Raw genomic sequence first — 115075 nt, forward strand, 5'->3', positions numbered from 1 at the left:
GATCAGCACCGCGCCTTTGGCGTTGCGGCCAAAACGGACGAAGTCAGCGGTTAACGTCCCTGCGCTGACAAACGAGCCGACTACCAGCGCCAGTGCGGTGGAGAAATCCAGCGGCGTTTGCGGCACTATCGCTTTTAAATGCTCCAAACCGCCGACATCGCTCACTGCCAGCCAGACGGAGTAGCTGCCAAGTACGACGATGGCAGGCACGGCGATGATAGATAAAACGGTCAGCGCTGAGATGCCAAAAAAGATGGTCAGGGTCATCAACAGACCGGAAACCGCAATCAGGATATTGACGTCAATTCCCGTCGCTTTGCCAACCGGGATAGCAAACATGGCCACACCAACGCCAAACCAGCCTACCTGTGTGCCGCCTAGCAGCAGAGAGGGAAGCCATGAACCTTTCACACCAAATGAGTAACGCGCCAGAAGGTGGGTTGAGAGCCCTGTTTTTGCGCCGATAAAACCGAGAAATGCAGTGTAAATACCGAGGAGAAGATTACCGAAGAGAACTGCCAGGAAGAAATCATTATAAGAAAGACCGGTACCGAGTGTGCCACCGGTCCACATACTGGCGGAAAAGAATGTGAGTCCCAACATGACAAATGTTAGTGGAACTACGCCTTTTCGCGCCGCCAGAGGGACGGGGCCCTGGCTATAATTGTTGTCTTGCGACACAACGCCTCCATGAATTTTGCCCAAAAAATCCGCCGCATAATATACAGTTCTCAACGTAAAGCAAACGTTTTCGTCTGATTTTTACATGGTTATTATTCATGATGTTGATCTGTTTGGGGTGTTAAGGTTATTTGCCCTGTTTACTAAACGTGTTGTCAGACTGGCTTAATCGGCAGGTTTGGCGGTATTGCGGCAGGAATTTGGCATCTCACCCACCCGGGCAGATGAGATGCCTTAAGAGGCTGTATTACACTTCCAGGTAGTTCAGGATACCGTCTGCCGCTTTACGACCTTCGGCAATCGCGGTGACTACCAGATCCGAACCGCGCACGATGTCGCCACCGGCGAAGATTTTCGGGTTGCTGGTCTGGAAGGCGTTGTCGCTGCGCTCTGGAGCAATAATGCGGCCCTGAGAATCCAGTTCGACGCTGTGTTTTGCCAGCCACTCCATACTGTGCGGACGGAAGCCAAACGCCAGTACCACCGCATCTGCCGGAACAACGTGTTCGGAACCGGCGACGATCTCCGCACGGCGACGGCCCTTCGCATCCGGTTCACCCATTTCGGTACGCGCCATTTTCACACCGCATACCTTACCGTTGGCGTTCACTTCCACGCCTAAAGGCTGGACGTTGAACTGGAATTCGACGCCTTCTTCACGCGCATTTTTCACTTCGCGTTTGGAACCCGGCATGTTCTCTTCGTCACGACGATAAGCGCAGATGACATGTGCTGCGTTCTGGCGAACCGAGGTCCGCACGCAGTCCATCGCGGTATCGCCACCGCCGAGAACGACGACGCGTTTGCCTTCCATGCTGATGTACGGCTCGTCGCTGCTTTCGCCAAAGCCCATCAACTGTTTGGTATTGGCGATCAGGAACGGCAGGGCATCAAACACACCGGAAGCGTCTTCGTTTTCCAGCCCACCGCGCATCGACTGATAGGTACCTACGCCAAGGAACACGGCGTCATAATCTTTCAGCAGATCGTCAAGCTGTACATCGCGGCCCACTTCCACGTTCAATTTGAACTCAATGCCCATACCGGTGAAGATTTCACGACGGCGGGTCATCACCTCTTTCTCCAGTTTGAAGGCCGGGATACCGAAGGTCAGCAGACCGCCGATTTCCGGGTGGCGGTCAAATACCACCGCCTTCACGCCGTTACGGGTCAGCACATCAGCACAGGCCAGGCCTGCCGGACCGGCACCGATGATCGCCACGCGCTTGTCGGTCTGACGCACGCCGGTCATATCCGGGCGCCAGCCCATTTCGAATGCTTTATCGTTGATATAGCGCTCGATGTTACCGATAGTCACCGCGCCGAACTCATCGTTCAGCGTACAGGATCCTTCACACAGACGATCCTGCGGGCACACGCGGCCACAGACTTCCGGCAGAGTGTTGGTCTGGTGCGACAGTTCTGCTGCTTCAAAAATACGCCCCTCGTTCGCCAGTTTCAGCCAGTTCGGGATGTAGTTATGCACCGGACACTTCCACTCGCAGTACGGGTTACCGCAGGACAGGCAGCGGTCTGCCTGTGCTTTGGCCTGGCCTTCGGAAAACGGCTCGTAGATCTCGATAAACTCGATCTTACGGATCTTCAGCGGCTTCTTAGGCGGATCAACGCGCTGCAGGTCGATAAATTGGTATACGTTCTGACTCATTGCTGCTACCCCTTACTGCGCCTGCACACGCAGCTCTGCTGCGCTACGACTACGGTGACCCAACAGTGCTTTCACATCACTGGATTTTGGTTTTACCAGCGCGAATTTCGCCGAGAATGCTGGCCAGTTAGCCAGGATCTCTTCGCCGTGTGAAGAGCCGGTATGCTGTACGTGCTCGGTAATCAAACCGCGCAGGTGTTCCTCGTGGATAGCCAGCGAGTCCACGTTCAGCACTTCTACCAGTTCCGGGTTCACGCGTTTGCGGAACTCACCGTCTTCGTCGAGCACGTAGGCGAATCCACCCGTCATACCCGCTCCGAAGTTGACGCCCGTTTTTCCGAGAATACAGACGATACCGCCGGTCATATATTCGCAGCCGTTGTCGCCAATACCTTCAACCACGGTGATTGCGCCGGAGTTACGTACTGCAAAGCGCTCACCCGCACGACCCGCGGCAAACAGGCGGCCACCGGTGGCGCCATACAGACAGGTGTTACCAATGATGCTCGCCTCATGGCTACGGAAAGCAGAGCCAACCGGAGGACGCACTGCCAGCAGACCGCCCGCCATACCTTTACCGACATAGTCGTTGGCATCACCGGTCAGATACAACTCCACGCCGCCCGCGTTCCACACGCCGAAGCTCTGGCCTGCGGTACCGCTGAAGTGCGCTTTGATTGGGTCAGACGCCAGCCCCTGATCGCCATGCGTTTGCGCGATATAGCCCGACAGCGACGCGCCAACAGAACGGTCGGTGTTGCGGATATCGAACCAGAAGGTTTTGCTCTGGCGCTCGTCGACAAACGGTTTCGCTTGCTGTAACAACTGAGCGTTCAGCACGCCGTTATCAAACGGCGGGTTGTTCTCGGTGCAATGCAGCGCTTTACCCGGATGCGGTTCGGCGGTTTCCAGCAGACGAGACAGTTCCAGTTTCTGTTGCTTGGCGGTAAACCCTTCCAGCTCTTTGAGCAGGTCGGTACGACCAATCAGATCCACCAGACGCTTCACACCCAGTTGCGCCATCAGCTCACGGACTTCGCGGGCGATAAATTCAAAGTAGTTAGTCACTTTGAACGGCAGGCCGTGATAGTGATTCTTACGCAGTTTGTCATCCTGAGTCGCCACGCCGGTTGCGCAGTTGTTCAGGTGGCAAATACGCAGGTATTTACAGCCCAGCGCCACCATTGGACCGGTACCGAAGCCGAAGCTTTCCGCACCCAGAATCGCCGCTTTAATGATATCGACACCGGTTTTCAGACCGCCATCAACCTGCAGGCGAATCTTGTGACGCAGACCGTTAGCGACCAGCGCCTGCTGGGTTTCCACCAGACCGAGTTCCCACGGGCAGCCCGCATATTTCACCGAGGAGAGCGGGCTTGCGCCGGTACCGCCATCGTAGCCAGCAATGGTGATCAGATCCGCATAGGCTTTCGCCACGCCTGTGGCGATGGTGCCAACGCCTGGTTCGGAAACCAGCTTCACGGAGATCATCGCTTTCGGGTTGACCTGTTTGAGGTCGAAAATCAGCTGCGCTAAGTCTTCGATAGAGTAAATATCGTGGTGCGGCGGCGGGGAGATCAGCGTCACGCCCGGTACCGAATAGCGCAGTTTGGCGATGTACGGGGTGACTTTATCACCCGGTAACTGACCGCCTTCGCCAGGTTTCGCGCCCTGAGCGACTTTAATCTGGATGACATCGGCGTTGACCAGATACGCCGGGGTTACGCCAAAGCGACCGGAAGCAACCTGCTTAATGCGCGACACTTTATTGGTGCCATAGCGCGCCGGGTCTTCACCGCCTTCACCGGAGTTCGAGTTGCCGCCGATGCTGTTCATGGCTTCGGCCAGCGCTTCGTGTGCTTCGGGGCTTAATGCGCCGATGGACATAGCTGCGGTATCAAAGCGTTTAAACAGTTCGGTCGCGGGTTCTACTTCGCTAATGCTTACGGCTTCATCGCCAGGCGTAATCGCCAGCAGATCGCGCAGCGTGGCCGCCGGACGCTCATTGACCAGCTTGGCATATTCCTGATAGTCGCTGTACTCGCCGCTTTGTACCGCCTGTTGCAGCGTGCGCACCACGTCCGGGTTGTAGGCATGGTATTCGCCGCCGTGGACGTATTTGAGCAAACCGCCCTGGCTGATAGGTTTACGTGCCAGCCATGCATGTTTGGAGAGGTTCAGCAGATCCTGCTGGAAGTCGCTAAACCCTGCGCCGCTGATGCGGCTGACCACGCCCTGGAAGCACAGCGCCACGACATCATCGTGCAGACCAACGGCTTCAAACAGCTTCGAGCAGCGGTAAGAGGCAATGGTCGAGATGCCCATTTTGGACATGATTTTGTACAGACCTTTGTTGATGCCGTTACGGTAGTTCAGCATCACGGTCCGGTAATCTTTGGCAATCGCCTGAGTGTCGATCAGTCGTCCCAGCGTTTCATACGCGAGATACGGATAAATGGCCGTCGCGCCAAAGCCGAGCAGGACAGCAAAATGGTGCGGGTCGCGGGCACTGGCGGTTTCAACGATGATGTTGGCGTCGCAACGCAGACTTTGTTCTACCAGACGCGTTTGCACTGCGCCTACGGCCATCGGTGCAGGAACCGGCAGGCGGTTTTTCGCGATGTTACGGTCAGAGAGCACCAGCAGCACCGTACCGTTACGCACCATCTGTTCCGCCTTATCGCACAATGCTTTGACGGTCTCTTCGAGCGTGGTTTCGGTCACGTCGAAGGTGATATCCAGGCGGTCGGCGCGGTAATGCTCCTCTTTCATGGTGGTGAGCTGGGTGAAATCGGAGTACAGCAGGATCGGCGATTTAAAGCTCAGGCGGTGTGCCTGACCTTCGGCTTCGCAGAAGACGTTCATCTCACGACCGATGCTGGTGGCCAGCGACATAACATGCGCTTCACGCAGCGGGTCGATCGGCGGGTTAGTCACCTGCGCGAACTGCTGGCGGAAGTAGTCATAAATGATGCGTGGCTGGCTTGAGAGCACCGCAAACGGGGTATCATCACCCATTGAGCCGACCGCTTCCTGACCGTTTTCACCGAGCACGCGGATCACGGAATCCAGCTCTTCGGCGCTGTAGTTAAACTGTTTCTGATAGCTGGCGAGCGTGTCATCGTCCAGTTCGCGGCTGCCGACCTGATCGTCAGCGAGGTCTTCGAACGGCACCAGACGGCGGACGTTCTTCTCCATCCAATCTTTGTACGGATGGCGGCTTTTCAGATCGTCATCGGTTTCGGCGGAGTGCAGAATGCGCCCGCTGCGGGTATCGATAACCATCAGCTCGCCAGGGCCGACGCGACCTTTCTCGACGACTTCATCCGGCTGATAATCCCAGATCCCAACTTCAGAAGCGCAGGTAATCAGCTTGTCTTTGGTGATGACGTAGCGCGCCGGACGCAGGCCGTTACGGTCAAGGTTACAGGCGGCAAAACGGCCGTCGGACATAACAATGCCCGCCGGGCCATCCCACGGCTCCATGTGCATGGAGTTAAAGTCAAAGAACGCGCGCAGCTCCGGGTCCATATCCGGGTTGTTCTGCCAGGCCGGCGGCACCAGTAAACGCATGGCGCGAATAATGTCCATCCCGCCAGCCAGCAGCAGTTCCAGCATGTTATCCATTGAGCTGGAGTCGGAACCGGTTTCGTTAACGAACGGTGCGGCGTCGTGCAGGTCAGGGATCAGCGGTGTCTGGAATTTATAGGTACGTGCGCGTGCCCACTGGCGGTTGCCGGTGATGGTGTTGATTTCACCGTTATGCGCCAGGTAGCGGAACGGTTGCGCCAGCGGCCAGCGCGGTACGGTATTGGTGGAGAAGCGCTGGTGGAACAGGCAGATGGCTGATTCCAGACGCAGATCCGCCAGGTCCAGGTAAAAGCGCGGCAGGTCCGCCGGCATACACAGACCTTTATAGATATTGACCAGGTTCGACAAGCTACAGACGTAGAAGTCTTTATCGTCCTGGAGGCGTTTTTCGATACGACGGCGCGCGATGAACAGGCGGCGCTCCATATCACGTGGACGCCAGCCCGCAGGGGCGTTGACAAAAATTTGCTCGATACGAGGCAGGGAGGAGAGGGCGATTTCACCGAGAACACCTTCGTTGGTCGGCACGTCGCGCCAGCCGACAATCGACAGGGTCTCCTGCTGTAATTCTTCTTCGACAATGCGACGAGAAGCCGCAGCCAGTTCAGCGTCTTTATTTAAAAAGATCATGCCGACGGCATAGTTTTTAGCTAAACGCCAGCCGCGCTCTTGCGCCACGATGCGGAAAAAGCGGTCAGGTTTTTGTAACAGCAAACCGCAACCATCGCCGGTTTTACCATCGGCTAGAATTGCGCCACGGTGCTGCATGCGGGCCAGTGCGTGTATGGCGGTACGCACTACCTTGTGGCTAGGTTCGCCTTCTATGTGGGCGATCAGGCCGAAACCACAGTTATCCCTCTCAAGGGATTTATCGTACAACATATCAGTGAACCTCCCCAGGCTCTGCGGGATTCCCATCTGGACCGTTGCGCACGGGCACACCAAGAGCATGGCGACGGGGTTTGCGTGTCATACGCTTACCTCGCATTCGCCCTCTTTATCCTTTTCGCATAGGTCAAACAAGTTTGAGGACTTGCTTCAGAGGGAATCTCAATTACTGCATAAATATGATGAGCAGACTGCTCATCCAGAAAGCTTCCAGCGGATTTCCACGTTATCGGGAATCCACACACAGGTCAAATGGCAATCTTATTTATGCAAAAATGTGCTATAGGGCGATTAACTTTATGAATACGTTGAAATTTAAGGCTTTTTTACATTGATTTAACGCAAGGAGAATGGAGAGTGAAGTGTGATCTGTCTCACTGTCAGAAAGGCTGTATATCCCCCGTCCTCCCTTTGTTTATCGCTATGCTTGGCATTTTATGCTGGTTTTTAGAGTTTTGGCGTCTTAAAGATACTGTTTTTATGCTGAGAGTATAAGAAGATAAAAAAAACAGTCGGATATAAGGAAAAGTAATTTCATTTTGAATGAATGAAATTTCGATTATTTTGATTTGTTATGCAATGAATAAAGGCACGCCAGGGCGATTGATCCAGGTCATCGCCGACTGGGGCAAAAAATGGCAGGCTTTGGCCTCTTTTCAAGGCGCGGTCTACCAGATTATGCAGTTACAGAAATTAGTCAATATGTTTGGTGGGGATCTTTCTCGCCGTTACGGGCAAAAGGTTCATAAACTCACGCTTCACGGCGGCTTTAGCTGTCCAAATCGTGATGGCACCATCGGACGTGGCGGGTGTACTTTCTGCAATGTTGCCTCGTTTGCCGATGAAGCACAGCAGCACCATTCTATTGCCGAGCAGCTTGAGCATCAGGCGCATCTGGTCAATCGCGCGAAACGCTATCTGGCCTATTTCCAGGCCTATACCAGCACCTTTGCTGAAGTGCAGGTGCTGCGTTCGATGTATCAGCAGGCGGTTAGCCAGGCCAGTATCGTCGGGTTATGCGTTGGGACGCGCCCCGACTGCGTGCCGGATGCGGTACTCGATCTGCTTTGCGAGTATAAAGACCTCGGCTATGAGGTATGGCTGGAGCTCGGTTTGCAAACCGCGCATGACAAAACCCTGCATCGTATTAACCGCGGCCATGATTTTGCCTGCTACCAACGCACTACGCGACTGGCACGCGAGCGTGGGCTGAAAGTGTGCTCGCACCTGATTGTCGGTCTGCCGGGAGAAGGGCAGGCAGAATGCCTGCAAACCATGGAACGTGTAGTGGAGACGGGTGTTGACGGTATTAAGCTGCACCCGCTGCATATTGTGAAAGGCAGTACGATGGCGAAAGCCTGGGAAGCCGGGCGGCTGAACGGAATTGAACTGGACGACTATACGGTTACCGCCGGGGAGATGATCCGTCATACGCCGCCAGAGGTGATTTATCATCGAATTTCCGCCAGCGCGCGCCGCCCAACGCTGTTGGCACCGCTATGGTGTGAAAACCGCTGGACCGGCATGGTCGAACTGGATAAGTACCTTAACAAGTACGGTGTGCAAGGCTCGGCGCTCGGTACGCCATGGGTACAGCCTGAGAACTAACTCTCCGTAGGCCGGATAAGGCAAAGCCGACATCCGGCAATCTGCGCCTGCTTGCCTGATGGCCTCTCCGCGGTCATTTCACCGATAACCTCCGCATTTCTTGCACAATCTTCAACGTCACGCTGAGAATTGAGTATTATTGTGCCAAGTTGTCGTGAAGGAACCCTCTATGAAGCAAATCCGTATGCTGGCGCAATATTACGTCGACCTGATGATGAAGTTAGGTCTGGTGCGCTTTTCGCTGCTGTTGGCGCTGGCTCTGGTCGTGTTGGCAATTGTGGTGCAGATGGCTGTCACCATGGTGCTGCATGGCCAGGTAGAAAGCATTGATGTCATCCGTTCTATCTTTTTTGGTCTGTTAATTACCCCCTGGGCCGTCTATTTCTTGTCTGTGGTGGTGGAGCAACTTGAGGAGTCCCGGCAACGCCTGTCACGACTGGTACAAAAGCTGGAAGAGATGCGCGAGCGAGATCTCAAGCTCAATGTGCAGCTGAAAGATAATATTGCCCAGCTCAATCAGGAAATTGTTGAGCGTGAAAAAGCCGAAGCAGAGCGCCAGGAAACATTCGAGCAACTGAAGGTTGAAATCAAAGAGCGCGAAGAGGCGCAGATCCAGCTTGAGCAACAGTCTTCCTTTTTACGCTCTTTCCTTGATGCCTCGCCGGATCTGGTTTTTTATCGCAATGAAGATAAAGAGTTTTCCGGCTGTAACCGTGCTATGGAGCTGCTGACTGGCAAAAGCGAAAAGCAGCTGGTGAACTTAAAACCGGCTGACGTTTACTCTCCTGAAGCGGCTGAAAAGGTGATTGAGACCGACGAGAAGGTGTTCCGTCATAATGTTTCGCTCACCTACGAACAGTGGCTGGACTACCCGGACGGGCGCAAAGCCTGCTTTGAAATTCGCAAAGTGCCTTACTATGACCGCGTAGGTAAACGACATGGTCTGATGGGCTTTGGGCGCGATATTACCGAGCGTAAGCGTTATCAGGATGCGCTTGAGCGCGCCAGCCGCGATAAGACCACCTTTATTTCTACCATCAGCCACGAGTTGCGCACCCCGCTTAACGGCATTGTCGGCTTAAGCCGGATCCTGCTGGATACGGATCTGACCGCGGAGCAGGAAAAATACCTGAAAACAATCCACGTCTCTGCTGTGACGCTGGGGAATATTTTCAACGATATTATCGATATGGATAAGATGGAGCGACGTAAAGTCCAGCTCGATAACCAGCCAATCGATTTCACCAGCTTTATGGCAGATCTGGAAAACCTCTCTGGCCTACAGGCGCAGCAAAAAGGGCTGCGCTTTGTGCTTGAGCCGACGTTACCGCTGCCGCATAAGGTCATTACCGACGGAACGCGTCTGCGTCAGATCCTGTGGAATCTGATCAGCAACGCCGTGAAGTTTACCCAGCAGGGGCAGGTGACCGTGCGGGCGCGCTATGACCAGGGGAATATGCTGCATTTCGAAGTTGAAGATTCCGGCATCGGCATTCCGCAGGATGAGCAGGATAAAATCTTCGCTATGTATTATCAGGTGAAGGACAGCAACGGCGGTAAACCGGCAACGGGGACAGGGATTGGTTTGGCCGTGTCGAAGCGTCTGGCGAAAAACATGGGCGGTGATATTACGGTTTCCAGCCAGGCAGGAAAAGGGTCCATCTTTACGCTGACCGTGCATGCGCCTGCGGTAGCGGAAGAGATTGAAGATGCTTTTGAAGACGATGAAATGCCGCTGCCAGCCCTGAATGTGCTGCTGGTAGAAGACATTGAGCTGAACGTTATTGTTGCGCGCTCCGTGCTGGAAAAATTAGGCAACAGCGTGGATGTCGCGATGACCGGGAAAGCCGCGCTGGAAATGTTTACGCCGGGTGAATATGACCTGGTGCTGCTGGATATTCAGCTACCGGATATGACCGGTCTGGATATCTCGCGGGAGCTCACGCAAAAATATGCCCGTGAAGAGCTGCCACCGCTGGTTGCACTCACCGCCAACGTACTGAAAGATAAAAAAGAGTATCTGGACGCAGGCATGGACGACGTGCTGAGTAAGCCGCTGTCGGTTCCGGCGCTAACCGCCATGATCAAAAAATACTGGGATACCCGAAACGAAGAGGAGAGCACTGTGACATCTGAAGAAAGCAGTAAATCGCAAGCGCTGTTAGATATTCCTATGTTGGAACAATACCTCGAGCTGGTGGGACCGAAGTTAATTACCGACGGGCTGGCGGTGTTTGAGAAGATGATGCCGGGATATTTGAGCGTGCTGGAGTCCAACCTGACGGCACGGGATAAAAAAGGTGTTGTTGAGGAAGGCCATAAAATTAAAGGCGCAGCAGGTTCAGTGGGGCTGCGTCACCTGCAACAGCTAGGTCAGCAAATCCAGTCGCCGGATCTTCCTGCCTGGGAAGATAACGTTGCTGAATGGATTGAAGAGATGAAGCAGGAGTGGCAGCACGACGTGGCAGTATTAAAAGCCTGGGTGGCGAGTGTGGAAAAAAAATGACCCCGGCTTGACCGGGGTGCGCGAATACTGCGCCAACACCAGGGAAATCGTGGCTGCGCCGTAAATTATTATCATTGTTTACAAGGGCGCAGCCCTAATTTTCAGGCCGCACGCAGTTAAGATAGCAAATCTTAAATAATTTGTTACATGAATCAGTTAAATGTGTGAAGCGTAGCATTTAAATCATAATAACTAATATGTTTCAGCCAGTTGAGAAAGGAGTATTACGATGAAAAAAGTGGGTGTAGTGCTCAGCGGATGCGGCGTGTATGACGGTGCAGAGATCCATGAAACTGTTCTCACGCTTCTGGCGATTGCCCGCAACGGCGCTCAGGCTGTCTGTTTCGCACCAGATAAACAACAAGCGGATGTGATTAATCATCTGACCGGCGAGCCGATGCTGGAAACTCGCAATGTGCTAATTGAAGCCGCGCGTATCACACGTGGCGATATTCGCCCACTTGCGCAGGCAGTCTCATCGGAACTGGATGCGTTGATCGTGCCGGGTGGGTTTGGTGCGGCCAAAAATCTGAGCAATTTTGCCAGTCAGGGCAGCGAATGCCGGGTTGACAGCGATTTAGCCGCGCTGGCGATGGCCATGCATCAGGCGGGTAAGCCGTTGGGGTTTATGTGCATTGCGCCTGCCATGTTACCTAAAATTTTTGACTTCCCGCTGCGTCTGACCATCGGCACTGATATCGACACGGCAGAGGTGCTGGAAGAGATGGGCGCTGAGCATGTGCCTTGTCCGGTTGATGATATTGTCGTCGATGAAGACAACAAAATCGTCACCACGCCTGCCTATATGCTGGCGCAGGACATCGCTCAGGCTGCGAGTGGCATCGATAAACTGGTATCGCGTGTGCTGGTGCTGACTGAATGAGAAAAGGAGTAACCGCCTTTCTGCGACGTATTTTTCTGCGGGCGGTGGTTGTCCTCGCCGTATTCTGGGGCGGGGGCATTGCACTTTTCAGCGTGATGCCTGTGCCTTTCTCGGCGGTAATGGTCGAGCGACAGCTGGGCGCATGGCTGTCCGGTGATTTCGGCTATGTGGCGCACTCGGACTGGGTGAGTATGGATGAGATCTCACCGTGGATGGGGCTGGCGGTGATTGCTGCGGAGGACCAGAAGTTTCCAGACCACTGGGGGTTTGACGTCACCGCCATAGAGAAAGCGCTGGCGCACAATGAACGCAATGAAAACCGCATTCGCGGGGCGTCAACGTTATCTCAACAGACGGCGAAAAACCTCTTTTTGTGGGATGGACGTAGCTGGGTGCGTAAAGGTCTCGAAGCCGGGCTAACGCTGGGTATGGAAACCGTCTGGAGTAAGAAACGTATTTTGACCGTCTATTTGAATATCGCCGAGTTTGGCGATGGGATATTTGGCGTGGAGGCGGCGGCGCAACGGTATTTTCATAAACCGGCCAGTCGGTTGAGCCTGTCTGAAGCGGCCTTGCTGGCGGCAGTATTGCCCAATCCTTTGCGTTTTAAGGCGAATGCGCCTTCTGGTTATGTGCGTAACCGCCAGGCCTGGATTATGCGCCAAATGCGCCAGTTAGGTGGTGAGTCGTTTATGCGGGAAAATAAGCTGTATTAGCGTAGTTATTGCCGGATGCGGCGTAAACGCCTTATCCGGCCTACTGGCTACGTTCTGTGTACTCGATTAATCTTCATCAAACCCTGAATTAAACAGGGCAATCACTGCGGCCAGGGCTTCTACTTCCTGTGGTCCCGTGGCTTCGACTTCTATCTGACGCCCTTTGGCTGAATCCAGCATCAGCAGAGCGATAACGCTGTTGGCCTCGGCTTCCGTTCCTTCATCATTACGCAGCAAAACTTCTGCTTCGAAACCCTGCATCAATTCAAACAGTTTCATCGCTGGGCGGGCATGCATGCCCAGCTTATTGGTGATTTCAACGGTTTGCTTCACGGTCATGATTTACGTTTTTCCAGCGTACGATGGCGTGACTGCACGTTTTTACCGCGTGAGCGGAAGTAGTCTGCCAGCTGCTCTGCAATATACACCGAACGGTGTTTCCCGCCGGTACAGCCGATGGCTACGGTAAGGTAGCTACGGTTGTTGGTCTCCAGCATGGGTAACCATAGCTCAAGATAGCTGCGAGTCTGGTAGATAAAATTGTGTACTTCTGTGTGCCTATCGAGGAATGCGGCGACGGGGCGGTCAAGACCGGTCATTGGGCGCAGCTTCGGATCCCAGTGTGGGTTAGGCAGAAAGCGCACGTCAAAGACGTAATCCGCATCAATCGGGATACCGTGTTTGAAACCAAAGGATTCGAATACCATTGTCAATTCACGTTCACGTTTACCCAGCAGTCGGGTACGTAACATTTCCGCCAGTTCGTGTACGGACATTTCGGAGGTATCAACGATCAGGTCAGCGCGAGAGCGCAGTGGCTCCAGCAAATCGCTTTCCTTATCGATAGCGCTTTCCAGAGACAAGTTCTTGCTGGAAAGCGGGTGTAAACGGCGCGTGTCGCTGTAGCGACGAATCAGCGTGTTACGGTCTGCATCAAGGAACAGCAGCTGTGGTGAGAAACCCTCGGGCAGATTATTCATTGCCTGCTCAAAAATTTCCGGGGACTCAGGCATGTTGCGCACATCAATGCTGACGGCAGCAGAAATCTGGCGATCGGCCAGTGTACGAGCCAGATCGGGCAACAGCACTACGGGAAGGTTATCCACGCAGTAAAAACCCATATCTTCCAGCGCACGCAGGGCGACAGATTTACCTGACCCTGAACGGCCGCTGACGATCATCAGTACCATGTACTGTTTCTCCTCACAACGACAAAAAAGGATGCCATTGGGTTGTTATGCTTCATCCTGTCCACCTTCGGTGTCCGTGATGATTTGATACAACTCCTGGTCACTCTGCGCGGCGCGCAGACGACGACAGATGGTTTTATCTGCCAGACGTTTTGCGACCAGTGACAACGTATGCAAATGCGTCTTGGTTTGGTCTGCCGGGACCAGCAGGGCGAAAAGCAGATCGACAGGTTGATTATCAATGGCGTCGAAGGCGATGGGTGTTTCGAGTTGAACAAACACACCAACCGCGCGCATCGTGTCTTCTTCCAGCTTTCCGTGCGGGATAGCAATACCATTACCGATGCCGGTACTGCCCATTTTTTCACGCGTCAGAATGGCTTCAAATACCACCTGAGAAGGCAAGCTAAGCTGTTTTGCCGCAAGTTCGCTGATGATTTCCAGTGCGCGTTTCTTGCTTTGGCAGTGAACGCCTGCGCGTGTACATTCCTGGTTAAGAACAGTGCTCAGTTGTAGAGTCGTATCGTTATTTGTCATAATTTCACCTAAGCGCTAACTGTACAAATGGCCCGTTGTGCTACACAACAGGCCGTCCTGCACCCGCTAACTGCCCGGACAAGTTAGTGCTGTTTCAGTTTATCTTTATGTTTTGTTAACTGCCGAGCCAGTTTATCAATTAAACCGTCAATGGCGGCGTACATATCCTGACCTTCCGCGCTGGCATGAATTTCGCCACCGTTCACATGCAGTGTTGCATCCGAGATATGTGTAACCTTCTCCACTTTCAACACAATATAGACCTGATTAATCCGGTCGAAATATTGTTCGAGCTTGGCAAATTTTGTATTCACAAAATCGCGCAGGGCTTCGGTGATTTCGACGTTGTTTCCAGTGATGTTGAGCTGCATAGTGTCTTCCTTATCGGTTGGGTCACACCAGCTGTTTGCGCTGGTTAGACGGCGGAATGGATAAAGACTCTCGGTACTTCGCAACGGTGCGGCGTGCCACCATGATACCCTGTTCTGACAGCATAGAGGTTAACTTGCTGTCACTCAGCGGTTTCGCGGGGTTTTCCGCAGCAATTAATTTCTTCACCAGCGCACGGATAGCTGTGGATGAGGCTTCACCTCCGCCTTCAGTGTTAACGTGACTGGAAAAGAAATACTTCAATTCAAAAATGCCGCGCGGACTGTGCAGATACTTTTGCGTGGTCACACGGGAAATGGTCGATTCGTGCATCTCGACGGCCTGGGCGATATCCGCCAGCACCATCGGTTTCATAAACTCTTCGCCTTGCTCAAAGAAAGCTTGCTGCTGCTCAACGATGCAGCGGCTGACGCGCAGCAACGTATCATTGCGGCTTTCCAGGCTTTTAATCAGCCACTTCGCATCCTGCAGATTGCTACGAATAAACTGGCTGTCGGCATCGTTGCGCGCGCTATTGCACATCGCGGCGTAGTGCTGGTTAATCTGTAAGCGCGGAATGCTGTCGCCGTTGAGTTCGACCACCCAGCGATCGTTATGCTTACGCACCAGCACATCCGGAATAACGTACTCCGGCTCGCCGGTCTGGATCGATTGCCCAGGTCTTGGATCCAGCGACTGAATAAGATTGACGGCTTCTTTCAGCACGTCTTCTTTCAGTCGGGTCACGCGCATCAGGGTGCGGAAGTCATGGTTGGCTAACAGATCGAGGTGATCGCTGATGATCAGACGCGCTTCTTCCAGCCACGGTGTGGCTTTATCAAACTGCGAAAGTTGGATCAGTAAGCAGTCACGGAGATCTTTGGCGGCCACGCCAACGGGATCAAAGCGCTGAACGCGTTTAAGCACAGCTTCGATTTCGTCCATACCGACGTCGTCATCGCCCATGCTTTCGAGAATATCGTCCAGGGTCACGGTGAGATAACCGGTTTCGTCTACCGCATCTACAATGGATGTCGCAATGGCGCGATCGGTATCCGAGAACGGGGTCAGTTCCACTTGCCACATCAGGTAATCCTGTAGTGATTGCGTGGTCTCACCCTGATACACAGGCAGTTCGTCGTCGATGTAATCTCCGCTGGTGCCCGAAGGCGTCCCGGCGGTGTAAATTTCATCCCAACTGGCGTCAAGCGGCAACTCCTCAGGCATCTCTTTTTGTTCGAGAGCATCTGCGGTGTCGAGGGTTTCGCTGTCCTGTTTTTCCTGGGTATCAATTTCGTCGTGAAGATCGGTTTGCTCGAGCAGTGGGTTACTTTCCAGCGCTTGCTGAAGTTCTTGCTGAAGTTCCAGCGTGGACAGCTGCAACAGACGGATAGCCTGTTGTAGCTGAGGCGTCATCGCCAGTTGTTGGCTAAGCCTGAGTTGCAAACCTTGCTTCATGTTCAGAGTTGTTTTCTCCTGCAGTGACGTGAAGTCTTCTACCCTATCAGAGTCTGAAGTCTTCCCCAAGGTATACGCGCTTAACGTGCTCATCCTGCAGTATTTCTGTTGGCGTGCCGTGCGCGATCAGGTGCCCCTGACTTACGATATAGGCGCGCTCACACACTGCCAGCGTTTCGCGGACGTTATGGTCGGTAATCAGCACGCCAAGGCCGCTGTCGCGCAGGTGTTCGATGATCCGTTTAATATCAATAACAGAAATCGGGTCAACACCGGCAAACGGTTCATCCAACAGGATAAATTTCGGATTAGCGGCCAGTGCGCGGGCGATCTCCACGCGGCGTCGTTCACCACCGGAGAGCGACTGACCTAAGCTGTCGCGCAGGTGCTCGATGTGGAATTCTTCCATCAGCTCGTTAGCGCGATCTTCCCGCTGCTCGCTGGTCAGATCGTCACGAATTTGCAGTACCGCCATCAGGTTATCAAACACGCTCAGGCGACGGAAAATAGACGCTTCCTGCGGTAAGTAGCCGATGCCGCGACGCGCGCGCGCATGCAGAGGCAGCAGACTGATGTCTTCGTCATCAATGATAATGTTGCCCGCATCGCGCGGGACAATGCCGACTACCATGTAAAAGGTTGTTGTCTTGCCTGCACCGTTAGGACCGAGCAGACCGACAATCTCCCCGGAGTTGACGGTCAGACTGACATCTTCAACCACACGACGGCCTTTATAGGCTTTTGCAAGGTTCTTTGCAGTTAATGTTGCCATAACGAATCAGTTACCTTTTTTCTCTGCCGGAGCCTTGTTTTTGTCCTGCAACTGCGACGGAACCAGAACGGTGGTGACGCGTTTGCCTTTATCGCTGAAGGCCTGCATTTTCTGCTCTTTTACCAGATAAGTGATCTTATCGCCCGTGATGTTGCTATCGAGCTGTTCCAGGTAAGCCTTACCGGTGAGAACGACAAAGTCTTTCGCCAGTTCATAGTGCATGTGTGAGGCGCGGCCTTTCACCGGCTTACCGTTGTCCTGCATCTGGTAAAAGGTGGCGGGATCACCGTAACCATCAATCACTTCTTTACCGTCTTCACCGCCAGGGCGGGTCACGACGACTTTATCGGCGTTAATTTTGATGGTGCCCTGAGTCACAATCACGTTACCAGTAAACGTCACCACGTTGCCCTGCATATCCAGGGACTGCTGGTCCGACTCAATGTGAATCGGCTGCTCGGTATCGCCGGTGACGGCAAATGCCGGAATGCTGGCGGCCAGAAGTGAGCTGGCAAGTAAAAGATTAAGGCTGAGTTTGTTTGTTTTGGATTTCATATGAGGTTCTAACCTTTTCAATCAGCTCGGCGTTCTTGCTGCGTAAGTTGCCGCGCATCTTCAGTCCGCTGGAGTTAAATGTTGTGCCATACAACGTCACCAGATCATCGGAAGTGACGTCTTGTGTCACCAGGTTAATCTGCGCGTTATCGGTCGTAATTCTGCGTAGTTGAGAGTCAGGCACCAGGGCGTTAACCTCAACATGGCCGTACAGATACAGCATCCGATCGTTGGTCAATTTGGCTTTATCGGCCTTGATCGTCCAGGTCGGTACTTTATCCTTATCAAACGTGGTTAATACCGGTTGAGTAAACCACGAAACCGCTTGTTCCGAATAATATTCAACGTGTTGTGCGATCAAGTGATAGCTCAGCGCGCCTTCCGGACTATACACGACGGTATCAGTATGTTCGCTCTTATAGGTTGGCTCGTTGTTATTGACGACGACCTGAGTGGTGTCATCTTTGTCTGCCAGATTAATACCAATCATCACAAGGACAGCCAGCGACAGTAGAATGATAACCCAACGTCTGGTTTTGCTCATATCGATTGCCCTTTGGCCTCGTCCAGTTTGCCCTGCGCCAGGAGTAATAAATCGCAGACTTCACGCACAGCGCCACGTCCCCCATCAATGTGGGTGACATAATCGGCTCGCGGGATCAGCAGAGGGTGGGCATCTGCCACCGCGACGCTTAATCCTACTTTAGCCATCACCGGCCAGTCGATCAGGTCATCGCCAACGTAGGCGACATTCTCCGGCGCGATCGCCAGTTTGCTAAGGAGATCGCCAAAGGCAACCAGTTTGTCTGACTGCCCCTGATACAGGTGGGTGATCCCCAAAGTGGCACAGCGATCTTCTACAAGTTTAGCCTTTCGTCCGGTAATAATGGCAACCTCAATACCGGAAGTGAGCGCACAGCGAATTCCGTAACCATCACGGACGTTAAAAGCCTTCAGCTCTTCACCGTTGTTGCCCATATAAATCAGACCATCAGACAGTACGCCATCCACATCCAGGATCAGCAAACGGATGTTTTCTGCCCGGGTGATAACGTCTGCGCTGACGGGTCCATAACAGGTCGCAAGCGACGCACCTGCTTTACTCATTTTCGTTATCCTTGAGTTTCTTACACTACACCTGCACGCAGCAGATCATGCATATGTAACACACCGAGTAATTGGTCGCCATCAGCAACCATTACCGAGGTGATATGGCGGGACTGCATTAAGTTCAGGGCATCGACGGCAAGAATACCCGGACGCACGCGAATGCCTCCAGGGGTCATCACATCGGCAATGCCTAACTGGCGTACATCAACGCCCATATCGAAGACACGACGTAAATCGCCATCGGTGAAAATACCGTCAATCTTCATGGCATCATCGCAAATGACGGTCATGCCGAGATTTTTACGCGTGATCTCAATTAAGGCATCACGCAGGCTGGCGTTTTTGGTCACATGCGGGATCTCGTCGCCCGTATGCATAATATCGTTAACGCGCAGTAAAAGCTTACGGCCCAGTGCGCCACCGGGATGAGACAACGCAAAATCTTCCGCGGTAAAGCCGCGCGCTTTTAATAATGCCACCGCTAGGGCATCGCCCATCACCAGTGTTGCTGTCGTACTGCTGGTCGGTGCCAGACCTAACGGACAAGCTTCCTTGGGCACTTTAACACACAGATGCACATCTGCCGCACGCGCCATACTGCTTTCAGGACGACCGGTCATGCAGATAAGCGGTACATGAAGACGTTTTAATACCGGGATCAGCGCCGCTATCTCATTGGATTCACCGGAGTTAGAGATGGCGATGACCACATCCTGCGGCGAGACCATACCCAGATCGCCATGTGCGGCTTCGCCTGGGTGTACAAAAAATGAGGGGGTGCCGGTGCTGGCAAATGTGGCTGCCATTTTCCGCCCAATATGGCCGGATTTCCCCATTCCCATCACCACCACTTTGCCCGGGCAGCTGAATATTTTCTCGCATGCGAGGGTAAAATTTTGGTTGATGTACTGATCAAGCTCCGCCAGGCCTTCACGTTCAATTGCCAGGACTTCCTTGCCTGCTTGCTGAAAGTCAAAACCCGGTTGCAACTCTAAGTGCGACATAATGCGTTTCCAGTTATCCAACGAGAAGTGGCGATAACCAATACAGCATCGCCAGCCATATGATAAAACCGCCGGTCAGCAGCGCACCTGCGCCGCGACCAATCTGGCGCGGACGTCGCCAGCAGAGTAGTGCAAAAATCACGCTCACCAGCAGCATGACGCTATAGTCACGGGTGAAGGCCATCGGATTGACTTCACCCGGCGTAATCAGCGCCGGTAGCCCGAGGACGATAACGATATTAAAAATGTTTGCGCCGATAATGTTACCGACGGCAATATCATTTTCACCTTTACGCAGACCCGCAATCGCTGTTGCCAGCTCCGGCAGGCTGGTACCAATGGCGACCACTGTCAGCCCGATAGTAAGTTCGCTCATGGCGAAATAGTTCGCCAGTACGGTAGCGTTATCCACCACCATACGTGTTGCCATTGGCATAATAATCAGCGCAATGCCCAACCACAAAAATGCGACCGGTAATCCGCCTTCGCGCGGCAGCTCAGCTATCTGCTCACGCGTCAGGCTGTCATTGCCTTGTCGCTCGGCCAGACGGGCGATTTTAACAATGAATAGCAGCCATAGCACGGCCAGAAGCAGAAGAAAGAAACCGTCGCTGCGGCTTAGCTGCCCGTCATACAGGACGGATGCAGCTAAAATACTTACCAGCAACATTAGCGGTAATTCACGACGCAGAACATCAGAATGCACGGTAAAAGGATGAATCAGCGCCGACAGGCCTAAAATAAGCAGAATGTTGGTGATGTTAGAACCGATGGCGGTCCCGACAGCCAGATCGAGTTGCCCATTCATCGATGCGGCAACGGAGACAATTATCTCGGGTAACGACGTACCCATGCTGACCACGGTCATTCCGATGATAATGGGAGGAATACCGAAGTTTCGACATAAAATGGATGCGGCAAATACCAGACGGTCGGCACCGTAGACCACCAGAAGTAAACCAATTATTAACAGCGCCGTCGCTAAAAGCATCTAAAGTCCTTTCTTCAGGTATACTCGCCGGTCCACTTGAAGGATCTTCTGGAAGCCGTAACGAAGTCTTAATTTTGACTTTATGCGGCTAAAAAGTAAAACAAATGCCAGCTTTCGCTAACCAGGACAGGCAATAATCTGTAAATATGTTGAGTTCATGGCTAAATTGAGCGCCAAACTCTTCGATCAACGAGGCAATAGTAAAGGATGAATCAATGGGGCAGTCTGTGGCGAATCTAGTCGATATGCGCGATGTCAGCTTTTCCCGGGGTGACCGCTGCATCTTTGATAATATTTCCCTGACGGTACCGCGCGGTAAGGTGACGGCGATCATGGGGCCATCAGGCATCGGCAAAACGACGCTGTTGCGTCTGATTGGCGGACAGATCCCCCCGGATAAGGGCGAGATCCTGTTTGACGGTGAGAACGTCCCGGCCATGTCCCGTTCGCGTTTATTTACCGTGCGTAAGCGCATGAGTATGCTGTTTCAGTCTGGTGCGCTATTTACCGACATGAATGTGTTTGACAACGTCGCGTACCCTCTGCGCGAGCATACGACGTTGCCAGCGCCGTTGCTGAAGAGCACGGTGATGATGAAGCTCGAGGCCGTCGGCCTGCGGGGTGCGGCCAAATTAATGCCTTCTGAATTATCCGGTGGGATGGCGCGTCGCGCCGCGTTAGCACGTGCTATCGCGCTGGAGCCAGACCTCATCATGTTTGATGAGCCGTTCGTCGGTCAGGATCCCATCACCATGGGCGTTCTGGTGAAGCTGATTTCAGAACTGAACAGCGCGCTGGGCGTCACCTGTGTGGTGGTATCCCATGATGTGCCTGAGGTACTGAGTATTGCGGATTACGCCTATATAATGGCGGACAAAAAAATAGTGGCCTACGGTAGTGCTCAGGCACTACAAGAAAATGCCGATCCGCGCGTACGCCAGTTCCTGGACGGCATTGCCGATGGACCGGTTCCGTTCCGTTACCCGGCGGGCGACTACCACATCGATTTACTCAAAACAGGGAGTTAAGCCACCCATGTTGTTAAATGCGCTGGCATCACTCGGACATCGGGGAATAAAAACCCTCAGGACGTTCGGGCGAGCCGGATTAATGTTGTTCAATGCGGTTGTCGGCAAGCCGGAGTTTCGCAAACATGCGCCGCTGCTGATACGCCAGCTCTATAATGTCGGTGTCTTATCGATGCTGATCATTATTGTTTCTGGCGTGTTCATCGGTATGGTGCTGGGGTTGCAGGGATACCTGGTGCTGACCACCTACAGCGCGGAAACCAGCCTCGGTATGCTGGTGGCACTGTCATTGTTACGTGAGTTGGGACCGGTTGTTGCGGCGCTGCTGTTTGCCGGGCGGGCCGGGTCGGCCTTAACCGCAGAAATTGGCCTGATGCGGGCGACCGAACAGCTTTCCAGTCTGGAGATGATGGCCGTCGATCCACTGCGCCGGGTGATTTCCCCACGTTTTTGGGCTGGCGTCATTTCATTGCCGCTGCTGACGATTATTTTTGTCGCAGTGGGTATCTGGGGTGGTTCACTGGTTGGCGTAAGCTGGAAGGGTATTGATGCAGGCTTCTTCTGGTCGGCTATGCAAAATGCCGTCGACTGGCGTCTGGACCTGGTTAACTGTCTGATTAAGAGCGTGGTGTTCGCCATTACGGTCACCTGGATTGCATTGTTCAATGGTTATGATGCGATCCCGACCTCTGCCGGGATTAGCCGGGCAACGACACGCACCGTTGTGCACGCCTCTCTTGCCGTTCTGGGGCTGGATTTTGTGCTGACCGCACTGATGTTTGGGAATTGAGTTCATGCAAACGAAAAAAAATGAAATTTGGGTCGGGTTATTCCTGTTGGTTGCGCTGCTGGCAGCGCTGTTTGTTTGCCTGAAGGCGGCGAACGTTACCTCAATGCGTACTGAGCCGACTTACACGATTTATGCGACCTTTGATAATATCGGCGGCCTGAGAGAGCGTTCTCCGGTGCGGATTGGCGGAGTGGTAGTTGGACGCGTATCGGACATCTCGTTAGATCCGAAAACGTACCTGCCGCGCGTGACGCTGGAAATCGAATCGCGTTTTAACCATATTCCTGACACCAGTTCTCTGAGCATCCGTACTTCCGGTCTGCTGGGCGAACAGTATCTGGCATTGAATGTGGGTTTTGAAGATCCTGAGCTGGGAACGTCTATCCTCAAAGATGGCGGTACGATTCAGGACACGAAATCCGCGATGGTGCTGGAAGATATGATTGGTCAGTTCCTTTACAACAGCAACAGTAAAGGTGATGACAATAAGAATTCTGGCGATGCGCCAGCCGCAACTGACGGCAATAATGAAGCCACTACGCCTGCGGGCGCAACGAAATAATCTCAGGAGAATCGACGTATGTTTAAACGATTGATGATGGTGGCTATGCTGGTGATTGCCCCGCTTAGCGCAGCAACTGCAGCCGACCAAACGAACCCGTACAAACAGATGAATGAGGCGGCGCAGAAGACATTTGACCGTCTGAAGAATGAACAACCTAAAATCCGCGCAAACCCGGATTACCTGCGCCAGGTTGTCGATCAGGAACTGTTGCCATACGTGCAGGTTAAATATGCGGGTGCGCTGGTACTGGGTCGCTACTACAAAGATGCGACCCCTGCTCAGCGTGAAGCCTATTTTGCCGCATTTCGTGAATATCTGAAGCAGGCCTACGGCCAGGCTCTGGCGATGTACCATGGCCAGACTTATGAAATTGCACCAGAGCAACCGCTGGGTGATGCGACCATCGTGCCTATCCGCGTAACCATCATCGATCCAAACGGTCGTCCTCCGGTACGTTTGGATTTCCAGTGGCGTAAAAACTCCCAGACCGGTAACTGGCAGGCTTATGACATGATTGCTGAAGGCGTAAGTATGATCACCACCAAACAAAATGAGTGGAGCGACCTGCTGCGTACCAAAGGTATTGATGGCCTGACGGCGCAGCTGAAATCTATTGCTCAGCAGAAAATCACGCTGGAAGAGAAAAAATAATGACGCAGTCACTCACCTGGACGCGTGAAGGCGACAAGCTGGTGCTGGTGGGGGAGCTGGATCAGGACGTGTTAAACCCATTATGGGATGCGCGAATTGAGGCGATGAAAGGGGTATCCTGCATCGACCTGAACCAGGTATCCCGGGTAGATACCGGCGGTCTGGCGTTACTGTTGCATCTGATTAATCAGGGCAAGCAGCAGGGAAACAGCGTTTCACTCACTGGTGTTAACGATAAAGTGTACACGCTGGCGCAGCTTTACAATCTGCCTGACGACGTCCTTCCGCGTTAATTTTTCCAGGCCGGATAAGGTCTTGTGCCGCTATCCGGCAAAACCCCTGAGGGGGATCTGCCACTAAAGCCTTGTCTGATTTATCAGCGAGGCTTTTTGCTTATTTATGACAGCGCCACTTTGCTCTAAGATGTTGGGCTGTTTTCACTATCTGACGAATGAAGAGCCCATGGAAAATAATGAAATTCAGAGCGTGCTGATGAATGCACTCTCCCTCCAGGAAGTCCACGTTTCTGGCGACGGCAGTCACTTTCAGGTTATTGCCGTGGGTGAGATGTTTGAAGGCATGAGCCGGGTCAAGAAGCAGCAATCGGTCTATGGCCCGTTGATGGAGTACATTGCGGACAACCGCATTCATGCCGTGTCGATTAAGGCGTTTACCCCAGCGGAATGGGCGCGCGATCGCAAACTTAACGGTTTTTGAGCTACGGGTGATGTGCCGGTAGCGAAGATAAATTCTTAACAGAGAACAGAATAATGGATAAATTTCGTGTTCAGGGGCCAACTAAGCTCCAGGGCGAAGTCACAATTTCAGGCGCTAAAAACGCCGCACTGCCGATCCTGTTTGCGGCGCTGCTGGCTGAAGAACCTGTAGAGATCCAAAACGTCCCGAAACTGAAGGACGTTGACACATCAATGAAGCTGCTGAGCCAGCTGGGTGCGAAAGTTGAGCGTAATGGTTCTGTGCACATCGATGCGCGTGATGTGAACGTCTTCTGTGCGCCGTACGATTTGGTGAAAACCATGCGTGCATCCATTTGGGCGCTCGGGCCGCTGGTTGCCCGCTTTGGTCAGGGCCAGGTTTCACTGCCGGGTGGCTGTACCATTGGCGCACGTCCGGTTGACCTGCACATTACCGGCCTGGAGCAGTTAGGCGCGACTATTAAGCTGGAAGAAGGCTATGTGAAGGCGTCCGTTGATGGCCGTCTGAAAGGCGCGCATATCGTCATGGACAAAGTGAGCGTCGGCGCGACGGTCACCATCATGTGCGCAGCAACGCTTGCCGAAGGCACTACCATCATCGAAAACGCTGCGCGCGAGCCGGAGATTGTGGATACCGCGAACTTCCTGATTGCGCTGGGCGCGAAGATCACGGGTCAGGGCACCGATCGTATTACCATCGAAGGCGTTGAGCGTCTTGGCGGTGGTGTTTATCGCGTTCTGCCAGATCGTATCGAAACCGGTACCTTCCTGGTGGCGGCGGCAATTTCTCGCGGCAAGATTATCTGCCGTAATGCACAGCCGGACACGCTGGATGCCGTTCTGGCGAAGCTGCGTGATGCGGGTGCGGATATTGAAGTGGGTGATGATTGGATCAGCCTTGATATGCACGGTAAACGTCCGAAAGCGGTCAATGTGCGTACTGCACCGCATCCGGCGTTCCCTACCGACATGCAGGCCCAGTTCACGTTGCTGAACCTGGTAGCAGAAGGGACCGGCTTCATCACGGAAACCGTGTTTGAGAACCGCTTTATGCACGTGCCTGAGCTGAGCCGTATGGGCGCTCACGCAGAAATCGAAAGCAATACCGTGATTTGCCACGGCGTGGAAACGCTCTCTGGCGCACAGGTTATGGCGACCGATCTGCGCGCATCTGCAAGCCTGGTGCTGGCAGGGTGTATTGCTGAAGGTACGACGGTAGTCGACCGTATTTATCACATCGATCGCGGCTATGAGCGCATCGAAGATAAACTGCGTGCGCTGGGCGCAAACATTGAGCGCGTGAAAGGCGAGTAATCGTCAACGTCTCTTGTAACCCCCAGTTCAGTTGGCCGGGGGTTACAGCTCAATGTTCATTCCGGATTCTTTTTCTCTCTGCGACTCCTCATCATCCGCGTTCTGTCGATGAACTCATGCGTTTTGGCATCGTGATAGCGTGACGGCCAAATCACCCAGGGGTCAGTTCCCAGTGCCCGGGCGATAATCAACTCACCTTTTGGCCATGGTCTCGTTAACGCATTGGCCAGCGTTGATGAACTCAATCCATTTTTACGTGATTCAGCGGCCATTGAGGTCCCTTTCTTGCGCAGTCCGGCGATGATGTCGGCCGGATGCCAGTCAATCAGCTTGCTTTCCATCAATTCATCTCTCCTTTGGTTAACGGCTTACGGTTTCACGATCGGTTGTGCCGACACTATAACGCCCGAAGAACGAATGTTCTAAAATGTTCATGTAAGCTGTGTATATATTCAGAATATGCCAAGGTTCTGCGTGATTATCTGGAGGGGGTAAATTCTTACTGGAACTTATAAGAAAATCCCGTGCAGGGCACGGGATGAGGGAGGATGCTGTAGGGAATTAACGGTCGCGCTGCACGGCGATATGTGCCAGACCAATCAGCGCTTCTCTCCACGGCGTATCGGGCAGCACCTGCAGCGCAGCGATGGCTTTATCAGCCTCTTCTTCTGCCCGCTGACGGGTCCATTCCAGAGACCCACAGGCGTTCATCGCTTCCAGAACCGGTTCCAGAAGGTGACGACCATTACCTTGCTCAATGGCCTGGCGGATCATTAGCGCTTGTTCTGGGGTGCCGTGGCGCATGGCATGCAACAGTGGCAGCGTTGGTTTACCCTCGTTGAGGTCATCACCGACGTTTTTACCCAGCTGCTCGCCATCTGCGCTGTAATCCAGCAAATCGTCAATTAACTGGAAAGCGGTACCGAGATAACGGCCATAATCCTGCAACCCTTTTTCTTGTTCTTCGCTACAGCCAGCCAGAATACCTGAACATTGGGCTGCCGCTTCAAACAAACGCGCGGTCTTACTGTAGATGACGCGCATATAGTTTTCTTCGGTGATGTCCGGGTCGTTGACGTTCATCAACTGCAAGACTTCACCTTCGGCAATGACGTTGACTGCTTTCGACATGACTTCCAGCACTTTCAACGAGCCAAGGCTGGTCATCATCTGAAATGCACGGGTATAGATAAAATCGCCAACCAGCACGCTGGCCGCATTACCAAACGCCGCATTTGCCGTAGCTTTCCCACGGCGCATGTCTGACTCATCCACAACATCGTCGTGCAGCAGGGTCGCTGTGTGGATAAACTCGATGAGGGCCGCAATCGTAACGTGCGCATTTTCCTGGTAACCAACGGCCCGCGCGGCGAGGACGGCGATCATTGGGCGAATGCGTTTTCCGCCGCCGCTAACGATGTAGTACCCCAGTTGATTGATCAACTGAACGTCGGAATTGAGCTGTTCAAGGATTGTCGCATTGACCCCCGCCATATCTTGCGCGGTTAACTCATTGATTTTTTCTAAATTCATCGCAAAAGCCGGGCTTCTCGCCCCGATTACCTTACTGTGTGGGAAGGTAACGTCGGGTTTAGGGTTATAAATATATGCTGATTGTACTGAAAAAACGCCGTAGATAAACGTTACCGTACGTGTTGTGTTTTTTTTCTTCATGTATTGACGGTAGCACTTGTCAAAGGCTCGCGTTTTGCGTAATATTCGCGCCCTATTGTGAATATTTATAGCGCACTCTGAATCATCAAAAAGGTGTGCGCGGAAGCGGAGTTTTTTATGTACGCGGTTTTCCAAAGTGGTGGTAAACAACACCGAGTAAGCGAAGGTCAGACCGTTCGCCTGGAAAAGCTGGACATCGCAACTGGCGAATCTGTTGAATTCGCAGAAGTTCTGATGATCGCAAACGGTGAAGAAGTCAAAATCGGCGTTCCTTTCGTTGATGGCGGCGTTATCAAAGCTGAAGTCGTTGCTCACGGTCGTGGCGAGAAAGTTAAAATTGTTAAGTTTCGTCGTCGTAAACACTACCGTAAGCAGCAGGGCCATCGTCAGTGGTTCACTGATGTGAAAATCACTGGCATCAGCGCTTAAGTTAAGGGGAGCAGATTAAATGGCACATAAAAAGGCTGGCGGCTCGACTCGTAACGGTCGCGATTCAGAAGCTAAACGTCTGGGCGTAAAACGCTTCGGCGGTGAAACAGTTCTGGCTGGTAGCATCATCGTTCGTCAACGTGGTACTAAATTCCACGCTGGCTCCAACGTTGGTTGCGGCAAAGACCACACTCTGTTTGCTAAAGCAGACGGTAAAGTGAAATTTGAAGTGAAAGGCCCGAAAAACCGTAAATTCATCAGCATCGTTGCTGAATAAGTTTTTCGCGTCCCGGTAACGGATAAAAGCCCCGCAACACGTTGCGGGGCTTTTTACATTCGACGGCCGGTAAATACGCTCGTCGCGCCGTGACAACCCGGAAACGAGCCCTTGCAGGGAATACGGCATGAAGCAGCAGGCAGGCATTGGTATTCTGTTAGCACTCACAACGGCGGTATGTTGGGGCGCTTTGCCAATAGCAATGAAGCAAGTGCTGGAGGTGATGGAGCCTCCTACCGTGGTGTTCTACCGTTTTTTAATGGCAAGCGTTGGCCTTGGCGCTATTCTTGCGGTTAAAAAAAAGCTCCCTCCGTTGCGTATTTTTCGCAAAGCGCGTTGGCTGGTGTTGCTGGCTATCGCAACCGGTGGGCTGTTCGGTAACTTCATTCTGTTTAGTTCATCCTTGCAGTATTTGAGCCCAACGGCTTCGCAGGTTATCGGTCAGCTGTCACCGGTTGGTATGATGATCGCCAGCGTCTTTATCCTGAAAGAAAAGATGCGCGGCACGCAGGTGATTGGCGCCATTATGCTTCTGAGCGGTCTGGTCCTGTTTTTTAATACCAGTCTGATCGAAATTTTTACCCGACTCACCGATTACACCTGGGGCGTTATCTTTGGTGTCGGTGCGGCGATGGTCTGGGTGAGCTATGGGGTCGCGCAAAAGGTGTTATTGCGCCGCCTGGCATCACCGCAGATCCTGTTTTTACTGTACACTTTATGTACGATCGCGTTGTTGCCGCTGGCTAAACCCGGTGTCATCACGCAGCTCAGCGACTGGCAGCTGGCATGCCTGATATTCTGCGGCCTGAATACGCTGGTAGGATATGGCGCTCTCGCGGAAGCAATGGCGCGTTGGCATGCGGCGCAGGTGAGCGCTCTTATCACGCTCACACCGCTGTTTACGTTGTTATTTTCAGATTTATTATCACTGGCCTGGCCCGATTTCTTCGCCAGACCGATGCTAAACCTATTAGGTTATCTCGGTGCGTTTATCGTGGTTGCGGGCGCGATGTATTCCGCCATTGGTCATCGAATTTGGGGCGGTTTACGTAAGCATGAAACGGTGGTTTCGCAACCCCGCTCAGGCGAATGATTTACGGAGAGTAAAATGAAGTTTGTTGATGAAGCATCGATTCTGGTCGTTGCAGGTGATGGCGGTAATGGTTGCGTCAGCTTCCGCCGCGAAAAGTACATCCCAAAAGGCGGTCCGGACGGTGGTGATGGTGGTGACGGTGGTGACGTTTGGCTGGAAGCCGACGAAAACCTGAACACGCTGATCGATTACCGTTTTGAAAAATCATTCCGTGCGGAACGTGGTCAGAATGGCGCGAGCCGTGATTGCACCGGTAAGCGTGGCAAAGACGTTACCATTAAAGTACCTGTTGGTACGCGTGTTATCGATCAGGGCACGGGCGAAACCATGGGCGACATGACCAAACACGGTCAGCGTCTGATGGTCGCTAAAGGTGGCTGGCACGGTCTGGGCAACACCCGTTTCAAATCCTCGGTTAACCGTACTCCGCGTCAGAAAACAATGGGTACGCCGGGTGATAAGCGCGATCTGATGCTGGAGCTGATGCTGCTGGCAGACGTGGGTATGCTGGGCATGCCAAACGCCGGAAAATCGACGTTTATCCGTGCGGTGTCCGCGGCGAAGCCGAAAGTCGCTGATTATCCGTTTACCACCCTGGTGCCGAGCCTGGGCGTGGTGCGTATGGACAACGAAAAGAGCTTCGTGGTTGCCGACATTCCGGGACTGATTGAAGGCGCGGCTGAAGGCGCAGGCCTGGGTATCCGCTTCCTGAAACACCTGGAACGTTGCCGTGTACTGCTTCACCTCATCGATATCGATCCGATTGATGGCTCTGATCCAGTTGAAAACGCCCGTATCATTATTGGCGAACTGGAAAAATACAGTCAGGATTTGGCATCTAAACCGCGCTGGTTAGTGTTCAACAAAATTGATTTGATGGACAAGGCTGAAGCGGAAGAGAAAGCGAAAGCGATCGCCGAAGCGTTGGGTTGGGAAGGTAAATATTACCTGATCTCTGCCGCCAGCCAACTGGGCGTGAAAGATCTCTGCTGGGATGTGATGACCTTTATCATCGAGAACCCGATTGTTCAGGCTGAAGAAGCGAAACAGCCAGAGAAAGTTGAGTTCATGTGGGATGATTATCACCGCCAGCAGCTCGCTGAAGTCGAAGACGAAGCGGAAGATGACTGGGATGACGATTGGGACGAAGACGACGAAGAAGGCGTTGAGTTCATCTACAAGCGTTAATCGCATTAAAAACCCCGGCCATGTTGCCGGGGTTTTTGTTTCCAGGTCTCACTGTAGGCCGGATAAGGCACGTTAATGCCGCCATCCGGCAATCAAATTACCCATTTAGTTGTTCTGATAAATATCCTTGTACAACCGGCTCTCGAAGCGCACCAACGGAATACGGCGATTACGCTGGTCAGCTGGCTCTACCGCATAACCAGATAAATACTGCACGAATGCCATGCGTTGGCCGCTTGCCGTGGTGATGAAACCTGCGAGGTTATAAACCCCCTGCAGCGAGCCTGTCTTCGCCGATACTTTGCCATCCACACCAGCCTGATGCAGACCCGCACGGTATTGCAGAGAGCCGTCGTGGCCCGCCAGCGGCAGCATAGTGATAAAGTTCAGCTCGTTATCGTGTTGAGCGATATATTGCAGCACCTGCATCATGGTCGCTGGGGCAATCAGGTTATGGCGGGAGAGGCCAGAACCGTCGGCAATAATAGTGTTGCCGATATCGACGCCTGCCTGCTGACGCAAAATCTGGCGCACGGCGTCAGAACCCGCCCGCCAGGTGCCCGGCACGTTAAATCGGGCATGACCAATCATACGGAAAACGGTATCGGCAATCATGTTGTCCGATTTTTTCAGCATAATCTTAAGCAGGTCATGTAGCGGCGCAGACTGCTTACTGGCGACCACCGTTCCTGGTTCGTTGACCAACGTCTGCCGCAGCAGTGTACCGCTGTAGGTGATACCTGCTTGTTTTAGCTCATCTTTGATAATTGCCCCGGCATAGCTGGCACCGTCCTGAATGGCGAACGCCAGCGGCAGCGGATCGGCACGTTGTGGCAGGCATCCGGTCAGCGTATAGCGGTTGAGATCGCCGGGAACTACATCCAGTTCACAATATTGCGCTTCCGCAGAACCTCGGGCGAGAGTACGCACCTGACTGAACATGGTGACCGGGTAATAAGATGCCACGCGAATAAAGGCGAGATCGTTGGGTTTTTGCGCGCTGTAGAGTGAAACTGAGAAACAGTTTCTATCGACAATAGCCGCTGCGGGCGGTGCACTAAAACACTGCGTCATGTCGTTCCAGGGCCAGCCGGGCGCTTTATCATGACTGGCAAAAATAGAGGTGTCGATCAGGACATTCCCGGCAATTTGCGTCACACCTGATTTTTTCAGGGTTGCCACCATATTGCGAATATCCTGGCGTTTTAGCGTCGGATCGGCACCAAATCGTGCCACTAAGTCACCTTTCAATACGCCGCCTTCCACGCTGCCTTTGGTCTCAAGCGTGGTGGTAAAACGAAAGTCAGGCCCGAGCTGAATCAATGCCGCCAGCGCGGTGATTACTTTCTGGGTACTGGCGGGCAGCGCCATCTGCTGGCTATGAAAATCAATAGCGGGTGCAGGAGCGCCAACCTTCTGTACCATAAGGGCGAGGTTGGCCCCGGCAGGGAGCTGATTGATATACTCGTCGACGTTCGCAGCCTGAACGCTGAACGCTATACTGGCAGTCAATCCGATGGTAAATCTGGAAAATCGCATAATCTCGCGCTAACAACCTGGAAACAGGCCGTCATACTACGGCGCAACGCCCCAAAAAGTAAACGATGACCCATAAGGAACTCCAGGGTAAAATGATCATCAAATAGAGAATTGTAGCTGACCTGGGACCTTGAGCCCCGGGTCGGTATTTTTTTGCTTCTGACTCTGGTATGACACACGCCAGGGTGGGCTTAGCAGCCGGGGTGAGAGCAACTACCCCCTACAGGAATGTTCAAGAGGTATAACAAATGCAAGCTATCCCGATGACCTTACGTGGTGCTGAAAAACTGCGCGAAGAGCTGGATTTTCTGAAATCTGTGCGCCGTCCTGAAATTATTGCCGCTATCGCTGAAGCGCGTGAGCACGGTGACCTGAAAGAGAACGCGGAGTATCACGCGGCGCGCGAACAGCAGGGTTTCTGCGAAGGACGCATTAAAGATATCGAAGCTAAACTGTCCAACGCGCAGGTAATCGACGTTACTAAAATGCCGAACAATGGCCGCGTTGTTTTCGGTGCGACGGTTACCGTTCTGAATCTCGATAACGATGAAGAGCAGACCTGGCGTATTGTCGGCGATGATGAAGCCGATTTTAAACAGAACCTGATTTCAGTGAACTCGCCTATCGCTCGTGGCCTGATCGGTAAAGAGCAGGATGACGTCGTAGTTATCAAAACGCCGGGCGGCGAAGTGGAATATGAAGTGACGAAGGTAGAATACCTGTAATTCGCATCTTGGTTAAGATGTTGATACATTGTAAAGAAAGGAAAAAGGCCGCATAGCGGCCTTTTATCAACGAAGAGAGCGTGGCATTTTGCTCTCCTGCTAGCGGAAAACCCCGCGTTTTACACAAACTTCGTGTGCAACTTTGGGATATTCTTAGCGTGGCAGCGAGATTTTACGTTCTTTAGTCGGGCGATACAGTACCAGCGTTTTGCCGATGACCTGTACATTGCAGGCGCCGGTTTCGCGTACGATAGCTTCCACGATCAAGGTTTTAGTATCGCGATCTTCCGAGGCGATTTTCACCTTGATAAGTTCATGGTGCTCTAACGCTTGTTCAATCTCGGCCAGTACCCCTTCGGTCAAACCATTATTGCCAAGCATAACTACAGGCTTGAGCGGATGTGCCAGACCTTTCAGGTGCTGTTTTTGTTTAGTACTCAGATTCATCGTATATTTTTGCTTACGTTGGGATTGAAAACGGGTCATTCTACCGCCATCTCCCATATATCACCAAATAGCTGTGTAGAAATTTACACCATTGGTTACGATGAACTGCCCTTTGGGAATGTGAAATGACAGGTAAAAAGCGTTCTGCCAGCTCGAGTCGCTGGCTTCAGGAACACTTTAGCGATAAATATGTTCAACAGGCGCAGAAAAAGGGGTTACGTTCCCGTGCCTGGTTTAAACTTGATGAAATACAGCAAAGTGACAAAATTTTTAAACCGGGGATGACGATAGTTGATCTCGGTGCTGCACCCGGTGGCTGGTCGCAATATGCAGTTACGCAGATCGGCAACACCGGCCGCATTATCGCTTGCGATCTTTTACCTATGGATCCAATCGTTGGTGTGGACTTCCTTCAGGGCGACTTTCGTGATGAATTAGTCCTGAAAGCGTTACTTGAACGCGTAGGTGACAGTAAAGTACAAGTTGTCATGTCTGATATGGCGCCAAATATGTGTGGAACACCGGCGGTGGATATTCCCCGGGCCATGTATCTGGTAGAGCTGGCGCTTGGAATGGCTCGTGATGTATTAGCGCCAGGTGGTAGTTTTGTAGTGAAGGTGTTCCAGGGCGAAGGCTTCGATGAGTATCTAAGAGAGATTCGCTCCCTGTTTACGAAGGTCAAAGTTCGTAAGCCGGACTCTTCTCGCGCCCGTTCGCGTGAAGTGTATATTGTAGCGACCGGGCGTAAACCATAACCGGCAGATTTCAAACGAAAGTTTGAAAGAAACTGGATATAGAGTATCCTGACGCTGTTTTTAACACAGTTGTAATATGAGGTTAATCCCTTGAGTGACATGGCGAAAAACCTAATTCTCTGGCTGGTCATTGCCGTTGTGCTGATGTCAGTATTCCAGAGCTTTGGGCCCAGCGAGTCTAATGGCCGTAAGGTTGATTACTCTACCTTCCTGCAAGAGGTCAATCAGGACCAGGTTCGTGAAGCGAAGATCAACGGACGTGAGATTAACGTTACCAAGAAAGATAGTAACCGTTACACGACCTACATCCCGGTTAACGATCCGAAGCTGCTTGATAACCTGCTGACCAAAAACGTCAAGGTTGTTGGCGAACCACCTGAAGAGCCGAGCCTGCTGGCTTCTATCTTCATTTCCTGGTTCCCAATGCTGCTGCTGATTGGTGTCTGGATCTTCTTCATGCGTCAGATGCAGGGCGGTGGTGGCAAAGGTGCCATGTCGTTCGGCAAGAGCAAAGCGCGCATGCTGACGGAAGATCAGATCAAAACGACTTTTGCTGACGTTGCGGGTTGTGACGAAGCAAAAGAAGAAGTCGCTGAGCTGGTTGAGTATCTGCGCGAACCGAGCCGTTTCCAGAAACTGGGCGGTAAAATCCCGAAAGGCGTCCTGATGGTTGGTCCTCCGGGTACGGGTAAAACCCTGCTGGCGAAAGCTATCGCAGGTGAAGCGAAGGTTCCATTCTTCACAATTTCCGGTTCTGATTTCGTGGAAATGTTCGTGGGTGTCGGTGCATCTCGTGTGCGTGACATGTTCGAACAAGCCAAGAAAGCGGCACCGTGCATCATCTTCATCGATGAAATCGACGCCGTAGGTCGCCAGCGTGGCGCAGGTCTGGGCGGTGGTCACGATGAACGTGAACAGACGCTGAACCAGATGCTGGTTGAGATGGACGGCTTCGAAGGTAACGAAGGTATTATCGTTATCGCGGCAACTAACCGTCCGGACGTTCTTGACCCTGCGCTGCTGCGTCCAGGCCGTTTCGACCGTCAGGTTGTGGTTGGTCTGCCAGACGTTCGCGGTCGTGAACAGATCCTGAAAGTGCATATGCGTCGCGTACCGCTGTCTCCGGATATCGATGCGGCAATCATTGCACGTGGCACACCTGGCTTCTCCGGTGCGGACCTCGCGAACCTGGTGAACGAAGCGGCGCTGTTTGCTGCTCGTGGCAACAAGCGCGTAGTGTCGATGGTTGAGTTCGAAAAAGCGAAAGACAAAATCATGATGGGTGCGGAACGTCGCTCCATGGTGATGACGGAAGCGCAGAAAGAATCTACCGCGTATCACGAAGCTGGCCACGCGATTATCGGTCGCCTGGTACCGGAACACGATCCGGTGCACAAAGTAACGATTATCCCGCGCGGTCGTGCGCTGGGTGTGACCTTCTTCCTGCCTGAAGGCGACGCAATCAGCGCCAGCCGTCAGAAACTGGAAAGTCAGATCTCCACACTGTACGGTGGCCGTCTGGCGGAAGAGATCATCTACGGTGCTGAACATGTTTCTACCGGTGCGTCGAACGACATTAAAGTCGCGACTAATCTGGCGCGTAACATGGTTACTCAGTGGGGCTTCTCCGATAAACTCGGTCCGTTGCTGTACGCTGAAGAAGAAGGCGAAGTGTTCCTGGGACGTTCTGTGGCGAAAGCGAAACACATGTCCGATGAAACCGCTCGCATTATCGATCAGGAAGTTAAGCTGCTGATTGAGCGTAACTATGACCGTGCACGTCGTTTGCTGAACGAAAACATGGACATTCTGCACTCAATGAAAGATGCGCTCATGAAATATGAGACCATCGATGCGCCGCAGATTGACGATCTAATGGCTCGCCGCGACGTACGTCCGCCAGCGGGTTGGGAAGAACCGGGTTCTTCTAACAACAACTCTGGTAGCACCGGTAAGCCGAGTGCACCGCGTCCGGTTGATGAACCGCGTGCGCCGGACTCTGGCACTATGTCAGAGCAACTGGGCGACAAATAAGTTATCGTTGATGATGACCGTGTTTTAATTGAAAACCCTGGGGCTTGCTCCGGGGTTTTTCTTATCTGCATATTCAAGATTTTACCAGGGATAAAACTATGAAACTCTTTGCTCAGGGTTCTTCACTGGATCTCAGCCATCCGCACGTCATGGGGATTTTGAACGTTACGCCAGACTCATTTTCCGATGGTGGAGCGCACAACTCTCTGGTTGAGGCGGTAAAACACGCAAACCTGATGATTAACGCCGGGGCGACTATCATTGATGTGGGCGGTGAGTCCACGCGTCCGGGCGCGGCTGATGTGAGTGTGGAAGAAGAGTTGCAGCGAGTGATCCCAGTGGTCGAGGCGATTGCTCAGCGTTTTGAAGTGTGGATTTCGGTCGATACCTCAAAACCCGAAGTGATTCGCGAATGCGCCAGAGTTGGCGCGCATATCATCAATGATATTCGCTCACTCTCGGAGCCTGGAGCGCTGGAAGCCGCAGCGGAGACCGGATTACCGGTTTGCCTGATGCATATGCAGGGGCAGCCGAAAACCATGCAGGAAGCGCCAAAGTATGAGGATGTTTTTGCTGAGGTAAACCATTACTTTGTTGAGCAAATAGCACGTTGCGAGCGGGCTGGAATCACAAAAGATAAATTGTTGCTCGACCCCGGATTCGGATTCGGTAAAAATCTCACTCACAACTACACATTACTGGCACGTTTGTCTGAGTTTCATCATTTTAATCTGCCATTGCTGGTTGGGATGTCACGAAAATCAATGGTTGGCCAGTTACTGAATGTGGGGCCATCTGAACGCCTGAGCGGTAGCCTTGCGTGCGCGGTGATTGCCGCAATGCAGGGGGCGCAGATCGTTCGTGTCCATGACGTCAAAGAAACCGTAGAAGCGATGCGTGTGGTGGAAGCCACATTGTCTGCAAAGGAAAAAAAACGCTATGAGTAATCGTAAATATTTTGGCACTGATGGGATCCGCGGTCGCGTAGGCGATGCCCCAATTACTCCTGACTTTGTGCTCAAGCTGGGCTGGGCTGCAGGGAAAGTGCTTGCTCGTCATGGTTCACGTAAAATTATTATCGGTAAAGATACGCGTATTTCCGGCTATATGCTGGAGTCTGCGCTGGAAGCGGGCCTGGCTGCCGCCGGACTCTCAGCCTCATTCACAGGGCCAATGCCAACACCCGCCGTTGCGTATCTGACGCGCGCCTTCCGTGCTGAGGCCGGGATTGTTATCTCCGCTTCGCACAACCCGTACTATGACAACGGGATTAAATTCTTCTCTACCGACGGGACTAAACTGCCAGATGCAGTGGAAGAAGCCATTGAAGCCGAGATGGAAAAAGCGATCACCTGCGTGGATTCCGCTGAACTGGGTAAAGCCACGCGTATCGTTGATGCTGCCGGTCGTTATATCGAGTTTTGCAAAGGCACCTTCCCGAACGAACTGAGCCTGAATGAACTTAAAATTGTGGTGGATTGCGCTAACGGTGCGACGTACCACATTGCGCCAAATGTACTGCGTGAACTGGGTGCAAACGTGATTGCCATTGGCTGTGAGCCAAACGGTGTGAATATCAATGAAGAAGTCGGCGCCACCGACGTCCGTGCTCTGCAGGCGCGCGTGATTGCGGAAAAAGCCGATCTGGGTATTGCGCTGGATGGCGATGGCGACCGTGTCATTATGGTTGACCACGAAGGTAATAAGGTCGATGGCGATCAGATCATGTACATCATCGCCCGTGAAGCCCTGCGTCAGGGTCAGCTGCGCGGTGGCGCGGTAGGTACGCTGATGAGCAACATGGGCCTCGAGCTGGCGCTAAAACAGCTGGGTATTCCGTTTGCCCGTGCAAAAGTTGGCGACCGCTATGTGCTGGAAAAAATGCAGGAAAAAGGCTGGCGTATCGGTGCCGAAAACTCAGGTCATGTGATCCTGCTGGACAAAACCACCACTGGTGACGGTATCGTGGCGGGTCTGCAGGTGCTGGCGGCGATGGTACGCAACCATATGAGCTTGCACGACCTGTGCAGCGGCATGAAAATGTTCCCACAGCTGCTGGTTAACGTACGATACACAGCAGGTAGCGGCGATCCACTGGAACATGAAAACGTGAAAGCGGTGATGGCGGAAGTGGAAGCTGCGCTGGGTAACCGTGGACGCGTCCTGCTGCGTAAGTCTGGTACCGAACCGTTAATTCGTGTGATGGTTGAAGGTGAAGACGAAGCGCAGGTGACTGAATTCGCCCACCGTATTGCCGATGCTGTGAAAGCGGCGTAATTCCGAAGAAAGTGAAAGCCGGAGTCTGAGACTCCGGCTTTTTTTTACTGTACGGCAAGCTGCTGTTTACGTCGGCGCTGCCAGAAGTAACCACCGACCATCAGTAGCACAAGGACTGCCAGCCACGGCAGAACCGCCAGCAGATGCCCAGACCGGGCAAAGGTTAGCGCAATCATCAGTAGCCAACCGCCCAGCATCGGAATCGCGGTACGCTTAACAATATCCACAGGCGAGACGCCTGCAATTCCCGCGATAGCAATGATGACGCCAGCAATAGGCGATAACGTACGACCAATACCCGCCGAGATCTGGATAGGCAACATCATGACAGCGATATCGCTACCGATATGACGGCTGATGTCCGGCACCATGGGTGCGAAGGAGAAAAATGCCGCATTCCCGGAGCCCATCAGCGCTGAAATTGCGAAGGTGATCAGGGTCATCAGCAGGATAATAGAGGCGGCGCTGAGGCCAAATTCACCGGAAAGTGACAACAGTGCGTCAACGGCACCAATGGCTTTCAGTCCGGCGGAAAAGACTTCACCGGCGATAATCAGTGTCACGACGGTGGCAAAAACGCTGCCCATGCTGTCGAAAACCTTTTGTACGCCAGCCATCACCTCGCGCGCCTTGCGATGACGGCAGTACTCACAAACCAGCGTAATAGCGAGGCTTATCAGTACGGCGGTATCCAGCGTGATCTTGAGAGAGCTGAATACTAAATCGCTGCACACCAGCATCAATACCAGCGGCAGCATGGGCAGAAACAGCCAGGCGATAGGTGCGTCGGCTTCATCAGTCGCCGTTAATGTCTGCATTTGCTGAGCTGCATTGTCGCCACTTTCCCGACGGTCAAAAAAGCGTTGCACAACAATATGCAGCAGGGCGATGAAAAGAATGACGGGCACAACGATCGGCAACTGATCCTGCACGAAATAGTTCACGACCTCGATGCCTGCGGTTTTGGCGGCGAGAACAGAGTTGCCGGAGCCGGGGCCAAACTCAACCGCACAGGTACTGGCGATAACGGCGGCAACCGCGGCGCGGCTACAGCCAAGACGGGTAAGCAGCGGGTAAAGCGTCGCCATCAGCAGCAGACCCAATCCGGTGGCGCTGCTGATAAACAGCGACAGGAATTGACCCAATAGCAGTGCCAGCCCCAGCAGCAGATATGGCGAGTTCAGCCGTTGCAAAGGACGAGACGTCACCCGAACCAGTACCTGGCTTGCGCCAATGGCTGACATGTAGGTGGCAAAACCACCAATCAGCATAATTTGCAGTCCGAGGCCGCCGAGACGCACGCTCAGGGTATCGCGAATAAACTCAAAGGCGTCAAAGGGGCCAAATCCGGTGCTCTTTTTCACCAGGCCACTGAGTGAGGTCATTCCGCTAAAATGCGCGATAAGCAACAGCACAATCCCGGTCAATAACAGTACCGACTGGGGGTGATATTTTTTGAGGATCAGACGTCCGGCAAAAATGATGGCGATTAGCGCCAGTAGCAATGACATTCTTGCCCCCTTACTCGAAGTTGCCGGTAACCAGGCACTCGCCATCCCGCAGCAACGGTTTACCCGCGGCAAACAGATGGGCCAGCGAGAGGTCATCATTGAGTACACAGATATCGGCACGTTCCCCGGCGCAGAGCACGCCCCCGGAAATACCCAGCGAGCGCGCAACGTTTGCCGTCAGCATCGCGATGGCCTGTGGCACCGGAATCCCGACATCAATCAGGCGAGGAAGCAGGTTAAGATTGCCTGCGACCGGTGCCGCGCTTAAACCTTCAACGATACCCTGAGCGTTAAAGCGCGGAACGCTGCCATTGCCGTCAGAACTGATCGTGATGCGCTCCGCCGGAACCTGTGCTTCGAGTGCGTGGAGAATCGCTTGCTCCTGAGGCATAAAACGACTGCCACCGGACGTAACATCGATATGGCCGCCGCGATGGGCGAAAGCAATCGCCTGTTCGAACAAGGGCTCAGTTCTCGCAACATGCGTCGGTGAAATATGGTGAATCGGAATACCCGCATCACACAGCTCAATAAGTTGCGACATCCCTTCCGGCAGATTCCCCAGGTGCACATGCAGCAAGCCTTTTTTCCCAGCCAGCAGGGAAGCGACGCGAATATCGCTCACTATCCTCAGCAACTCCTGGAAAGAGGGGTAAGAGCCACGGTGATCGGCGAGGGCGATTTTTACACCAAGAATTGCCGGAATGAAGGCCATATCATCGCGGATGGATCGCGTAATAGTTGGGCTGGGAACGGCGTAGGCTCCCGTGTGCATAAACGCGCGTAATCCCTCAAGGTTGAGAGACTGCATTTTTGCGTAGAGGTCTTTGGGTGAACGAGAAATGGCATCGGTGCCTAACACGCCAACCACCGTGGTAATACCTGCCTGAATCAGGTCGCGCAGCTTGACGGCGGGCGTCCGACTGGCAAATCCGGCTTCACCACCGCCACCGGTAAGATGAACATGCTGATCGATGATACCAGGGATAACCCATTTACCCCGACAATCGATGACCTCGTTGATGCCATCAAACAATGAAATATCTTTTTCTACCGCCACAATTCGGTCGGCATGAATGAGCAGGGAGCAGAGGCCTAAATCCTCAGGAGAAAAAACACGGGCATTGGTCAATAAAGTAAACATAGCGGTCCTGTCAAACGTCGAGGGTGAGAGTCGGCAGGTGAAACGAAATATTGTTGTTATGATGCCCACCATAAAGCCATTACTATAACTATGACTATTACCGATTTGTTATTGGAGGATGCGGTTATGGCATGGCGGAGAGCACAACGTGGATTGTAAGTGGCTGGAAGATTTTCTGGCCTTGAGCCAGCATGGAAACTACTCTCAGGCCGCGGCGCAGCGGCATATTACTCAACCTGCGTTGAGTCGGCGTATAAAGGCGCTGGAAGAGGTGCTGGGCGTGCCTTTGTTTGACCGGACAACGACCCCTGTCACGCTGACGCGCTATGGTGAACGCTTTGAACCTTATGCCCGGCACGTTCTCAGCACGTTAACAGAGGCAAGCCATGAGCTGTCGGCGATGACACCAGCAACGGATAACACGCTGGTGATGGTTAGCCTGCATACGCTGTCGGTGAATATCCTGCCGGATATGATCAACTACCTGCGACAGAGTGAGCCGCAGTTAAACTTTACGGTAAACGCCAGTATCCAGGGGATAGACAACCATTTCAATGCCCTGATGAACCGGCAAATTGATTTACTGGTAACCTACGATTTACCGTCTGCCCAGCCGGGGCTGGAGATCGCCGGAGGGTTAAAACGTTCCCTATGGCGGTATGAGCGATTTATACCGGTTATTTCAGCCCAGTTGGCTGATGCGCTTAATGATCCGCATGCTCCGATTCCGTGGCTATGCTACAGCGACTACACCTTTGTCAGACGTATTATTGAGTCGGCAGAACAACGCGTCCGCCCACGGCTAAAAAAAGTATTTGAGAGTGGTTTAAGCGAAACGATACGAGAAATGGTACTGCGCCATATGGGAATGGCCTGGTTACCTGAATCGATGGTGGCGGAAGAGTTGGTGAATCAGCAAATTATTCACTGCTGGCCAGAAAATACAGACCTGATTTGTGAAATCCCCGTTGTGGTATGGGCGAATCTTGAAGATCAACGTGCCGTTATGCAGAGATGCTGGGAGAAGTTGCTGCGTTTTTGATTGATATGGCGATTTTTTCCGCAGTTGATACAATGCTAACAAATTGCCCTTGCGAAGGTTATTCGCTTTGGTTAGTATTCACACCCGCTTCAGTGGGAAACAGTAAATATTCCCGCTTTAATGGTCGAAGCATTGTACGCGGCAACTCCGCAAGGAACAGGTTGATTATGCACGAAGCTCTTTTAGTAGTTTTCCTTATTGTGGCAATTGGCCTGGTAGGCTTGATCATGCTGCAGCAAGGCAAAGGCGCTGATATGGGAGCCTCTTTTGGCGCAGGCGCTTCTGGTACTCTGTTTGGTTCAAGTGGTTCTGGTAACTTCATGACCCGTATGACAGCTGTATTGGGAACCTTGTTCTTCATCATCAGTCTGGTGCTGGGTAACATGAACAGCAACAAGACCAATAAAGGAAGTGAGTGGGAAAATCTGAGCGCACCGGCGAAAACCGAGCAAACTCAGCCAGCTGCTCCGGCTCAGCCGACCAGCGATATCCCACGCTAAGTATTCTGTACCGAGGTGGTGGAATTGGTAGACACGCTACCTTGAGGTGGTAGTGCCCTAACGGGCTTGTGGGTTCGAGTCCCATCCTCGGTACCAAATTCCAAAAAAAAGACGCTGCAAAGCGTCTTTTTTTTCGTCTGTTATTTGTGGCTATCCTGTAGGTCGGATAAGGCGTTAACGCCGCCATCCGACATTATTACAACGCCTGATGGCGCTACGCTTATCAGGCCTACAGACACCTTATATTCCGCGCATAAAAAAGGCCGCTTACGCGGCCTTAAGATAGTGAATCTTTACTTCGCCTTATTTTCCAGATTCTCAACCTGCGGCAGGCCGGTTGCGGAAGAGGCGGTCAGCAGGCCAGACTGCGCATAGCCGAACAGCTTCTCGCGGGTATCGGTGATATCCAGATTACGCATGGTCAACTGACCGATACGGTCGTCCGGAGAGAATACGGAGTCGCCTTTTTCCATCGTCAGACGTTCTGGTTTGTACGTCAGATTGTCAGACACGGTGTTGAGGATTGAGTAGTCATTACCGCGACGCAGTTCCAGCGTCACTTCACCGGTAATCTGGCTGGCAACCCAACGTTGCAGACCGTCACGCAGCATCAGCGCCTGAGAGTCGAACCAGCGGCCCTGATACAGCAGACGACCCAGCTGGCGACCGTGCGCGTGATACTGCTCGATGGTATCCTCGTTGTGAATACCGGTCAGCAGACGCTCGTAGGCGATATGCAGCAATGCCATCCCCGGGGCTTCGTAGATGCCACGGCTCTTCGCTTCAATGATACGGTTTTCAATCTGATCGCTCATACCCAGACCGTGACGGCCGCCGATACGGTTGGCTTCCAGCATCATCTCAACGTCGTCGCTGAAGGTTTTACCGTTCAGAGCAACCGGATGACCCTGTTCAAAACGTACGGTCACTTCTTCTGCCGGGATCTTCACGCTCTCATCCCAGAACTTCACGCCCATAATCGGGTTAACGATTTTGACGCTGGAGTTCAGGAATTCCAGATCTTTTGCTTCGTGAGTCGCACCGAGCATATTGGAGTCTGTTGAGTACGCTTTCTCAACGGACATTTTGTAGTCGAAACCACAGGCAATCATAAATTCGGACATCTCATGGCGACCGCCGAGTTCATCGATAAAATCGGTATCCAGCCATGGTTTGTAAATCTGCAGTTCGGCGTTGGTCAGCAGACCGTAACGATAGAAACGTTCAATATCGTTACCTTTATAGGTGCTACCGTCACCCCAGATATTTACGCCATCTTCTTTCATGGCGGCAACCAGCATGGTGCCGGTCACGGCACGGCCCAGCGGGGTGGTATTGAAATAGGTCAGTCCGCCGGTGGTGTTGTGGAATGCACCGCACTGAATGGCAGCGATCCCTTCGGCAACCAGCTGCTTACGGCAATCTACCAGGCGAGCATTCTCAGCACCATATTCCATTGCACGGCGAGGAATGGCGTCATAGTCATCCTCATCCGGCTGGCCCAAATTCGCAGTATATGCATATGGGACAGCCCCTTTTTGTCGCATCCACAGCAGTGCTGCGCTGGTGTCCAGGCCGCCGGAAAAAGCGATACCAATACGTTGACCTACCGGGAGATGCTTGAGAATCGTCGTCATAAAATAAAACCCTGCTTGATAGACTGGTGAAGAGGTCGGCTTATTATACTAATTGCATTTTTATGCAAAATAAATGAGTTTTCATTTAATCATCTTTTCTGGATGACAGGAAGAGTTTAGTGATAATTTCGTTAAATAACGGCGTGGGCGGCATATTTATCTTGCTGGGCTAGCGCTGGGCAGCATTCATTGATTTGCATAGTCGTAACAAGGTTGACATAACGCATATTGAATCAATATACTGTGCGCAGATTTTACGTCCCGTCTCGGTACCAAATCCCAGCAGTATTTGCATTTTTTACCCAAAACGAGTAAAATTTGCCACGTTTCAGGCGCGGGGTGGAGCAGCCTGGTAGCTCGTCGGGCTCATAACCCGAAGGTCGTCGGTTCAAATCCGGCCCCCGCAACCACTTTCCCTTAGAGTTCTTTTTCAAATATACTGTGAAGACTTAGGCCTTCGTAGCTGGATTTGAAAAAAATTCTTTCGGAAGGTTCTCCGAACCGCAGGTGCGGTTATAGGGTTCAGTTATCTAAAGCCCCGATTTATCGGGGTTTTTTGTTATCTGACTACAGAATAACTGGGCTTTAGGCCCTTTTTTTATGTCTTGGGGGTGGGCTTGTCCACATTAGAGCAAAAATTAACAGAGATGATTACAGCGCCAGTTGAAGCCCTGGGCTACGAACTGGTCGGCATCGAATTTATTCGTGGTCGCACATCCACACTGCGCATCTATATTGATAGTGAAGATGGCATCAATGTTGATGATTGTGCTGATGTGAGCCATCAGGTAAGCGCCGTGATGGATGTCGAAGACCCAATCACCGTTGCCTATAACCTGGAAGTCTCCTCTCCGGGTCTCGACCGTCCTCTGTTCACAGCTGAACACTACGTGCGTTTCCTGGGTGAAGAAGTCACGCTGGTTCTTCGTATGGCGGTACAAAACCGTCGTAAATGGCAGGGCGTTATCAAAGCGGTGGACGGTGAGATGATCACGGTCACAGTCGAAGGCAAAGATGAAGTGTTCGCGCTGAGTAATATCCAGAAGGCGAACCTGGTTCCCCACTTTTAACAGTCTGGATTGAGGTGAAAAGCCCGCGATGAACAAAGAAATTTTGGCTGTTGTTGAAGCCGTATCCAACGAAAAAGCGCTGCCACGCGAGAAAATTTTTGAAGCGCTGGAAAGTGCGCTGGCTACAGCAACAAAGAAAAAATATGAGCAAGAGATCGACGTTCGCGTAGAAATCGATCGTAAAAGCGGTGATTTCGATACCTTCCGTCGTTGGGTAATCGTAGAAGAAGTTACTCAGCCGACCAAAGAAATTACGCTGGAAGCGGCACGCTTCGAAGACGAAAGTCTGAACGTGGGCGAATATGTTGAAGATCAGATTGAATCTGTCACCTTTGACCGTATCACTACCCAGACCGCGAAGCAGGTTATCGTACAGAAAGTACGTGAAGCTGAACGCGCAATGGTTGTTGATCAGTTCCGCGAACATGAAGGCGAAATCGTCACCGGTGTGGTGAAGAAAGTAAACCGCGACAACATTTCTCTGGATCTGGGCAGCAATGCTGAAGCTGTGATCCTGCGTGAAGACATGCTGCCGCGTGAAAACTTCCGCCCTGGTGACCGTATTCGTGGTGTTCTGTACTCAGTTCGCCCGGAAGCGCGCGGTGCACAGCTGTTCGTAACCCGTTCCAAGCCGGAAATGCTGATTGAGCTGTTCCGCATTGAAGTGCCGGAAATCGGCGAAGAAGTTATCGAAATTAAAGCGGCTGCTCGCGATCCGGGATCGCGCGCGAAAATCGCCGTTAAGACCAACGACAAGCGTATTGATCCGGTCGGCGCCTGTGTTGGTATGCGCGGTGCGCGCGTTCAGGCGGTTTCTACCGAACTGGGCGGCGAGCGTATCGATATCGTCCTGTGGGATGATAACCCGGCGCAGTTCGTGATTAACGCAATGGCGCCAGCAGACGTCGCTTCTATCGTGGTGGATGAAGACAAACACACCATGGATATCGCGGTTGAAGCCGGTAACCTGGCTCAGGCGATTGGACGTAATGGTCAGAACGTCCGCCTGGCTTCACAACTGAGCGGTTGGGAACTCAACGTGATGACCGTTGATGACCTGCAAGCGAAGCATCAGGCTGAAGCACATGCAGCCATCGATACCTTCACCAAATATCTCGATATCGATGAAGATTTCGCGACCGTTCTGGTGGAAGAAGGTTTTGCGACGCTGGAAGAACTGGCCTACGTGCCAATGAAAGAACTGCTGGAAATTGACGGTCTGGATGAACAGACCGTTGAAGCGCTGCGCGAGCGTGCTAAAAACGCACTGACCACTCTGGCACTGGCCCAGGAAGAAAGCCTCGGTGATAACAAACCGGCTGACGATCTGCTGAATCTGGAAGGATTGGATCGTGAGATGGCCTTCAAACTGGCGGCCCGTGGTGTTTGTACGCTGGAAGATCTCGCTGAACAGGGCATTGATGATCTGGCTGATATCGAAGGGTTGACCGACGAAAAAGCCGGTGAGCTGATTATGGCTGCCCGTAATATTTGCTGGTTCGGCGACGAAGCGTAATAAACTGTAGCAGGAAGGAACAGTATGACAGATGTAACCGTAAAAACGTTGGCTGCAGAGATACAGACTTCCGTAGATCGCCTGGTACAGCAATTTGCTGATGCCGGTATCCCGAAGTCTGCTGACGACTCTGTGTCCGCACAAGAGAAACAAACCTTACTGGCGCATTTGAACCGTGAAAACGGCTCAGCGCCGGATAAGTTGACATTGCAGCGTAAAACGCGCAGTACTCTCAATATTCCAGGTACCGGTGGAAAAAGCAAATCGGTACAAATCGAAGTCCGCAAGACACGCACCTTTGTGAAACGCGATCCGCAAGAGGCTGAACGCCTTGCCGCGGAAGAGCAGGCGCAGCGTGAAGCGGAAGAGCAAGCCCGTCGTGAGGCAGAAGAAGCTGCCAAACGCGAGGCGCAACAAAAAGCCGAACGTGAGGCCGCAGAACAAGCTAAGCGTGAAGCCGCTGATAAAGCGAAACGTGAAGCTGCGGAAAAAGACAAAGTGAGCAATCAACAGACCGACGATATGACTAAAACCGCCCAGGCCGAAAAAGCCCGCCGTGAAAATGAAGCCGCAGAACTGAAGCGTAAAGCGGAAGAAGAAGCACGTCGCAAGCTTGAAGAAGAAGCGCGCCGCGTAGCGGAAGAAGCTCGCCGTATGGCGGAAGAAAACGAGAAAAATGGTGTGAATAACGCTGAACCTGTCGAAGACACCAGTGATTATCACGTCACCACCTCTCAGCATGCTCGCCAGGCTGAAGACGAGAACGATCGTGAAGTTGAAGGCGGTCGTGGTCGTACTCGCAGCACTAAAGCTGCGCGTCCGGCGAAGAAAGGTAACAAACACGCTGAATCTAAAGCTGACCGTGAAGAAGCACGTGCAGCGGTTCGCGGCGGTAAAGGCGGTAAGCAGCGTAAAGGTTCCGCTCTGCAGCAGGGCTTCCAGAAGCCAGCTCAGGCCGTTAACCGTGACGTTGTGATCGGCGAAACCATCACCGTTGGCGATCTGGCGAACAAGATGGCGGTCAAAGGCTCTCAGGTCATCAAAGCAATGATGAAACTGGGCGCAATGGCGACCATCAACCAGGTCATCGACCAGGAAACCGCACAGCTGGTTGCCGAAGAGATGGGCCACAAAGTTATCCTGCGTCGTGAAAACGAGCTGGAAGAAGCAGTAATGAGCGACCGTGACACCGGCGCTGCGGCTGAACCGCGCGCACCGGTAGTGACCATCATGGGTCACGTTGACCACGGTAAAACGTCTCTGCTGGACTACATTCGTTCAACGAAAGTGGCCTCTGGCGAAGCGGGCGGCATTACTCAGCACATCGGTGCGTACCACGTTGAAACTGACAACGGTATGATCACCTTCCTGGACACCCCGGGTCACGCCGCGTTTACCTCCATGCGTGCTCGTGGTGCTCAGGCAACGGATATCGTTGTTCTGGTTGTTGCAGCAGACGACGGCGTGATGCCGCAGACTATCGAAGCTATCCAGCACGCGAAAGCGGCAGGTGTGCCGGTAGTTGTTGCAGTCAACAAAATCGATAAACCGGAAGCGGATCCAGATCGCGTTAAAAACGAACTGTCCCAGTACGGCATCATGCCGGAAGAGTGGGGCGGCGAGAGCCAGTTCGTTCACGTTTCTGCGAAAGCGGGTACCGGTATCGACGAACTGCTGGATGCTATCCTGCTGCAAGCCGAAGTACTGGAACTGAAAGCTGTGCGTAAAGGTATGGCGAGCGGTGCGGTTATCGAATCCTTCCTGGATAAAGGTCGTGGCCCGGTTGCTACCGTCCTGGTTCGCGAAGGTACCCTGAACAAGGGCGATATCGTTCTGTGTGGTTTCGAATACGGCCGCGTTCGTGCGATGCGTAACGAACTGGGTCAGGAAGTACTGGAAGCGGGTCCGTCCATTCCGGTGGAAATCCTCGGTCTGTCCGGTGTTCCGGCTGCGGGTGACGAAGTTACCGTTGTTCGTGACGAGAAGAAAGCGCGTGAAGTTGCACTGTACCGTCAGGGCAAATTCCGTGAAGTTAAACTGGCTCGTCAGCAGAAATCTAAACTTGAGAACATGTTCGCCAATATGACCGAAGGCGAAGTTCACGAAGTGAACATCGTGCTGAAGGCTGACGTACAGGGTTCTGTAGAAGCGATTTCCGACTCTTTACTGAAACTGTCTACCGACGAAGTAAAAGTGAAGATCATCGGTTCTGGCGTAGGTGGTATCACCGAAACCGACGCAACCCTGGCTGCGGCATCCAACGCGATTCTGGTTGGCTTCAACGTACGTGCTGATGCCTCTGCACGTAAAGTTATCGAATCAGAAAGTCTGGATCTGCGTTACTACTCCGTCATCTATCATCTGATCGACGAAGTGAAAGCAGCGATGAGCGGCATGCTGTCTCCGGAACTGAAACAGCAGATCATTGGTCTGGCTGAGGTTCGTGATGTGTTCAAATCACCGAAATTCGGCGCTATCGCAGGCTGTATGGTTACCGAAGGCACGATTAAACGTCACAACCCAATCCGCGTACTGCGCGACAACGTGGTTATCTATGAAGGCGAGCTGGAGTCCCTGCGCCGCTTCAAAGATGACGTTAACGAAGTCCGTAACGGTATGGAATGTGGTATCGGCGTTAAGAACTACAACGACGTTCGCGTTGGCGATATGATCGAAGTGTTCGAGATCATCGAGATCAAACGTACAATTGCTTAAGGTTGTTCGGGTGTAGGCCGGATAAGGCGTTTACGCCGACATCCGGCAATGTAATGCCTGATGGCGCTACGCTTATCAGGCCTACAGCCTAATCACCGAATTATTTTCAAAAGGGGCTGAATGCCCCTTTTTTGTCTGGAGAATTTATTATGGCGAAAGAATTTGGTCGCCCGCAGCGTGTCGCGCAGGAGATGCAGAAAGAAATCGCACTCATCCTGCAACGCGAAATCAAAGACCCGCGTGTTGGCATGATGACCACCGTATCGGGTGTTGAGATGTCCCGTGATCTGGCATATGCCAAAGTATTCGTGACTTTCCTCAACGATCAGGACGAAGCTGCCGTGAAAAACGGCATTAAGGCACTGCAGGAAGCCTCTGGTTTTATCCGCTCTCTGCTGGGTAAAGCAATGCGTCTGCGTATCGTGCCTGAGCTGACCTTCTTCTACGACAACTCGTTGGTTGAAGGGATGCGCATGTCCAACCTGGTGACCAGCGTGGTGAAACATGACGATGAGCGTCGTGTGAACCCAGCGGACGACAGCAAGGAGGACTGATGAGTCGTCCTCGTCGTCGTGGTCGCGATATTCATGGTGTCCTGCTGCTGGATAAGCCGCAGGGCATGTCCAGCAATGACGTGCTGCAAAAAGTAAAGCGCATCTACAATGCCAACCGCGCGGGACATACCGGCGCGTTGGATCCGCTGGCGACAGGCATGCTGCCTATCTGCCTTGGTGAAGCGACAAAGTTTTCACAGTATTTGCTGGATTCTGACAAACGCTATCGCGTGGTTGCCCGTCTGGGCCAGCGTACTGACACTTCCGATGCCGATGGGCAGATCGTGCAGGAGCGTCCGGTAACCTTCACCGCAGAACAACTGGCGAGCGCGCTGGAGACTTTCCGCGGCGATATCGAGCAGATTCCGTCGATGTATTCGGCGCTGAAGTATCAGGGTAAGAAGCTGTACGAATATGCGCGTCAGGGCATTGAAGTGCCGCGTGAAGCGCGCCCGATTACCGTCTATGAGCTGCTGTTTATCCGTCATGAAGGTAACGAACTGGAGCTGGAAGTTCACTGCTCCAAAGGCACCTATATTCGTACCATCGTTGACGATCTCGGTGAGAAGCTGGGCTGCGGCGCGCACGTAACGTATCTGCGTCGTCTGACGGTCAGCAAGTATCCGGTGGATCGTATGGTCACGCTGGAACATCTGCGTGAGCTGGTCGAACAGGCAGAACAGCAGAACATTCCGGCGGCTCAGTTGCTTGATCCTTTGCTGATGCCAATGGACAGTCCGGCATCGGACTATCCTGTTGTTAATTTGCCTTTAACATCGTCGGTTTACTTTAAAAATGGTAATCCGGTACGGACGACAGGCGCCCCGCTGGAAGGGCTGGTACGCGTGACGGAAGGCGATGACGGCAAGTTTATTGGCATGGGGGAGATGGACGATGAAGGTCGTGTCGCCCCCCGCCGCCTGGTGGTTGAGTATCCTGCATAGCGCTCTCTGTCTTGCGATAAAAGGGCGCTGCGAGTAGAATACTGCCGCTTAACGTCGCGTGAATTGTTTAACAATCTGCGTGGCGTATACACAAAATCATTCGAGCTGCATCAAGGCGGCAAGTCTGAGGATCCTCAGGAGCTTACTTAGGTAAGTGACTGAGGTGAGCGGACGCAGCCAACGCAGAGTCAGTTTGAAGGATAAAGTGTATACACTGGGATAGCTGAATTAGAGATCGGCATCCTTTCATTCTTAACACTTTGGAGTTTTAAAATGTCTCTAAGTACTGAAGCTACCGCTAAAATCGTTTCTGAGTTTGGTCGTGATGCAAATGACACCGGTTCTACCGATGTTCAGGTTGCTCTGTTGACTGCACAGATTAACCACCTGCAGGGCCACTTTGCAGAGCACAAAAAAGATCACCACAGCCGTCGTGGTCTGCTGCGCATGGTTTCTCAGCGTCGTAAACTGCTCGACTACCTGAAACGTAAAGATGTTGCACGTTACACCGCGCTGATCGAGCGTCTGGGCCTGCGTCGCTAATTCTTTCGAGTTTCAGAAAGAGGGGGCCTTCATGGCCCCTTTTTTCCAGCAGATGGCAGCAATTCGCTGGAAACTAATGTATTGTTGCTATGAATGATCTTCCGTTGCAGAGGTTCGCGCGGCTAATGAGAGGCTTTACTCATGCTTATGGGTTAGGGTTGTCATTAGTCGCGAGGATGCGCAGAAGATCGGGTATTAACGATGGCGCAAAAATGTGCCGTCAAAAAATAGAGAAAGGATATTATTTTGCTTAATCCGATCGTTCGTAAATTCCAGTACGGTCAGCATACCGTTACGCTGGAAACCGGCATGATGGCGCGTCAGGCGACTGCCGCTGTTATGGTTAGCATGGATGACACCGCGGTATTCGTTACCGTTGTTGGCCAGAAAAAAGCGAAACCAGGCCAGGACTTTTTCCCGCTGACCGTTAACTATCAGGAGCGTACCTACGCTGCTGGCCGTATCCCGGGTAGCTTCTTCCGTCGTGAAGGCCGTCCGAGCGAAGGCGAAACCTTGATCGCGCGTCTGATTGACCGCCCGGTTCGCCCGCTGTTCCCGGAAGGCTTCGTTAACGAAGTTCAGGTTATCGCGACCGTTGTTTCCGTTAACCCGCAGGTTAACCCGGACATCGTGGCAATGATTGGTGCATCTGCTGCGCTGACTCTGTCTGGTATCCCATTCAACGGCCCGATCGGTGCTGCACGTGTTGGTTACATCAATGACCAGTACGTACTGAACCCGACTCAGGACGAACTGAAAGAAAGCAAGCTGGACCTGGTTGTTGCAGGTACTGAAGCAGCCGTACTGATGGTTGAATCCGAAGCTGAACTGCTGAGCGAAGACCAGATGCTGGGCGCTGTTGTGTTCGGTCACGAACAGCAGCAGGTTGTGATTCAGGCTATCAACGAGCTGGCGAAAGAAGCTGGCAAACCGCGTTGGGACTGGCAGCCAGAAGCCGTCAACGAAGCGCTGAACGCACGCGTTGCCGCACTGGCAGAAGCTCGCCTGAGCGATGCTTACCGTATCACCGACAAACAAGAGCGTTATGCTCAGGTTGACGTGATCAAATCTGAAACCATCGCGACTCTGGTGGCTGAAGACGAAACCCTGGACGCTAACGAACTGGGTGAAATCCTGCACGCTATCGAGAAAAACGTTGTTCGTAGCCGCGTACTGGCGGGCGAGCCGCGCATCGATGGCCGTGAAAAAGACATGATCCGTGGCCTGGACGTGCGTACTGGCGTTCTGCCTCGTACCCACGGTTCCGCACTGTTCACCCGTGGCGAAACTCAGGCGCTGGTTACTGCGACCCTGGGCACCACTCGTGATGCGCAGAACCTCGACGAACTGATGGGCGAGCGTACTGACAACTTCCTGTTCCACTACAACTTCCCTCCGTACTGCGTAGGTGAAACCGGTATGGTCGGTTCTCCGAAGCGTCGTGAGATTGGTCACGGCCGTCTGGCGAAGCGTGGCGTACTGGCAGTAATGCCGGAACTGGATAAATTCCCGTACACCGTGCGTGTGGTTTCTGAAATCACCGAATCTAACGGTTCTTCTTCCATGGCTTCCGTATGTGGTGCTTCCCTGGCGCTGATGGACGCAGGCGTGCCGATCAAAGCAGCCGTTGCGGGTATCGCGATGGGTCTGGTGAAAGAAGGCGACAACTTTGTTGTTCTGTCTGACATCCTGGGCGACGAAGACCACCTGGGCGATATGGACTTCAAAGTGGCGGGTTCCCGCGACGGTATCTCTGCACTGCAGATGGATATCAAAATTGAAGGTATCACCAAAGAAATCATGCAGGTTGCTCTGAACCAGGCTAAAGGTGCGCGTCTGCACATCCTGGGTGTGATGGAACAAGCGATCAACGCTCCGCGTGGCGATATTTCTCAGTTCGCTCCGCGTATCCACACTATCAAGATCAGCCCGGACAAGATCAAAGACGTTATCGGTAAAGGCGGTTCTGTTATCCGTGCTCTGACCGAAGAAACCGGCACCACCATTGAAATCGAAGATGATGGTACCGTGAAGATTGCTGCGACCGACGGTGAGAAAGCGAAATATGCTATCCGTCGTATCGAAGAGATCACCGCAGAGATCGAAGTAGGCCGTATCTACAATGGTAAAGTGACCCGTATCGTTGACTTTGGCGCATTCGTTGCCATTGGTGGCGGTAAAGAAGGTCTGGTACACATCTCTCAGATCGCTGACAAGCGCGTTGAGAAAGTGACCGACTACCTGCAGATGGGCCAGGAAGTACCGGTCAAAGTTCTGGAAGTTGATCGCCAGGGCCGTGTACGTCTGAGCATTAAAGAAGCAACTGAGCAGTCTCAGCCTGCAGGCGAACCGGAAGCTCCGGCAAGCCAGGGCGAGTAAGGTTGCCATTGCCCTCCGTGAAAGCGGAGGGCCTTTAACCCGGCAGGATGCCTTGTTAGCAACCGGGGAACCTGGACGTTCATTCAATCGTTGTCTTCGGGAGTGGGAAATGAAGCCTTTTTTGCGCTGGTGTTTCGTTGCGACAGCACTCACGCTGGCTGGATGCAGTAATTCCGCCTGGCGAAAGAGTGAAGTCCTCGCAGTACCATTGCAACCGACTTTGCAGCAGGAAGTGATTCTGGCACGTATGGAACAAATTCTTGCCAGTCGGGCTTTAACCGATGACGAACGCGCACAGCTTTTATATGAGCGCGGAGTGTTGTATGATAGTCTCGGTCTGAGGGCACTGGCGCGAAATGATTTTTCACAAGCGCTGGCAATCCGACCAGATATGCCTGAAGTATTCAATTACTTAGGTATATATTTAACGCAGGCAGGCAATTTTGATGCTGCCTATGAAGCGTTTGATTCTGTACTTGAGCTTGATCCAACTTACAACTACGCGCACTTAAATCGCGGTATCGCATTGTATTACGGCGGTCGCGACAAGTTAGCGCAAGATGATCTGCTAGCGTTTTATCAAGACGATCCCAATGATCCTTTCCGTAGTCTGTGGCTTTATCTTGCCGAGCAGAAGCTCGATGAGAAGCAGGCTAAAGAAGCGTTGAAGCAACGCTTTGAGAAATCGGATAAAGAGCAATGGGGATGGAACATTGTCGAGTTCTACCTGGGCAACATTAGCGAAGCAACGCTGATGGAACGCCTGAAGGCGGACGCAACGGATAACACCTCGCTCGCTGAGCATCTCAGTGAAACCAACTTCTATTTAGGTAAGTACTACCTAAGTCTGGGGGATTTGGACAACGCTACGGCATTGTTCAAACTGGCGGTGGCTAACAACGTTCATAACTTTGTTGAGCACCGATACGCATTGTTGGAATTATCGCTCCTGGGCCAGGACCAAGATGACCTGGCAGAATCGGACCAGCAATAGCTGACGTACACATCAGCCCGTAATCTTTTTTGATTGCCATCACCTTCACGGGTGAGGGCGTTGTTGTTCGTTAATACACCTACTTTGAGCCGGTTCACACTTTTCAATGAAAATTGCAGATCAATTTCATGATGAGTTATGTAGACTGGCCGCCATTAATTTTGAGGCACACGTACTACATGGCTGAATTCGAAACCACTTTTGCAGATCTGGGCCTGAAGGCTCCTATCCTTGAAGCCCTTAACGATCTGGGTTACGAAAAACCATCTCCAATCCAGGCAGAGTGCATTCCGCATCTGCTGGGCGGCCGCGATGTTCTGGGTATGGCCCAGACAGGTAGCGGCAAAACTGCAGCGTTCTCTTTACCGCTGCTCAACAATCTTGATCCTGAGCTGAAGGCACCTCAGATTCTGGTGCTGGCACCGACCCGCGAACTGGCGGTTCAGGTAGCAGAAGCCATGACGGATTTCTCTAAACACATGCGCGGCGTGAACGTGGTTGCCCTGTACGGCGGTCAGCGTTATGACGTGCAATTACGTGCCCTGCGTCAGGGGCCACAGATCGTCGTCGGTACGCCGGGTCGTCTGCTGGATCACCTGAAGCGCGGTACTCTGGACCTCTCCAAACTGAGCGGTCTGGTACTGGACGAAGCTGACGAAATGCTGCGTATGGGCTTCATCGAAGACGTTGAAACCATCATGGCACAGATCCCGGAAGGTCATCAGACCGCTCTGTTCTCTGCAACCATGCCGGAAGCGATTCGTCGTATTACCCGCCGCTTTATGAAAGAGCCGCAGGAAGTACGTATTCAGTCCAGCGTAACTACCCGTCCTGACATCAGCCAGAGCTACTGGACTGTGTGGGGCATGCGTAAAAATGAAGCGCTGGTGCGTTTTCTGGAAGCGGAAGATTTTGATGCGGCGATTATCTTCGTACGTACCAAAAATGCGACCCTGGAAGTAGCAGAAGCGCTGGAGCGTAGCGGTTATAGCAGCGCTGCACTGAACGGCGACATGAACCAGTCCCTGCGTGAGCAGACTCTGGAGCGTCTGAAAGATGGCCGTCTGGATATTCTGATTGCAACCGACGTTGCGGCCCGTGGCCTGGACGTTGAGCGTATCAGCCTGGTTGTTAACTACGACATCCCGATGGATTCCGAGTCTTACGTTCACCGTATCGGCCGTACCGGTCGTGCGGGTCGTGCGGGTCGTGCGCTGCTGTTCGTTGAGAACCGCGAGCGTCGTCTGCTGCGTAACATCGAACGCACCATGAAGCTGACTATTCCGGAAGTAGAACTGCCGAACGCAGATCTGCTGGGCAAACGCCGTCTGGAAAAATTCGCTGCTAAAGTTCAGCAGCAGCTGGAAAGCAGCGATCTGGATCAGTACCGTGCTCTGCTGGCGAAAATGCAGCCGGAAGAAGAGCTGGATATCGAAACGCTGGCAGCTGCACTGCTGAAAATGGCTCAGGGCGAACGTCCTCTGATCCTGCCGCCAGATGCGCCGATGCGTCCGAAACGCGAATTCCGCGACCGTGATGACCGTGGTCCGCGTGACCGCAACGATCGTGGCCCTCGTGACCGTAATGACCGTGGTGGTGAAGACCGTCCGCGTCGTGAACGTCGTGATGTTGGTGACATGCAGCTGTACCGCATTGAAGTGGGCCGTGATGACGGTGTTGAAGTTCGTCATATCGTTGGTGCGATTGCTAACGAAGGTGATATCAGCAGCCGTTACATCGGTAACATCAAGCTGTTTGCTTCCCACTCCACCATCGAACTGCCGAAAGGTATGCCGGGCGACGTGCTGCAGCACTTTACCCGTACTCGCATCCTGAACAAGCCGATGAACATGCAGCTGGTTGGCGATGCAGTTCCGCACACCGGTGGTGAGCGTCGTGGCGGTGGTCGTTTCAGCGGTGAGCGTCGTGAAGGCGGTCGCGGTGAAGGTCGTAACTTTAGCGGTGAACGTCGTGAAGGCGGTCGTGGCGATGGTCGTCGTTTCAGCGGCGAACGTCGTGAAGGCAACCGTGGTCCGCGTCGTGACGATTCTTCTGCTCCGCGTCGTGATGATTCTGCTGGTCGTCGTCGTTTCGGCGGTGATGCATAAGCCTTTTAGCTTTATAGCTGTAAAGTAAAATATACGGCCCCGATCTCAACAATCGGGGCTTTTTTTATTTCAATTGTACTCGTGTACTGGTACAGTGCATCACATTGAGATGTAGTCACAATATAAATGACTGGAGAGATGGCTAAATGGCAACACTAACCACCACCCAAACGTCACCTTCGCTGCTCGGCGGCGTGGTGATCATCGGCGGCACCATTATTGGCGCGGGGATGTTTTCTCTGCCAGTGGTCATGTCCGGGGCGTGGTTCTTCTGGTCAATGGCAGCGCTGATCTTCACCTGGTTCTGCATGCTGCACTCCGGGCTGATGATCCTTGAAGCTAACCTCAATTACCGCATTGGCTCCAGCTTCGACACCATTACCAAAGATCTGCTGGGCAAAGGCTGGAACGTGGTGAACGGCATCTCGATTGCTTTCGTTCTCTATATTCTGACCTACGCGTATATCTCGGCGAGCGGGTCAATCCTGCATCACACCTTCTCGGAGATGTCGTTGAACGTTCCGGCGCGTGCGGCAGGTCTTGGCTTTGCGTTGCTGGTGGCGTTTGTGGTGTGGTTAAGTACCAAAGCGGTGAGCCGCATGACGGCGATTGTGCTGGGCGCGAAGGTGATTACCTTTTTCCTGACCTTCGGCAGCTTATTGGGACACGTTCAGCCCACAACGTTGTTTAACGTGGCGGAAAGCAATGCTTCGTATACGCCGTACCTGCTGATGACGCTGCCGTTCTGTCTGGCCTCATTCGGCTATCACGGCAACGTCCCGAGCCTGATGAAGTACTACGGTAAAGATCCGAAGACCATCGTTAAGTGTCTGGTGTACGGCACGCTGCTGGCGCTGGTGCTGTATACCGTATGGTTGCTGGGGACGATGGGTAATATTCCGCGTCCGGAGTTTATCGGTATTGCGCAGCAGGGTGGTAACATTGATGTGCTGGTACAGGCGCTGAGCGGTGTACTAAACAGCCGCAGTCTGGATCTGCTGCTGGTGGTGTTCTCCAACTTTGCGGTGGCGAGTTCATTCCTCGGCGTTACGCTCGGTCTGTTTGACTATCTGGCGGATCTGTTTGGCTTTGATGACTCGGCAATGGGACGTTTCAAAACGGCATTGCTGACGTTTGTCCCACCAATTATCGGTGGCTTGCTGTGGCCGAACGGTTTCCTGTACGCCATTGGCTATGCAGGACTCGCGGCAACCATCTGGGCCGCGATTGTTCCGGCGCTGCTGGCACGTAAATCCCGCGAGCGTTTCGGTAGCCCGAAATTCCGTGTCTGGGGCGGTAAGCCGATGATTGCGCTGATCCTGGTATTCGGTATCGGCAACGCGGTTATCCATATTCTGTCGAGCGTGAATCTGTTGCCTGTTTATCAGTAACTTTGTTGTGCCGGATGGCGGCTGCGCCTTATCCGGCCTACAGGGTCAAGTAGGCCCGGTAAGCGAAGCGCCACCGGGCAAAACAACGTACTACCCCAATAATTCCTGCTTCACATCCATCGCCAAATCAAACGAATGTAGACGTGCCTGATGATCAAAAATCTGGCCGTTAACCATAATCTCATCAGCCTGGGTTTCACGCAAAATGGCGTCGAGACCATGCCGCACTTTTGCCTTATCACCGACCAGCGACATGCTTAGCGCCTGTTGTACGCCGTACTGCTCAGAAGCAGACCACAGCTGATGCATATTCTCTACCGGCGGCGGTAGCTGGCCGGTTTCGCCACGACGCAGCTTCACAAAGGCCTGCTGCATGGAGGTGAAAAGAAACTCGGCGTCGCGATTGCTGTCGGCGGCAATAATGTTGATGCACACCATCGCATACGGTTTTGCCAGCCGCGCCGAGGGTTTGAATTGGGTGCGATACAAATGCAGCGCCTGATGCAGCATATCCGGGGCAAAGTGCGAGGCGAAGGCAAACGGCAGACCAAGCTGGGCCGCCAGTTGTGCGCTGTACAGGCTAGAGCCTAATAACCAGACCGGGATCTGCTCGCCGTAGCCGGGAACCGGGCGTACATGGGGATTAGGATCGCGGGCGTCGAACCAGTCCACCAGTTCAGCTACATCGCGTGGGAAGTTATCGATATCACCGCTCATATGGCGGCGCAGTGCGCGCATTGTTGGTTGATCGCTGCCTGGTGCGCGACCAAGCCCGAGATCGATTCGTCCCGGATATAGCGTGTTCAGGGTACCGAACTGCTCGGCGATCACCAGCGGCGAATGGTTAGGCAACATCACGCCGCCAGACCCGAGATGCAGCGTGGTGGTATTGGCAGCCAGATAACCAATCAGCACTGAGGTTGCTGCGCTGGCGATGCCGGTCATGTTGTGATGTTCCGCCAGCCAATAGCGGTGGTAGCCGCGCTTTTCAGCCAGTTGAGCGAGATCAAGCGAGTGTGTGAAGGCCTCTTTTGCCGAGGATCCTTCAGGGATCGGCGCCAGATCCAGCACCGAGAACGGAATAGTTTTGTCAGTCATAACGGCTCACTTTGTTACCGGTTAATCTTTTAATACTGCATTAAAGATTAGCGAATGTTGTTAACAAAGTGAGCTTTATACGGCGGGCACCGAATATAACATGTCCGATGGCGCTGCGCTTATCGGGCCTACGGGATCGCTATTTGTAGGCCCGATAAGGCATTTATGTCGCATCCGGCTAGGCCTGCAGCTCCAGTCCAGCCAGTCGCTTCCAGTAGCCGTTACAGTCACTGTGGGCGGCAAGCGGTAATGGGGCCGTGCCATTTTCATTGGCGCGGAAGGCGTCGAGCATGGCGAATGTTTCAGTGCCTGAAGGGGACAGACGCACAATATCAACCAGCCCCTGCATCGATGTCAGTTCGTTGCCGAGGTTGTAAACATAGCCGCTCATGGTCTGGATCCCGTTGAGGACAAAGACCTGCTGATTCTCCTGCGACAGCACATCGCGCCCGTTCGGGTATTTTATGCAGCAGGTTTCACACTCGTCTTTTGGACGGTCTTCAGAGCGTGCGGTAAAGCAGCGGGCAGAGTACGCCAGCGGCAAATGCCCGTAGCTCAGCACTTCTACTTCAAACTGATTGCGAATACCCAGTTCATCACACTGATTGAGCAAGTTTGCCAGCCAGTCGCGGGAAAGCTCTACCGGCATACACCAGCGCACCATGCCTTGTTTGAGCAGAATACGCAGGGTAACCGCGTTGTAGCAGTTGAGCGCATGCCCGGCGACAAACGGCAGCTTACGCTCGGCGCACATGTTTACTACGCCGAGATCGCTGGCTTCCAGCAGGAAGTCACCGTTTTCGACATAGCGCTTCAGCTCTCCCAGTTCAGAAGAAGCCTGTACCAGCGCCAGTGTTGACAGCACAACCTGTTTACCGCTGCCAGCGAGCGATTTCGCCATATCGAGCCAGTCGCCCACTTTGGTGGCACGGCGTTTACTGCATACCGCTTCACCAAGATAGATAACGTCGGCCTGGCTTACGGCAGCCTGCTGATAAAAATCTTCCAGCGTTTCTTTCGGCCAGTACCACAGCACCGGCCCTAAGGAATATTTCATTGCTTCTCTCACTGCCATTTACGGTGATACGCGCCAAGCGTGGTCTGTGTGCCTTCGGACATAGAACCGAGCGTTTCCATCCACGCGGCCTGCGGGACGTAGTTTTGCGGGTCGGCCATACAGCGGTCGATCGCCTGACGCCACACTTTCGCCACCTGGCTGACATAGGCCGGACTACGCTGACGACCTTCGATTTTCACCGAGGCAATATTGGCTGCCAGCAGTTCCGGCAGCAGCTCCAGCGTGTTCAGGCTGGTGGGTTCTTCCAGCGCATGATAACGCTCGCCGTCAACCAGATAGCGGCCTTTGCATAGCGTCGGATAACCGGCGTTTTCCCCGTCCTGATAGCGGTCGATCAGCACTTCATTAAGACGGGATTCCAGCCCCTGTTGGGTCTGTTGCCAGCGGACAAAACGGGCAGGTGAGCAGGCACCAACCGTGTTAGGAGACTCACCCGTCAGATAGGACGAAAGATAGCAACGGCCTTCCGCCATAATGCACAGGCTACCGAAGGCGAACACTTCCAGGGGAACAGGTGTGACGCGAGCAAGCTGCTTCACCTGATGAATAGACAGCACGCGCGGCAGCACCACGCGGGCGACGTCAAAGTTGCGATGATAGAAATTAATTGCCTCTTCATTGGTTGCAGATGCCTGAACAGAGACATGGCGCTCAATATGCGGGTAGCGCTCTGCGGCATACTCAAGCATGGCGAGGTCGGCAAGGATCAGCGCGTCTGCACCCAGTTGCGCTGCCATATCAACGGCACGTTGCCAGCGCGCGTAACCATCCGGGTGCGCAAAGGTGTTAATCGCAATGTGCAGCTTACGGCGGTGCTGATGGACAAAACTCACCGCTTCCTGCAATTTTTTCTCGGTAAAATTAAGGCCGGCGAAATGACGGGCGTTGGTATCATCTTTCAGCCCGATGTAGACAGCATCAGCGCCGTTCTCGATGGCCGCCTTAAGCGCCGGTAGGTTTCCGGCAGGGCAGAGCAGCTCCATAATTTATCCTGAACGTTGCGCCGTGATGGGCGCAGAAATGTTAACGAATGGGGATTTTAGTTAACCTTGCTGAGACAATTTTTGATTTGAGGCAGTTAAAGTCGTATTGGTGACACCAATAAAGAGGTAACAATTTCGCATCGAATTGTTGATTTATGCCGCTATGTCGTTTATTTGATATGGCAAAATAGCAGGACTATTGAAACAGGGAGTAAAGCTCGTGTTGGATAAACTGCGTTCACGCTTAGTACAATTTGGTCCTTCTCTGATGAGTGTACCAGTTAAACTGACGCCCTTTGCGCTGAAGCGCCAGGTTCTGGAGCAGGTCCTGAGCTGGCAGTTTAGTCAGGCGCTGGCCGATGGGGAGCTGGAGTTTCTCGAAGGTCGCTGGCTGAGCATTCATGTGCGTGACATTGACCTCAAATGGTATACCTCTGTTGAGAACGATAAACTTATCGTCAGCCAGAATGCAGATGCGGATGTGAGTTTTAGCGCCGATGCCAGCGATCTGCTGATGATCGTGGCCCGCAAGCAGGATCCGGATACGCTTTTCTTCCAGCGTCGTCTGGTGATTGAAGGTGATACAGAATTAGGGCTATACGTAAAAAATCTGATGGATGCCATCGAACTGGAGCAGATGCCTAAAGCGTTGCGCGTCATGCTGATGCAGTTGGCGGATTTTGTTGAGGCGGGGATGAAAACGTCGCCAGAAACCAAACAGACCTCGGTAGGTGAGCCATGCTGATTCGAGTTGAAATTCCCATTGATGCCCCTGGTATTGATGCGCTGCTGCGCCGTTCATTTGAGAGCGATGCGGAAGCGAAATTAGTGCACGACCTGCGTGAAGATGGTTTCTTAACGCTGGGTCTGGTTGCTACCGATGACGAAGGTCAGGTAGTGGGTTACGTCGCGTTCAGCCCAGTCGATGTTCAGGGTGAAGATCTGCAATGGGTCGGAATGGCGCCGCTCGCGGTGGATGAAAACTACCGGGGGCAGGGCCTGGCGCGTCAGCTGGTCTATGAAGGACTCGATTCACTGAACGAGTTTGGCTACGCCGCGGTGGTTACGCTGGGGGATCCGGCCCTGTACAGCCGCTTTGGCTTTGAGCTGGCAGCCCATCATGACCTGCGTTGCCGCTGGCCGGGCACCGAAAGCGCGTTCCAGGTTCATCGCCTGGCGGACGATGCGCTGGATGGCGTGACGGGTCTTGTGGAATACCACGACCACTTCAATCGCTTTTAAGCTTCCGGGGTTTGCAGGCTGCTTAATAGCGCCTCAAACCCTTCGCCTTCGACAAGGCGCTCTTTCTGCCGCTTGGTGAGCTGTTTAACGCGATACTCTATGCGCAGGGCCAGCGAACGGTCGCCGACCTGCGCCGCAAATGCCAACGTGAGTTCCCCCTTTCCGCGTAGCGCCTTCGCGCCATTCCCACTTTGATGCTGCTTATAGCGGCGCTGCACATCGGTGGTTATTCCGGTGTATAAGGCGTTGTCAGCGGTACGGATCAGGTACAGATACCAGGGTGTCATTGTTACCATCGACGTGATAATTTTCAGGCCTACAGTATAAAAGAGAATAGAAATGGAAACACTGACTGCGGTGTCTCGCTGGCTGGCAAAACAGCACGTCGTGACCTGGTGCGTACACCATGAAGGTGAATTATGGTGCGCCAATGCGTTTTACCTGTTTGATGCGCAGAAGATGGTGTTCTATGTGCTGACCGAAGAGAAAACGCGGCATGCACAGATGTCCGGACCACGCGCGCCGATTGCCGGTACAGTAAACGGTCAGCCTAAAACCGTCGCCCTGATTCGTGGCGTACAGTTCAAAGGGGAAATCCGGCGTCTTGAAGGGCAGGAGAGCGAAGACGCGCGTAAAGCCTACAACCGCCGTTTCCCCGTCGCCAGAATGCTGCCAGCGCCCGTATGGGAGATTCGACTGGATGAAGTCAAATTCACGGACAACACGCTGGGCTTTGGTAAAAAGATGCATTGGCTGCGTGATCTATAGTTAGAACAGTGATTGAAGACCTGGGGAAGATAAGCGATGAGTCAGGTGTTAATAACGGGAGCCACGGGGCTGGTGGGCGGACATTTGCTGCGTATGCTGCTCAATGAACCCCGGGTCAATGCCATTACGGCACCAACGCGTCGACCGCTGGCAGATACGGTTGGTATCTATAACCCCCATGATCCGCAGCTAACCGATGCTTTGGCACAGGTCACCGATCCGGTCGATATTGTCTTTTGTTGTTTGGGGACTACCCGGCGTGAAGCGGGCAGCAAAGAGGCGTTTATCCATGCTGACTATACGCTGGTGGTAGATACGGCCCTGACGGGACGTAGGTTAGGCGCCCAGCATATGCTGGTGGTGAGTTCGATGGGCGCCAATGCGAATTCACCGTTTTTTTATAATCGGGTGAAAGGTGAAATGGAGCAGGCGCTGATCGCGCAGGATTGGCCACGGCTGACGATTGTCCGGCCTTCAATGCTACTGGGGGATAGGGACAAACAGCGGACGAATGAGATGTTTTTAGCGCCGTTGTTCAGGTTGCTGCCGGGTAACTGGAAGTCGATTGAAGCGCGCGATGTTGCGCGGGCAATGCTGGCAGAAGCGTTGGCGCCTGGGCATGAAGGGGTTTCGATCCTGACCTCTTCCGAGCTACGCGAAAGGGCTAAATAAAAAAATGCCGGATGGCGCTGACGCTTATCCGGCCTACAAACGATTACGTTCTGTAGGCCGGATAAGATGCCATCTACAGGCGTGTTACTTAATAAACGTAAAGGCCGTCGTGACGCGTTTCACGCCGCTTACCCGGCTGGCGATATCCGCCGCCGCCTTCGCTTCACGCTCGGTCACCAGACCTAACAGGAACACTTCTCCGTTCTCAGTCGTTACTTTCACGTTAGAGGATTTCACCTGATCGCTGGTCAGTAACTGGGAACGTACTTTGGTGGTTATCCAGGTATCGTTCGACGCATCACCCAGACCGATTGGCTGGCCCTGACGGATCTCATTAAAGACCTCAGTCGTACCTTCTACGCCCATCGCAATCTGTTTTGCACGTGCAGACAGTTCGCTATTCGGCGACTGGCCGACCAGCAGCACTTTACCCTGATATGCGCTCACGTTGATTCGCGCTTCTTTCTTGATCTGGGCATCTTTCGACAACGCCGTATTGACGCGTAATTCCAGGGTACTGTCATCAACCTGGGTGCCGACACTACGAGGATCCGTCGCGGCTTTAGTCCCGACAGCTGCAGTTCCAACAACGGCGGCAGCGACACAGCCTTGCAGCAGCAGTGCAGCGATAATCACAGCAAGCGGCGAAAATGCCTTCATGTGTACTCCTTAATCATCCTGGTGAGGGAAAAGCGTGTTATCGATGAGATCGCAAAGGCAGTTAACCGTCAGCATGTGCATTTCCTGAACGCGGGCGCTGTGGTGTGAGGGAATACGGATTTCAACATCCTGTGGCCCCAGTAATCCGGCCAGTTCCCCTCCGTCATACCCGGTCAGCGCGACGATTGTCATGTCGCGTGTCACGGCGGCTTCAACGGCTTTTACGATATCGCGGCTATTACCACGCGTAGAGATTGCCAGCAGAACATCACCTGCATGTCCCAGCGCACGGACTTGTTTTGCATAAACTTCGTCGTGCAGGCGATCGTTGGCAATCGCAGTTAAGACCACATTATCAGTATTTAGTGCAATCGCAGGTAAACTTGGGCGTTCTGTTTCAAAACGATTGATCATGCTGGCAGCAAAATGCTGTGCGTTGGCAGCGGACGTCCCATTACCACAACAGAGAATTTTGTTGCCATTGAGCAGGGACTGAACCAGCGTCATGGCGGCACGGGAGATTGCATCCGGAAGTGCTTCAGCCGCAGCTATCTGAGTTTGAATGCTTTCTGTAAAGCAGACTTTAATTCTATCTAACACGCTAATCCTTAAGAACCAGGCTCTGAATCTTCAACTATGAGCGGTCGTTGAACGCGTCCTTAAACCACTCAACATCATTTCCGGTGAAGGCTAACACATCGAACCGGCAATCCACAGTATCAAAACTCCCATTGTGGCGCGCAAGCCACAAGCGGGCGGTCTGTAATAATTTGTGTTGTTTGCTCCGGGTCACACTCGCCGCCGCACCGCCGAACTGTGCTGAGCGTCGGTAGCGAACCTCAACAAATACGGTGGTGTTGCCTTCACGCATTATCAGGTCGATTTCGCCACCACGTTCACGCACGTTGGCGGCGATAAAATGCAGTCCCTTGCTCAGCAGCCAGTCACGCGCGATGGATTCCCACGCGTCACCGGTCTGTTTACTCGTTAACTGGCGGGGACGACTTGTCCTTGCTGGTATTTGAGCCATGATAACTTCCTGTTAATCACACAATCCTGCGTTGCGGTTAAGGCCCCGGTATTGCCGTTAATTTCGAAACCCTGCACCTGACGCATTTGCGAGAAGTGGTTGGCAAGCGACCAGGCATCGACACCCATGGCATACATACGCGCCAGCGAGTAGTCGTTACGAACCGCGCCAAGCGCCTGCTGCATAAGAGGCGCATTAGCGCCTGCCAGCATCGGAATTTCGCTGTACTGCAAACCTTCCATCTCCAGACGGAAATCCGGGCCGGCAGTGCCCTGCGCACTACGAGAACTGGCGTACAGCGTTGCTCCGCTCTGGCTGCCGTTGCGCATGGCGATCATCGGCTTAATAAATGCAATTTCTTCCGGCGTCGCCAGAATATACACGGCATCAACACGACCGCTGCCGCCGGTGATTTGCGCATCGGTAGGTGCTGCGGGGATGGTCAGACCGCCAATCGTCACGCCGGGTTGGGCTGGCACAGAGGAGGCCACCGGGCTGCCTGTCAGGGAAATCCCTGAGCCGCCGTTGACGCCCATTTTAAGTTCAGCGGTGGAGCCGAACTTCTGCTGCAATACCACGCCGCCACCCAGTTTTTGCCATTCCTGTGCAAAGGCGTTGGCAACGCGATCGCCTAATGAACTCCGTGGAATCAACAACAGCGGCGTCTGTTTTCCCTGATCGCGGATGTGGCGTGCGGCGTCGCGCGCTTCATCTTCTGGCGACAGGGCGAAGTAGCAGACGTTCGGCAGATTTTTCACCGACTCCGGCTGGTTAAGCGCCAGGACGTTCAATGGCGTGTTGCTTTTCATCAGCTCTTCAACATTGTTCTTCAACAGTGGGCCAACCACGATGCTGGCGCCATCCTGCTGAACCTGAGTCAGGATCTGGTTCAGCGGCTGTGATGAAGTGTCGTAGATTTTCAGCTCAGCGGATGGATTCGCCGGTGCGCTGGCGGTTGTTGGCTGAGCGGGTGCTGCGGGCTGCACAGCAGGTGTTTCTGGCTGAGCCGGCGTCTCGTTGGTCAGATCGCTTACTGACGCCTGAGACGGGCTGGCAACGCCGTCAGTCGTTTGCGGCTGTTCTGTGGTGGTCGCGGCAGCTGGAACTGCGGCAGGTGCGACAGCAACAGGGGCTGCGACAGGTTGAGTGCCCATGTTTTTCGCAGCTTCAAAGCCTTGCTGAATAGTACGGCCAAATACAGCGGCCTGACCGTTCAGTGGTAACAGCAGGGCGATTTTGCTGGTGGAGGCGGGCTTAAAGCTCTGCACGTTAACCAACTGTGTTGGTAACAGTTTTGCTCCTGGGTTTTGCGGATAACGTTTCTGCCAGTCCGCAATACCAGCTTTCATCATGTCCGGATCGTTACGGTTATCGAACCAGACGCGCTGGAGATCCAGCCAGCCTTGCAGCACGTTTTCATCAGCATTGATGACCAGCGCTTGCGCTTGCTCCTGGGTCATGGACGACAGCGCCTGCCAGGTGGCGTCCATATTTTTCTGCTTAGCATTCGCGGCCAGCAGCGGTTCCTGCGCGATCAGGGCGCGCAGCAGCGTCAGAGACGGGCGACCCTGGTTGACGTCGATTTGCGCCTGCCAGTAGCGTGCCTGTTGGTTTTGATCGAAATCGGCGGGAGTTAACTTATCCAGCAGGGCCTGTGCGCCAGCGACATCTTTCTGCGCGAGCTTAATCTCGACGGCCAGCAGTGACTGCTCACGACGCTGGTTATCGCTTAGCTTCTGCGGTAGCTGGTTAAACAGTTCGATAGCCTGCTGGCTCTTGCCTTCTTTCAGCAGTGCACGAATGGCGAGTAATTGCCAGTTGGTCTTGCTATCATCTGAGCTTTGCTGCATTTGTTGCAGATAAAAGCCGGAATCAGCCTGCGCAGTGCCCTGCATATGGGCTGCACTCTGGTCTGGCGCCTGGGTGCCACAGCCTGCGAAAATCAGTGCTGCCAGAATGACTGGTAGCGCGCGTGCGGCTTTCAAACGAGAAAATGTTGAGGGTACCATACTGTATCCAGTGATATTTTTTTACTCAATGCTCAATATTAAATCGGCAATACGGACGACACAATGAAACAACACGAATCGGCGGATAATTCTCAAGGCCAACTCTTTATTGTACCTACTCCTATAGGAAATTTGGCTGATATTACCCAACGAGCGCTCGAAGTTTTACAAGCCGTTGATTTGATTGCCGCTGAAGACACTCGTCATACAGGATTATTGTTACAACACTTCGCGATTAACGCGCGTCTGTTCGCGCTACATGACCACAACGAGCAGCAAAAGGCCGAAACGCTGGTCGCGAAGCTCAAAGAAGGACAAAACATTGCGCTGGTTTCCGATGCCGGAACGCCGCTGATTAACGATCCTGGCTACCATCTGGTGCGTACCTGTCGTGAAGCAGGGATCCGCGTTGTTCCCCTGCCTGGTCCTTGTGCGGCGATTGCTGCCCTGAGCGCTGCAGGCCTGCCTTCAGACCGTTTTTGCTATGAAGGATTTCTGCCTGCCAAATCGAAAGGGCGTCGTGATGCGATGAAAGCCATTGAGGCCGAGCCGCGTACGCTTATTTTTTATGAATCTACCCACCGCTTGCTGGATAGCCTGGAAGACATGGTTGCCGTGTGGGGCGAATCCCGCTACGTGGTGCTGGCGCGCGAGCTGACCAAAACCTGGGAAACTATTCACGGGGCACCGGTTGGTGAACTGCTGGCGTGGGTCAAGGAAGATGAAAACCGTCGTAAAGGCGAAATGGTGCTGATTGTTGAAGGGCATAAAGCGCAGGAAGACGATCTTCCTGCCGATGCGCTGCGTACGTTGGCCTTATTGCAGGCAGAACTGCCGCTGAAAAAGGCCGCCGCGCTGGCTGCTGAAATCCATGGCGTGAAAAAAAATGCGTTGTATAAGTACGCGCTGGAACAGCAGGGAGAGTAAGCCCGATTGCTGATGGCCAAACCGACAAGGGTATGGCCATTAGCTAACACAGTGCTTAAGACTGAGCGGCAGTTTCACTGATTAATAAGCGGTTTGCTGACCCGCATACAGTGATTTTGCTACGAACCACTTCTTTCATCGCATCCATACCGACCCGCATGTAATAGCGAGGATCGTTGCCCTGCGGATTCTCCGCAAACCACGCTTTGACCGCATCGGCAAAAGCGATTTTCAGTTCGGTCGCGACGTTAACTTTGCAAACGCCAAGCTCGATCGTGCGGCGGACGTATTCGTCAGGGACATCGCTTGCGCCATGCAGCACCAGCGGAACGTCGACTACCTCACGAATTTCACCCAGCCGCTGAAAATCGATTTTGGGCGTTTTGGTGTACAAACCGTGTGCTGTGCCGATGGCAACAGCAAGGCTATCTACGCCAGTACGCTCAACAAACCGTTTAGCTTCTTGTGGATCGGTGAGGAAGGCGCTTTCTGCATCCACACTCATATCATCTTCTACGCCACCGAGGCGACCCAGCTCAGCTTCCACGCTGCAATCTTTGGCATGGCAAAAATCCACAACGGATTTCACCAGCTTCACGTTTTCTTCAAACGGAAAGTGGCTGCCGTCAATCATTGCGCTGCGCACTCCTGCATTCACTTTACGACGAATGTCGTCCAGCGACTCATGGTGATCGAGGTGCAGCGCCAGCGGTATACCGTAGCTGGTGGAATAAGCGCTGCACAGCGCGTAGATCTCTTCCAGCGCGATATGCTTAAAGGTACCCGGCGTTCCTGCCAGGATCACCGGAGATTGCATTTCATAGCACACTTCAAGGATCGCCTGGATCGTCTCGGCGTTATGAATGTTAAAGGCGGGTACGGCATAGCCCTTTTTTTGGGCATCCAGCAGGAGGTATTTCGTGGAAATAATGCTCATAAAACGATCCTTTTAGGCGTTCCAGGGATGAATAACAACGCCCTGTACAACGCGGTTCACAGTGCCGCTGGCAGAAGGCGTATCCGGTGTATTGCCGATATTGATGGATTGCGTCAAAGCAAAAACCTGGGCGTAGATCAGGAAGCAGAACGCCAATTCCATATCGATGAAAGAGCGTGCTGGCGGCAGCAGAATATGTGGGCCTGCTTCAATCACCTCATGGGTTTGTGCGGCAATCGCGACAACCCGCAATGCCTGCCGATCGCGGCGTAACTCTGCCAGCAGATCGAGATCGTATTGACGTGTATACGGATGGCTGGAAACAAAGACCACTACCAGCGTTTCGTTATCAACCAGTGACTTTGGACCGTGACGAAAGCCTGTCGGGGAGTCATAGAATGCGGCCAGTTTGCCTGCAGTCAGCTCCAGGACTTTCAGTGCCGATTCCCGCGCTGCTCCCTGTAATCCACCGCTACCGAGGTAAACGATCCGTTTCCAGGGTTCATTGCCAAATACACCGTCGCTGAAATCGCCCAGCGAAGTCAGAATCGTCTGGCATCGATCGGCCACGTCACGGAAGGTCTGGCTGTTGATTTTCTCTGGGGCAAATACTGCCAGGCAGCTGGCCATCATGGTGGTAATGCTGCTGGTCATCGCGAAGCCACGGTCATGTGTCTCTGCGGGCATTAACAGAGCAAAGGCATTGTCGCTTGCAACTGCGTTTTGATAGAGGCTACCTGCTTCGTTGCAGGTGATCGGCAGGTGATAACACTCAGGCACAAACTGATTAGCCAGTTCCACTGCCGCAACGCTTTCAGGGCTGTTACCTGAGCGAGCGAAAGAAATGAGCAGCAGCGGATGTGCGGGATTCAGGTAATCCATCGGATTGGTGACCAGATCGGTGGTCGGCACAGCGCTGATGTTTTTACCGGTATAGCTTGCCAGCCAGGGGGCGATGATGTCGCCAATGAATGCTGATGTTCCAGCCCCGGTCAGTATGATCCGCAGATCGTTTTTGCGCAGTAATGGTGCGAGAAAGCTGTCAATGGCAGATCGAATGTTGTCGATATTCGTAAGGGAACGGATCCAACTGGCAGGTTGTTGACGGATCTCTTCTTCGGTCCAGGTGCCCGTTACCGCGGTAACAGGGGTATAGGTTTCTGGCATAACTTAAGTCCTTAGTCTTGTAAATTCCACATAAGACGCTGGCGAGAATGTCGCTATCTTTCGTTTCGTTTCACTTGTTCATCTTGTCGATTGATTAAAATCTATAGGAAAGAAATCGAAAGAGCAATAATCCAAAAGGAAATAAAACGAAATTTGTGATCGTGAGAACGAAAGGTGTGGTTATCTTATTGATCTATAAGAAGTAGGCTTGTTGTAGGATGGTTAGGTATTTACTCAAGCGAAAGGAAAAGAAAGGCCTTGCGATCGAAGACCGCAGGCCAACACGAGACAAAATGAAAGGTCAAAGGGGGAGAGCCTGACCCTGAATCCAGATCTGTTGTAAATGTAGCCCGCTATTGAGCGCGATCGCGTCTGCACGTTTTCCCACTGCTAACGATCCCAGTTGGCGATCGATACCCAACAGACGTGCGGGGTGGAGAGAGGCCATATGAATTGCCTCTTCTGCCGTTATCCCGGTGAGCTCGACCATATTACGTACGGCTGCGTCAACCGAGAGCGTGCTACCAGCCAGGCCACCGGAAGCGGTACGCACAATACCACTGTGCATTTCCACCTCCTCACCGCAGAGTGTATAGCGTCCGTCTGGCATTCCTGCAGCCTGCATGGCATCGGTGATCAGCACCAGCCTGTCTTTGGCGCAACAGCAGCAGAGTTTCATGGCTGCCGGGTGGACATGGTGTCCGTCAGCGATAAGTTCCAGCCAGGCGCGAGGGTCGGTTAACCCTGCGCCAACCATTCCTGGCTCCCGATGATGTAAACCGGTCATACCGTTATAGCAGTGAACCAGTCCGTCAGCGCCGGCGTCAAAGGCTGCGCGGGTTTGCTCCCAGGTAGCTGCGCTGTGTCCCAGCATCACCCGTACGTTGCGCTGCTTCAGATGTTCGATGGCCTGCAATGCACCGGGTTTTTCTGGTGCCAGCGCAACGACGCGCAATGTTTGCTGGGAAATCGCAATCAGTTCATTCAGTTCACTGAGTTCCAGTTCCCTGAAAAGCTCAGGTGGGTGCGCCCCTTTGTTCTGCGGCGTAAAGTATGGGCCTTCAAGATAACTGCCCAGCACCTGTGCGCCGGGCCCTCCGGAATGGTAGCGATGGGCGATACGCTCAAGTGCCTTGTGAATATCCGGTAATGGAGCGGTGACGGTAGTGGGTAGCCAGTTGGCTACCCCTTCACGCGCTTTGTGCATCGCCAGTTTGTCGAGCGTATCCGGTGCTTCATCCATCACATCGGCACCCGCGCCCCCGTGTACGTGGGTATCAATGTATGCCGGACAGAGCAGTTCAGCATCGCGGACCATAACGCCGGAAGGAATTGGCTCTATTGCCGCAATGATACCGTCTTCAATATGCAATTGATGATCGTCCAGCCAGCCCTGTTCGGTCAGTAGACGTCTGGCGCGCAGTAGCAGTGTCATATCCCTTCCTCAACGGGCTTTTCCTCACGGCAGCGTCCCAGCTCGTCCACCAGGCTGGTTAAACCCCGGTGCCCGCACTCCAGCGCCTGCAAACGAAACGCTTCGCTGCTCAGGTCGTCGCGCTCCAGCACCATCTCCAGTAGCAGTTGTAGATTGGTACCGGTGATCACTTCGGTACCTTGCCTTTGCATGGCTAGTGTGGAAGCGACGCGAAATGGTGTTCCGCCCAACAAATCAGTCAGAAACACGATGTCTTGCTGCGCATCCAGTTCACCCACCGCCTGTTCAAGTTGTGAGGTGAGCAAGGCAGTGGTTGAGGTTTCCGGAAAGTCGATGGCAATGAACTGAGTCTGCTCACCCAGAATCTGTTTCATCGCTTTTTCCATTCCGCTGGCAAACCCGCCATGACCCGTCAAAATAATACCTAACATCTACAACCCCTTATATTTACAGGAAATGACAGAACTTACCTACGACGCCGAGCACCACGGTAATGGCGATAAGGCGCAGAGGACTCCAGCCACGGCGGACCAGCCAGAACATGGTTAATGTGTAGACCAGCGGTAAAAAAGCAGGCATCAGCTTGTCTATCACGTCTGTTTGCAGTTTCACTACCGCATCGCCAGCAGTGATTTCCAGCGTAGTGCTCAGGCGAACATAGGTCGCTACCAGCGCACCAATCACCGTCATCCCAACGATGGATGCCGCATGTCCAACCTTTTTGGTGTTAGCTTTAATCAGCGGAATGGCAGCAACGCCCATTCGATAAGCATAGTGTGCTAGCCCAAAGCGCAGACCAAGATGAACCACGTTGAACATAACAATAAAGACAACTGCACCAAGAATAGAGCCTTGCAGCGCCAGGCTGGCCCCGATACCGCCGCAAATAGGCAGTAACGTTAACCAGAACATGGCATCGCCGATGCCGCCAAGCGGCGCACCCACGGCAATCTTGGTGCTTTGAATACTGTTCACATCCTGCTTGGAGCGTTCCATCGCCAGGATAATCCCGATAACAAACGTGACCAGGAACGGGTGCGTGTTGAAGAAGCCCATATGGCCTTTCATCGAACGCGCCAGATCGCGCTTATTGGTATGGATCTTTTTCAGAGCAGGTAACAGGCCGTACAGCCATCCTGATGCCTGCATACGTTCGTAGTTAAAAGAGGCCTGCAACAGCATTGAACGCCAGGCAACACGGTTGATATCTTTTTTCGTCAGCTCGGCACCGATATTCTGGTCTTCGTAGACGTTTTCATTGGTGCCGGACAGCAGCGTTTCTTCGGTTTCGGAAACGTTCGGCAGAGCCGTTTGATTAGATGCCATCTTCGAATTCCTCTTTTTGTGCTGCGGGAGCTGTAGGTTCAGGTGATTTACGCAGAAAATCGATCAGCGCCATTGCCAGTGCTGCGGCGGCGATCGCCAGCACAGGGAGTTTGAGCCAGGCTGCTGCTACAAAACCCAGGATGAAGTAGGGGATATAGACGTTTTTCATCATGATTTTCAGCAGTACGGCGAAGCCGATAGCTGGCATGATGCCGCCTGCCACACCCAGGCCGTCAATTAGACGCGTCGGCAGAACATCTATCGCGGTTTTGGCATGTTCCGCGCCAAAGTAAATCGGCAGGAACGCGCATAAAAAGTAGAAGGTCCCCAACGCGAGCAACGCCAGATAGTTGACCCTCTCAATCCCGGCGGTATCGGCATTCGCTGCCATGCGATCGCAGCGAGCCATCACCCCGGACATCACAGAGAACAGGAAGGTAATCCCCATCTGTACTGCTACGGCGAACGGTACTGCCACACCTACGGCAACTTCAGGTTTCACTCCGGTCGTTATGGCAAACGTGGTTCCCACGATAGTGCCGATAATCACGTTTGGCGGTTGAGCTCCCGCCAGTGGGGCAAGACCCATCCACACCAGTTCCAGCGTACCACCTGTTAAAATACCGGTATGCAGATCGCCCAGAATCAGGCCGACCAGCGGCCCGAGAACAACCGGGCGGTGCATGTGCGTTAACCCATTGAACATATCCAGGCCTGCAATAAAGGCGAGAATACCCAACGCAAAAGCCTGCAACAGACTGATTTCCATTGTGAATCCCTCAGAGAAGTTTATAGAGGTCCTGGGCGGGTTCTGTTGGAACGCCCTGAACGAAGCATTCCACTCCAGCGGCTTTGAGCCCGTTGAACGCCGTAATATCTGCAGCGTCTACAGAAACCGTTTTGGCGATTTGTTGCTTGCCGTTGGCGTAGTGCATATTGCCAACGTTGATACGGTTAACAGGAACACCGCCTTCGACCAGACGGAAGAAATCCGCAGGCGATTTGCAGACCAGCAGAATTTTCTGGCGATCGGCGGCACGGTGAATATTGTCGATCACTTTTTGTAGTGACCAGAAGCGTACGGCGATCCCTTCTGCCAGTACCATTTCCATCAGGTTTTGCTGCACTGGATCTTCAGCCACCTCATCATTAGCGACCAGCACCAGGTTTGCCCCCGCAAACCCGACCCATTGCACACCAACCTGACCGTGAATCAGACGTTCATCAATGCGACTTAATACAATGTTTGGCATGGTATTTTTCTCTTTTTTGTTATGCGTTACGATCTGGAGCACCCAGGCAGGCGCAGTGATATTGCTGCAGTATGTCCTGAATATGGTTAATGATGAGTTCTCGCGGCGTGGCGCTGAGATCTCCCTCGCGCACTTTTACGTACTGCAAAGGTAAATACTGGCTAATCAGCGGTAGTGGAATGGGGTCGTCCGCCAGGTTACGTACCAGACGTTCAAATGCTTCATCAATCTGGCTGTCCGGCCAGTAGTAACGAACCCGATCAGAGTAGCTGTATCCACGGGCCAGACGGCGTGCGTTGCCATCACCGTGATAATGGCTCTGCCAGTACTCTGGTCTATCAAGCATTACGCTTTCCAGCACATGTCGCAGGCCTGAGCTGGCTTTTGCAGGCAGCAATTCTTCTTCAATGGCAGCTAACGAAAACAGCGCTTCGCGCAGGGCGAAGGTAAGCGCGGGTCCCACTTTCAGAATAGCGAAGTGGTCTATCACCAGTTGGCGCAAGGACTGTGGCGTTTGGTAATCGGTAGAATGCGCTTCAAAAACCAGCGTGTCGTAGTCTTCCACCATTTTGCTGAGTGCCACGGCTTTCTGCGGTTGATAATCAATGATGTGCGTGTGGTCGAATTCAACGCCAGGTTGCACGACCAGGGCGATAATACGTGCCCATATACCTTCCAGCCCGCGCTTTTCAAAGGCGTGATAGTGGGCCTGCAGCGTTGCACGTGCGGCATCTGGCGTTGTTACCGCCAGTTCGGTTAACGCTTCGTGTGCGCCACCAGGAACCGGAACTTCTGTGCCAATCACATAGACCAGGTCAGACTCGCCAAAATGTGCCATACAGGTTTCTTCGGCGACTTTGGCCAGGCGTGCGGCGCGCTCAGCGACGATTTCATCCGTCAGTGGAACCGGGTCGTTGGCACAAGACATGCTGCAATCGAGGTGGATTTTTTTAAAGCCTGCGGCGACATAGCTCTTGATCAGATCGTCAGCATTGGCCATTGCCTGTTCCGCAGGCAGATTTTGCCAACGGTTTGGCCCGAGATGGTCTCCGCCGAGAATCAGCATATCCTGAGAAAAATCAAGCGAGTCGGCTAATCGGCAGACAAAACTGCGAAAATCGGCTGGCGTCATACCTGTATAGCCGCCAAACTGGTCAACCTGATTAGAGGTTGCTTCGATCAACAGCGGTGTATGGTTTGCATGGGCGTAGCGTATTGCGGCTTCCAGTACGATTGGATGCGCGGAACAAACGGCATAAATCCCATTTGCCTTCCCCCGTTTATGCTGCTCGACCATTTTAGTTAGATGTTTCACTTTCCTCTCCAGGTCAGATTACTGCGACATCAATCTTTCGTTTTGTTTCATTTAATACTGCATCATGGTGTTATAAAAATAAAACGAAAGATAATAGTTTTCCGATCTGTTTCACAAAAGAAACACAATGAAAGGTTTCAGCGTAAGTTCGTCCGGCTCTTCCCTGCTTGCGGGGCTTGCATTCGCGCAAAAGAAAGGCGTTAATAGACAAAACGAAATAAAACGAAAGGTTCAACTAAAGGATTTCTTATGAGTAACACCGAGTCCTCTGCAGACAAGCGCGTTATTGGCACCAGCGAAAGACGTGAGCAGATCATCCAGCGGTTACGGCAGCAGGGAAGCGTTCAGGTTAACGATCTCTCCTTATTTTTTGGCGTCTCCACGGTCACTATTCGCAACGACCTCGCTTTTCTGGAAAAGCAGGGGATTGCGGTACGTGCCTATGGCGGAGCGCTGATTTGCGAAAGCAATGCACCTGTTGTGGAGCCTTCTGTTGAAGATAAGAGTTCACTTAATACGGCAGTAAAACGCAGTATTGCCAGAGCCGCCGCAGAGTTGATTCAACCGGGACACCGCGTGATCCTTGACTCCGGTACCACGACCTATGAAATTGCCCGCCTTATGCGCCAGCATACTAATGTCATTGCTATGACCAACGGTATGAATGTCGCCAATGCGCTACTGGAAGCCGAAGGGGTTGAGCTGCTGATGACCGGCGGTCATTTGCGTCGTCAGTCACAATCGTTTTATGGCGATCAGGCTGAGCAGTCGCTACAAAATTATCACTTCGACATGCTGTTTCTTGGCGTTGATGCTATTGATTTAGAGCGTGGTGTTAGCACGCACAACGAAGATGAAGCGCGTCTCAACCGTCGGATGTGTGAAGTGGCTGAACGTATTATTGTTGTTACCGACTCGACGAAGTTTAACCGCTCCAGCCTGCATAAGATCATTGATACCCAGAGGATCCATACCATCATTGTTGATGAAGGTATCCCAGAGGAAAGTTTGCAGGAACTACGCCGCAGCGGTGTTGAAGTGATCATTGTTGAGTAGTCCCGCTCTAAAATTCAAAAATGTGATCCCATTCAATTAAACAAAAACAAACCATAAGCGAGCTTTTTTAGTAGCTCGCTTTCGTTTTTTTGCATGCTTCCCGTCTCTTTCTCGCATCTTACCCGCTTTGAGTCTTTTCATTTTTTCGGTTTTCTTCGTTTCGGTTTGCTAAAACGAAAGAAAATAGTCAGTTTTGGTTAAATTAAACGCTGAGTCTGTGCGCACAAATTCACCTTATTGCTTCTGATGTAATATATTCAAAAGAAAACGAAAGTGCTAAAGCGCTAAAACAAAACAACATGAATATTTGATGGAGCAATAGAAATGCTGGATAACTTAAGACGTCGCGAGCAAATAATTGATCTGCTGTGCGATCAGGGTAGCGTTCGTGTCGAGCCACTGAGCGTCCATTTTGGTGTGTCATCGGTCACGATCCGCAACGACTTACGTTATCTGGAGCAGAAAGGATGCGTCATGCGCTCCTACGGCGGTGCGGTTCTCAATCAGCACTTCGCCCTTGACCGGCCTTTGCAGGATAAGGACCGGCTGAATCGCGATGTGAAAACGCGTATTGCCGAAAAAGCAGCCAGCTTTGTGAAAGATGGTGACACGTTAATCCTCGATTCCGGTTCGACCACCACGCTCATTCCTCCAATGTTAAAGAATCGCCGCGATCTGGTGGTGATGACCAATGCGCTCAACATTGCGTGGGAACTGGCGAATTTTGAGCGCGTAGACGTCATGATCCTGGGAGGGAACGTCAGGCAAAGCGTCTATTCATTGTATGGCCCTTCAGCAGAACACCAGCTCAGACAATACCGGTTTGATAAGCTTTTTTTGGGCGTTGATGGATTCTGCCTGGAAGCGGGGATTACCACGCCACATCCGGGAGAAGCACATCTGAATCAGGTAATGTGTGAGGTTGCACAGGAGGTCACGGTAGTCGCTGACTCCAGCAAGTTTGGCCGCAAAAGTTTCTGTATGATTAGCGAAATCAGCGGGATTGACCGGGTGATTACCGACAGCGGTATCCCTGAAAATTATCACCGGACGTTAATCCAGCTTGGGGTGGATGTGGTGATTGCGGATGAATAACTGAAACTGCTGGCGAGATTTTCTCGCCAGCAGTGTTTTAGTGGGTCAGCGTACCCTGTTCAACCAGCAGCAATGCGGCACCGCGAACCCCGCTGGATGCACCATGGATGGCCGGGAATACGCGGGCAGGCTCTAATCCCGGGAACAAGTAACGTGACATAGCCTGCGGCAGCAACGTATAAATTTCCTCGATGTTGGAAACTCCACCGCCGAGAACAAAAGCATCGACATCCAGAATCAACTGCAATTGCGCCAGCGTACAACCCAACATATCAATCCATGCTTCTATGGTTGTAACGGCGCTGGCATTGCCATGACGATAATGCTCCAGCAGAGTCTCCATTTTGAGTTGTTCTCCACTGAAGTGTTTGTGGAGCCACAGTAAACCAGGACCGGATTGATAGCGTTCCAGACACCCTTGTAAGCCACAGCCGCACTTCAACTCCGGCAAGTGATAACGACGCATAAACGTTGCCGGAAGCGGTAAATGGCCGAACTCACTGGCCATTCGGTTGCGACCCCGATACAACTGACCGTCAATGACTAACCCTCCACCCATGCCGGTGCCAATAATGGCACCAAAAATTCGGGAGAACTGGCGAGCCTGCTGGGTATGGGCTTCCGAGAGTGCAAAACAGCAGCAGTCATTGTCCAGTTCAACCGAACGATTGAGGCGGTGGGCCAGATCGTTCATCACCTGGCGTCCTGTGAGGCAAGGCACGTTAGATGACAGTAATTTTCCGGTATGTCTGTCCATAAGACCGGGCATGCCGATGCCAATTTTTCCTTGCGTTCCAGTCGCCCAGTCGGCGGTATCAATAAGTGAAGTAAAGGTCGAAAGAAAGAGTTCATAATCCTGCACTGGCGTGGCGACGCGCTTACGCCAGCAAACCTGCATTTCCTTATCAAAAGCGACAATTTCAGTTTTGGTTCCACCAATATCAACACCGTAAAACATGCCTCATCTCCTCCGGCTTCACAGCGTAACCAGACAGTTTTCCTTGCGAGCGCGCTCTGCGGCAAAGACCATTAAGTGACTTTCCAGTGATTCATCCGGGCCAGAAAGGATCATATTTTGATCGTTGGCCATCACTGCGTGGATGAAGCGATCCATCAGGTAGTAATCGCCACCACCATGCCCCCCCATCTGGGTTTGTGTGCCAGCGGCGATCTCCTCGATCTGATGCACTGTTTCTTTGTCTGTCAGGAAATCAAACACCCGGATCTGCTCGCCATCGCCTTCCAGATAACCTCTGGTACCAAACAGGCGCGTTTTTCGATCTTCCATTTTGGTAAACGCGGTCATGGTAAAGGTCACTGTCTGCTGGTGGGCAAAACGTAAGTTAACAACCTGATGATCCACCACATCATTATCACAACGATAAACGCAACGACCATAAGGCCCATCGCGCAGCGCCTGGCGAACATTCTCTTCGCTAGGATCTGCAGTCAGCACCCGACGGAAGTGTGGAGTGCATTTGTGGTTTTCACCCAGATAAATTTTGCAGGCAGACCAGGGACAGGTTGATTCAACCTGACAATCAAGGCAGCGGTCGGCGGCACCAGCAGGCTGATTCTCTTTCACAAAGTGACTCAGGCTACCAAATGATCCTACGTCCTGGCAGTTGTCGCTCATGATGTAGCGGATCCAGTCCAAATCATGACAGGATTTCTGTAACAACATAAATGACGATTCTGCTTCATTGCGCCAGTTACCACGTACAAACGAGTGCGCCTGATGCCAGTAACCTACGGGTTCGAGATGCTGCATGCTGACAATATCGCCAATTACGCCATCATCAAGCAGTGATTTCAGCTTTTGCGTATAGCGGGTGTAACGCAGGACGTGCGCGACGGCCAGTAATACGTTGTTGCGTTTGACCGCATCAATAATGATCCGGCAATCTTCTGGCGTAGGGGCGAGCGGTTTTTCCAGCAGAATGTGATAGCCGAGATTAGCAAACGCCACGGCAGGATCTTTGTGCATATTATCCTGCGTGCAAATAAGTACCACATCGGCCATTTTGGGTTGGGCCGCAGCTTCTTGCCAGTCGCAAAACACGTTATTTGGGTCAATCTTATGCTGTGCGACAAACTGCTGGCGATATGCCTCTCTGGGCTCGGCAACGCCTACCACCTGCATTCTGTCTGGATGTTCAAGCGCATAGCGAGAATATATTTCTCCGCGCGCACCAGCCCCTACCACTAATACGGTCACTTTATTCGCACACATATAAACCTCTCATTTTTCACTTAGCCTGAATAACGGTCAGGCCAAATTTTCTTCATGTTTTTTATCAAACAAAAAGGCGGCATCCAGATTAAATTTCACTTTGATAGATTCACCGGGAAGTGGGGTCCAGTCGGGTGAGGAGTTAATACGTAAGATCATATGTTGCTCACCAATATCAAAATGCAGAAGGTCTTCGTTGCCCATCCTTTCTACGTTGGTAATGTGCGCATCGAACGCAGAGGCATCATGCTGCGAGGCTAACTGAATGGCCTCTGAGCGGATGCCAAACCAGACGCTGGAGTGCGGATATTGCTCCAGTAGGTTACTCAAGCGCGTATTTAATGGCAGGATTAAATTATCAGCCAGGCGCAGGCCACGAGTGCTGGGGTCAATATCAAGCAGCATAATATTCATTGCCGGATTACCAATAAAACCAGCAACAAATTTATTCCTGGGGTGATGGTAAATATTCCCTGGGGTATCCACCTGCATAATACGACCGCCATTTAGAACGCAAATCCTGTCTCCCATCGTCATCGCTTCAATCTGATCGTGCGTGACGTACACCATGGTTGCGCTCACGCCTTCGTGACGCAGTTGTCGATGCAGTTCTGTCAGCCGCACGCGCATTGAAACACGCAGTTTTGCATCCAGGTTGGACAGCGGCTCATCAAACAAAAAAACGTCTGGCTTACGCACGATGGCCCTGCCAACGGCTACTCGCTGGCATTGACCGCCTGAAAGCTGACCGGGCTTTTTGTCGAGCAATGTTTCGATTTCCAGCTTGTGTGCAGCTTCCCGGACGCGGATATCAATCTCTTCTTTGCTCATTTTCCCTAACAGACTGAATGCCATATTTTTATAAATCGTCATGTGGGGATAGAGGGCATAATTCTGGAAGACCATGGCAACGCCTCGCTCCTTTGGTAGCAGGTCGTTGACGCACTTCTGTCCGATTGCGATATGGCCATGAGTGATATCTTCCAGACCTGCAATCATGCGTAGCAGCGTTGATTTGGCGCAGCCTGATGGCCCGACAAACACCATGAATTCGCCGTCGTGGATTTCAAGATCAACGCCATGGATCGCCTGAAAGCCATTGGGATAGACTTTGCTTACTGCCTGTAATTGAATACCTGACATAACACTGCCCCTTATCCTTTAATTCCGGCACCAGCGATGCCGCGAATAAAATAGCGCTGGAAGAAGATATAAAGTAACAACATCGGGATAATCGCCAGCAATGCGCCCGCCATTAACATCGGATATTCCACGCCTGAACGGCCAGAAAGTGAGGCTAATCCTACTGGTAATGTCATTTTATCCATGGAGGTGTTGACGATCAGTGGCCACATTAAATTATTCCAGCTCCACAGTCCGTTAATAATGACGCAGGCAATCAGTCCCGGTTTAATTAATGGCAGCATAATTTTGAAGAAAATAGTCAGATGGTTATACCCATCCATAATGGCTGCCTCTTCCAGTTCTTTAGGTACTGACAGAAAAAACTGACGTAATAAAAAGGCGCTATATATGCTGAATAAACCCGGTAACACCAGTCCAGGAATTGAGTTCAGCAAACCGATTTTTTCAACGGTTAAAAACTGTGGGATTAAAAAGATCTGACCGGGCACCATCAGAATTGAAATACACAGCATAAACAGGACATCTCGTCCTTTGAAACGCAGTCGGGAGAAACCGTACGCTGCCATTGCCGCAATCAGCGTCTGCAAAATGACGATGACCAGCGTGGAGACGATCGAGTTAAAGTAAAAGCTGCCAAAAGGCATTTCATGCAAGATTTTACCGTAAGCCTGAAACCCTGGGTTGGCGGGTAGCAGTATCGGCGGAAAGGCGATGCTTTCTGCCTGGGTTTTAAAAGAGGTGATGATCATCCAGATAAACGGAACCACCGTTACCAGCGTCGCGAGGATCATCAGGCCGTAAATTAGCCATTTTTCACGTTTTGTCATGAACATCGTGGTGCCTCACTGTGCTTTAAGTCGTTTACCAATCCATATTTGCAGCAGCGTCAGGACCATCGTGATAACGAAAATCACCACGGCGATTGCTGAGGCATACCCTTTTTCATGGTAGATAAAGGCGTATTTATAGAAGAGATAGGCGATGGTCATCGTCTGATCGTCCACCATGGATGAACTGCCAAACAGCAGATAAACCACATCGAAAATTTGCAGCGTTTCGATAAAAGAGATCACCAGTACGAAAAACAGTGTTGGGATCATTAGCGGTAAGGTAATAGACCAGAATCCACGCAATTTGCTGATGCCATCCAGCGACATCGCTTCATAAATTTGTTTGGGGATCCCCTGCAATCCAGCGAGCAGAATGATCATCTTCAGCGCAATAGCCGACCAGATGATAACCAACGAGGCGCTCAGGCGGACGACATCGGGATCGGATAACCAACCGATGGCCGGAAGATCGAAAAAAGCCAGGATCTGATTAATTAAGCCGAAGTTTCGGTTCATCAACCACTGCCAGACCATAGCAATGGCCGCAGGCATAGTGACAGCGGGTAGAAATAACAGCGTGCGAAACAACCACTGACCGCGAATCGCCTGATTCAGGCCAATTGCGAGCAGCAATGACAAAACGGTGATTATCGGTACGCAAATAAAAACATAGGCCAGGGTGTTATATATTGCTGAACGAAACTCATCATCGCTGAATAAATTAATATAGTTATCTAAGCTGATCGTCGTCCAGATCTGAAACTCGCCGAGGTCGGTGAAACTATAAAAAACGTTCTGGAAGAATGGAGTAAAGTAAAAAACAATTAACCCCGCCAGTAACGGCATAATCATTATCCATCCCCAGAAGCGTTCTTCTTTTTCCAGCTTGGTCAGGGATTTTTTGTGCACTTCCCTGGCTGGTAATTGTGGGGATGCAGCTTCATCTGAATAGCTCATACAGACTCCGGGATGCTCACTGTGCAACCAAAATATATTGCGTGGGCGAAAGCGAGAGGGAGCATGGCTCCCTCAGGATTATTTCTGCATTTCTCGTTCAACGCGTTTTGCAACACCAGGCATGACTTTTTCTGGGTCAGTACCCGTCCAGACTTTTTTCAAGCCATCATTCAGGATGCTATTCCACTTGGCGGTATTGGAGCCTGCGGTTGGATATTTATGTGAGAAAGCCAATGAATCGATATAGGCTGAAACATCAATACCCTTAAAGCCTTCAGCCCACTCTTTGGCCACTTTTTGGTTAGCGGGGATCACGACTTTTCCCGTAGCCAGCGTCTGCTGCGCATGCTCAGAACTCATGAACTCAATGAACTTCCACGCCGCATCTTTATGCTGACTTTTTGCTGACATGGCAAATGCCAGGCTATGGGATACACCTGCCTGCTCTGCCATTTTAGGCATTGGTACCACGCCGATGTGATCCTTAATCAGCTCATTTTGAGAGAAGGGTAATGCCCACCATGAGCCTGCGTAGACCATGGCCACTCGGTTGGACTGGAAGACATCTGAGGCTTCCATCTCGCCTGGCGGTTGGATTAGTCCCGCGTTCAGCATGCCTTGAACATCGCGATAGACGGCGATGGCTTTGTCATTGGCAACATCCGTTTTGCCCTCAGGCAGGACAATCTTATCGCCAGCCTGTAATAGCAGGTTAAAATAACTGTCCTGTCCGCTGCTGAATTCCATTGCCAGTGGATAAGACTGTTTATCCAGCCCTTTACGCAACTGCTCTGATTTTTGTTTTAAATCGTCCCATGTCCAGTTTTTATCGGGATAGCTCACGCCAGCCTGATCGAACATTTTTTTGTTGTACCAGACGGCAATTGCATCAATATCCCTTGGGATGGCATATTGCTGCGACTGGTATTGATAGGCATCGACTGAGCTTTTAACAAAATCATCCAGTTTCGGCGCTGATTTCTCTTTCAGATAATTGCTCAGTGGTTCCAGCATGCCATTTTTAACATATTGCTGGAAATTAGGCATATTCATCCAGAATACATCCGGTGCTACATTTCCACCGACTGCTGAACTTAGCTTGATAAAATATTGGTCATAAGGTGTTAATTCAATTTCGACTTTGATGCCAGGGTTGTTTTTTTCGAATTCATTAACGAGCTGTTGTTCGCCAGGGAGTTGATTACGGTCCCATAACGTGTAGCGTAATTTAACAGGCTTTGCGTCCGATTGGCCTTCAGCACTCGCGACGACAGGAGTTGCCAGTAAACAGGAAATAAGACAGGCCAATGCGACATTATTTTTATTCAGGGTATACATAACTTCCCTCTTTATTCAGGTCAGAATGCTTATGAGGTAAATTACAGGAGCCTATGAATAATCTGTTTTACATCGGAGAAAGTCAAAGCGGTAAAAAATAGGGGATTATCGCATTAAAACAAGGTCGTCTTTCGGTAGGTTTCTCTTTTATCAAAACGAAAATATAACATAAAACAATGGTGGCATTATTTCGTTTAATTTCATATTGTTAGGTTAATTTTGTAGGTTTGAATCGAAAAAAACAGATGTTTGAAAAAACCTCTTAAAATGCGAACGTTATCACTTTATTTGTTGTTACATAGACATAAAAAAACGGGGATAAATCCCCGTTTTTTCGTTGGCTTTCGTTTCGATATTCAGGTCACTGGCGCCGGGTTAAACACAGCCAGCTGGTTATGCAGTCCCCACTGGTCCGAGAAGGTTTTCTTACGCCCGCTGGCGACGTCGAGAATAAATTCGAACAGTTTCAGACCCACATCTTCAATGGTTTCTTCTCCGGTGGCGATGGTGCCCGCGTTAATGTCCATCAGGTCAAACCAACGGTTGGCCAGCTCGGTGCGTGTCGCCATTTTAATCACCGGCACGGCCATCAGGCCATACGGCGTACCGCGACCGGTAGTGAACACCTGCACGGTGATCCCGGAAGCGACCTGCTGTGTACCGCAAACAAAATCACTGGCGGGGGTTGCAGCGTAAATCAGGCCACGTTTGGTTGGACGCTGACCCGGCGACAATACTTCGACAATCGCGCTTTTGCCAGACTTGGCAATCGAACCCAGCGCCTTTTCCACCACGTTTGCCAGACCGCCTTTCTTGTTGCCCGGAGAAGGGTTGGCACTGCGATCCGTTTTGCCCATATCAAGGTAGTTATCGTACCAAGCCATCTCTCCGAGCAGGCGTTTACCTACTTCTTCGTTAATCGCACGTGGGGTCAGAAGGTGGATGGCATCGCGCACTTCGGTTACTTCAGAGAACATTACGGTCGCGCCGCAGCGTACTAACAGGTCGGAGGCATAACCCACCGCCGGGTTGGCCGTCACGCCGGAGAACGCATCGCTACCGCCGCACTGCATGCCGACCACCAGTTCTGAAGCCGGGCAGGTTTCACGTTGGCGCTGATTGAGTTTTGCCAGATGACGTTCGGCCACCTGCAGAATATCGGTGACCATCGATTGAAAGCCGACGTGCTTTTCATCCTGCAGGCTGACGATACTGGCGCTGTCGACCGGAATACTTTTCACATCGTGCGTGCCTTCCAGCAGCCGCTCAGGCTGCAGTTTTTCGCAACCGAGGCCGATGACCATCACTTCACCGCCAAAATTTGGGTTAAGCGCAATATTGTGAATGGTGCGAATCGGCACGATGGCGGCTGGAGCATTGATCGCCACGCCGCAGCCGTACAGATGATTGAGCCCCACCACACCGTCAACGTTCGGGTATTGAGGCAGCAGATCGCGCTCAATGATTTTCACCACATAGTCCACCACGCCCGCTACGCAGTGCACGCTGGTGGAGATACCGAGTAGATTTTTGGTACCTACGCTACCGTCAGCATTGCGGTAACCTTCAAAGGTATAACCCTCAAGAGGCGGCAGCGGCTCTGGCACTTTAGTTGCCAGCGGCAGCGTCTCCAGCGGCGGGGCTTTGGGCAGTTCAACCATTGATTCATCAATCCAGCTGCCGCGTGGGATATCGCGAACGGCATAGCCTATCACTTCGCCATAACGCACGATTTCGCCATGAACAGGAATATCCAATAGCGCCACTTTATGACCCTGGGGAATATGTTCAATGAGTTCCAGTCCGTCCGGAAAACGCGTTCCGGCTTTCAGACCATTGTCATTGACAATTATCGCCACATTATCTGTTTCGTGAACTTTAATATAAAACGCCGTTGGCGATTCTTGTCTGATTTCGATGTCGGCCATTGTCCAGTATTCTCCAACAAGGTGGTGATAATAGTGTGGATATTTATATTTTGAATCTAATTGTAAGTAATAAAGATTCGGTATCGTGAAATAAGAATGTCAGGAGTTTAACGTGAAGAATGTGACGATGATCACTTAAACTCAGCAAGGCCGGGTCACCAGGGGTAGCAATACGTAAATGTGTGCATTAGCGCCCAAGCATGTGTGCATATGCCCAAAACATTAATTTAATAACGTGTATTTAATGAGCACTTGCACAATGATTAACGTTGTGCTGATGATTATACTAAATCACGGTTTCATAACGTCTGATAAATTATTATCTATTTTTATTATCGGTAATTTATCACGAGAAATACCCACAAAATAATAATAAAAACCTTTTATGTGCCCGAGGTAAATAGAATGATATTGGATACAGTTGTCGAGAAAAAGAAAGGTACGCACACCCGTTATTTAATATTGCTGATAATATTTATTGTTACAGCCGTTAACTATGCGGACCGTGCGACGCTGTCTATTGCCGGAACTGAAGTGGCGAAAGAGTTACATCTCAGCGCCATCTCAATGGGTTACATTTTCTCCGCCTTCGGCTGGGCTTACCTGTTGATGCAAATCCCCGGCGGCTGGCTGCTGGATAAATTCGGCTCGAAGAAAGTCTACACCTACAGTTTGTTCTTCTGGTCACTGTTTACCTTCCTGCAGGGCTTTGTGGACATGTTCCCGCTGGCCTGGGCGGGTATTTCAATGTTCATCATGCGCTTTATGCTGGGCTTCTCGGAAGCGCCATCCTTCCCGGCTAATGCCCGTATCGTGGCAGCCTGGTTCCCAACGAAAGAGCGCGGCACGGCATCCGCGATTTTTAACTCCGCACAGTATTTCTCCCTGGCGCTGTTTTCCCCGCTGCTCGGCTGGCTGACCTTCGCCTGGGGCTGGGAGCACGTCTTTACCGTGATGGGCGTGATTGGTTTTGTGCTTACCGGACTGTGGGTAAAGTTTATTCATAACCCAACCGATCACCCGCGCATGTCGCAAGAAGAGTTGAAGTTTATCTCTGAAAACGGCGCGGTCGTGGATATGGACCATAAAAAACCGGGCGATGTGAAGTCAGGTGGTCCTAAACTGCATTATATCAAGCAGTTACTCACGAACCGTATGATGCTTGGTGTGTTCTTTGGCCAGTATTTTATCAACACAATTACCTGGTTTTTTCTCACCTGGTTCCCGATTTACCTGGTTCAGGAAAAAGGTATGTCGATTCTGAAAGTGGGCCTGGTGGCTTCGATTCCGGCACTGTGCGGGTTTTTCGGTGGCGTGCTCGGCGGCGTGTTCTCTGATTATCTGATTAAACGTGGTTTCAGCATTACCCTGGCGCGTAAGCTGCCGATAGTGCTCGGCATGTTGCTCGCATCGACCATTATTCTGTGTAACTACACCGATAATACCGCTCTTGTGGTGGCGCTGATGGCGCTGGCGTTCTTCGGTAAAGGTTTCGGCGCGCTGGGTTGGCCGGTGATTTCCGATACCGCGCCGAAAGAGATTGTCGGTCTGTGCGGTGGGGTATTTAACGTATTTGGCAACGTGGCTTCCATCGTCACCCCGCTGGTGATTGGGTATCTGGTGAGCGAGCTGCACTCATTTAATGCTGCGCTGATGTTTGTAGGGTGCTCGGCGCTGATGGCAATGGTTTGCTACCTGTTTATTGTCGGTGACATTAAACGTATGGAATTGCAGAAATAAACAAAGGTATAGGCGATGAATAACACGATTTTCCCGAATAAGTTTAAAGCGGCCCTCGCGGCGCAACAAATTCAGATTGGCTGCTGGTCTGCATTGGCCAGCCCAATCAGTACCGAAGTTTTAGGCCTGGCAGGTTTTGACTGGCTGGTACTGGATGGCGAACATGCGCCGAATGATATCTCGACGTTTATTCCGCAATTGATGGCGCTGAAAGGCAGCGACAGCGCGGCGGTAGTGCGTGTACCAACCAACGAGCCGGTAATTATCAAGCGTCTGCTGGATATCGGGTTTTACAACTTCCTGATCCCGTTCGTTGAGACGGAAGAAGAAGCGGTTAACGCTGTGGCGTCGACCCGCTATCCGCCGGAAGGTATTCGCGGCGTGTCCGTATCCCATCGCGCCAATATGTTTGGCACCGTACCGGACTACTTTGCGCAGTCGAATAAGAACATCACCATCATCGTGCAGATCGAAAGTCAGCAGGGCGTTGATAACGTTGACGCAATCGCGGCGACAGAAGGCGTTGACGGTGTCTTCGTCGGACCAAGCGATCTGGCTGCGGCGCTAGGTCACCTCGGCAATGCGTCACATCCTGATGTGCAGAAAGCTATCCAGCACATTTTTGCCCGCGCGAAAGCACACGGCAAACCAAGCGGCATTCTGGCCCCGGTAGAGGCGGATGCGCGTCGTTATCTGGAGTGGGGCGCGACGTTTGTTGCCGTTGGCAGCGACCTTGGCGTGTTCCGTTCAGCCACGCAGAAACTGGCTGATTCTTTTAAGAAATAACCACCATCGACAGTAGAGAGAGATAAAGACATGACAATGAAAGTTGGTTTTATTGGCCTCGGTATTATGGGTAAACCAATGAGTAAAAACCTCCTCAAGGCAGGTTACTCGCTGGTGGTTGCTGACCGTAACCCGGAGTCCATTGCGGAAGTGATTGCCGCAGGCGCTGAAACCGCCGCCACGGCGAAAGATATCGCTGAGCAGTGTGATGTGATCATCACCATGCTGCCGAACTCTCCGCATGTTAAGGAAGTAGCACTGGGTGAAGGCGGCATTATTGAAGGGGCGAAACCGGGCACAGTGCTTATCGACATGAGCTCCATTGCACCGTTGGCCAGCCGTGAAATTAGCGACGCGCTGAAAGCGAAAGGCGTGGATATGTTGGATGCGCCGGTCAGCGGCGGCGAGCCAAAAGCGATTGACGGCACGTTGTCGGTGATGGTCGGCGGCGATAAAGCGATTTTCGACAAGTACTACGATCTGCTGAAAGCGATGGCAGGCTCCGTGGTGCATACCGGTGAAATTGGCGCGGGTAACGTCACCAAGCTGGCGAATCAGGTGATTGTGGCGCTGAACATTGCCGCGATGTCTGAAGCGCTGACGCTGGCGACCAAAGCGGGTGTGAATCCGGACCTGGTGTATCAGGCGATCCGTGGTGGGCTGGCAGGCAGCACCGTGCTGGATGCGAAAGCGCCGATGGTGATGGATCGCAACTTTAAACCAGGTTTCCGTATTGACCTGCATATCAAAGACCTGGCGAACGCGCTGGATACCTCTCATGGCGTTGGCGCTCAGTTGCCGCTGACTGCAGCAGTCATGGAGATGATGCAAGCGCTACGCGCAGATGGATTGGGTACAGCCGATCACAGTGCGCTTGCATGCTACTACGAAAAACTGGCGAAAGTGGAAGTCACTCGCTAACAAGAAGGGCGCGGATGCGCGCCCTGTATTTCTTGCCTTGCGCGGCACAGTCAGGCTACATAACTATGAAAATCGTAATTGCCCCAGACTCTTATAAAGAAAGCCTTTCTGCCACCGAGGTAGCTCAGGCAATAGAAAAAGGATTTCGGGAAATTTTCCCCGATGCGCAATATGTTTCTGTTCCGGTTGCCGATGGCGGCGAAGGAACGGTTGAAGCCATGATTGCCGCGACGCAAGGGAGTGAGCATTCAGCGCAAGTAACGGGGCCGCTGGGCGAAAAAGTGAATGCCTGCTGGGGCATGTCCGGAGATGGTAAAACCGCGTTTATCGAAATGGCGGCAGCCAGCGGTCTGGCGTTGGTGCCTCCTGAAAAGCGCAACCCTTTAGTCACTACGTCACGCGGTACCGGAGAGCTGATTTTGCAGGCGCTGGATAGCGGTGCGCAGAGCATCATTATTGGCATCGGCGGCAGTGCCACCAACGACGGTGGCGCGGGTATGGTGCAGGCGCTGGGGGCAAAACTTTGCGACGCCAACGGGACAGAAATTGGCTATGGTGGTGGAAGCCTGATGAGTCTGAACTCCATCGATATCTCGGGTCTGGATCCGCGCTTAAAAACCTGTTCCATTCGCGTGGCCTGTGATGTGACTAATCCACTCATCGGCGATTCTGGCGCTTCGCGCATTTTTGGCCCGCAGAAAGGGGCGACGGAAGAACGCATTCTCGAACTGGACCGTAATCTGTCTCATTATGCCGACATCATTAAAAAATCGCTGCGGGTCGATGTGAAAGATGTGCCAGGCTCCGGTGCGGCAGGTGGAATGGGCGCGGCATTAATGGCTTTTTTAGGCGCCGAGCTGCGCAGCGGTATCGAGATTGTGACCCAGGCGCTCAATCTGGAAGAGCATATTCACGACTGTACGCTGGTGGTGACCGGCGAAGGGCGGATCGACAGCCAGAGCATTCACGGCAAAGTGCCGGTAGGCGTGGCGAATGTCGCGAAGAAGTACCACAAGCCGGTTATTGGTATTGGCGGCAGCCTGACGCGCGATGTGGAGGTAGTGCATCAATATGGTATCGATGCGGTATTTAGCGTATTGACCAGCATCAGCACGCTGGAAGAGGCCTTCCGTGGGGCATTTGATAATATTTATCGCGCCTCAAGAAACATCGCTGCCACGTTAGCGATAGGAATGCGCAGTGCGGGGTGACATTGCCCCGCAAACCCTCTATACTGCGCGCCGAAGCTGACCAGACAGTCGCCGCTTCGTCGTCGTCCTCTTCGGGGGAGACGGGCGGAGGGGAGGAAAGTCCGGGCTCCATAGGGCAGGGTGCCAGGTAACGCCTGGGGGGGAAACCCACGACCAGTGCAACAGAGAGCAAACCGCCGATGGCCCACGCAAGTGGGATCAGGTAAGGGTGAAAGGGTGCGGTAAGAGCGCACCGCGCGGCTGGTAACAGTCCGTGGCACGGTAAACTCCACCCGGAGCAAGGCCAAATAGGGGTTCACAAGGTACGGCCCGTACTGAACCCGGGTAGGCTGCTTGAGCCAGTGAGCGATTGCTGGCCTAGATGAATGACTGTCCACGACAGAACCCGGCTTATCGGTCAGCTTCACTCTTTAATAAAACCCCGCTTCGGCGGGTTTTTTGCTTTCTGGGCAGGTTGCCATGCCTGATGGCGCTGCGCTTATCAGGCCTACGGGGGGAGAGACTGGTTTTGTAGGCCGGATAAGGTGTTTACACCGCCATCCGGCAGAGGTTTTACAGCGAGCATTGAGATTGGTTTTCGAGGATGCAGGCGCTTATTTCCTTCTTATCTAATTTTTATATCCCTATTATTTATGCACCGAATTTCTTTTATCTGAGGGGAATGTGTCGGTGGATATTTCTAATTTTGTGACGACCAACACAAAACACTGTGCGATACGTTTTTCTCGAGAATAATCGAACGCAATCGATCGCCGTCACAAAATTACTTGCTAATAAATTGCACAAAATCAGTGTTAATATAATGTTGCATATGATAATTGTTTGTGTTTTTTAGATTGAATTTTAATAAACGCAATGTTTCTTTACAAACAAATATGGCGAAAAAATGTGATGCATAACGTTATTTAATCGCCATAATCATTAAAATATAATTAAATTTGATAAGTTGTTTATTAAATTTAAGCGCCATCTTGCCTGATAATTGTTCTGTAATTGATTGAAATATAGCCTTTCATGGTTTTAAAAAATAGTGGAAAAAATGGGGGGTTATAGCCATAAAAAATCGTTATCCCCCCATCTTTTTTTGACTAAAATCAGGATAAAGTGAGATCGATAATTCATATCTATATGATTATTAAGTGATTTAAATTTCAACGATAGTCTTACAAAATGTAAGTCAAGGGGATTTGTGAGGGGTAGCACATATCCTTGTTCGCTTAATTTGGTACACTTCCTGCCGTCAACAAAGTAATTAACGCAGGTCGATATGAATACTATTACACTCCCTAAAACACAGCACTTAGTGGTCTTTCAGGAAGTCATTAGAAGCGGTTCTATCGGCTCAGCTGCAAAAGAATTAGGTTTAACCCAACCCGCTGTCAGTAAAATCATCAATGATGTTGAGGCTTATTTTGGTATTGAGTTAGTTGTACGTAAAAATACTGGTGTGACATTGACTCAGGCAGGTCAGGTGATGCTCTCATGGTCTGAATCTATTACCCGTGAAATGAAAAACATGGTTGATGAGATGAACAGTATGACGAGCAATGCGGTCGTTGATGTGTCGTTTGGCTTTCCTTCACTGATTGCCTTCACCATCATGTCCGGCATGATTAAAAAATTCAAAGAAGTGTTCCCGAAAGCGCAGGTTTCTATGTATGAAGCTCAGCTCTCCTCCTTCTTACCGGCGATTCGTGACGGACGGCTGGATTTCGCCATCGGTACGCTGAGTGATGAGATGAAACTGCACGATCTGCATGTTGAGCCGCTCTTTGAGTCAGACTTTATCCTGGTTGCCAGCAAGTCCCGAACATGCACCGGCATCACCTCGCTGAGCGCGTTGAAAAACGAACAGTGGGTGTTGCCACAAACGAATATGGGGTACTACAGCGAACTTCTTACCACGTTACAGAATAATGGCATCAGCAGTGAAAACATCGTTAAAACAGACTCTGTCGTTACGATTTATAATCTTGTTCTCAATGCTGATTTCTTAACAGTAATTCCCTGCGATATGACCACACCGTTTGGCTCAAACCAGTTTATTACTATCCCGGTAGAAGAAACCTTACCCGTCGCGCGTTATGCCGCCGTGTGGTCGAAAAATTATCGAATTAAAAAAGCAGCATCTATTTTGGTGGAATTAGCCAAAGAGTATTCATCATATAATTGTCGGAGACGAAGGCAATTAATTGAAATTGATTAAAGATTAAATTTGTTTTAACACGAAATAAACGCCATTTGTCTATATCTGACAATGGTCACGGCTATCTATTTACTTTAATACCCAGGTAAGAGGTTCTAATGCACATTACATACGATCTCCCAGTTGCAATTGAAGATATCCTCGAAGCGAAAAAAAGACTTGCGGGGAAAATTTATAAAACGGGAATGCCTCGCTCTAACTATTTTAGTGAACGTTGCAAAGGGGAAATTTTCCTCAAGTTTGAAAACATGCAGCGTACCGGTTCATTTAAAATCCGTGGTGCTTTTAACAAGCTCAGTTCATTAACCGAAGCTGAAAGATGTAAGGGCGTGGTGGCTTGCTCTGCAGGTAACCATGCGCAAGGTGTTTCTCTCTCCTGCGCTATGCTCGGAATCGACGGCAAAGTGGTGATGCCGAAAGGCGCACCGAAGTCTAAAGTAGCGGCAACCTGCGATTATTCCGCAGAAGTTGTGCTGCACGGCGACAACTTCAACGACACCATCGCTAAGGTTAGCGAGATTGTGGAAACTGAAGGCCGTATCTTTATTCCACCCTATGATGACCCGAAAGTTATTGCTGGTCAGGGCACTATTGGTCTGGAAATTCTGGAAGACTTGTACGATGTCGATAACGTGATTGTGCCAATTGGCGGTGGTGGACTGATTGCTGGTATTGCGGTGGCAATTAAATCTATTAACCCGACCATTAAAATTATTGGCGTACAGTCTGAAAACGTTCACGGCATGGCGGCTTCTTTCCACGCTGGAGAAATAACCACGCACCGAACGACCGGCACCCTGGCGGATGGTTGTGACGTTTCCCGCCCGGGTACTTTAACGTATGAAATTGTTCGTGAGTTGGTGGATGACATTGTCCTGGTCAGCGAAGATGAAATTCGCAACAGCATGGTGGCATTAATTCAGCGAAATAAAGTTGTGACTGAAGGTGCCGGCGCGCTGGCATGCGCAGCATTATTAAGCGGGAAATTAGATAGCTATATCCAGAACAGAAAAACAGTCAGCATTATTTCTGGCGGTAATATCGACCTTTCTCGTGTATCTCAAATTACTGGTTTAGTTGACGCTTAATATACTTCGTTGAGGATAGGATATGAGTACTACTGATAGCATTGTATCCAGCCAGACAAAACAGTCGTCCTGGCGCAAATCGGACACCACCTGGACACTGGGTTTATTTGGTACAGCCATCGGCGCTGGGGTGCTGTTCTTCCCTATCCGCGCAGGTTTTGGCGGACTGATCCCCATTCTGATCATGCTGGTGCTAGCATACCCCATCGCCTTCTATTGCCACCGTGCGCTGGCACGCCTGTGTCTTTCCGGTTCTAACCCTTCCGGTAACATCACAGAAACGGTTGAAGAGCACTTTGGTAAAACGGGCGGCGTGGTTATCACGTTCCTCTACTTCTTTGCGATCTGTCCGCTGCTGTGGATTTATGGCGTCACCATTACCAACACCTTTATGACCTTCTGGGAAAACCAGCTGCAGATGCCAGCGTTAAACCGTGGCTTCGTGGCGCTGTTCCTGCTGCTGTTGATGGCATTCGTCATCTGGTTTGGTAAAGATCTGATGGTTAAAGTGATGAGCTACCTGGTATGGCCGTTCATTGCCAGCCTGGTGCTTATCTCTCTGTCACTGATTCCTTACTGGAACTCTGCGGTTATCGATCAGGTTGATATCAGCAATATCGCCCTGACTGGCCATGACGGCATCCTGGTTACCGTATGGCTGGGTATTTCCATCATGGTGTTCTCTTTCAACTTCTCGCCAATCGTTTCTTCCTTCGTCGTCTCTAAACGTGAAGAGTATGAGAAAGATTACGGTCGTGAATTTACCGAGCAGAAGTGTTCCAAAATCATCTCCCGCGCCAGTATGCTGATGGTTGCGGTGGTAATGTTCTTCGCCTTTAGCTGCCTGTTCACGCTGTCTCCGGCAAACATGGCGGATGCGAAAGCGCAAAACATTCCAGTGCTGTCTTACCTGGCGAACCACTTCGCTTCACTGTCCGGTACGAAGTCCACCTTCGCAACTGTTCTGGAGTACGGTGCTTCAATTATCGCACTGGTTGCTATCTTCAAATCTTTCTTCGGCCACTATCTGGGCACGCTGGAAGGTCTGAACGGTCTGGTGCTGAAGTTTGGTTATAAAGGCGATAAAACGAAAGTTTCTGCCGGCAAACTTAATACCATCAGCATGATCTTCATCATGGGCTCCACCTGGGTTGTGGCTTACGCCAACCCGAACATCCTGGACCTGATTGAAGCAATGGGCGCGCCGATTATTGCCTCTCTGCTCTGCCTGCTGCCGATGTATGCCATCCGTAAAGCGCCATCACTGGCGAAATACCGTGGCCGTCTGGATAACGTGTTTGTTACCGTGATTGGTCTGCTGACCATCCTGAACATCGTCTACAAACTGTTTTAATCCTTAAGCTCAGGATGAGCGGAGTAGTGAAATGAATGAGTTTCCGGTAGTACTGGTTATTAACTGTGGTTCGTCTTCCATTAAATTCTCAGTGCTGGATGCAGCAAACTGTGAAGTTTTAATGGCGGGAATTGCAGACGGTATTAACTCTGAAAATGCGTTCATAGCAATTAATGGAGGAGAGCCAGCTAAGCTGGCTCACCACAGCTACGAAGACGCATTAAAAGCAATTGCCGTTGAACTGGAGAAACGTAATTTAATGGACAGCGTGGCCTTAATTGGCCACCGCATTGCCCACGGCGGAAATATCTTTACCGAATCAGCAATTATTACTGACGAAGTTATCGACAATATTCGCCGGGTATCGCCATTAGCACCGCTACATAATTATGCGAACCTGAGCGGGATTGAATCTGCTCAGCACCTTTTCCCAGGCGTGCAGCAGGTTGCGGTATTTGATACCAGCTTCCACCAGACGATGGCCCCTGAGGCCTATCTGTACGGTTTACCGTGGAAATATTATGAGGAGTTGGGCGTTCGTCGTTATGGCTTCCACGGCACGTCGCACCGCTATGTTTCTCAACGGGCGCATGAGCTTCTTGACCTGCAGAGTGATGACTCCGGTCTGGTTGTGGCGCACCTTGGGAACGGCGCGTCAATCTGTGCGGTACGTAATGGACAGAGCGTTGATACCTCAATGGGCATGACGCCGCTGGAAGGGCTGATGATGGGCACACGCAGCGGCGACGTCGATTTCGGCGCCATGGCGTGGATTGCCAGCGAAACCAACCAGACGCTCGGCGACCTTGAGCGCGTAGTGAATAAAGAGTCCGGTTTACTGGGTATTTCCGGTTTGTCCTCTGACTTACGTACGTTAGAAAAAGCCTGGCACGAAGGACATGAGCGTGCGCAGCTGGCGATTAAAACGTTTGTGCATCGTATTGCACGCCATATCGCCGGACATGCCGCATCGCTGCATCGTCTTGATGGGATTATTTTCACCGGCGGAATTGGTGAGAACTCGGTATTAATTCGTCGTCTGGTTATTGAACATCTCGCCGTTTTAGGGGTGAATATCGACAGCGAAATGAATAGCCTGCCAAATTCCCATGGCGAAAGAATTATCTCTAATAAAGATGCTCGTGTTATTTGTGCGGTTATTCCCACAAATGAAGAGAAAATGATTGCGCGTGATGCCATTGCCTTAGGCAAAATTAATACACCAGTAGAATTTGCATAATTAAATTTCAGCAGAGAGATTATTTTTCATGAAGGTAAATATCGATACCAGCGATATGCTGTATGCCGAAGCCTGGAATGGCTTTAAAGGTACGGACTGGAAAGAAGAAATTAATGTCCGTGATTTTATTCAGCACAACTATACGCCTTATGAAGGGGATGAATCTTTCCTCGCCGAAGCAACGCCTGCGACCACTGCATTGTGGGAAAAAGTTATGGCGGGCATCCGTATTGAAAACTCGACGCACGCGCCGGTTGATTTCGATACCAATATTGCGACCACGATAACCGCGCATGACGCCGGTTATATTGAACAAGAACTGGAAAAAATCGTCGGTCTACAAACGGATAAGCCGCTCAAGCGTGCTCTGCATCCGTTTGGCGGCATCAATATGATCAAAAGCTCTTTTGATGCTTATGGTCGTGAGATGGATGCTGATTTTGAATACCAGTTTACTGAACTGCGTAAAACCCATAACCAGGGCGTATTCGACGCCTACTCTCCGGATATGCTGCGCTGCCGTAAATCCGGCGTGTTGACCGGCCTGCCGGATGGTTACGGTCGTGGTCGTATCATCGGTGATTATCGCCGCGTCGCGCTGTACGGTATCCGCTATCTGGTGCGTGAGCGTGAACTGCAGTTTGCCGATCTCCAGTCGAACCTGGAGTGGGGCCAGAATCTTGAAGCCACGATTCGTCTTCGCGAAGAGCTGTCTGAACACCGTCGCGCTCTGCTGCAAATGCAGGAAATGGCGGCGAAATACGGCTGCGATATCTCCCGTCCGGCGCGTAATGCGCAGGAAGCGGTGCAGTGGGTGTACTTTGCTTACCTGGCTGCGGTGAAATCTCAGAACGGTGGCGCTATGTCGCTGGGCCGTACCGCATCGTTCCTCGACATCTACATTGAGCGCGATTTCAAAGCGGGAATTTTAAACGAGCAGCAGGCGCAGGAGCTGATCGACCACTTCATTATGAAGATCCGTATGGTGCGCTTCCTGCGTACGCCGGAATTCGACACCCTGTTCTCAGGCGACCCAATCTGGGCGACCGAAGTTATCGGCGGTATGGGACTGGATGGCCGCACGCTGGTGACGAAAAACTCGTTCCGCTACCTGCATACGCTACACACCATGGGCCCGGCACCTGAGCCGAACCTGACGGTGCTGTGGTCTGAGCAGCTACCGATAGCCTTCAAAAAGTACGCCGCCCAGGTGTCTATCATCACTTCGTCTTTGCAGTATGAAAACGACGATCTGATGCGTGCCGACTTTGACAGCGATGACTATGCCATTGCCTGCTGCGTCAGCCCGATGGTTATCGGCAAGCAAATGCAGTTCTTCGGGGCGCGTGCCAACCTCGCCAAAACGTTGCTGTATGCAATCAACGGCGGCGTGGATGAGAAGCTGAAAATCCAGGTCGGGCCGAAAACGGCACCGCTGATGGATGACGTGTTGGACTACGACACGGTGATGGAGAGCCTGGACCACTTTATGGACTGGCTGGCCGTGCAGTACATCAGCGCGTTGAACATCATCCACTACATGCACGACAAGTACAGCTACGAAGCTTCGCTGATGGCGCTGCACGATCGTGATGTCTATCGCACGATGGCCTGTGGTATGGCGGGTCTGTCCGTGGCGGCGGATTCTCTGTCGGCTATCAAATACGCTCGCGTGAAACCGATTCGTGATGAAAATGGTCTGGCAGTTGATTTCGAAATCGAAGGCGACTATCCGCAATACGGCAACAACGACGAGCGCGTAGACAGCATTGCCTGCGACCTGGTCGAACGCTTTATGAAGAAAATTAAGGTGTTGCCAACTTATCGTAACGCGGTGCCGACGCAGTCCATTCTGACTATCACCTCCAACGTGGTGTACGGACAGAAAACCGGTAATACGCCGGATGGACGTCGCGCAGGTACGCCGTTTGCGCCAGGGGCAAACCCGATGCACGGCCGCGATCGCAAAGGTGCGGTGGCGTCGTTAACCTCGGTTGCCAAACTGCCGTTCACCTATGCCAAAGACGGTATCTCGTACACCTTCTCCATTGTGCCGGCAGCGCTGGGCAAAGAGGATGGAGTGCGTAAAACCAACCTGGTCGGTCTGCTGGACGGTTACTTCCATCATGAAGCACATGTGGAAGGTGGTCAGCATCTGAACGTTAACGTTATGAACCGTGAAATGTTGATGGATGCCATTGAGCACCCGGAAAACTATCCGAACCTGACGATCCGCGTGTCTGGTTATGCGGTGCGCTTCAACGCGCTGACCCGCGAACAGCAGCAGGATGTTATTTCACGTACTTTCACCCAGGCGCTCTGACGCCGGAGGGACTATGAGAAAAGTAATTGCAACCGAATGTGCGCCAGGGGCGATTGGGCCTTACGTACAGGGTGTGGATCTGGGCAGCATGGTGTTGACGTCAGGTCAAATCCCGGTGTGTCCACAGACCGGTAAAGTGGCTGAAAACGTGGCCGATCAGGCGCGTCAAAGCCTGGAAAACGTGAAAGCGATCGTCGAGTCCGCAGGTTTGAAAGTGAGCGATATCGTGAAGACGACCGTTTTCGTTTCTGACCTGAACGACTTCGCCACCATTAATCAGGTGTACCAGCAGTTCTTTGATGAGCATAAGGCAATCTACCCCACGCGCAGTTGCGTGCAGGTCGCCCGCTTACCAAAGGATGTGAAGCTGGAGATTGAAGCCATCGCCGTACGTGGCGACACGCTGTAATCCCTTGCGGGGCGATCTCAGATCGCCCCGATCCTTAATGAGTGTGAAACCTGGTCTTCACTGAACGGCAATCCGAGGGTGTGGATATGATTAGCGCATTCGATATTTTTAAGATTGGCATTGGACCTTCCAGCTCCCATACCGTGGGGCCAATGAACGCAGGTAAAAGCTTTATCGATCTGTTGGTCAGCAGCGGGGAACTCCCCAAGGCTACGCATATTGTGGTCGATCTTTATGGATCACTTTCCCTGACCGGAAAAGGTCATGCGACAGATGTCGCCATCATGATGGGACTGGCCGGTAACAGTCCGCAAAACGTTAATATAGATTCTATCGCTGGTTTTACTCAGGAAGTGGCCCGTACCGGACGTTTACCGGTTGCAGAGGGCACGCATATTGTCGATTTCTCCCCAGACAAAAATATCCTCTTTCACGCCGAAACGCTGCCGCGCCATGAAAATGGCATGCGTATCACCGCATGGAACGGCACCGAGACGCTATTAAGCAAAACCTATTACTCCGTCGGCGGTGGTTTTATCGTTGAAGAGGAGCAATTTGGTCAGGCGCATGATGTTGAAGCACACGTGCCCTACAATTTTCATTCCGCCAGCGAACTGCTGAAACTGTGCGAGCGCAACGGGCTATCCGTTTCCGGTCTGATGATGCAGAACGAACTGGCGATGCGTAGCAAAGAAGAAATCGATGCTGGTTTTGCCGCCATCTGGGACGTCATGCACGCCGGCATTGAGCGTGGCATGAACACCGAAGGCGTCCTGCCGGGTCCATTGAACGTCCCGCGCCGCGCCGTGGCATTACGCCGGTTGCTGGTTTCCAGCGATAACCTGTCCAGCGACCCGATGAACGTTATTGACTGGATCAACATGTTCGCGCTGGCCGTGAGCGAAGAAAACGCCGCCGGGTGCCGGGTTGTTACGGCACCGACCAACGGCGCATGTGGAATTATCCCTGCCGTATTGGCCTATTACGACAAGTTCCGCCGTCCGGTGAATGCAAACTCCATTGCCCGCTACTTGCTGGCCGCGGGGGCGATAGGGGCGCTGTATAAGATGAACGCCTCTATTTCTGGTGCCGAAGTCGGCTGTCAGGGTGAAATTGGCGTAGCCTGTTCAATGGCGGCAGCCGGGCTGACCGAGTTGCTCGGCGGTAGCCCGTCGCAGGTTTGTATTGCGGCGGAAATCGCCATGGAGCATAACCTGGGGCTGACCTGCGATCCGGTTGCTGGACAGGTGCAAATACCTTGCATTGAGCGTAATGCGATCAACGCGGTAAAAGCCGTCAACGCCGCACGCATGGCGCTACGTCGCACATCTGAGCCACGCGTTTCGCTCGATAAAGTGATCGAGACCATGTATGAAACGGGCAAAGATATGAACGACAAATACCGCGAAACGTCACGCGGTGGTCTGGCGATTAAAGTGGTTTGTACCTGAGATGAAAGGGTGCGTTTGTAGGCCGGATAAGGTGTAAGCGCCGCCGCTCCCTTGCATCCCAGGCTCCCGGCGGGAAAATCGTCGCTGCGCGAGCTATTCGTCTTATTCCGTCTGCCTGTCGGGTCGGGGCCGAGCCTGCATCCATGCAGGCCGTCCCCTCTGCCCGCATCCCTGCGGGCAGTCCCGGTCAGCCGTCAACGCCTCATCGATTTTCAGCCGGACCGGGGTCATCGCTTCAACCCTCTGACTTCCAGTTAAATCTGTTTTGCTGTTTTAACAAAAAACGCAGAAGGTGAGGTGTTAACTGATCAGCATTAGCACTTTGGTGTACATTTTTTGTTGTGATCTGCTTCAAAAATAGAATTTAAATCCTACATATGCATATAAAAGAGAAAATATTTCTTAACTTTTAGAAATTACAGGGGTTTGTTTGTGAAGTTTTTCTCTGATCCTGCGCGTATGATTTCTTCATTACTCCAATAGCTCACCTGCACCTAAGTACTGCGTATCGCATTGATGCAGTACGAAAAAAATATAAAAACCTCTACCTACACATTGAGCGGGAAATTATGGAAACGGCAACGAATAGTAGCGTAATACTCGACGCATCTGCTCCGGCACGTCGGGCGGGAATGACCGAAAGCGAATGGCGTGAAGCCATTAAGTTCGACAGCACGGACACCGGCTGGGTCATTATGAGTATCGGTATGGCAATTGGCGCGGGGATTGTTTTTCTTCCTGTCCAGGTTGGATTGATGGGGCTGTGGGTGTTCTTGCTCTCCTCTATCATCGGCTACCCAGCCATGTATTTGTTCCAGCGTCTGTTTATCAACACGCTGGCTGAGTCCCCAGAGTGTAAAGACTACCCGAGCGTGATCAGCGGCTATCTGGGTAAGAACTGGGGCATCCTGTTAGGTGCGTTGTATTTTGTGATGCTGGTTATCTGGATGTTCGTTTATTCCACCGCCATCACCAATGACAGCGCCTCCTATCTGCACACGTTTGGTGTGACGGAAGGTTTACTGTCCGACAGCCCGTTCTATGGCCTGGTACTGATTTGCATCCTGGTGGCTATCTCGTCACGCGGGGAACAAATGCTGTTTAAAATCTCCACCGGCATGGTAATGACCAAGCTGCTGGTTGTGGCAGCGCTTGGCGTGTCGATGGTAGGGATGTGGCATCTGCATAACGCGGGTTCACTGCCGCCGATGGCGCTGCTGATCAAAAATGCGATCATCACTCTGCCGTTTACGCTGACCTCGATTCTGTTTATTCAGACCTTAAGCCCGATGGTTATCTCATACCGTTCACGCAACAAATCCATCGAAGTGGCGCGCCATAAAGCCCTGCGTGCCATGAACATCGCGTTCGGTATTCTGTTTGTTACCGTCTTTTTCTACGCCGTTTCCTTCACGTTGGCGATGGGCCACGACGAAGCGGTTAAAGCTTATGAGCAGAACATTTCCGCTCTGGCGATTGCCGCGCAATTTATCAATGGTGCGGGTGCTGGCTGGGTGAAAATCGTCAGCGTTATTCTGAACATTTTCGCCGTTATGACCGCTTTCTTCGGTGTCTACTTAGGTTTCCGTGAAGCGACTCAAGGGATCGTGATGAACATTCTGCGCCGCTATATGCCGGCTGAGAAAATCAACGAAACCTTTGTTCAGCGCGGCATTATGATTTTTGCCATCCTGCTGGCCTGGAGCGCAATTGTGCTCAACGCGCCGGTGCTGAGCTTCACCTCTATTTGTAGCCCTATCTTCGGCATGGTGGGTTGTCTGATCCCGGCCTGGCTGGTCTACAAAGTTCCTGCACTGCACAAATACAAAGGCGCTTCCCTGTATCTGATTATTTTCACGGGCCTGCTGTTGTGCGTTTCTCCGTTCCTGGCATTTTCCTGAGATATTTGAGCAAAGGTTGTTGTTATGTTTGAGACTACATTGAATCCATTATGGGATAGTTTTATCCGCGCGGTGCAGGAAGAAGTTAAGCCTGCGTTGGGCTGTACAGAACCTATCTCTCTGGCTCTGGCGGCGGCGGTTGCATCCTCTGAGCTGGACGGCGCGGTTGAACGCATTGACGCGTGGGTCTCACCGAACCTGATGAAAAACGGCATGGGCGTTACCGTGCCGGGTACCGGAATGGTCGGGTTACCTGTCGCGGCGGCGCTGGGTGCGCTGGGGGGAAATGCCCGTGCCGGTTTAGAGGTACTGAAAGATGCGTCACCACAAGCGATCGCCGATGCGAAAGCGATGCTGAGCGCTGGCAAGGTTGCGGTGATGCTGCAGGAGCCTTGCGAGGACATCCTCTTTTCCCGCGCGAAGGTTTACAGCGCTGAAGGATGGGCGTGCGTGACGATTGTGGGCGGTCATACCAACATTGTGCACATCGAGACCAATAAGGGCGTAGTGTTCACCACAGAACAGAATGCTCAGGAAGAGGAGCAGGAGTCGCCGCTGGCGGTATTGTCTCACACCTCGCTGGAAGAGATTCTGGCGTTCGTGAACGCGGTACCGTTTGAGTCAATCCGCTTCATTCTCGATGCGGCAAAACTGAACGGTGCGCTGTCTCAGGAAGGGCTGCGCGGTAACTGGGGTTTGCACATCGGAACCACGCTTGAGAAGCAGTGCGCGCGCGGCCTGCTGGCGAACGATCTCTCCACCTCTATTCTGATCCGCACCAGTGCGGCATCGGATGCGCGAATGGGCGGGGCGACGCTGCCGGCCATGAGCAACTCCGGCTCCGGTAATCAGGGCATTACCGCGACTGTTCCGGTGATGGTGGTGGCCGAGCACTTTGGTGCGGATGAGGAGAAACTGGCACGTGCGCTAATGTTGTCTCATCTGAGCGCTATCTACATCCATCATCAGCTTCCGCGTTTGTCTGCACTGTGTGCGGCAACTACGGCGGCGATGGGGGCAGCAGCGGGGATGGCATGGATCGTAGATGGTCGCTACAACACCATCGCGATGGCGATCAGTAGCATGATTGGCGACGTGAGCGGAATGATTTGCGATGGCGCTTCAAACAGCTGCGCGATGAAAGTCTCAACCAGTGCTTCCGCGGCGTGGAAAGCGGTACTGATGGCGCTGGATGATACTGCTGTAACCGGCAACGAAGGGATTGTGGCGCATAACGTGGAACAATCTATCGCTAACCTGTGCGCGCTGGCGTGTCGTTCAATGCAGGAAACCGACAAGCAGATTATTGAGATCATGGCCAGTAAGGCACATTAATCTGTAGGCCGGGTAAGCCGTTGGCGCCACCCGGCATAAGTCTAAGCCGCCTGTTCAGGCGGCTTCTTCGTCTTCCAGCCGTAGTTCGGCATCGGCCACAATCGCTTCCAGCTCTGTCAGCATTTCTTCATAGCCGAAGGTAACTGTTTCCTGTTTTTTCGGCTCAACCTGAGGTTGGCGTTTTTTTGATGATTTCTTGCTCAATAGTCGTACTCCATTGTTTTCCCTGACTATACGGGCAAATCTATCAGCAAAGCGCGCAGCGGGGTATCGGCGACTAACGTTATGTTAGTTTCGTCACGAATAAATGCCCCATCGCCACAGGTGAGCGCTTCTTTTTCGGCGCCAGACGTCACCGCATGGAATCTGCCGTGAATCGACTGTAAATAAGCGCGTGGCCCATGTAACTGAAAACTCAACGATTCACCTTGCTGCAGCTCAACGTGGTGCACCCATACCTGTTGGCGCAGATGCAGGCTGCCTTGTTCACCGTCCGGCGAGGCCAGCAACTGATGCTTACCGGTGCTCAGCATGGCTTTCTGTACACAGGCGTTTTCACGCTGCGGGCAGGCGTCCAGCCAGAGCTGCATCCGGGTTAACGGTTTGTCTTTGCTGATATTGTGTTCGCTATAGCTAATCCCGGGCTGTGTCGCGAGCAGCAAAACTTCACCTGCTTTGGCCTTGATATGGTTGCCTTCGCTGTCTCGGTACTCCGCTTCCCCTTCGAGGATCAGATTGACGATATCCACCTTCGGATAGGTCCGTGGCTGGAAAGAGGCCCCCGGTGCCAGAACTTCCTGGTTCAGAACACGCAGCGAGGCATAACCCAGCAGTTTAGGATCAAAATAGTGTCCAAAGGAGAAGGTATAACGGGCCTGCAACCAGCCGTAGTCTGCTTGCCCGCATTGTTTGGCTGTACGGGTAGTAATCATAGTTCTTGACCTCTCTTTACTTCCTTTTATGTTAAATGGCTAGACGCTGCATTGTTAGCCAGATATTCTGCCCGGTATGTTCAAATTTCCTGAATGAGAACGAGATGGCCAAAGAAAGGGCTTTAACGCTTGAAGCGTTACGCGTCATGGACGCAATAGACAGACGCGGTAGTTTTGCTGCTGCGGCAGACGAACTGGGACGCGTTCCTTCCGCACTTAGCTATACCATGCAGAAGCTGGAGGAAGAGCTGGACGTGGTGCTGTTTGACCGCTCAGGCCACCGCACAAAATTCACTAACGTTGGGCGTATGTTGCTGGAGCGCGGGCGCGTACTGCTGGAAGCTGCGGATAAACTGACTACCGATGCCGAAGCATTGGCTCGCGGTTGGGAAACGCATCTGACTATCGTTACCGAAGCGCTGGTGCCGACGGCGGCGTTTTTCCCGCTGATCGACAGGCTTGCCGGGAAGGCCAATACCCAGCTTTCCGTTATTACCGAAGTTCTGGCCGGGGCGTGGGAGCGTCTTGAGCAGGGGCGGGCGGATATCGTGATTGCGCCGGATATGCATTTTCGCTCATCCTCAGAAATCAACTCGCGCAAGCTGTACTCGCTGATGAACGTCTATGTAGCGGCCCCGGATCATCCCATCCATCAGGAGCCGGAACCGTTATCGGAAGTCACCCGTGTTAAATACCGTGGGATCGCGGTGGCGGATACCGCCCGTGAACGTCCGGTGCTGACGGTTCAACTGCTTGATAAGCAGCCGCGTCTGACGGTGAGTACGATAGAAGATAAACGTCAGGCGCTGTTGGCAGGACTTGGCGTGGCGACGATGCCGTACCCGCTGGTGGAAGAGGATATTGCGGCTGGTCGGCTGCGGGTCGTTAGTCCGGAATCGACAAGCGAGATAGATATTATTATGGCCTGGCGTCGTGACAGCATGGGCGAGGCGAAATCCTGGTGTCTGCGGGAAATCCCCAAGCTGTTTGCGGGTAAATAGCCTGACTGTTACGCCGGATGCGGTGCGAAGCACCTTATCCGGCCTGAAAGACGGAGTATGTTGTAGGCCTGATAAGCGCAGCGCCATCAGGCATCTACATATGCTACGTCAGGATAACTGTTTGGGATCGGGCCCGAAGCGGTTACTCCCCTGAGTCCCGTTTTGACAGTTGAAAATGATGATCACCAGCCAGCCTACGATCGGGATCAGCAGCACCAGTAGCCACCAGGCTGAACGATCGGTGTCATGTAAACGCCGGAACTGTACCGCCCACCACGGAATAAAGACCAGAACCCCGTAAATCGTCGTTAATATGCCTTCTCCACCGGCGCGCTCCCAGCCAAACATTCTGTCCAGAATACCCAGCACGAATGTGAAGATGATGTTGACCAGCACAAACATCCAGTATTCTTTACGACGTGCGCGGCCACCAAAACCAAAGTAATTCTTTAATACGTTTAAATACCAATCCATTTTTGCCTCGTTCTGCATTCAATTACTTGTTTTTAAAGTAATCAAATTAAGAATAGCTGTGAATGAAATGATGGTAAATATTTACGGTATTAATTATTTAGCCCCCAAATGGGGGCCTGTGTAAATCAGGCGAAACGCTCGTCACGCCCATGAGGTTCGTTGAGGTCCTGCCACGGCCCAACAGAAATAATGCCGGTCGGGTTAATGGTTTTGTGGCTACGGAAGTAGTGATTGCGGATATGATCGAAATTGACGGTTTCCGCAATACCCGGCATCTGGTAGATATCACGCAGGAAACCGTACAGGTTCAGATAGTCGCTAATCCGGTGTTTGTCGCACTTGAAGTGGGTGACATACACGGGATCAAAGCGTACCAGCGTGGTCCACAGGCGAATGTCGGCCTCGGTTAGCTGGTCGCCGGTCAGGTAGCGATGTTGCCCAAGGATCTGCTCCAGTCGTGCCAGAGATTGAAAGACGTTATCCACGGCGTCGTCGTAGGCTTCCTGACTGGTGGCAAATCCGGCTTTATACACGCCGTTATTAACGTTGTCATAAATCCAGCCGTTCAGCTCGTCGATTTTGCTTTGCAGGGCAGGGGGATAGTAATCTCCGGCTTTGGCGCCCAGCGCATCAAACGCGGTGTTAAACATGCGGATGATTTCTGCAGATTCGTTGCTGACAATGGTGTGGTTCTTTTTATCCCACAGCACCGGAACGGTGACCCGACCACTGTAGTGCGGATCGGCGTGTAAATAGAGCTGATAAAGAAATTCGTGTTGATACAGGGTATCGCCGGTTGCCGCCGGGAAGTTATCGTCAAAGGTCCAGCCGTTTTCCAGCATCAGCGGATGCACAACAGAAACGGAAATAAACGGTTCCAGCCCTTTGAGTTTGCGCAAAATCAGCGTGCGATGCGCCCACGGACAGGCCAGAGAAACGTACAGATGATAGCGGTCTTTTTCGGCAGCAAAGCCACCTTCACCGGTAGGGCCAGGCGCGCCATCCGCGGTGAGCCAGTTACGGAAAGCCGATGCTGAACGTTGAAATTTTCCACCGGTTGATTTGGTATCGTACCAGGTGTCATGCCAGACGCCGTCAATCAGTTGTCCCATGATTTTCGCCTCCTCAGATAGCAAAAGCGAGGAGATATCTCCTCGCTTTTTGATGTGTTCAGTATAGTTTGCTTACCACTTTTTATTCAGTACGCGGTCAATACTAAATGCGCCTGGACCGGTGATAGCCAGCAGCAGGAAACCGCCTGCGATGGTCAGGTTTTTCATGAACATCAGAGAGTTCACACCTTCCGCAAAGTTGCTGTGGAAGAGGAACGCCGTCAGCAATGTGAAGCCTGCGGTGAACAGCGCGGTTGTACGGGTCAGGAAACCGAACAGAATTGCCAGACCGCCGCCAAACTCAAGCAGAATCACCAGCGGCAGCATAAATCCTGGGACGCCCATGGCTTCCATGTATTGTTGGGTACCCGCATATCCGGTGATTTTTCCCCAACCTGCGGTAATAAACAGGATTGGCATCAGAATGCGCGCTACCAGTACACCAACATCTTCTAATTTCTTCATCATACTCTCCAGGAAACCACTCAGGCGGCTTATTGTGTTTTTTTGTGCATCGACGCTGCAGAGCGCGTCGTTGCTGTCGATGGAGAGAATCATAAACGTGCTTAATGAGAATTGTTAGCAAGGAAAACTGTCAGTATTTTTCAAAAATTTTGAGGTTGGGGGCAAGGAAAGGATTAGCCGCGCAGTTGCTGCTGTCTGATGGTCGATTTCACCAGACGCCAGATACTCCAGACGCTAAAGCCGCGCTTAGCCCAGCGTACCAGCAGATTCGGGTTGCGGATGGTGCGAACCGCCATAATACTGCTCCCGACCAACACCCAGCCACGCAGGTTCAGTAGCGTCTTCCAGCCACGATCGTAGACCTCGGTGGCTTCCAGCCAGTCGCGGCGAGTCGCAGACAGATCCAGCCGTTGCTGCTGGATCTGTCCAAGCAGTTGCGCCTTACGCTTTTGACGTTCGACTTTGCTGCTCATTATGCATCATCCTCCAGGGCTTGCCTGTCATTAGCGAGTTCCTGGCGTGTATGGCGTAGCAGCGTTGTTTTACGTGCTTTACGCAGCGTCCATATCCCGCCAATCAGCGCTAACAGCAACAGCACAACGGTGGTAGCAATCATGGCGTTCAGGCGGTATTGAGGGTCAATGGCCCAGATGATAAGCACCATCAGGCTCATCAGGCCAAACGCCGCGAACAGCATAGTCAGCCCAAGCATCAGCAGGATCTGGATGAGATTGGCTTTTTCCTCTTCCAGCTCAACGACGGCCAGCCGCAGCCGTGTTTCTACGATCTCAACGAGAATCGTCAGGATCCGCTGTCCAATACCCAGTACGCCTTTGCCTGGACCTTGTGCGTGTTGAGAATCAGCCATTGTTAACGGCGCGACAGCAGTACACCAAGCACCACACCGACTGCAGCGCCAATGCCGACGCCTGTCCATGGGTTTTCGCGCACGTAGTTATCGGCTTTAGCCGCGGCCTCACGGGTCTGTTTGGCGATTACATCGCTGGTTTCACTCAGACGATGGCGGCTCTCGCGCAGCGCATGTTCGGCTTTGCTGCGAATTTTACTCATCTCTTCCTTCGACTTATCGCCAGAGGAGCTAAGTACTTCTTCAAGCGTATCCGCAAGAGATTTCAGCTCAGCGCGCAGGTTTTCCGTAGCATTATCTTTCGACATAGTTTTCTCCAGTTGAGTGGCTAGTTACCGTACTTAGTAATCGCGGGTCTCGAGTTCTTTTAGCTCTTGCTGGGCTTCAGCAAGCTTGTGTTCACGCTTTGCTACCTTATCCGCATCGCCTTTTTGCTTAGCTTCGGCTAAGTCACGTTGACGCTCGGCAATCTCATTTTTCTGCTCGGCGATCTTTTTCTGATGGTTAGCGCGCAGTTTGCTGTCAGTACAGTTTGCTCTGACTTCGCTCAGCGCTTTATTCAGCCCATTGATACGGCTCTGATTGTTGTGTTTTTCGGCATAGCTAATCTCCCGCTGAATGTCTTGTTCTTTTTCCTGACAGAGGGTGGTGGCGTAGCTGCCGGCACTGAGAGCGAAAAGGCTAATTGCCAAAGCGATGCGGTATTTCATTCTTGAACCTTCCATTGTGATTCGACCTCGTCGTTTAGGGTCGATGCTCCAGAATAATAAAGCGTTGGGTCATAAACCCAGTTTATTAATCATAGGCGCTAAACGGTGAAATCACCAAAGTGAGTGATCTAATTCAGATTCCTGGAAATTAACCAAAACGGTGTGGGGTCTCACGTAAGCGGGATAACCACTGAACCGCCTGATTATTATCATCCTGCTGAGCGATAACGAAACCGTGCGGTAACGTTCGATCCAGTACGACCTTCGCCGCTGCGCTCTGTGCACTGGAATCAAAGGTAATCAGCAGGGCGTCATTTTGCGGAGTGATGCTTTTAAAACGAATGCCGTTGGCATCCAGGTGATGCCAGATAGAGAAGCCATCAGGCATGCTGGCTCCCTGGTTTACGGCACGAATGGCAAGCGTTGACTCCTGCTGGCGAATGACCGACCAGGTCAGGAGCAACGCGCCGATGAACAACATAAAAGTGGTGGACCAGGCAAGTCGTCGGAGCGTTATGCATGATTTCAGCATAATTTACCCTCGGTTCCCGTATTTCTTTTTCCAAAGAACAACCAGTGAACCTGCCAGACCAAACACCAGTAACACCACAGGAAGCAGCATCAGGCAAGACATCAGCTGATCTTCATATTTGAGAAACACCGGTGTTTTGCCCAGCAGATAGCCCAGCGATGTGAGAATAAGGACCCAAAGCAGTCCGCTCATCCAGTTAAAGAACTGAAAGCGCGCATTGTTCAGGCCGGACAATCCTGCGATGGTCGGCAGTAATGTTCTGACAAACGCGATAAAGCGACCGACCAGCAGCGCAGACAAGCCATGCTTATGGAACAGATGATGCGCACGCTGATGGTAATGTGCAGGAAGATGAGATAACCAGTTTTGCACTGTGCGGGTATTGCCCAACCATCGACCTTGTATATAGCTGAGCCAGCAACCGAGGCTGGCTGCGGTGGTGAGTAGTAGCACCGTTTGCGGAAAACCCATTGCGCCTTTGGCAATAAGTACGCCGACCAGTACCAGCAAACTGTCGCCAGGTAAAAAGGCTGCTGGCAGCAGTCCGTTTTCCAGAAACAAAATGGTAAAGAGTACAAAATAGAGCATGCCAATCATGGAAGGATTGGCCAGCGTTTCAAAATCCTGAGCCCATAAAGCATTTAGTAATTGAGTCAGTAGTTCCATTCAATATTCCTGGAGAATCGGTTATCGTCATGCCGGTTTTCTGGGTTTTGTAACACCACGATTTTATTAATATTTTTTACATGACTCGCGGTTTGATACAAATTCACGGCCTGAACTATTCCCTGTAAAGTTGTGAAGTTAGCAAGCTCTTAAACACAAAAATTCAAACAGCATCTAATTGTAACAAAGGTCAACGTAGTCCGTTATAGAAATTACGGTTGTTGAACTGTGATTTTGCTTATCGCAATGGAGGGAGGCGAGAGGATTTACACAGGCTGACACTTTATACCTAACGCTTACCAAGTGTCAGAAACAGGCGCGTGGTCGCGCCTGCATTGATAAGATTGTTTATTTTGCGCTGTTAGCCGCTGTATCGAGGTGAACGACCGGATTTTCGGTAAATAGATAACGGTCCGCATTGAACTCAAAATCATCGCTGGTTTCGTTAAACAGCATCTGCTTCGTGTTCTCAAGATGCTGCCACATCGCCAGTTTGGCGGCATGAGGATCTTTGCGAATCAGCGCCCGAAGGATCTGGTCATGGTCATCACACCAGTTATCAACCGTGCGCAGGTCGATGTGGTCGTGCAGTTTCTTCCAGTAGGGGTTATGAATACGCTGAGTCCACATTTTTTCAACAATCGCGGCCAGAGCCGAGTTCTGCGTTGCCAGGGCGACCTGCACATGGAACTGGAGATCCCACTCGGAGTCACGAAAGCTTTTTTCGTTACGTGATTTCTCCTGAATCTCCATCAGCTTCATGATGTCCTGTTTGGTCACCTGCGTGGCGGCAAACTCGGCAATGTTGCTTTCTATGAGCTGACGCGCCTGGAGCAGCTCGAAAGGACCGTAGCTGGCAAATTCCAGGTTTTCATCTGGCGCAACATAATGTCTGGGTTGGTTGGAAATGACGTGGATCCCCGATCCTTTGCGCACCTCAACGTAACCCTCTACCTCGAGCATGATAATTGCTTCACGAACCACGGTACGGCTGACATTTTTTTCATCTGCGATAAAGCGCTCGGCAGGGAGTTTGTCACCCACCAGATAGACGCCTTGCTCAATGCGTTCTTTCAGATCAGCTGCAAGTTGTTGGTACAAACGTCGTGGTTCGGTGATTTCCATATGCGCTCCAGGCATGATACGGCAGACTATATTTGTTATACCACTTTTGCGATTACTGCTCCACTCGCGGCGATAAAAAAGCCGCCAGATGACTGGCGGCTTCGCATTATATACCCTTGATGAAAAACAGCGGGTTAATTTTGCGGAGCGGGATCGCCAGTCTGTGATCCCGAGTCGACCTCGCTGGCCGATTTGTTTTGCAAGACCGTCCAGATAACGAGTGCGCCGAGCAGGTCGAATACCGCCAGTACGGCGAACAGCGGGCTAAAGCCGATAGTGTCAGCCAGTGCGCCAACAACCAGTGCAAACAGCGTACTTGCAAGCCAGGCGGACATACCGGTCAGGCCGTTTGCCGTTGCCACTTCATTACGACCAAATACGTCAGAAGAAAGCGTAATCAGCGCACCGGACAGCGCCTGGTGAGCAAAGCCGCCAACGCACAGCAGGGCGATAGCAATGTACGGGCTGGTGAACAGACCAATCATCCCTGGGCCAATCATCAGCAATGCGCCCATGGTGACGACCATTTTACGTGAAACGATCAGGTTAACGCCGAACCAGCGCTGGAACAGCGGCGGTAAGTAGCCCCCAACGATACAGCCCAGGTCAGCAAACAGCATCGGCATCCAGGCAAACATCGCAATCTCTTTCAGGTTAAAGCCGTAGACTTTAAACATGAACAGCGGGATCCAGGCGTTGAAGGTACCCCAGGCTGGCTCTGCCAGGAAACGCGGCAGCGCGATGCCCCAGAACTGGCGGTTACGCAGGATCTGACCGAGCGACATTTTTTTCGAGGTCGCGTTTTTATGCTGTGATTCCTGACCATTCAGAATGTAATCACGTTCTTCATCAGACAGTTTTTTCTGGTCGCGCGGGTGTTTGTAGAACACAAGCCAGCACATCGCCCAGATGAAGCTCAGCGCACCGGAAATAATGAATGCCATCTGCCAGCTGTGCATGACGATTGCCCAGACGACCAGCGGCGGAGCAATCATCGCACCGATAGAAGAGCCGACGTTAAAGTACCCCACGGCAATTGAACGTTCTTTTGCCGGGAACCATTCAGAACTAGCTTTCAAACCCGCAGGGATCATTGCGGCTTCAGCGGCACCTACCGCGCCACGCGCCAGCGCCAGTCCACCCCAACTGCCAGCCAGTGCGGTCGCGCCGCAGAAGACGGCCCACAGAACGGCGAACATCGCGTAACCAACTTTTGTGCCGAGCACATCGAGCACGTAGCCGGCAACGGGTTGCATTACGGTGTAAGCAGCAGAATACGCTGCGATGATATAGGAATACTGTTGAGTGGAGATGTGTAACTCTTCCATCAGAGTTGGCGCAGCTGCCGCCACAGTGTTACGTGTCAGGTAACCCAGCACGGTGCCAAGCGTCACCAGTGCAATCATGTACCAACGTAACCCTTTAATTTTACGCATGTAAAACCTCATCGTTTTGTTATGTCCGCGAACGAGCGGTCATCTTCCAGTTCAGGGCGGAGGATGTTCTTTTACGAGGGGGGACCGAAAAAAAAGCCGGTACTCCCCGAACTTTGCCATGTCAATAATTGTGCTAATTCGGTTTCCGTACCGGTCAATCCGATGGTGATACATCGGTAATTTGCATTCCGTCGGCTTATGTATCGCGACGGCCAAAAGATAACTTGTCATACAGCTTTAAAAGGTGAGTGCCATCACAAAAGTGTGAATCTTCGTGTGGTCATTATTTCGATTCAGCAAAGCCAGCGCTGGCGCGGCTTGACGCGTGATTTACCTCTTTGAGAGTAATTTTTTTGTCACCATTTGTTGATCTAACTCACGAAAATATCTTCAGTGTATGGAAATTGGTGTGATAACTTTGTCAACATCAAAACATAAGCAATCTGACGCACTCGTTGAGAGGAAGACGATAATGACCCCGTTTATGACTGAAGATTTCCTGCTGGACACCGAATTTGCCCGCCGTCTGTACCATGATTACGCCAAAGACCAGCCGATCTTCGATTACCACTGCCATTTACCACCGCAACAAATCGCTGAAAACTACCGTTTTAATAACCTGTATGACATCTGGCTGAAGGGTGATCACTACAAATGGCGTGCGATGCGTACCAATGGCGTCGCTGAGCGCTTGTGTACTGGCGATGCGTCCGATCGCGAGAAGTTTGACGCATGGGCCGCCACGGTTCCGCACACTATCGGTAACCCGCTGTACCACTGGACCCACCTCGAATTACGTCGCCCGTTTGGTATTACAGGTAAGCTGCTTTCTCCTGCGACTGCTGATGAAATCTGGAACCAGTGCAACGAGCTGCTGGCGCAGGATAAATTCTCCGCGCGCGGCATCATGCAGCAGATGAATGTGAAAATGGTCGGCACTACCGATGACCCGATCGACTCTCTGGAGCATCATGCGGCCGTTGCTAAAGACGGAAGCTTTGATGTGAAAGTGCTGCCGAGCTGGCGTCCGGATAAAGCCTTTAACATTGAACTGGCGACCTTTAATGACTACATGGCGAAGCTTGGTGAAGTGTCTGACACGGATATCCGCCGCTTCAGCGATCTGCAAGCTGCACTGACCAAACGTCTGGATCACTTCGCGGCTCACGGCTGTAAAGTTTCTGACCACGCGCTGGACGTGGTGCTGTTTGCCGAATCTAACGAATCTGAA

112 protein-coding genes, 2 tRNA genes and 1 other RNA gene (2 of these 115 only partly in view) are annotated in these 115075 nt (G+C 52.2%); 58 read left to right on the plus strand and 57 right to left on the minus strand.

Annotation, left to right across the window (positions count from 1 at the left end; translation table 11 throughout):
* The 3 genes from codB to gltB form a co-directional block, all read right to left on the minus strand.
* Positions 1-681 carry the 5' portion of a cytosine permease gene (gene codB, locus OGY04_RS02430; RefSeq protein ID WP_032945130.1) on the minus strand. Its footprint begins 570 nt before the window's first position, so 681 of the gene's 1251 nt are visible here — the first part of the coding sequence; the start codon lies at positions 679-681; its stop codon lies off the left edge, out of view.
* Between the two features lie 247 nt (positions 682-928).
* Positions 929-2347, minus strand: a complete 1419-nt coding sequence (locus tag OGY04_RS02435; RefSeq protein ID WP_008785940.1) for a glutamate synthase small subunit — start codon at positions 2345-2347, stop codon at positions 929-931.
* A gap of 12 nt (positions 2348-2359) precedes the next feature.
* Positions 2360-6820: a glutamate synthase large subunit gene (gltB, locus tag OGY04_RS02440; protein WP_286584697.1), complete on the minus strand. Its 4461-nt coding sequence runs from the start codon at positions 6818-6820 to the stop codon at positions 2360-2362.
* Positions 6821-7504: 684 nt separating this feature from the next.
* Between gltB and mnmL the strand changes: the two genes are divergently transcribed.
* The 4 genes from mnmL to mtgA all read left to right on the plus strand — a co-directional run bounded on the left by mnmL (position 7505) and on the right by mtgA (position 12539).
* Entirely contained in the window at positions 7505-8434 is a 930-nt protein-coding gene (gene mnmL / locus OGY04_RS02445) for a tRNA modification radical SAM protein MnmL/YtqA (protein ID WP_103014945.1), read from the plus strand.
* Between the two features lie 169 nt (positions 8435-8603).
* Complete coding sequence (gene arcB, locus OGY04_RS02450) at positions 8604-10940, plus strand: aerobic respiration two-component sensor histidine kinase ArcB (RefSeq protein WP_235126469.1); 2337 nt, start codon at positions 8604-8606, stop codon at positions 10938-10940.
* A gap of 229 nt (positions 10941-11169) precedes the next feature.
* Complete coding sequence (gene elbB / locus OGY04_RS02455; RefSeq protein WP_286584700.1) at positions 11170-11823, plus strand: isoprenoid biosynthesis glyoxalase ElbB; 654 nt, start codon at positions 11170-11172, stop codon at positions 11821-11823.
* The gene (gene mtgA / locus OGY04_RS02460) at positions 11820-12539 is read left to right on the plus strand and encodes a monofunctional biosynthetic peptidoglycan transglycosylase (protein WP_071444704.1); all 720 of its coding nucleotides are present in this window, start codon (positions 11820-11822) and stop codon (positions 12537-12539) included. The genes elbB and mtgA overlap by 4 nt, the downstream gene beginning before the upstream one ends.
* Positions 12540-12605: 66 nt before the next feature.
* Here the strand turns inward: mtgA and npr are convergent, their stop codons facing one another.
* The 11 genes from npr to OGY04_RS02515 form a co-directional block, all read right to left on the minus strand.
* Positions 12606-12878, minus strand: coding sequence for a PTS phosphocarrier protein NPr (npr, locus tag OGY04_RS02465; RefSeq protein WP_003828770.1), 273 nt, complete (start codon positions 12876-12878; stop codon positions 12606-12608).
* Complete coding sequence (gene rapZ, locus OGY04_RS02470) at positions 12875-13729, minus strand: RNase adapter RapZ (RefSeq protein WP_003025085.1); 855 nt, start codon at positions 13727-13729, stop codon at positions 12875-12877. The genes npr and rapZ overlap by 4 nt, the downstream gene beginning before the upstream one ends.
* A 45-nt stretch (positions 13730-13774) precedes the next feature.
* Complete coding sequence (gene ptsN / locus OGY04_RS02475; protein ID WP_003025083.1) at positions 13775-14266, minus strand: PTS IIA-like nitrogen regulatory protein PtsN; 492 nt, start codon at positions 14264-14266, stop codon at positions 13775-13777.
* Positions 14267-14349: 83 nt separating this feature from the next.
* The gene (hpf, locus tag OGY04_RS02480; RefSeq protein WP_003025078.1) at positions 14350-14637 is read right to left on the minus strand and encodes a ribosome hibernation promoting factor; all 288 of its coding nucleotides are present in this window, start codon (positions 14635-14637) and stop codon (positions 14350-14352) included.
* 22 nt (positions 14638-14659) lie between these two features.
* The gene (gene rpoN, locus OGY04_RS02485) at positions 14660-16093 is read right to left on the minus strand and encodes an RNA polymerase factor sigma-54 (RefSeq protein WP_032945120.1); all 1434 of its coding nucleotides are present in this window, start codon (positions 16091-16093) and stop codon (positions 14660-14662) included.
* Positions 16094-16139: 46 nt separating this feature from the next.
* Entirely contained in the window at positions 16140-16865 is a 726-nt protein-coding gene (gene lptB / locus OGY04_RS02490; protein WP_003828761.1) for an LPS export ABC transporter ATP-binding protein, read from the minus strand.
* A 6-nt stretch (positions 16866-16871) separates the two neighbouring features.
* Complete coding sequence (gene lptA, locus OGY04_RS02495; RefSeq protein WP_071444703.1) at positions 16872-17420, minus strand: lipopolysaccharide ABC transporter substrate-binding protein LptA; 549 nt, start codon at positions 17418-17420, stop codon at positions 16872-16874.
* Complete coding sequence (gene lptC, locus OGY04_RS02500) at positions 17389-17964, minus strand: LPS export ABC transporter periplasmic protein LptC (protein WP_008785932.1); 576 nt, start codon at positions 17962-17964, stop codon at positions 17389-17391. The genes lptA and lptC overlap by 32 nt, the downstream gene beginning before the upstream one ends.
* Positions 17961-18527, minus strand: a complete 567-nt coding sequence (kdsC, locus tag OGY04_RS02505) for a 3-deoxy-manno-octulosonate-8-phosphatase KdsC (protein WP_032945113.1) — start codon at positions 18525-18527, stop codon at positions 17961-17963. Before kdsC ends, lptC begins: the two co-directional genes overlap by 4 nt.
* Positions 18528-18547: 20 nt before the next feature.
* Positions 18548-19534, minus strand: coding sequence for an arabinose-5-phosphate isomerase KdsD (gene kdsD / locus OGY04_RS02510; RefSeq protein WP_003025063.1), 987 nt, complete (start codon positions 19532-19534; stop codon positions 18548-18550).
* A 13-nt stretch (positions 19535-19547) separates the two neighbouring features.
* Positions 19548-20525 carry a calcium/sodium antiporter gene (locus OGY04_RS02515; protein WP_003828751.1) on the minus strand — a complete coding sequence of 326 codons (978 nt, stop codon included), beginning with the start codon at positions 20523-20525 and terminating at the stop codon, positions 19548-19550.
* Between the two features lie 215 nt (positions 20526-20740).
* Between OGY04_RS02515 and mlaF the strand changes: the two genes are divergently transcribed.
* The 7 genes from mlaF (at position 20741) to murA (ending at position 25589) form a co-directional block, all read left to right on the plus strand.
* Positions 20741-21553, plus strand: coding sequence for a phospholipid ABC transporter ATP-binding protein MlaF (gene mlaF / locus OGY04_RS02520; protein ID WP_003828749.1), 813 nt, complete (start codon positions 20741-20743; stop codon positions 21551-21553).
* Between the two features lie 7 nt (positions 21554-21560).
* The gene (gene mlaE, locus OGY04_RS02525) at positions 21561-22343 is read left to right on the plus strand and encodes a lipid asymmetry maintenance ABC transporter permease subunit MlaE (protein WP_003025053.1); all 783 of its coding nucleotides are present in this window, start codon (positions 21561-21563) and stop codon (positions 22341-22343) included.
* Between the two features lie 4 nt (positions 22344-22347).
* Entirely contained in the window at positions 22348-22905 is a 558-nt protein-coding gene (gene mlaD, locus OGY04_RS02530; protein WP_003828747.1) for an outer membrane lipid asymmetry maintenance protein MlaD, read from the plus strand.
* A gap of 18 nt (positions 22906-22923) precedes the next feature.
* Entirely contained in the window at positions 22924-23559 is a 636-nt protein-coding gene (gene mlaC / locus OGY04_RS02535; RefSeq protein ID WP_008785928.1) for a phospholipid-binding protein MlaC, read from the plus strand.
* Positions 23559-23852 carry a lipid asymmetry maintenance protein MlaB gene (gene mlaB, locus OGY04_RS02540; protein WP_003025045.1) on the plus strand — a complete coding sequence of 98 codons (294 nt, stop codon included), beginning with the start codon at positions 23559-23561 and terminating at the stop codon, positions 23850-23852. Before mlaC ends, mlaB begins: the two co-directional genes overlap by 1 nt.
* A gap of 169 nt (positions 23853-24021) precedes the next feature.
* Positions 24022-24276 (plus strand): BolA family iron metabolism protein IbaG, encoded by a 255-nt coding sequence (gene ibaG, locus OGY04_RS02545; protein ID WP_003025040.1) that lies wholly within the window; start codon positions 24022-24024, stop codon positions 24274-24276.
* Between the two features lie 53 nt (positions 24277-24329).
* Entirely contained in the window at positions 24330-25589 is a 1260-nt protein-coding gene (murA, locus tag OGY04_RS02550; protein ID WP_003839949.1) for a UDP-N-acetylglucosamine 1-carboxyvinyltransferase, read from the plus strand.
* Positions 25590-25645: 56 nt separating this feature from the next.
* Here the strand turns inward: murA and sfsB are convergent, their stop codons facing one another.
* Both sfsB and ispB read right to left on the minus strand, forming a co-directional pair.
* Entirely contained in the window at positions 25646-25930 is a 285-nt protein-coding gene (gene sfsB, locus OGY04_RS02555; protein WP_003025035.1) for a DNA-binding transcriptional regulator SfsB, read from the minus strand.
* A gap of 220 nt (positions 25931-26150) precedes the next feature.
* Entirely contained in the window at positions 26151-27122 is a 972-nt protein-coding gene (gene ispB, locus OGY04_RS02560) for an octaprenyl diphosphate synthase (protein WP_003839953.1), read from the minus strand.
* A 258-nt stretch (positions 27123-27380) separates the two neighbouring features.
* On the opposite strand from ispB, the gene rplU reads away from it, so the two are divergent.
* The 4 genes from rplU to cgtA all read left to right on the plus strand — a co-directional run bounded on the left by rplU (position 27381) and on the right by cgtA (position 30250).
* Positions 27381-27692 carry a 50S ribosomal protein L21 gene (rplU, locus tag OGY04_RS02565; protein ID WP_003025032.1) on the plus strand — a complete coding sequence of 104 codons (312 nt, stop codon included), beginning with the start codon at positions 27381-27383 and terminating at the stop codon, positions 27690-27692.
* A 19-nt stretch (positions 27693-27711) separates the two neighbouring features.
* Complete coding sequence (gene rpmA, locus OGY04_RS02570) at positions 27712-27969, plus strand: 50S ribosomal protein L27 (RefSeq protein ID WP_003025030.1); 258 nt, start codon at positions 27712-27714, stop codon at positions 27967-27969.
* A gap of 127 nt (positions 27970-28096) precedes the next feature.
* Positions 28097-29062: a DMT family transporter gene (locus OGY04_RS02575; RefSeq protein WP_218658909.1), complete on the plus strand. Its 966-nt coding sequence runs from the start codon at positions 28097-28099 to the stop codon at positions 29060-29062.
* A 15-nt stretch (positions 29063-29077) separates the two neighbouring features.
* Positions 29078-30250: an Obg family GTPase CgtA gene (cgtA, locus tag OGY04_RS02580; RefSeq protein WP_003828732.1), complete on the plus strand. Its 1173-nt coding sequence runs from the start codon at positions 29078-29080 to the stop codon at positions 30248-30250.
* A gap of 105 nt (positions 30251-30355) precedes the next feature.
* On the opposite strand, the gene dacB is transcribed toward cgtA, so the two are convergent.
* On the minus strand, positions 30356-31789 hold the full coding sequence (gene dacB, locus OGY04_RS02585) for a serine-type D-Ala-D-Ala carboxypeptidase (RefSeq protein ID WP_032945109.1): 1434 nt from the start codon (positions 31787-31789) through the stop codon (positions 30356-30358).
* Positions 31790-32037: 248 nt separating this feature from the next.
* Here dacB and greA point away from each other — a divergent pair, with 248 nt between their 5' ends.
* Complete coding sequence (gene greA, locus OGY04_RS02590) at positions 32038-32514, plus strand: transcription elongation factor GreA (RefSeq protein ID WP_003025019.1); 477 nt, start codon at positions 32038-32040, stop codon at positions 32512-32514.
* A gap of 153 nt (positions 32515-32667) precedes the next feature.
* Here greA and yhbY read toward each other — a convergent pair whose 3' ends face one another.
* A complete protein-coding gene (gene yhbY, locus OGY04_RS02595) occupies positions 32668-32961 on the minus strand; it encodes a ribosome assembly RNA-binding protein YhbY (RefSeq protein WP_003025016.1) in 294 nt (97 codons plus the stop codon).
* Positions 32962-33086: 125 nt separating this feature from the next.
* Between yhbY and rlmE the strand changes: the two genes are divergently transcribed.
* The 4 genes from rlmE to glmM all read left to right on the plus strand — a co-directional run bounded on the left by rlmE (position 33087) and on the right by glmM (position 38027).
* Positions 33087-33716, plus strand: coding sequence for a 23S rRNA (uridine(2552)-2'-O)-methyltransferase RlmE (gene rlmE / locus OGY04_RS02600; protein ID WP_003025015.1), 630 nt, complete (start codon positions 33087-33089; stop codon positions 33714-33716).
* Between the two features lie 99 nt (positions 33717-33815).
* On the plus strand, positions 33816-35750 hold the full coding sequence (gene ftsH, locus OGY04_RS02605) for an ATP-dependent zinc metalloprotease FtsH (RefSeq protein ID WP_003025013.1): 1935 nt from the start codon (positions 33816-33818) through the stop codon (positions 35748-35750).
* A gap of 98 nt (positions 35751-35848) precedes the next feature.
* The gene (gene folP / locus OGY04_RS02610) at positions 35849-36697 is read left to right on the plus strand and encodes a dihydropteroate synthase (RefSeq protein ID WP_020996352.1); all 849 of its coding nucleotides are present in this window, start codon (positions 35849-35851) and stop codon (positions 36695-36697) included.
* Entirely contained in the window at positions 36690-38027 is a 1338-nt protein-coding gene (gene glmM / locus OGY04_RS02615; RefSeq protein WP_008785919.1) for a phosphoglucosamine mutase, read from the plus strand. The genes folP and glmM overlap by 8 nt, the downstream gene beginning before the upstream one ends.
* Positions 38028-38071: 44 nt before the next feature.
* Here glmM and dcuC read toward each other — a convergent pair whose 3' ends face one another.
* Together dcuC and iadA are read right to left on the minus strand one after the other, a co-directional pair.
* Complete coding sequence (gene dcuC, locus OGY04_RS02620) at positions 38072-39538, minus strand: C4-dicarboxylate transporter DcuC (RefSeq protein WP_048215463.1); 1467 nt, start codon at positions 39536-39538, stop codon at positions 38072-38074.
* Between the two features lie 10 nt (positions 39539-39548).
* Complete coding sequence (gene iadA / locus OGY04_RS02625) at positions 39549-40682, minus strand: beta-aspartyl-peptidase (RefSeq protein ID WP_063941608.1); 1134 nt, start codon at positions 40680-40682, stop codon at positions 39549-39551.
* A 148-nt stretch (positions 40683-40830) separates the two neighbouring features.
* On the opposite strand from iadA, the gene OGY04_RS02630 reads away from it, so the two are divergent.
* The 3 genes from OGY04_RS02630 (at position 40831) to OGY04_RS02640 (ending at position 42320) form a co-directional block, all read left to right on the plus strand.
* Complete coding sequence (locus OGY04_RS02630; RefSeq protein ID WP_208743684.1) at positions 40831-41724, plus strand: LysR family transcriptional regulator; 894 nt, start codon at positions 40831-40833, stop codon at positions 41722-41724.
* 167 nt (positions 41725-41891) lie between these two features.
* On the plus strand, positions 41892-42224 hold the full coding sequence (secG, locus tag OGY04_RS02635; RefSeq protein ID WP_003025000.1) for a preprotein translocase subunit SecG: 333 nt from the start codon (positions 41892-41894) through the stop codon (positions 42222-42224).
* Between the two features lie 9 nt (positions 42225-42233).
* Positions 42234-42320 (plus strand) — tRNA-Leu (locus OGY04_RS02640).
* Positions 42321-42517: 197 nt separating this feature from the next.
* Here OGY04_RS02640 and argG read toward each other — a convergent pair.
* Positions 42518-43861, minus strand: a complete 1344-nt coding sequence (gene argG, locus OGY04_RS02645; protein ID WP_005131837.1) for an argininosuccinate synthase — start codon at positions 43859-43861, stop codon at positions 42518-42520.
* Positions 43862-44194: 333 nt separating this feature from the next.
* Between argG and OGY04_RS02650 the strand changes: the two genes are divergently transcribed.
* The 12 genes from OGY04_RS02650 (at position 44195) to mtr (ending at position 58075) form a co-directional block, all read left to right on the plus strand.
* A tRNA-Met gene (locus OGY04_RS02650) sits at positions 44195-44271 on the plus strand.
* A gap of 207 nt (positions 44272-44478) precedes the next feature.
* On the plus strand, positions 44479-44931 hold the full coding sequence (rimP, locus tag OGY04_RS02655) for a ribosome maturation factor RimP (protein WP_003024996.1): 453 nt from the start codon (positions 44479-44481) through the stop codon (positions 44929-44931).
* A 28-nt stretch (positions 44932-44959) separates the two neighbouring features.
* Positions 44960-46447 (plus strand): transcription termination factor NusA, encoded by a 1488-nt coding sequence (gene nusA, locus OGY04_RS02660; RefSeq protein WP_003024992.1) that lies wholly within the window; start codon positions 44960-44962, stop codon positions 46445-46447.
* 24 nt (positions 46448-46471) lie between these two features.
* Positions 46472-49162: a translation initiation factor IF-2 gene (gene infB, locus OGY04_RS02665; protein WP_003828710.1), complete on the plus strand. Its 2691-nt coding sequence runs from the start codon at positions 46472-46474 to the stop codon at positions 49160-49162.
* Between the two features lie 149 nt (positions 49163-49311).
* Positions 49312-49716 carry a 30S ribosome-binding factor RbfA gene (rbfA, locus tag OGY04_RS02670; RefSeq protein WP_003024988.1) on the plus strand — a complete coding sequence of 135 codons (405 nt, stop codon included), beginning with the start codon at positions 49312-49314 and terminating at the stop codon, positions 49714-49716.
* Entirely contained in the window at positions 49716-50660 is a 945-nt protein-coding gene (gene truB, locus OGY04_RS02675; RefSeq protein ID WP_003828704.1) for a tRNA pseudouridine(55) synthase TruB, read from the plus strand. The genes rbfA and truB overlap by 1 nt, the downstream gene beginning before the upstream one ends.
* A gap of 273 nt (positions 50661-50933) precedes the next feature.
* Positions 50934-51203: a 30S ribosomal protein S15 gene (rpsO, locus tag OGY04_RS02680; RefSeq protein ID WP_000059465.1), complete on the plus strand. Its 270-nt coding sequence runs from the start codon at positions 50934-50936 to the stop codon at positions 51201-51203.
* 246 nt (positions 51204-51449) lie between these two features.
* The gene (gene pnp / locus OGY04_RS02685; protein ID WP_008785911.1) at positions 51450-53582 is read left to right on the plus strand and encodes a polyribonucleotide nucleotidyltransferase; all 2133 of its coding nucleotides are present in this window, start codon (positions 51450-51452) and stop codon (positions 53580-53582) included.
* A gap of 109 nt (positions 53583-53691) precedes the next feature.
* Positions 53692-54576, plus strand: coding sequence for a lipoprotein NlpI (gene nlpI, locus OGY04_RS02690; protein ID WP_003024982.1), 885 nt, complete (start codon positions 53692-53694; stop codon positions 54574-54576).
* A 106-nt stretch (positions 54577-54682) separates the two neighbouring features.
* The gene (yrbN, locus tag OGY04_RS02695) at positions 54683-54763 is read left to right on the plus strand and encodes a protein YrbN (RefSeq protein WP_010723222.1); all 81 of its coding nucleotides are present in this window, start codon (positions 54683-54685) and stop codon (positions 54761-54763) included.
* Positions 54756-56684, plus strand: coding sequence for a DEAD/DEAH family ATP-dependent RNA helicase (locus tag OGY04_RS02700; RefSeq protein WP_003828643.1), 1929 nt, complete (start codon positions 54756-54758; stop codon positions 56682-56684). Before yrbN ends, OGY04_RS02700 begins: the two co-directional genes overlap by 8 nt.
* Before the next feature lie 146 nt (positions 56685-56830).
* Complete coding sequence (mtr, locus tag OGY04_RS02705) at positions 56831-58075, plus strand: tryptophan permease (RefSeq protein ID WP_003828642.1); 1245 nt, start codon at positions 56831-56833, stop codon at positions 58073-58075.
* 90 nt (positions 58076-58165) lie between these two features.
* Here the strand turns inward: mtr and OGY04_RS02710 are convergent, their stop codons facing one another.
* The 3 genes from OGY04_RS02710 to ubiU all read right to left on the minus strand — a co-directional run bounded on the left by OGY04_RS02710 (position 58166) and on the right by ubiU (position 61234).
* Positions 58166-59173: a luciferase-like monooxygenase gene (locus OGY04_RS02710; protein ID WP_153752157.1), complete on the minus strand. Its 1008-nt coding sequence runs from the start codon at positions 59171-59173 to the stop codon at positions 58166-58168.
* A 178-nt stretch (positions 59174-59351) separates the two neighbouring features.
* Positions 59352-60230: a U32 family peptidase gene (locus tag OGY04_RS02715; protein WP_416665113.1), complete on the minus strand. Its 879-nt coding sequence runs from the start codon at positions 60228-60230 to the stop codon at positions 59352-59354.
* An 8-nt stretch (positions 60231-60238) separates the two neighbouring features.
* The gene (gene ubiU, locus OGY04_RS02720) at positions 60239-61234 is read right to left on the minus strand and encodes a ubiquinone anaerobic biosynthesis protein UbiU (protein ID WP_003024971.1); all 996 of its coding nucleotides are present in this window, start codon (positions 61232-61234) and stop codon (positions 60239-60241) included.
* 220 nt (positions 61235-61454) lie between these two features.
* On the opposite strand from ubiU, the gene ubiT reads away from it, so the two are divergent.
* Together ubiT and OGY04_RS02730 are read left to right on the plus strand one after the other, a co-directional pair.
* Positions 61455-61979 carry a ubiquinone anaerobic biosynthesis accessory factor UbiT gene (gene ubiT, locus OGY04_RS02725; protein WP_003828637.1) on the plus strand — a complete coding sequence of 175 codons (525 nt, stop codon included), beginning with the start codon at positions 61455-61457 and terminating at the stop codon, positions 61977-61979.
* Positions 61973-62476, plus strand: coding sequence for a GNAT family N-acetyltransferase (locus tag OGY04_RS02730; RefSeq protein WP_008785907.1), 504 nt, complete (start codon positions 61973-61975; stop codon positions 62474-62476). Before ubiT ends, OGY04_RS02730 begins: the two co-directional genes overlap by 7 nt.
* On the opposite strand, the gene OGY04_RS02735 is transcribed toward OGY04_RS02730, so the two are convergent.
* Entirely contained in the window at positions 62473-62763 is a 291-nt protein-coding gene (locus OGY04_RS02735; RefSeq protein ID WP_048215469.1) for a GIY-YIG nuclease family protein, read from the minus strand. The two genes, OGY04_RS02730 and OGY04_RS02735, sit on opposite strands and share 4 nt — an antisense overlap.
* A 52-nt stretch (positions 62764-62815) precedes the next feature.
* On the opposite strand from OGY04_RS02735, the gene OGY04_RS02740 reads away from it, so the two are divergent.
* Together OGY04_RS02740 and OGY04_RS02745 are read left to right on the plus strand one after the other, a co-directional pair.
* A complete protein-coding gene (locus tag OGY04_RS02740) occupies positions 62816-63244 on the plus strand; it encodes a YhbP family protein (protein WP_003828634.1) in 429 nt (142 codons plus the stop codon).
* Between the two features lie 36 nt (positions 63245-63280).
* Positions 63281-63916, plus strand: coding sequence for an NAD(P)H-binding protein (locus tag OGY04_RS02745; protein ID WP_149607308.1), 636 nt, complete (start codon positions 63281-63283; stop codon positions 63914-63916).
* Positions 63917-64000: 84 nt separating this feature from the next.
* On the opposite strand, the gene dolP is transcribed toward OGY04_RS02745, so the two are convergent.
* The 4 genes from dolP to OGY04_RS02765 are packed head-to-tail and all read right to left on the minus strand — an operon-like array spanning position 64001 to position 67615.
* Entirely contained in the window at positions 64001-64576 is a 576-nt protein-coding gene (gene dolP, locus OGY04_RS02750) for a division/outer membrane stress-associated lipid-binding lipoprotein (RefSeq protein ID WP_008785904.1), read from the minus strand.
* A 9-nt stretch (positions 64577-64585) separates the two neighbouring features.
* Positions 64586-65176, minus strand: coding sequence for a DnaA initiator-associating protein DiaA (gene diaA, locus OGY04_RS02755; RefSeq protein ID WP_003024948.1), 591 nt, complete (start codon positions 65174-65176; stop codon positions 64586-64588).
* Between the two features lie 34 nt (positions 65177-65210).
* Complete coding sequence (locus tag OGY04_RS02760; RefSeq protein ID WP_111464734.1) at positions 65211-65606, minus strand: YraN family protein; 396 nt, start codon at positions 65604-65606, stop codon at positions 65211-65213.
* Entirely contained in the window at positions 65564-67615 is a 2052-nt protein-coding gene (locus tag OGY04_RS02765; protein WP_008785903.1) for a penicillin-binding protein activator, read from the minus strand. The genes OGY04_RS02760 and OGY04_RS02765 overlap by 43 nt, the downstream gene beginning before the upstream one ends.
* Before the next feature lie 63 nt (positions 67616-67678).
* On the opposite strand from OGY04_RS02765, the gene rsmI reads away from it, so the two are divergent.
* Positions 67679-68542, plus strand: coding sequence for a 16S rRNA (cytidine(1402)-2'-O)-methyltransferase (gene rsmI / locus OGY04_RS02770; RefSeq protein WP_016154652.1), 864 nt, complete (start codon positions 67679-67681; stop codon positions 68540-68542).
* A 55-nt stretch (positions 68543-68597) separates the two neighbouring features.
* Here rsmI and kbaY read toward each other — a convergent pair whose 3' ends face one another.
* The 8 genes from kbaY to kbaZ all read right to left on the minus strand — a co-directional run bounded on the left by kbaY (position 68598) and on the right by kbaZ (position 75975).
* Positions 68598-69479, minus strand: coding sequence for a tagatose-bisphosphate aldolase subunit KbaY (kbaY, locus tag OGY04_RS02775; RefSeq protein ID WP_016151042.1), 882 nt, complete (start codon positions 69477-69479; stop codon positions 68598-68600).
* A gap of 12 nt (positions 69480-69491) precedes the next feature.
* Positions 69492-70646, minus strand: coding sequence for an AgaS family sugar isomerase (locus tag OGY04_RS02780; protein WP_008785901.1), 1155 nt, complete (start codon positions 70644-70646; stop codon positions 69492-69494).
* A gap of 301 nt (positions 70647-70947) precedes the next feature.
* Positions 70948-72081, minus strand: coding sequence for an N-acetylglucosamine-6-phosphate deacetylase (gene nagA, locus OGY04_RS02785; protein WP_286584704.1), 1134 nt, complete (start codon positions 72079-72081; stop codon positions 70948-70950).
* Positions 72078-72512 carry a PTS galactosamine/N-acetylgalactosamine transporter subunit IIA gene (gene agaF / locus OGY04_RS02790; protein ID WP_008785899.1) on the minus strand — a complete coding sequence of 145 codons (435 nt, stop codon included), beginning with the start codon at positions 72510-72512 and terminating at the stop codon, positions 72078-72080. The genes nagA and agaF overlap by 4 nt, the downstream gene beginning before the upstream one ends.
* A gap of 16 nt (positions 72513-72528) precedes the next feature.
* Complete coding sequence (agaE, locus tag OGY04_RS02795) at positions 72529-73407, minus strand: PTS N-acetylgalactosamine transporter subunit IID (RefSeq protein WP_003024929.1); 879 nt, start codon at positions 73405-73407, stop codon at positions 72529-72531.
* Positions 73397-74176, minus strand: coding sequence for a PTS N-acetylgalactosamine transporter subunit IIC (gene agaW, locus OGY04_RS02800; protein ID WP_003839998.1), 780 nt, complete (start codon positions 74174-74176; stop codon positions 73397-73399). Before agaW ends, agaE begins: the two co-directional genes overlap by 11 nt.
* Positions 74177-74186: 10 nt before the next feature.
* Positions 74187-74660: a PTS N-acetylgalactosamine transporter subunit IIB gene (gene agaV / locus OGY04_RS02805; protein WP_003024925.1), complete on the minus strand. Its 474-nt coding sequence runs from the start codon at positions 74658-74660 to the stop codon at positions 74187-74189.
* Between the two features lie 19 nt (positions 74661-74679).
* Positions 74680-75975, minus strand: a complete 1296-nt coding sequence (kbaZ, locus tag OGY04_RS02810) for a tagatose-bisphosphate aldolase subunit KbaZ (protein ID WP_020996349.1) — start codon at positions 75973-75975, stop codon at positions 74680-74682.
* 249 nt (positions 75976-76224) lie between these two features.
* Between kbaZ and OGY04_RS02815 the strand changes: the two genes are divergently transcribed.
* Both OGY04_RS02815 and agaR read left to right on the plus strand, forming a co-directional pair.
* Positions 76225-77031, plus strand: coding sequence for a DeoR family transcriptional regulator (locus OGY04_RS02815; protein ID WP_003024922.1), 807 nt, complete (start codon positions 76225-76227; stop codon positions 77029-77031).
* Between the two features lie 324 nt (positions 77032-77355).
* The gene (agaR, locus tag OGY04_RS02820) at positions 77356-78126 is read left to right on the plus strand and encodes a transcriptional repressor AgaR (RefSeq protein WP_003024920.1); all 771 of its coding nucleotides are present in this window, start codon (positions 77356-77358) and stop codon (positions 78124-78126) included.
* Positions 78127-78163: 37 nt separating this feature from the next.
* Here agaR and OGY04_RS02825 read toward each other — a convergent pair whose 3' ends face one another.
* From OGY04_RS02825 to garD, 7 genes are all read right to left on the minus strand, one after another.
* Positions 78164-79084, minus strand: a complete 921-nt coding sequence (locus tag OGY04_RS02825; protein ID WP_008785896.1) for an ROK family protein — start codon at positions 79082-79084, stop codon at positions 78164-78166.
* Between the two features lie 18 nt (positions 79085-79102).
* Positions 79103-80359 (minus strand): Gfo/Idh/MocA family protein, encoded by a 1257-nt coding sequence (locus tag OGY04_RS02830; protein WP_048236827.1) that lies wholly within the window; start codon positions 80357-80359, stop codon positions 79103-79105.
* A gap of 36 nt (positions 80360-80395) precedes the next feature.
* Positions 80396-81502 carry an ABC transporter ATP-binding protein gene (locus tag OGY04_RS02835; protein WP_286584705.1) on the minus strand — a complete coding sequence of 369 codons (1107 nt, stop codon included), beginning with the start codon at positions 81500-81502 and terminating at the stop codon, positions 80396-80398.
* An 11-nt stretch (positions 81503-81513) separates the two neighbouring features.
* Complete coding sequence (locus OGY04_RS02840) at positions 81514-82338, minus strand: carbohydrate ABC transporter permease (RefSeq protein ID WP_003024907.1); 825 nt, start codon at positions 82336-82338, stop codon at positions 81514-81516.
* 9 nt (positions 82339-82347) lie between these two features.
* Positions 82348-83292, minus strand: a complete 945-nt coding sequence (locus OGY04_RS02845) for a carbohydrate ABC transporter permease (RefSeq protein ID WP_048236826.1) — start codon at positions 83290-83292, stop codon at positions 82348-82350.
* 78 nt (positions 83293-83370) lie between these two features.
* Complete coding sequence (locus OGY04_RS02850; RefSeq protein ID WP_234692427.1) at positions 83371-84630, minus strand: ABC transporter substrate-binding protein; 1260 nt, start codon at positions 84628-84630, stop codon at positions 83371-83373.
* A gap of 356 nt (positions 84631-84986) precedes the next feature.
* Positions 84987-86558 (minus strand): galactarate dehydratase, encoded by a 1572-nt coding sequence (gene garD / locus OGY04_RS02855; RefSeq protein WP_286584708.1) that lies wholly within the window; start codon positions 86556-86558, stop codon positions 84987-84989.
* A 405-nt stretch (positions 86559-86963) separates the two neighbouring features.
* Here garD and garP point away from each other — a divergent pair, with 405 nt between their 5' ends.
* The 14 genes from garP to OGY04_RS02925 all read left to right on the plus strand — a co-directional run bounded on the left by garP (position 86964) and on the right by OGY04_RS02925 (position 104523).
* The gene (garP, locus tag OGY04_RS02860; protein WP_008785890.1) at positions 86964-88298 is read left to right on the plus strand and encodes a galactarate/glucarate/glycerate transporter GarP; all 1335 of its coding nucleotides are present in this window, start codon (positions 86964-86966) and stop codon (positions 88296-88298) included.
* A gap of 15 nt (positions 88299-88313) precedes the next feature.
* Positions 88314-89084 (plus strand): 2-dehydro-3-deoxyglucarate aldolase, encoded by a 771-nt coding sequence (gene garL / locus OGY04_RS02865; RefSeq protein WP_008785889.1) that lies wholly within the window; start codon positions 88314-88316, stop codon positions 89082-89084.
* Positions 89085-89114: 30 nt separating this feature from the next.
* Positions 89115-90005, plus strand: coding sequence for a 2-hydroxy-3-oxopropionate reductase (garR, locus tag OGY04_RS02870; RefSeq protein ID WP_003828600.1), 891 nt, complete (start codon positions 89115-89117; stop codon positions 90003-90005).
* A gap of 65 nt (positions 90006-90070) precedes the next feature.
* The gene (gene garK, locus OGY04_RS02875; protein WP_032934186.1) at positions 90071-91216 is read left to right on the plus strand and encodes a glycerate 2-kinase; all 1146 of its coding nucleotides are present in this window, start codon (positions 90071-90073) and stop codon (positions 91214-91216) included.
* 32 nt (positions 91217-91248) lie between these two features.
* An RNA gene (gene rnpB / locus OGY04_RS02880) (RNase P RNA component class A) lies at positions 91249-91625 on the plus strand.
* 858 nt (positions 91626-92483) lie between these two features.
* Positions 92484-93422: a transcriptional regulator TdcA gene (gene tdcA, locus OGY04_RS02885; RefSeq protein ID WP_003828596.1), complete on the plus strand. Its 939-nt coding sequence runs from the start codon at positions 92484-92486 to the stop codon at positions 93420-93422.
* Positions 93423-93520: 98 nt separating this feature from the next.
* Positions 93521-94510, plus strand: a complete 990-nt coding sequence (tdcB, locus tag OGY04_RS02890) for a bifunctional threonine ammonia-lyase/L-serine ammonia-lyase TdcB (protein WP_003828594.1) — start codon at positions 93521-93523, stop codon at positions 94508-94510.
* Between the two features lie 22 nt (positions 94511-94532).
* Positions 94533-95864, plus strand: a complete 1332-nt coding sequence (gene tdcC, locus OGY04_RS02895) for a threonine/serine transporter TdcC (protein ID WP_008785886.1) — start codon at positions 94533-94535, stop codon at positions 95862-95864.
* Between the two features lie 31 nt (positions 95865-95895).
* Positions 95896-97104: a propionate kinase gene (gene tdcD, locus OGY04_RS02900; RefSeq protein WP_008785885.1), complete on the plus strand. Its 1209-nt coding sequence runs from the start codon at positions 95896-95898 to the stop codon at positions 97102-97104.
* A gap of 28 nt (positions 97105-97132) precedes the next feature.
* Positions 97133-99427 carry a formate C-acetyltransferase gene (pflB, locus tag OGY04_RS02905; protein ID WP_043017750.1) on the plus strand — a complete coding sequence of 765 codons (2295 nt, stop codon included), beginning with the start codon at positions 97133-97135 and terminating at the stop codon, positions 99425-99427.
* Positions 99428-99440: 13 nt separating this feature from the next.
* Positions 99441-99836, plus strand: a complete 396-nt coding sequence (locus OGY04_RS02910) for an enamine/imine deaminase (RefSeq protein WP_286584711.1) — start codon at positions 99441-99443, stop codon at positions 99834-99836.
* A gap of 86 nt (positions 99837-99922) precedes the next feature.
* Positions 99923-101287, plus strand: a complete 1365-nt coding sequence (gene tdcG, locus OGY04_RS02915) for an L-serine ammonia-lyase (protein ID WP_008785882.1) — start codon at positions 99923-99925, stop codon at positions 101285-101287.
* Between the two features lie 569 nt (positions 101288-101856).
* Positions 101857-103188, plus strand: coding sequence for an SLC5/6 family protein (locus OGY04_RS02920; protein ID WP_020996346.1), 1332 nt, complete (start codon positions 101857-101859; stop codon positions 103186-103188).
* 24 nt (positions 103189-103212) lie between these two features.
* The gene (locus tag OGY04_RS02925) at positions 103213-104523 is read left to right on the plus strand and encodes an L-cysteine desulfidase family protein (RefSeq protein WP_008785880.1); all 1311 of its coding nucleotides are present in this window, start codon (positions 103213-103215) and stop codon (positions 104521-104523) included.
* Between the two features lie 54 nt (positions 104524-104577).
* On the opposite strand, the gene OGY04_RS02930 is transcribed toward OGY04_RS02925, so the two are convergent.
* Together OGY04_RS02930 and OGY04_RS02935 are read right to left on the minus strand one after the other, a co-directional pair.
* Positions 104578-104727 carry a protein YhaL gene (locus OGY04_RS02930; protein WP_003828578.1) on the minus strand — a complete coding sequence of 50 codons (150 nt, stop codon included), beginning with the start codon at positions 104725-104727 and terminating at the stop codon, positions 104578-104580.
* Between the two features lie 26 nt (positions 104728-104753).
* Positions 104754-105455 (minus strand): pirin family protein, encoded by a 702-nt coding sequence (locus tag OGY04_RS02935; protein WP_057067547.1) that lies wholly within the window; start codon positions 105453-105455, stop codon positions 104754-104756.
* Positions 105456-105559: 104 nt separating this feature from the next.
* On the opposite strand from OGY04_RS02935, the gene yhaJ reads away from it, so the two are divergent.
* Complete coding sequence (gene yhaJ / locus OGY04_RS02940; RefSeq protein WP_003024855.1) at positions 105560-106456, plus strand: DNA-binding transcriptional regulator YhaJ; 897 nt, start codon at positions 105560-105562, stop codon at positions 106454-106456.
* 108 nt (positions 106457-106564) lie between these two features.
* Here yhaJ and OGY04_RS02945 read toward each other — a convergent pair whose 3' ends face one another.
* The 11 genes from OGY04_RS02945 to OGY04_RS02995 all read right to left on the minus strand — a co-directional run bounded on the left by OGY04_RS02945 (position 106565) and on the right by OGY04_RS02995 (position 113844).
* Positions 106565-106930: a DUF805 domain-containing protein gene (locus OGY04_RS02945; RefSeq protein WP_008785879.1), complete on the minus strand. Its 366-nt coding sequence runs from the start codon at positions 106928-106930 to the stop codon at positions 106565-106567.
* A 125-nt stretch (positions 106931-107055) separates the two neighbouring features.
* Positions 107056-108042, minus strand: a complete 987-nt coding sequence (yqjG, locus tag OGY04_RS02950; RefSeq protein ID WP_008785878.1) for a glutathionyl-hydroquinone reductase YqjG — start codon at positions 108040-108042, stop codon at positions 107056-107058.
* A gap of 72 nt (positions 108043-108114) precedes the next feature.
* Positions 108115-108507, minus strand: a complete 393-nt coding sequence (locus OGY04_RS02955) for a DoxX family protein (RefSeq protein WP_003024847.1) — start codon at positions 108505-108507, stop codon at positions 108115-108117.
* A gap of 173 nt (positions 108508-108680) precedes the next feature.
* On the minus strand, positions 108681-108980 hold the full coding sequence (locus OGY04_RS02960; protein ID WP_003828569.1) for a YqjK-like family protein: 300 nt from the start codon (positions 108978-108980) through the stop codon (positions 108681-108683).
* The gene (locus tag OGY04_RS02965) at positions 108980-109375 is read right to left on the minus strand and encodes a phage holin family protein (RefSeq protein ID WP_003828567.1); all 396 of its coding nucleotides are present in this window, start codon (positions 109373-109375) and stop codon (positions 108980-108982) included. Before OGY04_RS02965 ends, OGY04_RS02960 begins: the two co-directional genes overlap by 1 nt.
* Positions 109376-109377: 2 nt before the next feature.
* Positions 109378-109683: an ElaB/YgaM/YqjD family protein gene (locus OGY04_RS02970; RefSeq protein ID WP_003024832.1), complete on the minus strand. Its 306-nt coding sequence runs from the start codon at positions 109681-109683 to the stop codon at positions 109378-109380.
* Between the two features lie 33 nt (positions 109684-109716).
* Complete coding sequence (locus OGY04_RS02975) at positions 109717-110085, minus strand: DUF1090 domain-containing protein (protein WP_032941739.1); 369 nt, start codon at positions 110083-110085, stop codon at positions 109717-109719.
* A 148-nt stretch (positions 110086-110233) separates the two neighbouring features.
* The gene (mzrA, locus tag OGY04_RS02980; RefSeq protein ID WP_162623447.1) at positions 110234-110602 is read right to left on the minus strand and encodes an EnvZ/OmpR regulon moderator MzrA; all 369 of its coding nucleotides are present in this window, start codon (positions 110600-110602) and stop codon (positions 110234-110236) included.
* Between the two features lie 18 nt (positions 110603-110620).
* On the minus strand, positions 110621-111283 hold the full coding sequence (gene yqjA / locus OGY04_RS02985) for a DedA family general envelope maintenance protein YqjA (protein ID WP_003828561.1): 663 nt from the start codon (positions 111281-111283) through the stop codon (positions 110621-110623).
* A gap of 348 nt (positions 111284-111631) precedes the next feature.
* On the minus strand, positions 111632-112408 hold the full coding sequence (exuR, locus tag OGY04_RS02990) for a transcriptional regulator ExuR (protein ID WP_003828559.1): 777 nt from the start codon (positions 112406-112408) through the stop codon (positions 111632-111634).
* Positions 112409-112542: 134 nt separating this feature from the next.
* Positions 112543-113844: an MFS transporter gene (locus OGY04_RS02995; protein WP_003828557.1), complete on the minus strand. Its 1302-nt coding sequence runs from the start codon at positions 113842-113844 to the stop codon at positions 112543-112545.
* Positions 113845-114316: 472 nt separating this feature from the next.
* On the opposite strand from OGY04_RS02995, the gene uxaC reads away from it, so the two are divergent.
* Positions 114317-115075 carry the 5' portion of a glucuronate isomerase gene (gene uxaC, locus OGY04_RS03000; protein ID WP_003024811.1) on the plus strand. It continues 654 nt past the right edge of the window, so only the first 759 of its 1413 coding nucleotides appear in the window; it begins with the start codon at positions 114317-114319; the stop codon falls past the right edge of the window.

Origin of the sequence: Citrobacter sp. Cpo091, assembly GCF_030332645.1 — a bacterium.
Classification (GTDB): domain Bacteria; phylum Pseudomonadota; class Gammaproteobacteria; order Enterobacterales; family Enterobacteriaceae; genus Citrobacter; species Citrobacter portucalensis.

Excerpts from the sequence above, each read along its gene's own strand:
- exuR (WP_003828559.1), bottom strand. The coding sequence starts at position 112,408 with ATGGAAATCACCGAACCACGACGTTTGTACCAACAACTTGCAGCTGAT.
- OGY04_RS02710 (WP_153752157.1), bottom strand. The coding sequence starts at position 59,173 with ATGACTGACAAAACTATTCCGTTCTCGGTGCTGGATCTGGCGCCGATC.
- murA (WP_003839949.1), top strand. The coding sequence starts at position 24,330 with ATGGATAAATTTCGTGTTCAGGGGCCAACTAAGCTCCAGGGCGAAGTC.
- OGY04_RS02845 (WP_048236826.1), bottom strand. The coding sequence starts at position 83,292 with ATGAGCTATTCAGATGAAGCTGCATCCCCACAATTACCAGCCAGGGAA.
- yhbY (WP_003025016.1), bottom strand. The coding sequence starts at position 32,961 with ATGAATCTGAGTACTAAACAAAAACAGCACCTGAAAGGTCTGGCACAT.
- kdsC (WP_032945113.1), bottom strand. The coding sequence starts at position 18,527 with ATGAGTAAAGCAGGTGCGTCGCTTGCGACCTGTTATGGACCCGTCAGC.
- garP (WP_008785890.1), top strand. The coding sequence starts at position 86,964 with ATGATATTGGATACAGTTGTCGAGAAAAAGAAAGGTACGCACACCCGT.
- rpmA (WP_003025030.1), top strand. The coding sequence starts at position 27,712 with ATGGCACATAAAAAGGCTGGCGGCTCGACTCGTAACGGTCGCGATTCA.
- infB (WP_003828710.1), top strand. The coding sequence starts at position 46,472 with ATGACAGATGTAACCGTAAAAACGTTGGCTGCAGAGATACAGACTTCC.
- OGY04_RS02760 (WP_111464734.1), bottom strand. The coding sequence starts at position 65,606 with ATGGCTCAAATACCAGCAAGGACAAGTCGTCCCCGCCAGTTAACGAGT.
- mlaB (WP_003025045.1), top strand. The coding sequence starts at position 23,559 with ATGACGCAGTCACTCACCTGGACGCGTGAAGGCGACAAGCTGGTGCTG.
- tdcB (WP_003828594.1), top strand. The coding sequence starts at position 93,521 with ATGCACATTACATACGATCTCCCAGTTGCAATTGAAGATATCCTCGAA.
- dcuC (WP_048215463.1), bottom strand. The coding sequence starts at position 39,538 with ATGTCATTGCTACTGGCGCTAATCGCCATCATTTTTGCCGGACGTCTG.
- mlaF (WP_003828749.1), top strand. The coding sequence starts at position 20,741 with ATGGGGCAGTCTGTGGCGAATCTAGTCGATATGCGCGATGTCAGCTTT.
- agaR (WP_003024920.1), top strand. The coding sequence starts at position 77,356 with ATGCTGGATAACTTAAGACGTCGCGAGCAAATAATTGATCTGCTGTGC.
- agaF (WP_008785899.1), bottom strand. The coding sequence starts at position 72,512 with ATGTTAGGTATTATTTTGACGGGTCATGGCGGGTTTGCCAGCGGAATG.
- OGY04_RS02925 (WP_008785880.1), top strand. The coding sequence starts at position 103,213 with ATGTTTGAGACTACATTGAATCCATTATGGGATAGTTTTATCCGCGCG.
- agaE (WP_003024929.1), bottom strand. The coding sequence starts at position 73,407 with ATGGCATCTAATCAAACGGCTCTGCCGAACGTTTCCGAAACCGAAGAA.
- tdcG (WP_008785882.1), top strand. The coding sequence starts at position 99,923 with ATGATTAGCGCATTCGATATTTTTAAGATTGGCATTGGACCTTCCAGC.
- OGY04_RS02835 (WP_286584705.1), bottom strand. The coding sequence starts at position 81,502 with ATGTCAGGTATTCAATTACAGGCAGTAAGCAAAGTCTATCCCAATGGC.
- tdcA (WP_003828596.1), top strand. The coding sequence starts at position 92,484 with ATGAATACTATTACACTCCCTAAAACACAGCACTTAGTGGTCTTTCAG.
- OGY04_RS02780 (WP_008785901.1), bottom strand. The coding sequence starts at position 70,646 with ATGCCAGAAACCTATACCCCTGTTACCGCGGTAACGGGCACCTGGACC.
- mnmL (WP_103014945.1), top strand. The coding sequence starts at position 7,505 with ATGCAGTTACAGAAATTAGTCAATATGTTTGGTGGGGATCTTTCTCGC.
- ibaG (WP_003025040.1), top strand. The coding sequence starts at position 24,022 with ATGGAAAATAATGAAATTCAGAGCGTGCTGATGAATGCACTCTCCCTC.
- folP (WP_020996352.1), top strand. The coding sequence starts at position 35,849 with ATGAAACTCTTTGCTCAGGGTTCTTCACTGGATCTCAGCCATCCGCAC.
- npr (WP_003828770.1), bottom strand. The coding sequence starts at position 12,878 with ATGACCGTGAAGCAAACCGTTGAAATCACCAATAAGCTGGGCATGCAT.
- mlaC (WP_008785928.1), top strand. The coding sequence starts at position 22,924 with ATGTTTAAACGATTGATGATGGTGGCTATGCTGGTGATTGCCCCGCTT.
- agaW (WP_003839998.1), bottom strand. The coding sequence starts at position 74,176 with ATGGAAATCAGTCTGTTGCAGGCTTTTGCGTTGGGTATTCTCGCCTTT.
- kdsD (WP_003025063.1), bottom strand. The coding sequence starts at position 19,534 with ATGTCGCACTTAGAGTTGCAACCGGGTTTTGACTTTCAGCAAGCAGGC.
- OGY04_RS02700 (WP_003828643.1), top strand. The coding sequence starts at position 54,756 with ATGGCTGAATTCGAAACCACTTTTGCAGATCTGGGCCTGAAGGCTCCT.
- ptsN (WP_003025083.1), bottom strand. The coding sequence starts at position 14,266 with ATGACAAATAACGATACGACTCTACAACTGAGCACTGTTCTTAACCAG.
- yqjG (WP_008785878.1), bottom strand. The coding sequence starts at position 108,042 with ATGGGACAACTGATTGACGGCGTCTGGCATGACACCTGGTACGATACC.
- cgtA (WP_003828732.1), top strand. The coding sequence starts at position 29,078 with ATGAAGTTTGTTGATGAAGCATCGATTCTGGTCGTTGCAGGTGATGGC.
- yrbN (WP_010723222.1), top strand. The coding sequence starts at position 54,683 with ATGAAAATTGCAGATCAATTTCATGATGAGTTATGTAGACTGGCCGCC.
- OGY04_RS02945 (WP_008785879.1), bottom strand. The coding sequence starts at position 106,930 with ATGGATTGGTATTTAAACGTATTAAAGAATTACTTTGGTTTTGGTGGC.
- gltB (WP_286584697.1), bottom strand. The coding sequence starts at position 6,820 with ATGTTGTACGATAAATCCCTTGAGAGGGATAACTGTGGTTTCGGCCTG.
- lptB (WP_003828761.1), bottom strand. The coding sequence starts at position 16,865 with ATGGCAACATTAACTGCAAAGAACCTTGCAAAAGCCTATAAAGGCCGT.
- OGY04_RS02965 (WP_003828567.1), bottom strand. The coding sequence starts at position 109,375 with ATGGCTGATTCTCAACACGCACAAGGTCCAGGCAAAGGCGTACTGGGT.
- OGY04_RS02970 (WP_003024832.1), bottom strand. The coding sequence starts at position 109,683 with ATGTCGAAAGATAATGCTACGGAAAACCTGCGCGCTGAGCTGAAATCT.
- rpsO (WP_000059465.1), top strand. The coding sequence starts at position 50,934 with ATGTCTCTAAGTACTGAAGCTACCGCTAAAATCGTTTCTGAGTTTGGT.
- OGY04_RS02515 (WP_003828751.1), bottom strand. The coding sequence starts at position 20,525 with ATGCTTTTAGCGACGGCGCTGTTAATAATTGGTTTACTTCTGGTGGTC.
- rpoN (WP_032945120.1), bottom strand. The coding sequence starts at position 16,093 with ATGAAGCAAGGTTTGCAACTCAGGCTTAGCCAACAACTGGCGATGACG.
- OGY04_RS02740 (WP_003828634.1), top strand. The coding sequence starts at position 62,816 with ATGGAAACACTGACTGCGGTGTCTCGCTGGCTGGCAAAACAGCACGTC.
- OGY04_RS02995 (WP_003828557.1), bottom strand. The coding sequence starts at position 113,844 with ATGCGTAAAATTAAAGGGTTACGTTGGTACATGATTGCACTGGTGACG.
- nlpI (WP_003024982.1), top strand. The coding sequence starts at position 53,692 with ATGAAGCCTTTTTTGCGCTGGTGTTTCGTTGCGACAGCACTCACGCTG.
- nagA (WP_286584704.1), bottom strand. The coding sequence starts at position 72,081 with ATGACACTGCTACTGCGCGCCAGACGTCTACTGACCGAACAGGGCTGG.
- rplU (WP_003025032.1), top strand. The coding sequence starts at position 27,381 with ATGTACGCGGTTTTCCAAAGTGGTGGTAAACAACACCGAGTAAGCGAA.
- yhaJ (WP_003024855.1), top strand. The coding sequence starts at position 105,560 with ATGGCCAAAGAAAGGGCTTTAACGCTTGAAGCGTTACGCGTCATGGAC.
- OGY04_RS02955 (WP_003024847.1), bottom strand. The coding sequence starts at position 108,507 with ATGAAGAAATTAGAAGATGTTGGTGTACTGGTAGCGCGCATTCTGATG.
- yqjA (WP_003828561.1), bottom strand. The coding sequence starts at position 111,283 with ATGGAACTACTGACTCAATTACTAAATGCTTTATGGGCTCAGGATTTT.
- sfsB (WP_003025035.1), bottom strand. The coding sequence starts at position 25,930 with ATGGAAAGCAAGCTGATTGACTGGCATCCGGCCGACATCATCGCCGGA.
- OGY04_RS02825 (WP_008785896.1), bottom strand. The coding sequence starts at position 79,084 with ATGTTTTACGGTGTTGATATTGGTGGAACCAAAACTGAAATTGTCGCT.
- OGY04_RS02435 (WP_008785940.1), bottom strand. The coding sequence starts at position 2,347 with ATGAGTCAGAACGTATACCAATTTATCGACCTGCAGCGCGTTGATCCG.
- OGY04_RS02975 (WP_032941739.1), bottom strand. The coding sequence starts at position 110,085 with ATGAAATACCGCATCGCTTTGGCAATTAGCCTTTTCGCTCTCAGTGCC.
- garD (WP_286584708.1), bottom strand. The coding sequence starts at position 86,558 with ATGGCCGACATCGAAATCAGACAAGAATCGCCAACGGCGTTTTATATT.
- OGY04_RS02960 (WP_003828569.1), bottom strand. The coding sequence starts at position 108,980 with ATGAGCAGCAAAGTCGAACGTCAAAAGCGTAAGGCGCAACTGCTTGGA.
- OGY04_RS02830 (WP_048236827.1), bottom strand. The coding sequence starts at position 80,359 with ATGTGTGCGAATAAAGTGACCGTATTAGTGGTAGGGGCTGGTGCGCGC.
- rbfA (WP_003024988.1), top strand. The coding sequence starts at position 49,312 with ATGGCGAAAGAATTTGGTCGCCCGCAGCGTGTCGCGCAGGAGATGCAG.
- OGY04_RS02745 (WP_149607308.1), top strand. The coding sequence starts at position 63,281 with ATGAGTCAGGTGTTAATAACGGGAGCCACGGGGCTGGTGGGCGGACAT.
- nusA (WP_003024992.1), top strand. The coding sequence starts at position 44,960 with ATGAACAAAGAAATTTTGGCTGTTGTTGAAGCCGTATCCAACGAAAAA.
- OGY04_RS02815 (WP_003024922.1), top strand. The coding sequence starts at position 76,225 with ATGAGTAACACCGAGTCCTCTGCAGACAAGCGCGTTATTGGCACCAGC.
- truB (WP_003828704.1), top strand. The coding sequence starts at position 49,716 with ATGAGTCGTCCTCGTCGTCGTGGTCGCGATATTCATGGTGTCCTGCTG.
- OGY04_RS02850 (WP_234692427.1), bottom strand. The coding sequence starts at position 84,630 with ATGTATACCCTGAATAAAAATAATGTCGCATTGGCCTGTCTTATTTCC.
- pflB (WP_043017750.1), top strand. The coding sequence starts at position 97,133 with ATGAAGGTAAATATCGATACCAGCGATATGCTGTATGCCGAAGCCTGG.
- agaV (WP_003024925.1), bottom strand. The coding sequence starts at position 74,660 with ATGCCAAACATTGTATTAAGTCGCATTGATGAACGTCTGATTCACGGT.
- mlaD (WP_003828747.1), top strand. The coding sequence starts at position 22,348 with ATGCAAACGAAAAAAAATGAAATTTGGGTCGGGTTATTCCTGTTGGTT.
- garK (WP_032934186.1), top strand. The coding sequence starts at position 90,071 with ATGAAAATCGTAATTGCCCCAGACTCTTATAAAGAAAGCCTTTCTGCC.
- argG (WP_005131837.1), bottom strand. The coding sequence starts at position 43,861 with ATGACGACGATTCTCAAGCATCTCCCGGTAGGTCAACGTATTGGTATC.
- OGY04_RS02910 (WP_286584711.1), top strand. The coding sequence starts at position 99,441 with ATGAGAAAAGTAATTGCAACCGAATGTGCGCCAGGGGCGATTGGGCCT.
- rsmI (WP_016154652.1), top strand. The coding sequence starts at position 67,679 with ATGAAACAACACGAATCGGCGGATAATTCTCAAGGCCAACTCTTTATT.
- glmM (WP_008785919.1), top strand. The coding sequence starts at position 36,690 with ATGAGTAATCGTAAATATTTTGGCACTGATGGGATCCGCGGTCGCGTA.
- OGY04_RS02765 (WP_008785903.1), bottom strand. The coding sequence starts at position 67,615 with ATGGTACCCTCAACATTTTCTCGTTTGAAAGCCGCACGCGCGCTACCA.
- lptC (WP_008785932.1), bottom strand. The coding sequence starts at position 17,964 with ATGAGCAAAACCAGACGTTGGGTTATCATTCTACTGTCGCTGGCTGTC.
- ftsH (WP_003025013.1), top strand. The coding sequence starts at position 33,816 with ATGGCGAAAAACCTAATTCTCTGGCTGGTCATTGCCGTTGTGCTGATG.
- OGY04_RS02920 (WP_020996346.1), top strand. The coding sequence starts at position 101,857 with ATGGAAACGGCAACGAATAGTAGCGTAATACTCGACGCATCTGCTCCG.
- secG (WP_003025000.1), top strand. The coding sequence starts at position 41,892 with ATGCACGAAGCTCTTTTAGTAGTTTTCCTTATTGTGGCAATTGGCCTG.
- iadA (WP_063941608.1), bottom strand. The coding sequence starts at position 40,682 with ATGTTTACTTTATTGACCAATGCCCGTGTTTTTTCTCCTGAGGATTTA.
- OGY04_RS02715 (WP_416665113.1), bottom strand. The coding sequence starts at position 60,230 with ATGAAATATTCCTTAGGGCCGGTGCTGTGGTACTGGCCGAAAGAAACG.
- hpf (WP_003025078.1), bottom strand. The coding sequence starts at position 14,637 with ATGCAGCTCAACATCACTGGAAACAACGTCGAAATCACCGAAGCCCTG.
- OGY04_RS02735 (WP_048215469.1), bottom strand. The coding sequence starts at position 62,763 with ATGACACCCTGGTATCTGTACCTGATCCGTACCGCTGACAACGCCTTA.
- OGY04_RS02935 (WP_057067547.1), bottom strand. The coding sequence starts at position 105,455 with ATGATTACTACCCGTACAGCCAAACAATGCGGGCAAGCAGACTACGGC.
- OGY04_RS02575 (WP_218658909.1), top strand. The coding sequence starts at position 28,097 with ATGAAGCAGCAGGCAGGCATTGGTATTCTGTTAGCACTCACAACGGCG.
- garL (WP_008785889.1), top strand. The coding sequence starts at position 88,314 with ATGAATAACACGATTTTCCCGAATAAGTTTAAAGCGGCCCTCGCGGCG.
- arcB (WP_235126469.1), top strand. The coding sequence starts at position 8,604 with ATGAAGCAAATCCGTATGCTGGCGCAATATTACGTCGACCTGATGATG.
- dolP (WP_008785904.1), bottom strand. The coding sequence starts at position 64,576 with ATGAAGGCATTTTCGCCGCTTGCTGTGATTATCGCTGCACTGCTGCTG.
- OGY04_RS02730 (WP_008785907.1), top strand. The coding sequence starts at position 61,973 with ATGCTGATTCGAGTTGAAATTCCCATTGATGCCCCTGGTATTGATGCG.
- greA (WP_003025019.1), top strand. The coding sequence starts at position 32,038 with ATGCAAGCTATCCCGATGACCTTACGTGGTGCTGAAAAACTGCGCGAA.
- tdcC (WP_008785886.1), top strand. The coding sequence starts at position 94,533 with ATGAGTACTACTGATAGCATTGTATCCAGCCAGACAAAACAGTCGTCC.
- rlmE (WP_003025015.1), top strand. The coding sequence starts at position 33,087 with ATGACAGGTAAAAAGCGTTCTGCCAGCTCGAGTCGCTGGCTTCAGGAA.
- lptA (WP_071444703.1), bottom strand. The coding sequence starts at position 17,420 with ATGAAATCCAAAACAAACAAACTCAGCCTTAATCTTTTACTTGCCAGC.
- dacB (WP_032945109.1), bottom strand. The coding sequence starts at position 31,789 with ATGCGATTTTCCAGATTTACCATCGGATTGACTGCCAGTATAGCGTTC.
- tdcD (WP_008785885.1), top strand. The coding sequence starts at position 95,896 with ATGAATGAGTTTCCGGTAGTACTGGTTATTAACTGTGGTTCGTCTTCC.
- rapZ (WP_003025085.1), bottom strand. The coding sequence starts at position 13,729 with ATGGTACTGATGATCGTCAGCGGCCGTTCAGGGTCAGGTAAATCTGTC.
- kbaY (WP_016151042.1), bottom strand. The coding sequence starts at position 69,479 with ATGAGCATTATTTCCACGAAATACCTCCTGCTGGATGCCCAAAAAAAG.
- mtr (WP_003828642.1), top strand. The coding sequence starts at position 56,831 with ATGGCAACACTAACCACCACCCAAACGTCACCTTCGCTGCTCGGCGGC.
- ubiU (WP_003024971.1), bottom strand. The coding sequence starts at position 61,234 with ATGGAGCTGCTCTGCCCTGCCGGAAACCTACCGGCGCTTAAGGCGGCC.
- elbB (WP_286584700.1), top strand. The coding sequence starts at position 11,170 with ATGAAAAAAGTGGGTGTAGTGCTCAGCGGATGCGGCGTGTATGACGGT.
- mtgA (WP_071444704.1), top strand. The coding sequence starts at position 11,820 with ATGAGAAAAGGAGTAACCGCCTTTCTGCGACGTATTTTTCTGCGGGCG.
- ispB (WP_003839953.1), bottom strand. The coding sequence starts at position 27,122 with ATGAATTTAGAAAAAATCAATGAGTTAACCGCGCAAGATATGGCGGGG.
- OGY04_RS02840 (WP_003024907.1), bottom strand. The coding sequence starts at position 82,338 with ATGTTCATGACAAAACGTGAAAAATGGCTAATTTACGGCCTGATGATC.
- garR (WP_003828600.1), top strand. The coding sequence starts at position 89,115 with ATGACAATGAAAGTTGGTTTTATTGGCCTCGGTATTATGGGTAAACCA.
- mlaE (WP_003025053.1), top strand. The coding sequence starts at position 21,561 with ATGTTGTTAAATGCGCTGGCATCACTCGGACATCGGGGAATAAAAACC.